This is a genomic window from Paenibacillus andongensis (genome assembly GCF_025369935.1).
Taxonomy (GTDB): Bacteria; Bacillota; Bacilli; order Paenibacillales; family NBRC-103111; genus Paenibacillus_E; species Paenibacillus_E andongensis.
Genome location: NZ_CP104467.1, coordinates 4,032,544 through 4,147,886, shown reverse-complemented (window position 1 = coordinate 4,147,886; position 115,343 = coordinate 4,032,544). Strand labels below are relative to the sequence as shown.

Below are 115,343 nucleotides of genomic sequence, written 5' to 3'. Positions count from 1 at the left end.
CGTGTAGAACTTGCCGATAAATTGTTCCAGATTCCTACGCGTACGGATATTAGCAAAGACTCACTTCCAGCTTGGCTGAAAGGTATTGAATTGAAACCAATGAATATCGATTGGACAGTCATGGCTGATAAAGAGAAAGATTGGATGCAGTATTGGGATGAGAGCATTAAAGGAAAAGGCGGGAAATAAACGAAACATCCTTTCGGGTAGAGTTAGCTCCTTCATAGCTCCTCTATCCGAGCTCAAAGTAAGGGAGGTACTGTACGTGATCGAAGTCGCTCTAGAACATGTAACCAAGCAATTTGGGAAAGTATCGGGTGTTCAGGATGTGCATATTCGAATTGAGCCCGGCGAATTCTTTACTTTCCTTGGTCCTAGCGGATGCGGAAAAACAACAACGTTGAGAATGATTGCCGGCTTTTACTATCCAACCTCTGGGCGTATCGTATTTGGCAATCAAGATGTAACGACAGTGCCGCCACACAAACGCAATACGGGAATGGTGTTTCAGAACTATGCCTTATTTCCTCATCTGACGGTATTTGAGAATGTAGCCTTTGGCTTACAGGTTAGAAAAAGACCGAAAGAAGAACGTCTACAAAGGGTAGAGCGTGCATTACAGCAAGTACATTTACAGGGTTATGGCAATCGGCGAATTGACCAACTATCTGGCGGTCAGCAGCAGCGTGTTGCGCTTGCCAGAGCACTAGTGATTGAGCCGAATATTTTATTGCTAGATGAGCCTTTATCCAACTTAGATGCCAAACTGAGAGAAGAAACACGCTTGGAGATTAAGAGGCTGCAGCTTGAATCTGGCATTACAACTATTTACGTGACGCATGATCAAGCTGAAGCCATGGCGATGTCGGATCGGATCATGGTCATGCAAGGCGGCGTTGTTCAGCAGGTTGGAAGGCCGGAGGAAATCTACAACCGACCTGTGAACCGATTCGTGGCTTCCTTTATCGGCGAGTCTAATCTGTTGAACGGAACCGTGGAGCGAATAGAAGGAGATCAGGTCCATGTCAGAGTTTCACCCGATCTAGTTCTATGCGGGTTGGTGAGCCATACGGCACCTAATTGTCATCTGGCTGTGGGCGCACAAACCACATTGTCTATTCGTCCTGAGGCGGTACGCGAGGCAAAATTACCAGAATCTTCACAATTGGAGAACACATTCCAAGCTAAAGTTGTCATCGCAGAATTCACTGGAGTGAATGTCAATTATCTGACAGATGTAGCCAATAAGCCATTGAAAGCGATGTTCGTCAATCAGGGTCATCAGGTACGTCAGCGCGACGATACAATTGCGATGCATATACCAAAGGAAAGCATTTACTTTTTAGAATAGGCGGAGGATGAGAATATGACCTTTAAGAAACCAGTATCTCATCAACCAGTGATCAAACGGCCATCCATCACTTCTTCGCCTCATTTCGTATACGTATTAATTGCTCCCTTGTTTCTGATTCTGCTGGGCTATGTGCTCTTTCCGCTTTATCAGACTTTTATTCAGAGCATTCAAATGGAAGGCAGCTTTACTTTGAAAAACTATGCTCGGTTCTTCAGCTTGGAGCATACAGCCAATTTGGAGGCTCTCTGGACCAGTGTATATATTTCCGTTCTAAGTGTAGTGACATGCGCAATAGTCGGGGTCACCATGGCATTTCTATTGGAACGCTATGAGTTTCCAGGCCGCAAAGTGCTGACCGTGCTTGCCATGGTACCGATGGCGCTGCCACCGCTGGTAGGCGTGCTTTCATTCACTTTTCTATATGGAGAAAGCGGGATTATTCCGCGGACGCTTAAGCTTTGGTTGGAAATGGACCACGTACCGTTCTCGCTAAAAGGCGTATGGGGCGTTCTCATGGTTCACACCTTTACAATGTACACCTATTTCTATATGACCGCTTCTGCTGCGATCAAGGGGCTCGACCCTTCACTGGAGGAAGCAGCTGCAAGTCTTGGAGCCGGCCGTCTTTATATTTGGCGGAGAATCATTTTACCCATGCTCACCCCAGCTATCGTGGCTTCGTCCTTGCTTGTCTTCATGATTGCCATGGCTTCTTATACGGCACCGCTCATCTTCGGGATCGAAAGAACGATGACGATGCAAATTTATTTGTCCCGAACTAACGGAAATTTGGATATGGCAGCTACGCAGTCTACCTTATTATCCATCGTTTCCATCCTGTTTCTCATCATTATGCGCTGGTATCAAGGCTTACGAAATTACCAGAACTTGAGCAAAGGTGTTAGTGTACATCGGACAGAGGTTAAGAGTGCATGGGGGAAATATACGGCCATGTTCCTCTCCATGATAGGTGTTGTCATTCTGCTCCTGCCCATTCTGGTATTGATTCTCATCTCCTTTTCCACCGATGGTACATGGACGACACAAATCCTGCCGCCGGAATATACATTTAGCCATTATGTGGAATTGTTTACTAACAGCAAAACGTGGCGTCCCATTGCTAACAGCTTCAAAATGAGCTTTGTTGCAACGGTTGGCAATGTGATCTTCGGTGTTGCAGCTGCTTATGCGATCATTCGCCTCAAATTTAGAGGGAAGACATTGCTTGATGTATTTATTATGCTACCTTGGGCATTACCAGGAACGGTTGTAGGGATTAATTTAATTTCAGCTTTCAGCACACCGTCTGCCTACAGTTTTGGGCAAGTTCTTGTAGGGACGTTCTGGATTTTGCCACTAGCATATTTTGTTCGTCATTTACCGCTTGTATTCCGTTCAACGTCGGCAACGCTTATGCAGATGGATCCTTCGATCGAAGAGGCAGCCCGTAATCTGGGAGCTTCCTGGTGGTATAGCTTTCGTCGCATCGTATTTCCCTTGTCGCTTAGCGGTATCTTAGCGGGAACTTTATTGGCCTTCGTAACTGGCATCGGTGAATTCGTATCATCGATTCTGTTGTTTACATCTAGAACAGCTCCGATTTCGGTGGAAATTTTCCAAAGAATGTATGCGTTTGAATTCGGAACCGCTTGCGCCTATGGTGTTCTTCAGATCATCCTCATCATCATTGTTCTCTTTATCTCGAAAAAATTGACCGGCGACAAAGCGGGTACAGCTGTGTAAAGGTTGATCATTCCGCGGGAACTTCTAGGGTTCATGACCGCTGCTTGATGATAAAAGGTGAATAAGGAGGAGTTAAAGTGAAGAAAAGTACATGGAAGAAAGTGTTTACGAGTGTCACCAGCGCTGCTGTAGTAGGCACCTTGCTGCTTCCTAGCATGGCGCAGCCAGTCAGCGCCGACAGAGGCGTTGTTGATCTCTGGAAATCGATTAAACCGCTCACAACCATCGCAAGCGCTATGAACACCGGGGCTCACCCTGACGACGAGCATAGTGCTATGCTTGCTTATCTTTCATTAGGAAAAGGAGTCAATACATTTAGTGTCATTGCAAACCGTGGGGAAGGAGGCCAGAATGAGATCGGCAGTGAACTAGGTAATGCGTTAGGTATTATTCGTTCTCGCGAATTGCAGGAAGCTTCCAAAATCACGAATGTCACGTTAGGTATGTTAAGCGAGAAAATCAATGATCCTATATTTGATTTTGGATTCTCAAAAAGTCCTGATGAAACCTTGCAAAAGTGGGGAGATTCAGTGGTCTATGAAAGACTTATTCGGAAAATTCGGGAGCTGCGGCCAGACGTAGTGATTCCTTCTTTCCTTAACGAAGAATCAACACACGGTCATCATAGGGCCATTAACGTTATAACCGTTCGTGCGTTCAAGGATGCAGCTAACCCCGAGGTGTTTCCTGAACATTTGAAAAACGGCCTTCAGCCATGGCAAATTAAGAAGTTCTACCTTCCTGCCAATGATAAGGATTACAACGTTGCTGTACCTGTAGGCGATTACGATGAAATTTATGGCGCTTCTTATGTCCAATTGGGAGAAGAATCCCGGTTTATGCATAAGAGCCAAGGGATGGGAAGACATGTTGATGAAGGTCCGAACTTCAATTATTACAAATTAAATTCAGCGGTTACATCAGAAAAGGAAAGTGATTTCTTCGACGGCATTGCTTTCTCCTTCGATGATTTGGCTAAAGAGATCGAAGCGAAGGGCAAAGATAACAAAGTGATCAAAGATTTGCGAGCCCTAAATAAGGATGCGGAAGAAGTCGTTAAAGCATACCCTGTGTTCTCTGATGTGGCTCGTGAGGTACAAGAAATGAAAGCAGATGTAGAAACAGCTGTGAGCGATGTGAAAACATCGACACTAGATGCAAGCGTCAAGACCGATTTGCTGTATCGCCTTCAAGTGAAGGAAGCGCAACTGAATAAAGCCGGTATGGAAGCATCGTCGTTGGTTGTGAAAGTAAAACCGGAAACCGGCGAAATTGTTGCAGGTCAAACGGTCAAAATGGTCGTTTCCGCTTACAGTGGCGGCAAGAGCAACCTGAAAAACATTGGGCTCGGGCTGAATGTGCCTGAGGGCTGGACTGTGAAAGCAGTCGGAAACACCACGTTTGACCAACTAAATTACAACCAAACGGTTTCTGCCACTTTCGAAGTTCAAGTCCCTAAGGATGCGGTCGAGTTCCAAGTATATCAACCATCTGTAGTAAGTGCGGATGTCTTGTATCAGTTAAATAATGTTTCAGGAAAAATACGTGTTACGCCATCGAATCAAGTGGCTGTGCTTCCGGCGTTCGCGCTGTCACTAAGCCCTGAGGCTACGGTGCTTAACACGTTAAAGACCGAAGAGCCTCTTCCGGTCAAGGTTACGGTTCGAAACTACTCGCCAGGAGCTGCCAAAACGTCCGTTTCCTTGAACGTCCCTAAGGACTGGAATGTAACACCTGCATCTCAGGAAGTAAATTTCGCTGCCAAAGGTGAAACGAAGCCGGTTACGTTCCAAGTAAAAGCTCCAGCTGGAACAGAAGTTGGCAAATATACGGTTACAGCGGTGGCCACAAGCAGTGATGTTACCAGTAAGGAAAGCGTACAAATCATCGACTATCCACATATCGGTAAAACCTATTTAATTCAGCCAGCAGAGTTAAAGATTCAGGCATTTGATTTGAAGGTGCCTACGGGTCTGAAAGTAGGATATGTATCCAGCGGATTCGACAATATTGATCAGTACTTAACCCAGTTTGGCGTAAACGTAACGAAACTCGACGAGAAAGCAATCCAATCTGCTGACTTATCTCAATATGACACGATTGTATTGGGCATTCGGGCATACGGTTTCCGTCCAGAGCTGTTATCGAGCAATCAGAGACTTCTCTCTTATGTAGAAAACGGCGGCAATCTGGTCGTTCAATATCATAAGCCGGAAGATAAATGGAAACCTGAACTTGCCCCTTATCCGATAAAAATTGGAGAGCCGTTAATACAGTGGCGGGTCACGGATGAGAATTCAAAAGTAACGATGCTAGCACCTGATCATCCGATCTTTACGACCCCTAATAAGATTACAGAAGCAGATTGGAACAATTGGATTCAAGATCGTTCGGCTTACAACCCGTCTGAGTGGGGTAAAGAGTATACGCAGCTGATATCAAATGGCGATGCAGGGGAGAAGGAATTTACCGGAACGTTCCTAAGCGCTAAATACGGCAAAGGAACCTACACCTACAGTTCGCTTGTATGGTACCGTGAAATCCCGAACCTCGTTCCTGGTTCTATTCGTCTCTTTGTGAACATGATCAGCTTAAAGCAATAGGAATAACTACAGAGGGAGGCCTGAACGGGCCTCCCGTTACCAAACGGGGGAATTTAGCCCATGGATATTAGGGAAGTACACGGCCGTGATCTACAGACTGTATTAGAAGAAGTCCGTTTTGCAGTGGTGCCGCTTGGATCAATCGAATACCATGGGCCGCATTCACCGCTTGGTACAGATGTCATTCTAGCGAATGGTTTCGCAGATCGTATTCATCCTGCTTTGAAGCCGCTCATTTATCCCGTTATCCCATATACCGCTTGTCCTGGAAAGACTCGTCATTATCCGGGAACGATCTCCGTGAGTCCGTCAATCATCACCGATTATTTATATGAAATTGTTGACGGGATCTGTCAGTTAGGTATCCGACATGTGTTGTTGTTAAACGCGCATGATGGGAATATGGGTGTATCCAGAACAGTAGCAGAAGCCATTACAGCAACCTACAAGGACGCTAGTGTTCTATTAGTGAACTGGTGGCAAATGGTAACAACGCAAAGTGCCGAAGAAGCTGGAATTTTTACTGGAACAACGGGCAGAGGCCATGGGGGCCCCTATGAAATGTCGGTTGTCAAAGCATTTCGACCGGATTTGGTTCATGTCAGTGACAGTGACGTAGACTTAATAGCAAATCAATCACTTTCGAACCTACCTTTTGTATTGGTCGAAGGCTGTCCAGCAGGATGGGATGGCTACACGGGGCATGTCCGGCAGACATCCTTAGAAGCAGGGGAATGGATTATAGCGGAAGCAGTCAACAACTTACATCTATTACTTGAAAACTGGTTGCAGAAACCAGTAATGAAAGACGGAGGTGAACAGCTGGATGGGGAATCGTGAGTCTATTATGGAAAGTGAAGGTAAGGTATTTCCAGGTAAAACGTATACGGAAGCTGTTCTAGAACCTGCTTATAACGAAGCCAAACAACATTTATTAGATGCCATGATGGCCATTAATAAAGCACACTTGGTTATGTTGAAGGAGCAGCAGTTGATTTCTCAAAAAGAGGCTTGCCAAATTGCAAATGCCCTTGTACATCTTGACCTTGATCAACTCCGCCACTCTAGTTACTCGGGCGAGTTTGAGGATTTATTCTTTCAGGTGGAATACCAGCTGCAGCAGCACGCAGGCGATGTTGCGGGAAATTTACACCTAGCGAAGAGCCGTAACGATATGGGTGTCACGATTTACCGGATGGTACTTAGGCAGAAGCTACTGGTCACGATGCAATCCGGTTTACAGTTACGTAAGCAGCTTCTGCAATTCGCAGAGGAGCATATTCATACGCTGATGATTGGCTACACGCATACGCAGCAGGCGCAGCCAACGACCATGGCTCACTACATCATGGCTGTTGTTGACTCGCTTACGAGAGACATCCGCCGCATGACGGCGGCCTACAACAATTGCAACCGCAGCAGTATGGGAGCTGCTGCGCTCACAACGTCGGGCTTTCCAATTGATCGGAACCGAGTGAAAGAGCTTTTAGCCTTCGACGAGCTTGTAGAGAATTCTTATGATGCGATTGGCGGAGCGGATTATTTGGGAGAGGTTGCTGCTTCCATTAAACTTGCAGCGATCAATCTGGGTCGAGTTGTTCAGGATTTATTGCTCTGGTGTACACAGGAGTTCGCCGTAATAAAGGTAGCCAGTCCTTATGTTCAGATCAGTTCCATTATGCCGCAAAAGCGAAATCCTGTTTCTCTAGAACACATGCGCGCTTTACTTTCTAGCTGCGTAGGAAACGCGGATTCAGTGCTTGCAATGATGCATAACACGCCTTTTGGCGATATAGTTGATACGGAAGACGATATGCAGCCTTACGCATGGAAATCGCTTGAACTCATGGACAAGATCTACCGACTTCTAACTGTCGTAGTGGGGACTATGGATGTTAATAAAGAGGTACTTCGTAAACGGACAGAAGGCAGTTTCGCTACCGTTACCGAACTGGCGGATACTTTGGTTAGAACGGACAAACTCTCCTTCCGAAATTCCCACCATATCGTTAGTTCAGTCGTAAAGAGAGCGATGGAAGAAGGGTTAGCAGCGAATGAAATTACATGGGAACTCGTTAATGAAGCAGCTAGTGAGATCATCGGTCGTAATTTAATTATGGATAGAGACACATTGGCACAAGCCTTAGACCCTGAGAACTTTGTTCAAATACGCTCCTTGCCAGGAGGGCCAAGTCCCCAAGAAATGATTAGGATGATTCAGTTACGTTGTCATGAACAACTATCTCTGGATCAATGGTTAACAGAGTCGGATCATAAGAGCCGAACTGCGCTGCTGATATTGGATGAAGTCATGAGGGAGTGGGGGAACCCATAATGTCTGTTAAAAAGATTCCATTCCTTGCCGTGGACGGAGGCGGAACGAAAAGCCTGTGCTACTTCTTCGATAAGCAGGGACACATTCGAGGACAGGGCCGATCAGGATCTTGTAATTATCAGGGGGTCGGTAAAGAAGCAGCCGTGAGGGAGCTTATCCATGCGATTCGCAATGCTTTGGAGGATGGTAAATTAGTAGGGGATGGGGAGCTTGGCGAGACAGAATTAGAAACCGATTGTGCCGCGTTAGGAATAGCCGGTTTGGATACCGAATATGACCGCAGGATCATCCTAGCGTTGGTCGAAGAGGCACTGCAGCATTTGCGTATACGTGCCAAACGTTTAATTATTGAAAATGACGGCTTTGCAGCGTTACTGGGGGCAACCAATGGTAAGCCAGGTATTCTTCTGATTGCTGGAACGGGATCCATCGTTTATGGCATTAATGATCAAGGCGAGGTTGCCCGAGCAGGAGGGTGGGGACACCGCGTTGGAGATGAAGGAAGCGGGTATTGGATCGGTAAACAAGCAATCATTCACATTTTGAAAACTATGGATGGCCGGGTGGCCCCCAACAAGTTGGCTGAGCATATTCTTCCTTATTTGAATCTGAAAGATCCCGAGGATTTGTTTAATTGGACATACAACTCGAGCTATTCTGTGGAGAAAGTAGCTGAATTGTCCAGTCTCGTCTCACAAGCTCATTCACAGGGTGATCAAGTGGCTAAGTCTATTATGATTCAGGCAGCCGAACAATTATTCACTTGTGCTAAGGCCGTCATTGAGAGAATAAATTTATATAGACAACCTTTTCAAATCATTTTGCAAGGCGGTGTACTACAAAACAATGCGTTTGTAAGGGAGTATGTGACGAGCCAATTCAACACTTTTGTACCATCCGGACAAATTGAAAACATGCATAAGGAGCCGATTTACGGAATGATGGCTCTGGCTCTAGATCACTATCAGAAATTTCATGAGGGATGATTACTCCAATGGAGGGATCCTATGAAAAAAAGGCTGTTGTTCGTGTTTGCCCATCCTGATGATGAGTCATTCGCATGCGCCGGCACCATGGCCAAATATAGAGAAGCCGGTCACGACATCAATTTGATTTGCGCAACCTCTGGCTGTGGGGGAAAGTCTGGCGAGTATTCGGTAACCTGCAAGCAGGAACTTGCCACACTTCGGGAGCGGGAATTGTCACAGGCTTGCGAAGTCATAGGTGTTAATAACTTGTATTTGCTGCATTACGCGGATGGAAGTTTGATTAACCAGGACATCAACGAAATGGCCGCAAAAATTGAATCCGTTATTATGCAACTTCAGCCGCATGTCGTCGTTACGTTTCCGCCAAACGGGGTTACTGGACATCGAGATCATATAGCCATATCCAGGGCTACCGAACAAGCGGTTCTTCAATCCGAGGAGAAATTGATGCCTCCTCATTTTTGCACCTTATTTTTCGCATCGATTCCTCATTACTATGATTATTGCGCAGATTCAGCACCAACCGGTGCAGTCCCCATTACTGGCAAGGTGAATATTGGAAATCAGCGAGAAATAAAAGGGCGTGCTCTTCACGCGCATCGAAGTCAAATCTTTTCGGTAAATCGAGCCTATCCTGGTGTCATGCAAGGAGATTATGGGGTAATCGGACAATATGAGTATTACACGAAGGTACGGGCAGACGGACTGTTTGAAGACATGAAGGAAAGCACAGAAGGAATTCCAGAGATAGAACTTTGTTAACCCCCTCTATGAATTTCTAGAGGTTTTTTTTTTGCAATTCTTGACTGATTAGTAAAGTATATCTTGAAATTTTATACACATTATCTTGAAATTGTCCACATTTTCTAGAAATGATGACATATTTTAAACGCAATCGTGGGCTTAAAATGAGAGTACATTCGTTAAACGAGTTATGTATCGAACGGAAAATTCATGACGGAAGGGAGGTGAACGAGAAGTGTAATCTAGGCCTCATTGGGTAGGAAAGGAGTTCGTAAACGCAGACCGGTAACGACAGCTTCACGATTCACCGCAGCCAAACTTTGTGTGAGGAGTGGTAATTATGAAAGCAATAACGTTTCGCCCTTTGTGGATTCGTATCGTCTGTATGGTGTTTAGTTGTTTGCTTATTATCAGCAGTTTCCAGAACCTCGATGTCCGCGCATCCGGCATCACATTGACTATCCCCAACTCTTCTTTCGAAGATGCCGGAACCGGCATACCGCAATGGTACACGCACCCCACGTACGGCCAAAATACAGCATCCGTCTCAAGTGAGAAAGCTTATACGGGCTTGAACAGTATGAAAATGGTGGACACTAGTTCTACGAATTCACTTGCTCGGATTAGCGAAAAGGTTAGCATTACGCAGAATGAAGAGTATACCGCTTCAGTCTTTGCTTATATTGAGCAAGGATCGATTGATGTTTGGCTGATCTTCTATAACGGCACTACGGAAACGGTTGTAGCGCCCACTGGCGTTACGCCTACGCTCAATCAATGGACGAAGAGATCTATTACAGCCAAAGCTCCAGCTGGAACGACTCAAGTAGCGGTCATGGTTTACAGCTCCTTAGCGTCAGTTACGACCGCCTATGTTGACGATGTTTCGATCGGTCAAACCGTTAGAAATGCAGGCTTCGAAGCCCCTTTAAGTGGTACTTGGACCGTGTCCTCTGGGGCAGCCGTTTCGACGGTTCAGAAGGCGGGGGGAACCTACAGTCTTAAACTGGACGATTCCAGTTCATCCACCGCAAGTTTTGCGGAAAGCTCGAATGTAACGGTTTTTACTGGCACAAGAGTCGGAGCTACGGCCAAAGTCTACCCGTTCAGCGGCTCCGGGCTGAGTATCCACCTTCTTTTCAAGAATTCCGCAGGGACTGTCATTAAAGATGCTGCAAACGATTTCAATGGCACTGCGTCACAATGGACACCGGTTTCTGTATCCGCAACTGCACCTACAGGTACAGCATCTGTCTCCGTATATTTGACCACAGGGACGACAACTTCTATGGTCGCTTACGTCGATGATGTGACGCTGGATCGCCCGATTGAATACAATCTTGGAACTCAAATTAAGAACAATCCACTCGACGTCGCTGTATTCGGCAAAGACGCAACCGGCAACACCGATCTGATGTACGTCGGCTCCAGTGGGTTCCCGTCCAAGTTTGTTGTTTACGATGCCCGAACGGGTGAGTTGTTGGATGATCAGGATCTTATTGATCAGAATAACGCAAAGATGGAAGCTGTCTGGGGACTGACAGTGGCTACTGATAAGTCCGTCTATGTGGGTACGGCTAACAAGAAAACGATGTTTCGGTATATCCCCGGCACAGTTAGCACGGTTAATGGGAAAAAAGTAATTACTGGCAGCTCGTTAGCGACAATCGTTCTACCAACGGGAATGGACGTTATTTGGGATGTAACGGCGGGAAGCAACGGAAAAGTTTACGGTGGAACTTCCACTAGCGGCAAAGCGTTCCAATACGATCCGACCGGAGGTACTGTCGTCTTAAACAACGATCAACCCATTGTCAGCGGCCTACAATTTGTTAGGTCGATCGCTTATGCAAGCGATACTGAGGTTTATATGGGAATGGGACCAACTTCGAATGCAACAATCATACGGTTTAATCCAGCGAATGGAACTCAAACAACCATTTCTCCGGCAAATTATGGCAGCAAGTATGTGACGGGACTCGATTATATTTCGAATGGAACGGCGTCAAGGGTGTTCGCCCAACTTTCGGCGGGTCCAACACTGGTATTGGATAGCGCAAATGGTACGATTGCCTCTTCCTTAAGCGATGTCGATTCACGTGGCGTATCGATGAAACACCCTTCTGACGACAAAGTGTTTTACACGAAAGGGAATTATCTTTACAGCTACGATATTTCATCGGCAGCAGAATCAAATCTGGGCGATGTAGGAGGAAGCGCAGCTGGTTATACTTTTTTGACGGATGCTGGCAATACTTATCTGTATGCTGCACTTAAGTCAGGAAAAATTTTGAAATATAAGCTTGCAGCAACGCCTACGATTGATACGACGACCTCTTTCGTAATTCCAGAATCTGTGACCAAAATCCGATCACTGGTCAAGGGGCCAGCCGACAAGATTTACACAAGCGGCTATTTGCTTGGAGGGATGGGGGTCTATAATCCGGACACATCCGAAGAAACGCGCTATAAAGGCGCAGGGCAAGCGGAAAATATGACGACTTTGGGCAACAATCTGTATCTAGGCATATACCCCGGCGCGTGGATCAAAAAATACGATACCACGTCGACGTGGAATGATACTACGAATCCTTCGCTCCTGTTCCAGGATATTGACGGTAACCCTTACCAACAGGATCGTCCGTTTGGCATGCTGGCAGAACCCTCAATGAATCGGCTTTATGTCGGTTCAGTAGCGAGTTCCGGGTATAATAAAGGCTCTTTCACCGTTTATGACCTGACTAATTCTCAACAAGTCACGACCATAAACGATATTGTCTACCATCAAAGTGTCATTTCACTGGCATACAAGAACAATAAAGTTTTCGGCGGCACATCCGTTTACGGGGGGATCAGCAGCACAGTTGATGCAACGGAAGGAAAAGTGTTCGTTTGGAATACAACGGGCACCAACTCAACACCTGTTCCTCAATTTGTTCCAGCACCAGGTAGAAAAGTCATCTCTGATCTAGTCGAAGGTCCAGACGGTAAAATATGGGGACTTGCGGAAGGTAACTCGTCAGGCAATTCGTCTCACGACACAACTGCGGATTTGTTTATTATTGATCCTAATAATCCAGATGCCGCTCATACGACGGTATATCCCGACAAATTCAACTCAATCCCCGTGAGCTGGCAAGGCGGCAAGATGGTTGTCGGTAACGACGGAAACGTCTATGTGAGCATTGGCGCAAAATTGTACGCAGTTGACGCCAAATCTGCCAACAAAGACGCAGTTGCTTTAATCGGGGCAGGTGTGACGCTTCTGACAGCGGATAAGTATGGAGATCTTTATTACGTGAAGTACGAAACTAATCTCTACAAGTACGATAAATAGAGAACTCTTCCGTTCTTTTTCATTCGACCATGTCATTGGCATGGTCTTTTTTATATACGAAAGTATAAGTTTTGGATTGGAGCGAAATTAACGAGAAGGAGTGACGGCTGTTGTGGTAAACCTGCAAATGTACATGCTTTTTTTCTTTGAATAGCTCCTATTCGTACATCTCTGCAGATAGTGCAGGCTTTTGCTGTCTTTTTTTAATTTCAGGATGGAAAAGCTAAAATTCCTGCATAATAGCAGGTTTTTCCTCTTTTCAAACGATTTTAGCAAAAATATCTGCACTTTCGCAGTTATTGTGGGTCGTTGAATCCTGGTTCTCCATTCTCACTATGAAGACTGAGCAAGGCTTCTTCTGTTACCTGTTGCACCAGATAAATTACCTCCTAAGTTTTGTAAATGCTATACTAACAGTATGACAGAATGAGGAATCAGCTGCCTTCCTGCGTTATACGTAGGATTGGTAGTGTCAGGATAAGGAGAGCAGCTTATGAAAGAGTTTTCTCCCAACTCATCGTTGGGTGAATTTTTGCGGGCACGCAGAGAGCGTCTAACTCCAGAGGATGTTGGGTTGCCGTCTTATGGCAGGCGTCGAACGCCAGGTCTTCGGCGAGAAGAGGTGGCTCAACTTGCTCATATTGGTATTTCATGGTACACCTCATTGGAGCAGGGAAGAGAAGTAAATCCATCAGAGGAAGTACTGAATAGCTTGGCGGGGGCGTTACGATTATCCGTTGATGAGTGCCGCCATCTCCATATGCTTGCAATGCCAACAAAACCGGAGGAAGAAGAGGATCAAGAAGTGAGTACTGGATTGGTGCAAACAGTGAGGGCTCTTGAACCTAATCCTGCTTTCATTTTAGGAAAAGGCTGGGATTTATTAATGTGGAATCAAGCCGCAGAGCTTGTATTTCGACTACCAACATTTTCAAAGGAATTACATCAGCGCCCTAATTGGTTGAGACGTTTTCTGACGGATTCGTCACTACAAACGAATAATTTGGATTGGGAAGCTAAAGCAAAAGTAATGATTGCGCGTTTTCGTGCGGATTACCCGCTTTTCGCAAATGACCGAAAGCTTAAGGGTTTAATTGAGGAGTTTATGGAATTAAGCGAATTGTTTCGTTCTTTTTGGCCAAAATATGATGTTGAGACCGTCACTGAATGCCACAAACGATGGAATGATCCCTTTATCGGGGAGATGGAATTTGAACATGTGACCTTACAGCCACCGACCAATCCAGAACTTAAAATAATGATTTACACGGCATCTCCGTCTACGTCAGAGCGATTGAAAACGTTATTAACTACTTGGCGTACTACGAGGGACAAATAAAGAAATTTACCTTATTAGCCGCTATTTTTGCGGCTTTTATTTATTTGAACAAGAAAAAAAGTAGGAACTTATTTTAGTGTATAATACAATAGGAGTTTAATAGAGACAGAGATAGGAAGAGAGTGAGAAACTATATGATTACAAAATCCTTATCACCATTAGTTGCAGCACTAGATTTAAAGCCTCATCCAGAAGGCGGATGGTACAAAGAGCTTTGGAAAGCATCCTTCGAAATTCCAAAAGAAGTGCTTAATGAAGCGTACTCAGGTTCCCGATACGCAGCTACTTCCATTTATTTCGTGCTTCATCCAGAAGAATTTTCAGAATGGCATACGGTATTATCGGATGAACTTTGGCTCTGGCATTCAGGTAGTCCACTGTTGCTAACACTTGGAGGTACCAAAGAACAGCCTGAGTCAACAAAAGAAATCATTCTTGGACCAGATGTCATCAATGGTCAGTTTCCACAAGCCTTAGTACCGGCCAATGTTTGGCAGACGGCAAAACCACTAGGAACCGAGCCTGTATTTGTCTCCTGTGTTGTGGCGCCGGGGTTTCATTATGACGATTTTAAGTTAATTAATAAATAAGCTAACAAGAAAAAATAGGTGGAGGCTGAACTAGCAAAGAGCAGGTGCCGCGGCAGCCTGCTCATTTTATTGAACGAGTAGATTGGAGCTCAAAAGCAAGCCATCGTTTTCTACGAAGACTTCGCATGATTGATAACGGTCTCGATATAGGTCCTCAGAGTTTTGATGAATGTGCGCATGGCGTACCCGACATACCTGTCGCTGCGGTAGATCAGACAAATGTCCTGAGAAGGCGTAGGATTTCTCAGCGGAAGAATTTTAATGTCTTTATTGTGTAGATTTTCCAGTAGTAATCGCGGCAGAACACAGACGCCAACTCCGCTCAGCACCATTTGAAGGAGGGAGGATAACGTTGTTGTCACCATATGCGGCTGCAGAATAAATCCCTTATCCATGCAGAAACGGTCGATCAGCTTACGACATTGATGATCAGGTGGGAACATGACCATCTTTAAGGCATGCAGCCTGTTCAAGGGGATGAAGCTCTCCGTGGCAAGGGGATCAGTCGTGCTAACCGCCAAAGAGAACTCCTCGTGAAACAAAGGAATTGACGTGAGGCGTTCATCGATAACAGGTCCGATGGTTACGCCAACATCGATGCTTCGGTCCAGTACTTGTTCTGTTATTTTCGTGGTTTCAAGAAGGGACAGCGAGATAGTAGGATAGCTCTGATGGAAGTTCAGCAGCAGCGCATTAAACATGAGATCCGCGTCACCGGGCAAGACTCCGATGGATAGCGATCCACCTTGCATTTGCTTCAGGTCAGTAATGGCATCGCTTGCTTGCCGAAGATGCCCGAACACGGCAGCACCATGTTCTTGAAGGATCGCTCCGGCTTCTGTGAGGACGATTGTTTTTCCCACACGATCGAACAGTAAAACCCCTAATTCTTCTTCCAATCTCCTTATCTGCTGGCTGATGTTAGGCGCACTGACTCCCATCTTCTCGGCTGCTCTCGTAAAGTGGAGCTCATCACAAATCGCCATAAAATACTGAAGTTGTTTTAACTCCATAGCTCACACCTGCTTTCAAATGCATCGTTGAATGCATGTTCAATCATTATTGTCACTTCATTTTCTTTTTCTGTCAATTCATAATCGTTAACTTATACTTAACGTTTCGGTAATGCGCACTGCATTGATGGAACAATCCATGAGACCTATACTTGGAATATATCAAACGCTTCTCATTCCAAAGGAGGAAATCATGATGTCCGAAATGATTATCGACACGGCAAAAAAAGTACGTCAAGTGGTGCTGTACCAGATGCAGGCTATCCCAGAGGAACTGTTCGACATTCAAGCTGATTCCTACAATAACACGATTCGTTGGAACATTGGACACATGATTTATTGGATGGATACTTACATGACGCTTGCCTTCTCGAAAGATTCGTCTATTCCCGCAAGCTACGCATCTTTCTTCAACTCCGGGACAGCGCCGGCAAACTGGGCTAACACGCCTCCATCAAAGGAAGAGCTAATCCAAGAACTGTCAATTCAGCTTAACTCCCTATCCGAATTAGCTCCTGAGAGTCTAGAGGTACAGCTTGAAGCGCCGCTGCAATTTGGACCGCTCACTTTTAATCGGGCGGGAGAGTTGTTCAACTTTGCATTGGTTCATGAAGGGATGCATCTTGCAATTTGCAATTGCTTACTTAAGGTCATTCAAGGCAAGCAATAAAACGAGATGCGAAGAAGAACTTGAGCTATTCAAGCCGGAGCGTGGTTGATATGTTTTGCAATGCAAAACAAGGAGCAGTTAGCACATAAGGCAACTGCTCCTTGTTCTTTTGAATGAGGCTGCCTAATCATTCGTAGGTAGCCGAATTATTAAAAGATCGAGTCTCTGTGCATATTTAAATTCCGAGATTTTCTTTCAAGATCTCCAATCCTCTTTTTAATTCTTCCAGAGAATTGGTAGATGCAAGTGCAATTCTCAAATAATTGTCATGTGTACTTGCCCCACTTAAGAAGCGATCTGAGTGAAAAACACGAATCCCTTTGTTCAGAAAGTAACTCTCCGTTCGATTAACATTGCCCGATAAGGGAAGCCATCTATAAAAGCTTAGTGGATGACTAGTAGGGAGAGGCTGTGGGAAAATCTCTGAAAATAAATGGTTTGCAGACTGCGCTAGCTGTTTCTTTTCCGCAACAATGGCATTTGCTTTACCAGATAAAATCAGCTCGGTTATGATCTCGGCATCTAAGGAAGAGGTCTTGACATTAATATTAAAAATGGCCTCAATAATCTTATATTTAAATGCATCGTTAAACACCATATATGCCACTCGGAGGCCAGAACAGATGGACTTGGAGGTACTACAAATATAAACCGTTTGTTCCGGGAGAAGCTGAAACATAGGTTGACCATAATCCTCTATTGTACCAGCTGACAGAAAGGCATGAATATCATCTTCAATTAAAATCAAATTATGTTTTCGAATAATAGCAGCCAATTCTTTTTTTCGGTATTCTGGAATCATAACAGTAGTGGGATTAGAACAAGAAGGCATCAAAAATACGCCGTGTACATCCAATTGAAGGCACTGATTTTCAAGCTCATTAGGGAGCATGCCGTGCTCGTCACCTGGAATTGGAACTAACTTAATTCGAAACATTTTCGAAAACTCAATAAAATTTGAGAAGGTATAAATGTCGACAGCGATCCGATTTCCTGGTTCAAATAGAGCTAACAACGTAATGGCGAGCGCATTCTGTGCTCCTGAAACAATGGCCATATTTTCTGTATCAGCATGGATGCCAAAAGCTTTCATCCAATTTAGTGCCGCTATTTTTTGATGTGGAATTCCTGTAGGATCATTGTAATTAAAGAGCTGCTCCAAATAACGTTTCTCCATTACTTTCTTTGCAGCCTCTGCGACAGTAGTATTCGTTTGCTCAAAAGATGCAACAAAGCCGAGATCAATACATTCATTTGAAATTTTATCTTTTGAAATTGTGATAGAGCGTGCCGCGTTGGGTGAAACAAATGTACCGCTCCCTGTAACAGCATATATTAAGCCTTTAAGTTCGCATTGTTTGTAAGCACGTGTAATGGTCGTAAAATTGACATCTAAAAAATCGGCCAACTCCCTTTGTGGCGGAAGTTTTGTACCGGGAGCTAAAAATCCGTTTGTAATGTCATGTTCTAGTAATAAGGCGAGCGAAAGATAGAGTGGACGTTTCAATGCGTTTCTCTCGGGTTTCCACGACATGGGGTAATCAGTGAAGGAATTTATCGGCATGTTGTACCTCACACAATTGTAATACATACAATTATATCGTTGATTGTATGGATTTGCACTGCTAAAATAACATGGAAAAGTAATCGTGCTGAGGAGATGCGAACTATCCATGAGTAATAAAAAAGAACTTCAATTGGCATTTCGTGCGGCCTTTCCCTCTACTGTCCCCATTCTGGCTGGCTTTTTATTCTTGGGGATTGCTTACGGGATCTTTATGAACGTATCGGGTTTTGGTGCGGGGTATTCCTTCCTGATGAGCCTACTTATTTTTGCAGGTTCGATGGAATTTGTTGCTGTCAATCTGTTGCTTGGCGCTTTTAATCCATTAGGCGCACTGTTTCTCACCTTAATGGTAAACGCGCGTCATCTTTTTTACGGGATATCTATGCTTGAAAAGTACAGAGGGACCGGACTAAAAAAGATTTATCTGATTTTTGGTCTAAGCGATGAATCTTTCTCCATTAATTACACAGCAAATATACCGCAAGAGGTGAATAAAGGATGGTACATGTTCTTCGTCACCGTGCTTAATCATAGCTATTGGGTACTTGGGGCTTCAATTGGCGGGCTTTTTGGATCGCTAGTGCACTTAAATTTGGAAGGGCTTGAGTTTGTTATGACGGCACTATTTGTTGTTATCTTTATCGAACAATGGATGAAAGAGACAGCACATCAAAGTGCGTTATTGGGTCTAGGAGTATCACTTATATGCCTTTTCATTTTTAACAGTGGCAGCTTTATCCTCCCTTCCATGATCATCATTCTCTTCTTACTTACTTTGATGAGGATGCAGCCAGAGAAAACAGGTGAACGTATATGTCAATGACTTTAATAGAGCGAATGATTACGATAGCAATGGTTGTTCTGGGAACCATGATGACCAGATTTATTCCATTTATTATTTTTCCTTCGGGTCGGACCACTCCAAGTTATGTGCAGTATCTCGGCAAAGTATTGCCCTCAGCAGCTCTAGGGTTACTAGTTGTCTATAATATCAAAGATGTCCAATTTTTATCCGGTGACCATGGTGTACCCGAATTGTTTTCAATTGTTGTCGTTGCTTTGCTGCATATTTGGAAAAGGAATATGTTTTTATCCATAGCAAGCGGTACTCTCGTCTATATGTTTTTGATTCAATTCATATTTTAGAAGTGAGGAATAATAATGGCCTTCCAATCAAGAACCGAACAAGTACCATCGATTTCAAAACTGAACATTTGTTTCTGTGGGGTAGGTTCAATGGCAGAGGCTTTAGTCCGAGGAATTACTGCTAAAAATTTGACGAATATAAATTAAAGGGCAGCAAAGTTGAGCGTGCAATACAGCAAGCTTCGGATGCTACGATGAATATATATATAGCAGACTGGATAACAATAATAAAAATAAAATTAAAAATAAAAATACCCATAAATGGGGGATGAAATGGAAGCTATAAAACCGATAAAGTTAATCTCCACAAGAACAAACAAGACAAAAATGGACGAAAAATTAACTTCGGCTGAAGTTGGAAAACTTTGGGCTACTTATATTGGGAATTCAATGGCCAAATGTGTTTTGAGCTATTTTCTTCAAAATATTGAGGATCAAGAAATAAAAAAAACTGTAGAATACGCGCTATTTTTATCTGAACAAATGGTTCAAACCATCAAAGAAATATTAAACAAGGAGAATCATCCTGTTCCTGTTGGTTTCACTGAAGACGATGTAAACTTAGGGGCGCCTCGGCTATTCTCGGATGAATTTTATCTTCATTACTTGAAGTATGCAGCAAAAGCCGGGATGAGCATTTATGCAATTGCTGTACCACTAATGAGTAGACACGATGTGAGAACATTTTTTACAAACTGCTTGGAAGTGACAATCAAACTAATAAATCAGGTCAACGACGTTTTAATCATAAAAGGTTCATTCGTTAAAGCTCCTTACATACCGATCCCGAAAAAGATAGAAATTGTGAAAAAACAAAGTTACCTTAACGGTTTCTTAGGACATGTCAGACCACTTCACGCATTAGAAATTACCCACCTTTACGATAATATTCAAAATAATGTGACAAGCAAATCCTTACTCATCGGATTCAGACAAGTAACCAAATTAGATGAGGTTAGAGAATTTCTACATAGAGGTGAGAAAATCACCTCGAACCATATAGAAACTTGGAGCCAGCTCCTTGAAGATGAAGGATTGCAGTCCCATCCCGCATTGGACCACTTAGTAACGAATTCTTCTTTTTCTCCATTTTCAGATAAATTGATGGTATTTCATAAGGTGGATATGTTTTCGATGAAGATCAGATCGTATGGTAATTCTTTAGCTGTTGACGGAAGGCATGATATTGCGGCGAAATATGCAGGATTTCTATTGGACGTAGGACGTTTCGCAGAGGATGGAGCCAAACTAATGATAAATCATGAGTGGATGGAGCAGCCACCACATGCATCTGGCCGAGATGCTTAGCATCAAATGTATAAGAACAAGTTTACATTAAAATACGGGATCTTCGCCGCCAAATAGTCTACAAAGAGGATCAGCCGTGGCGGGTCCTCTTTATACTTTTCTTTTGAAAGCTGGTTCCAAACGGTCAGTACCGCAGTGAACGGAATTTCGTATAATTGGCCCGATACAGTTTAATAGAACTATTAATTGAGAATAGACATAAAAATATAAGTAAATATTACTATTGTTTCTAAGTATGTATTGGGGTAAATTGATAAAATAAGAATAATCATACTACGCTTAATTCTTTAGATTAAAGAAGCGGGGGAACCAAGTTTTCTGGGGTGAGTACATTTTTTAAGTGTTAGGGTTAACTTTCGACCCGAATCCGTCAGCTAACTTCGTCAGCGTAGAAAGAAAATGATAGAAACATTAAATGGGTCCTTTATATTTAAGGGCTTTATTCCCTCGCTTCCTTTTTTCGTTCAAGAGAAAAAAGGAGGAACTAGACATGCTTCTTAAGAGAGTAACCAAAGAGGTGAAGAACCTTTTTCAATCGAAAAGATCAAACACTTCTGTACAACGTCAAGAAGAGATTCTTCACTTAAAGCGACGGCTGGAGGAGTTCGACATTCAATTTTCCAATTTGGCGTATAGGCCATCTGGCGTCGAAACACAGACTTTATTGGAAATAAGCAAAACAGTCGGACAAAACAATGACTTACTAAACCAACTAAGTATGGAAAGGGAATTAGCGGTTCAACAATTACTAGCCAATCGCGTCGGCATTTCTTTAAAAATTTTGAAGGAACATCACAAATTTATCGTAACCATGGCTCATATTTTTGGTGGTCCGTATCCTTGCCTCAGAGAGTACATAAAAAGCAGTATTATATGAGTTTCGTTGAAGGAGAAAGCTGTGTTTTTTCGACAGAAAACGATACTTGAAATAAAGCAGGCAGCTGAGGCAGCCTGCTTTTTTAATTGAACTAAAGGGTGGGATTATGGAAAAATGAGTCCAAAATCCTTCGGTTATTTAGTGCAAAAGTGGAGGCGGGTAGTTATAATAACGAATCGGACTAGCATACCTTAATAAGGAATGGGGGGACTTATTATTAGTATGGGGCATGGTGCTTTATTACCTCTTTTTTGGCTGTTTCTATGTATATTTGTCGTGCAAATGCTACTTAGCAGAATGAAAGGGTTCCGGATTCCTTCCGAAGATCGGGCAAAACCCTCTTATTATCGGATTGTTAGTCTTTGTAGGGACCACTTTGTTGGCTTTTCTGTTAGGAATAAGAATTCACCAAATAGACCCCTTAACAAAGTCCTGGATGATAACGCTTATTCTTTTGACAACCTCACTCGGGATTGTAATGCCGGTCCTCAAGGAAACGGGAGTAATCAAAAGCCAATATGGCCAACTGCTTCTAACGTCCGCAATTATCGCCGATCTCCTCACTATGATCATTCTTTCTATCATTGGAGGATCCTACCATACTGGATTTACGTGGCGTCAGGCTTCCGTAGGTTTGCTTCTGCCTTTATCCGTAATTATCTATCAGGCCATAATCAGATTGAGGAAAACCTCATTTTGGCATAAGGAATTCCACAAAAATTCCGTCGTCCGATTGCAGGGGCTGCTGGCTGTTCTCGGCCTTTATGGAATCATCACAGATATGACAGGTTCGGAGGTTATTCTAGGCAGTTTTTTGGCTGGGTTTCTTCTAGCAAGTTTTCATCTACATGATCATCATCCGTTTAAGGAGCAGTTAGAAGGGATAGGCTATGGCTTGATTATTCCTATTTTCTTCGTCATGGTCGGCGGAAGGCTCTGGCAGGCGGATTCTTGCTATCATCTCGTATGACATTAATCGTTGTTGCGGCATCGATCGGCATGAGATTGGGAGTTATTAATAAGGGAATTCAAGATGCAGTCATTGTGATCGCCATCATTACTTCTGTGCTATCTCCAATGATCTTCTCTATGAGCATTACGAAACCGTCTTAGCTCTGCGAAATGAGCGGACCTTGTGCTCCACACGGTTAAGGATGTGAGCCTAGCCCTGGATTTCAGGGATGAGGCGCAGTTGATGAAGAGGAGCAGGTGGGGTTCAGGAAGGAAGGTCTGCCTTATATGAAAGTAGATTTTTTCGCTGACAAATTTGGGTTTGCGTGCATTGATTTGGAACACTTCATGAATATTTGAATGAACAGCGAAAAGACGATCGCTATTCCTAAAATTAGGAATAGCAATCGTCTTTTGTTTTGTTCGGGGTAGCCATTTCTCAAAAACCATAAGTTTATCAGTGGCCTCTTTTCTTCCTAGGTATTTTTTCTTTGTTTACAAAATGGGGTCTTGACCAGAATGAAAATTTCCTCTGATTTGGTTTTTTTGTACAAAAACAAGAATGTAATGTGCAAGAGAATGGATTATGGATTCGTTATTCTGAGATAGAAATAAAATAATTCCGATATCGCGAGGAGGAGTCCCAATGAATCTTTGAATGAAATAGATGGTCAGCGAAGCGAAGTTAATATTCATTTAAGCTCAGGAGGTATGAAACATGAACAACACACAAGTACAATTCGACTGGATGAACAAAATGGCTATTATCGAAACGGTGTCCAAATTTGCTTATTACGCCGACCATCGGCAATGGGAGGATTTGCAGCAGCTTTTCACAGAAGAAGTGAAGGTTGACTATACATCCTTGGCTGGAGGCGAGCCGGTCACGATCCCGGCAAACGTACTTATGGATAGTTGGAATAAAGTATTAACGCCATTAAAGGCGACACAGCACTTGATTTCTAATCATATCATCGACTTCGATAACGAGCATCAAGCAACATGCCGTGCATACTTTCAAGCACAGCATGAATTTCCGAATCCTTTTGGCGGAAGTCAGTGGACTTTGGGGGGGAAATACTTGTTCCTCTTCGTTAAGGAAAACACCCAATGGAAAATATCTGAACTGGTCATGACTGCTGTATGGGCTAATGGCAATCAAAATATTATGAACTTGGCAAGTCAACAGCTAAATATTTAAAAAAGGGAGTTGATATAGATGGAGAAAATATCGTTTCAAGCAGATGGTTTGACAGTTGTGGGGCAAGTTTTCCTGCCACAAAGCGCTGTAAGAGGCGGTAAGCTTCCCGCATTGGTCTTTGAAGGCCCGATGACTGGACTTAAAGATCAGGTGGTTGAAGTTTATGCCAAAAAGCTGGCTGATGCCGGGTTCTTGACCTTAACGTTTGACCATCGTTTTTACGGTGAAAGTCAGGGTGAGCCCAGGCAGTTCGAAGCCCCGGGCAAAAAAGTGGAAGACCTCCGGGATGCGGTTACTTACCTCTTATCCCGTAATGATGTCGATCCCGAGTATATCGGCGCTGTCGGCATTTGTGCCGGCGGGGGATTCATGGCAAAGGCTGCGGCGCTTGATAAACGTATTAAAGCTTTGGCGACTGTGGCTGGTTTTTATCACGATCCTAATGTAATGAAAGCGTGGCTTGGCGAAGAAGGATATCGCACCAAAGTCGAGCTATCGCGTGCTGCGCAGAGAAAATATGAGGAATCGGGTGTTGTGGAGTATATTCCTAGTATCTCTGAAGACCCAACCGAGACTAACGTGGCTATGCCAGGTGACGAGCCTTATGACTATTACGGAACGGCGCGAGGATTTTCTCCGCATTACCGAAACCGATTTGCAGTCATGAGTTTCGAGGAGTTTCTGAATTTCAATTCGATCGATTTCGCCGGGGATATTGTAGCGCCTACGCTTGTGGTACATGGTACGAACGATTTATACTGTACAACTAATGGCGCCCAAAACTTCTACGATCATTTGCAAGCGGAAAAACGCATTCACTGGATCGAAACGACGAATCATATTGACCTTTATGATCAAGACCAATATGTAGATCAAGCGGTAAGACAGATCGAGGCCTGGTTTCATGAACACCTTCAAAACACCTCTCGAAAAGTGTAATTTGATCACATGTAAATATTGTAAATGAAGGCGCTGGGTATATGGAAAAATTTTCTTCATTAAATGGGCTTATGATTATGTTATTGAGTTTTACTATGTCTGCTTGCAATCAGGCACCAATAAATGCTGTAACGAAATCGCCGTCCCATGAAGTTTCACAAACTGCAGTAAAAACGGAAAAAGCCGCCGCCGAAGCTCAAACCCAAATAGGTTCGGAGAATGAGAACAAAGAAAAGTACGAATTGCCGCCGCCCGAAGCTAGACCATATGTAGATGCCGTCAATAATGGCGACCTTGACGCTCTCGTAAACAGTTTTGCCGAAGAAGCGGTAATTACGGATGTCAAACGACAGATTAAAGGTTGGGAAGAAATACGATTCTGGGGAAAAAACGAAGTGATGGGTGGAACCTTGGAGGTTTTGGAAAATGAGCCGAAGCCAAAGGGTGTTCGCATGCTTGTTCATTTCGCCCCCAAAGGCTCCAAGGGTTTTAAGGCTTATTATACGTTTGAGTTCAAAGACGGAAAGATCATAAGTGCCGATTTACAATATGCATAAATGAGGACAACCGACGCCGAAGCTATCGGCAACGTTGTGAATCAGAAGAGGGGAAAATTGATAAATTCGATGTCAAATAAATACTCGGCCAATCGTCAAAAAATCGCATTGATTCAAATGGTCCGACGGGATGCTTTTTCAGGGATGGGAATCGCATCGACTGGTAATTTCAGAAGAGCTTAAGAGTTTTGATAGTTAAGATTATTTAATTAAGAGAGGCTGGATGAAAATGATTCAAGAAGTGAACAAAAATTTGGAATTAGTTCAGAGATTCTTCGCATGTTATGGAAGTGGAGATTTGGAAACAATGAAGCGTGAAATTTTAGCTGAAGATGTGACTTGGATAATTCCAGGACATCATCCGCTGGCAGGTGTGAAGAAAGGCGCGAATGAGATTGTTGATTATTTTGCGACCATTGCCAAAGCAAATTTTAAAGCCGAGGTGATTTCGCTCTCCGCCAGCGAGAATCATGTGGTCGATGTACATCGTGGTTGGGGGGAGTACGGTGAACATAAAGTGGATATGAACTGGGTTCTTGTCTATCAAATTGAGAACGGACGAATTAAGCAAGCCCAAAATTTTGCTGCAGATCAACACGAAGCCGATCAATTCTTTTGGAAGGTTTGGGGGGACGAACTTAAACCCGTTCCGGCTCGACTTAGAAGCGAGGATTAGAATTTCCGGAAAAATCAGTAGTTATGGAGGTGATGAAATGAATAAATCCATTAAGATCTTCGGTGGAACAGGTCGAACGGGAAGTTTAATCTCTTCCCTACTGGCCGATAAAGGGGAATCCGTCGTGATAGCGACCAGAGATCCACACAAAGCAAGAGCGCTTGCCTCCTCTTTCATCCATTATCGGTACGGCGATATTAATCAGAAAGAGGGGATGAAAGAACTGCTTGCCGACAGTAAAGCTATAATCATCATTGTAGAGTCGGATGAGAGCCCCAATTCTCCCAATAGTCCCAAGAACGTCCACTACCTCGGGTTACTGAATATTATCGAAATTGTGAAAGAACTGCAATTGGAAGTACATGTTGTGTTGGTTACGCAGATCTACATCACAAGACCGGAGCTTTATCCGGAAGTAAAAGAGATTATTTTCTGGAGAGGGCAGGCGGAACAAGCTTTGCGGGATTCCGGTATAGCTTATACGATCGTGCGTCCAAGTTGGCTGACCAACGAAGCCTCTCAACCCGTTCGTTTGGAGCAAGGAGATACCGGTAATGGCAGCATTGCCAGGATTGATGTGGCACGAATATGCGCAGAAGCTTCATTGTCTCTGGAGGCGCGTGCAAAAACGTTTGAAATCTTCAATGACGAGAGAGCAAACTCAAGCCCTTTAATAGACTGGTCTGAACGCTTCTCGCAATTGAAAACCGATGGATCGTAAAACAGGCTGCCAGACGATTACGTTTGGCAGCCCATTTTTTTAGTTCGCATTCCGCGATACTTTAAGTGCTATAAAAAAACATTAGTTCAACAATTCTTTTCAAACTCGCGCGGTGTAAGTCCGGTGGCCTTTTTGAAGTGTCTGTGAAAGTGGCTTTGATTAGCGAAGCCAAGCAGCAGCGCTACTTCCGACAAGACTAGCTGCTTCCTCTTCATAAGCTCCTTAGCCTTCTCAATTCTCAGATGAAGGAAATATTGGTAGGGAGTAAAGCCAGTCACTTGCTTAAACATTCTGTTGACATGTGTAGGACTGATATGGACAAAAGAGGATAGTTCTGCAATGGATATATCGCGATCCAAGTTTGCATTCATATAATCAATGAGCTTGCCTATTTCGCGTATGGTCAAGCTGCTCGAGGTAGGTGGTTGTTTTTGGATCGAGGAGTAAGTCTGCAGCAGATGGGAGGTGAGCAGGTTTACTAACGAGTCGGCATACAATTTGCCCTTCGCGCCACTCGTCTGTACTTCCTCCGCCAACCACTGCAGATGCTCCCAATTCAGGGCTGCACTGGTTATGTCACGATTTGGCGTAAGCACTGTATAGCTCATTCCTTTCTTGATATGCTGTGTAGTGCTTGCGATGCATGAAAAATTTTAGTATTGCAAGACATAGACAAGCAGTGTCGTACAGAAGGCAATACTTATGAAGATGATTGCCATGACTTTCCTCTTACATGCATACAAACAGAGTGCAGCTAAAACAAATACGGTTAATTGCAGGATAATACTTATCCATAAAGGCAAAGGGATCGAAGCGTGAGGCGCGAGAAAGGTACCCCATGCAAAGATGACAATTATCGGGGTACTCAACGCAAGCAAGATTTTAATCGGCATGCTCGCCTTGACACGATATCCCCAGTAGCCAAAGACTGTGAAAGCTGTGATTTCCAGAATAAAGCACATCGCATCGAGCACGTTTTGGATAATTACCATGTGTGATTTATTTCCATTCTCTGCAATTTAATTAATTTATTCATCCCCTATACCTCCACCTTTTGTTGCAAGTCATTGATCAATTCTCTCAACTGCGTTTCTGGATGATCAACACATTGTCATTTTTAATTTAAAGCCGTTGAGAAGTGAATCAAAAGCTTCCTCGAAAGTTGAGCTCAAGCGATTCATTAGGTCATTAGGGGACTCTTCGGTCTGCGAGTACGTGCTGACGATACCGTCCAACATATAGAAATAAATTCGATTGAATTTCAACAGCTGATCCTGGTTCGGCGGAAAGGGAAAAATTTCTTGAAGAACCTGCCCAATCTGCTTGAATATGTCGATGCGAATCCTGTTAAGCTCTAGTTCCGGATTCTCTTCGTCCACTCTCGTCCCTTTTGTGATAAAAATAACATGGTAAATGGATTTGTTCAGAAAGCAGAAACGGATGAATTCCATGCTAATTTCCATGAGCTTTACTTCTTGCGAGAGGTCGTTCTGTTTAGTAAGCACATTAAATCTTTCCTTCAGTTCAATCAGTGGAGGCATGGACAGCGCATGCAAGAGATCTTCTTTATCCTTGTAATAGATGTAGATTGTTGTGTGGGAACAGTCAGCTTCTTTCGCAATCTCTCTCATCGTCACGCCATTATAGCCTCGATCGGCGAACAGCTTTCCCGCAGCGAACAAAATCGCTTGTTTCGTCTCCTCCGAACGTAATTTATGTCTTGTCATCATCCTCGTAACCTCTTTTATATAGAATTAAGTAACCAGTGGTTATAACATAACCGACGGTTACCTAATTGTCAACAATTTCCTCTGATGAGCTTGGTCCTAAACTAGGAGCATTTGCTCGCGAAGCCGATCCAGGCTGCTTACTTCCAGCTAACCTTTAATATTGATTGGGATATAAGGAGTGACCACTCATTGAGGTCGAATAAAACAAGATATTTCGATTAGTATCTAGGAGAAATTTACCATTATCGCATAGATAGTGGAGGAGGTAGTTCAGGGCATTTATCATTTAACTTCGTTGTATCGCCAACATTACCTGATGATATTTCGGGAATGGATTTTGTCTTTAGGGAGTCCAATACTCCCTTGAATGATAAATCGACAGGGAATGAAATCGTCTTTCAAATTCTATTGTTTATGGATTTTCGCTAATCAATTGTTTACCACGCGCCTTGGCAATTGCTTCGAATGAGTCAAGACTACTAGTGGGAATGCCTGCGACAATTAGTCTTTTGGACACGACGCAGCTTTATACCACACCAGATGTTTCTGTAGGAGAACATTTAGGCGCGCTTAGTCCCCAAGATGTCGAGGTGGTTTCCACCCCATTTGGAGATAACAGTTATTCGTATATGCCAGTTCCGAATATTGCGTTTGTCTCTGACCATGTGAAAGTTTATGTACCCAGATCTTATCGGAGCGGATAAGTTGCTCATTCATAATAAAGAACCCGACCTATGATGCGGGCCGGGCAAGTCCATCAATCGTTTAGGTAATAAGCTGGGGAGAATAGGTCGGGTGAATCTGCCAAAAGGAAACAACTTGTTCCGTATCCGCTACCATTCCAAAATAGGTGTCTACGGTTTTTAAGCTCATATCGTGTTCTTCTTGTGAAAAAGCCGCGCAAGCATCCTTCATGAGCACGATCCGATAATCCAGCATAAATCCCTCCCTGGCGGTTGATTCTACACAAAGATTCGTGCTGACACCTGTTATGATTAAGGTTTCGATTTTAAGAGTTTGCAATACGGACTCCAGCCTAGTATGTACGAACCCGCTGTAACGATGCTTCTTCACGATGATGTCGTCAGACTGGGGCGCAACTTCGTAAATTCCGCTCCCCAGCTCCCAGTGTGGCAAATCGAGTTTATACCATCTGGAAAGCGAGAAAGCCAAGCTTCGGAATCGGTAGACTTCTCATGATTCGTCTGTAGGAAGATGATTGGAACCGAGTGCTCTTTTGAATGCCGAGTGGATCGATAAGACAGCCAAAATCGTTTTTTCCACAACGCTGGACAAAGTCGAATGGAACAATTCCAGACTGGTGAAAGAAGATGTTGAGCAAGAGATCAAGAACCTCAAACAGCAGCCAGGCAAGGATATGGTCATCCTCGGCAGTCCTAGGATCGCACACCACCTTATGCAGCTTGATTTAATCGATGAGTATAAAATTACGGTTTCTCCAATCCTGATCGGAAGCGGGTTGCCGTTATTCCAAGGTCTCAAGGAGAAGGTCAATCTTAAACTTATCGAAAACAAGACCTTTGATTCTGGAGCCATAGGTCTCGTTTACCAGTCGGTTAGATGACCTTTGTCTCCTAAAATGGATTACGGGTAACGAGTTCAATCACGACATGACGGCAGCCGGCACACAATCGGCTGCCGTTGTCTGGTGTTTAACTGTTGGTTTGGTCACGCTTGATGCAATAATTGTGTACTCTTTAGAATATTTAACGAGAAATTCAAAATGTGACCGGAAACCGCTCTAAACCTCGCATCAAGATGCCCGATCGCCATTTAAGTTCCTCAGAAGTTGTGTCAATACGCAGGTTAGGCAATCGTCGAAGCAATGTCGATAAAGCGATCTTTCCTTCCAATCGGGCAAGTGGGGCCCCGAGGCAGAAATGAATACCGTTTCCGAAAGCAATATGCTTATTTTTCTTTCTTGTAATATCCAGCCGGTTGGGATTCTCGAATTGCTCGGGATCGCGGTTGGCAGCTGCCAAGCCTACGAAAATCAAATCGCCTTTACCGATATTTTTGCCATGCCAAGTAAAGTCGTGTCTAGCCCAACGGGATGTGGCGATTTCGACGGGACTGTAATACCTAAGCAATTCTTCGATGCCCGATTGGGAAAAGGCCGGATCGCCACGCCATAAGCGAAATTGCTCCGAATTTTCAAGTAATGCGAGCAATCCGTTGCCGATCAGATTGACAGTCGTTTCATGCCCGGCGACAATGAGCAGCCAAATCGTAGAGGACAACTCTTCAGCAGTCAGCTTATCTCTGCTATCGTGAGCTTGGATTAACATGCTGATCAAATCGGAACCGGGATACTTCCTTCTCTCGGTGATGAGTTCTTCGATATAACGGCCAAAAGCCTGGATGGAAGGGAATGCTTCTTTCATCTTATTACGATCATTGGCAGCGTTAATGAAGTCACTGGACCATTTCTTAAAAAGATGATGATCATTCTCTGGAATTCCCAGCATCTGGCTGATCACGATAATTGGAAGCGGAAAGGCAAAGTCTTCGATAACCTCCATGCTCCCTTTTTCCTGAACTCGGTCGATTAGATCATCGGTTATCCGCTGAATTTCCTCCTGCATGTTTTCAATCATCTGGGGTGAAAAAGCTTTGGATACGATGGAACGAAGACGGGTATGATCAGGTGGGTCGCTGGAGAGCATCTGTTTGCTGATCAGATCCATTTCCTTTTTGGGCATAATCGCCGCATATTCTTCAGGGGAAAGAGATTGCAAGTTTTTCGTAAAACGTTCGTCATCTTTCAATATTTGTACGGCATCGTCGTAGCGTGTGGAGAGCCATGCCCTCTGACCATCCGGCATTGCAATTTCGTGAAGCGGATCATTTTGCCTGAGTTGATTGTAAATCTCGTGGGCATTTTTTTTGAACTCAGGCGACGACAGATCAAGGTTTGCATTAGAAAGCATGAAATACATCACTCCAGTCCCATTTATTTAAAGGTTTTCCAACCTCTAATTGGTATTTTATACCAAATCAATGTAGAACTACAATCGTCTATTCGGGAATTCTCTTTACGATGCTTTGGGAGGGCAGGAATTAAGCATACAAAATATTCCAGCATTTGAATGCGACTATTTGCTATGAAATGGGTACATCTTACATTCTCAAATACAATTGAAGGATTCGAAAAATTAAAGCGATGGACCATAACTTGGCCAATTGGCTTGATGAAATCCTGCGAATGAGTGAGAATATGTGAGATAAACCCTTAAAACCGAGGGAAGTGCAGGATAGTTTAGTAATAACTAAACCATATCAACTACGACAGTAACACGATATGTTACAATAGTTATGGAAACAAATACCATTTGATTGGGTGAAGTCGTTGACCGATAAAAATTTCTTTACTATTGAATGTAAGGATGTCTACCTAAGAGAGTACATACTTGATGATCTGAATCAATTTCATTCTTTAACATGGCAACCTGAAATACACGAATACTTGCCTGGTTGGAACGTAACTAAAGAACAACGGGAAGATTGGTTAATGAATTATGAAATACCTGGAAACAAACAGTTTCTAAATACCGTATCCGAAGGTGGGGGCATAGGTGAACTTCGTCTTCGGCTGGGAATCATATTGAAAGCAACGGGAGATTTTATCGGTTGGTGCTGTACAGGAATTAAACAGGAATTGCCGGCTCCAAACCGAGAGATCTTGTTTGCAATCTCAAAGGATCATAGAGGCAAAGATTATACCACGCAAGCTACAAAGGGGTTAATCAAGTATTGATTTGAGAATACGAACGTTGAGATGCTCAATGCTATTGCTCTTTTACGAAACGTACCGTCAAATAAAGTCATACAAAAATGCGGGTTTAATTTTCAAGGCGTTATCGGGCTAGATAACGAGAGATATAATTATTACATGCTTGGTAAAAGTGAGTGGGAAGCTAAGGTGTAGCCAAATTGAAACTACCATACAAAATTGGATTTATATTAACGTTAGCGTGGCTAATGTGGGTTGCATATGGATTTATTAATTTTGACTCGGACAATGAAGGCAAGAAGGTTGCCATGGTATTATTCATTACATTTGTAGGATTAGTTCTATTTCCTATATACTACATTATTGTTTTTCTATGCTACTCTTATTTGAGAAAACTTCAAAAAAAACGTTTATAAAAATCAACAATTTATTCAACGTAAATACAGAATTAAGAGTGGGATTACAATATGGAGAGCAAAGTTTAATTCGAAGCTCAAAAAAACCAAATGAACGTGAATCTGGCGTGGAGGCGATCTTCAATGGTAAATAACTTTGGATCTAAAGTTGGAGAAGTTGTATCAGTTAGTCGTAGTGAAAAGCATACGTTTAGTAAACAAACTGTCAACGTTATCAGACTTCTACCTGGTCTGGGAGTAGAAGGCGACGCACACATGGGATTGACCGTAAAGCATCGTTCACGAGTAGCACAAAACCCGAATCAACCCAACCTTCGCCAGATTCATTTCATTCATTCGGAGTTGTTCGATGAACTACGAAGTGCTGGTTTTCATGTCGAGCCTGGGCAGATGGGTGAAAATATTACAACAAGAGGAATAAACTTGCTCGGATTGCCAACAGGAACAAAGCTGTTAATAGGTGAAACCGCAGTTATTGAGATCACGGGACTTCGCAATCCATGTTCACAAATTGACAATTTCCAGTCAGGGCTATTGAGTGCGGTTCTGGATCACGATGAGAGTGGAAACCTAATCCGAAAGGCTGGTATAATGGGTATCGTGTTAACTGGGGGAGAAATATGGGTTGAAGACACAATCCAAATTGTCCTGCCTCCTGAACCGTTTCGTCCTCTGGAACGAGTATAGAACTTAACGAGCGATACGCTAACATGGAACAAGACAAGAACAAATATATCAGAACTATTTGAGGAGTTGTGAAAATGAGTACTTTAACTAAAGCAATTCTAATTGCCGCAAAAGCTCATGATGGTCAAATAGATAAAGGTGGAAATCCATACATATTACATCCTGCCAGATTAGCAACTAAAGCCAGCACCGAAGAAGAATCCATTGTAGCAATGTTACATGATGTTGTAGAAGATTCAGATACTACTCTATTTGATTTAAAAAATGCAGGTTTTAGCATGGATATTATAGAAGCTTTAGATTGTCTAACAAAAAGAGCAGATGAATCATATGATGACTTTATCAAGAGGATCAAATTAAACCCCCTGGCGACGAAAGTGAAGATTCTGGATCTAGAAGATAACAGTGATATTGCTCGAATCCCTAACCCAACAGATAAAGACTATGCAAGGATTGATAGGTACAAAAAGGCTATTGCGGAGTTGAAATTCTAATATGGTTCCAGATGAAGAAGCATTGTTTAGTCGGGAGAAGTCACTAGAATAACTTTAAATACAGCATGAGAGGATTGCAGATGTAATGAGTGATACGGTTAATCTTACTATCGGAGGTTCCTATGTTTTTGCTCCAGATAATCCAAGAAAAACGAAGAATCGTGGTAGGAAATGCACCATCCTTTCTTTCGAGTTGAATGATGATTATGAACTACAAGTTAGGGTTGTATATCATGATACAAATAGAGAAGCACTATTAGATGTAAGTGATTTAAAGTCAATAACTGAATGAAATTAGATGGGGAGCTTGCATCGCGGCAGCTCCTCTTTTTGTTATTTAATGTTACGGGCAAGATAGCTTAAAATCATCAACTAGTACTTTAGCTAGGTGCGATTGGGTAATTTTGGTATTTAAAGGATTGGATCGAGGTTAGAGACGGGAAATAGCGAATCTTTTATAGAAAGGTACTAGGCAAAGTTAGTACTTATTTTTAACTAGGAGCTGAGTTAACATGAATCTTATTCAGGATGAAGCTAAGATTTCCTAGATCAATAATAGGTGGTTGAACATGACTCTTCTTTTATTATTTGCACCAACTTTCTTCATTTTTGCTGGCTTATATATTTTTCAAAGCGTGCCTGTTACATTCGCATTGTTCTATGGATGGCTCTTACTCATCACCATTGTTTTTAAACCGATAGGTTTGAGATACCTAACGAATAAAACCGCACTGTTTATTATCAGTATAGGGGCAGGCCTTGGAGCGTTTTTTTTAGTAATAATTTCTGTTGGAGGAGCACTTCTTCATAATGAACTATTTGAATCTTCACAGCTGGAGTTTTTGTTGAAAAGTTGGGGGTTCACCGGGAAATATACGGTGATTCTTGTTTTGGTACTTACCTTGGTGAATCCTGTTTTGGAGGAAATGTATTGGCGTGGGTTTATACTTCAAAAGCTTGATCAAATAAAGTATAAGGTAATTATCTCTTCTTTATTTTATAGCCTTTACCACTTTCTGGTTTTACTCCCTATGTTTAAAGAGCCGTACCCTGTAGTCTTTTTTTTAATGGTCTTTCTTACAGGAATGATATGGGGGTGGATGGTTATCAAGTACAGGACATTGTGGATTTCTATTATCAGCCATTCATTGGCAGACATAGGTATTATTTTGCTCTATTTTAAATATATCCTATGATCAAATAATTTTAATAGGTTGCTTATTGATTGATTGATTCATTCATTGATTTCGCCAGATTAATTTTCGTTCACATTTTAGGCGGCTGTTAAAATTGTTAAGGGAGTAGGAAAAATGATAAAAAAAATGTCGCCATCCTTTGCGGTAAGACCGCAGGTAAATTAAGTCGATTAGTGGTAATCATGTATTGGAAATTGACGAGGCAAGTCTTCCTGTTATTTTGAAACAAATCTTACCGCAAATGCTCATCATTACTAATTTTTTTCGTGATCAGTTGGACCGTTACGGGGAGATAGATATGCTCATCAAAGATATTGAAAAGGCAATTCATCCTATCGAAACGAAAATGATATTAAATGCGGATGATCCTTTTGTATTTCGTCTGAGCAATCTTAATAATGCATTGGCTGCTATTACTTGTGCTGCAGAATTTGGTATTCAGGATAAAAACATAAAAGATTCCTTGCATAATTTTCATTTGGCCAATGGACGAATGGAGTTATTTTTTTATAAAGGATTTCCATATATCGTTAATCTCAATAAAAATCCTTCTGGTATGAATGTTTCCCTAACAGAGATTCTCTCCACTCATTATGAAAAGCAAATTGTTTCTTTATTAATGATTTTATTGCGGATGGGAAAGATATTTCATGGATCTGGGACATTGATTTTGAATGCTTGCAAAGGGAAGATATCCAAAGAATCATTTGCTCGGGCAGCCGAACAACAGATATTACGCTTCGTCTTAAATATGCTGGGATTGATCCTTATAAAGTTATTAAAATTCCATCTATCGAGAAAGCGATACAATATGCTTTTAGTAAACCGATGCCGACATACTTATTACCAACCTATATAGCATTAAAAGAGGTGAAAAAGCACACGGATAGGAGTATAAAGAAGGAAAATGAATCTTATACTCTATAATTTATTCCCGGATAGATTAAATCTATATGGGGATAGAGGAAATGTGATTGCTCTTCAAAAGCGCTGCGAATGGAGAGGCATTCATTTGATTGTAGATATAAAATCGATAAATGACATGAACTTAACGTCCGTAGATATGGGAGAACCTATCACTCTTATAAACCGCTAGGTAAAGTCATCAAAGGTTATGGTAATAATGGGGAAGATGGCACAGAAGGCCTTATCTATCACAATGTCATTGGAACTTATCTACATGGTCCAATTTTGCCGAAAAATCCATCCATAACGGATCATATCATTGCTGCTGCGATTGAAAGAAAATATGGAAAAAAAGAACTTATAGAACTTGATGATTCTCAAGAATATGAGGCAAAAGAATATGCGGAAAAAATTTGTTTTACCAATAACGCGGCTGAACACAGCTCCCCTGAAATGGGGATTTTTTTGTTTTCATTTGTTTTTAAGGAACAGAGCCTATAATAAATCTCGTATGTGTTCAGAAATCAAATACGTCGTATTTTCAAATAGTTATTGCTATTATTCGGGAGGATTTGAAATGAAGAGAGTGGTGTTTATCATCGTCATGCTTGCAACTGTGTTAGGCCAGGTAAGAATTGCTTATGGAGAGGCCAATTCTCCAGTTATTTATAGTGGCACTGGTGTTGTGATTGATAGCTCGACTGGAGAGGTACTCTTTCAAAAAAACAAAGATGAACAAGCATTTCCAGCTAGCTTAACGAAGCTTATGACTGCCATTCTCCTAGAAGATCATATGGCGGACGGTGAATGGATGACGGCCAGCAAAAAAGCCACGCAGCAAGAAGTAAGCAATTTTGTATTCAATTTAAAAGTGGGCGAGAAGATGCAAAAAGAAGAAGCCTTGAGGGCACTGCTCGTGATCTCGGCCAATGATGTAGCGATGATGATAGCCGAACATATTGGAGGCGATGAGGCTTCTTTTGCCGCGATGATGAATACAAAGGCAGCGTCAATCGGCATGACACATACGCATTTCGTAACACCTAATGGTCTGCACGATCCAGGGCATTATACAACTACCTATGATTTGGCTCTGCTTGCCAAAGAAGCTATGAAATATCCCGCCATAATGGAAGCAATGGGAACCGAAAAGATAGTGGTGAAGACGGATCAACGGTCTGTACTTATAAAAGATCGCAGCTTCATTTTTCAGAACCCACTAGCATTGGGAGGGAAAACGGGTTTTACTAACCAAGCTCGAAACACGTTAATTGAATATATGAAAAAAGACAATAAAACAGTCATCGCAGTTGTCATGAAATCGTCGCGGGGAAATGAATATCAAGACGTGCAAACGATAGGAAATTATGGACTCGATCATCTGGATGTGCAGCAAATTTTTAAGAAAGGGGATATCGCCGGTGAGACGACCTTTTATGGTGAGAACGTGCAAGGCGTGCTGGGGAATTCCTATGTTTTGACCAAACGAAAAGATGATGCCGCTGTTTATACGTATTCACCTGTTTTTACGCCGTGGCAAAGTTGGCAAAAAACGATCGCTGCCGGTGAGGTGATTGGCGATTATCAAATTAAAAAGAATGGGGAGATGCTGATGCAAATCCCCATTGTTTCAGCCAAAGATGTCATTCATGTTGATCCTGTACCAAACAATAAAGAAGTGAGTCAATCATCATCAACAAATTGGCCTTATTGGGTGGTTGCTGGCCTATTGCTTCTTGCAATGGGCTCAATCATCCTAATACAAAAGCGCAAACAACAAAAGTCAATTTCAACATTCACTCAGAACAACTATGATGCCTGAGTATAGTAGGCATAGGATTTAATTAAAATATTTCTAGAAATGAGCAATAATTGAACAATAATGAGCCGCGTGGGCAGATAGCCTGTTGCGACTCATTATTTTGTGTACTTACTTTTGAGAATTAGGTAAGGATAGTAGAGTAGGAACTGTTACAAACGTATACCCTTCATTTTTTAAAAGAGGGATCATTTGTTCAAGGGCATTCACCGTATTTGATAAACTTTCTTTCTTTCCGATTGCACAATGTTGTAAAATAATTCCACCAGGTTTCAATTCTTTTTTTACATTTTTCAGAATTTGTTGTGTAGACGTTCCAGCCCAATCCCTAGTATCAACAGACCAATCGATGATGCTTAGTCCCATTGAAGAAATGGCCATAACTTCCGCGTTGTTAAGAGCACCATAGGGTGGTCGGAACAAAGTAGGACGGAAACCAACGATAGCGTTCAATTCATCTTGCGTTTTGCTTATTTGCTGATTCATCTCTTCGGTACTCATTTTAGTGAAATTTGAATGATCCCAAGAGTGATTACCAATGACGTGGCCCTCATTTACAATTCTCTTCACAACTTCAGGATTTGCTTTAGCTTTTTCACCTACAATAAAAAACGTGGCTTTAACGTTATTTTTTTTAAGTAAATCTAAAATTTGCGAGGTGAAATGATTATCAGGTCCATCATCAAAAGTAAGTGCCACTTGTTTCCCTTGTTCAGGACCTGCATAATACAGTGATTTCATGTTGTTATTTATTAGAGTCGTGGAAGGAGAAATACGCACATCTTGATCTTGAGTTATCGTGCCAGCAATTGCAGGAGATGGAATAGGAATTGTAGAATTCGCCTGTTTTTCATTTGCTGCACAAGCTGTAGTCATGGTAAGTAATAGAATTGAGATAATCATATATTTTGATGACCTATTCATTGGTGTGTCCTCTCTTGAAATAAGGGTCATATCCTATTATATACCAGAGATTTACGAAGGCTAAGTGTACATTTTGTGAAAGAAACAGAATAATGATATATTTTAACCAATGGTTATACCTTAATAGGAGGAGTATAAAAATGTTGTTTGCAGTAATTGGCACCAGTGCAGGAAAGACCCGCGATGAGGTTATGGTCATCTTTCCTCGTCACAAAGCATTTTTGGATCAGTTTATTGCCCGAGGCGAAGTTGTTGGGGTAGGGCCTTTCACCGATCTGGGAGGCGGAAATATGGCGCTCTTCCGCAACCGGGCCGCAGCCGAGGCATTCGCCAAGTCGGATCCGTTCTACTTGGAAGGCGCCGTGAAAGAGTACCAGATCAAGGATTGGGGCGATAACATGCTATCCTAGAATGTGAAAGTTATCCAAGACCAGCAACCTTGGATAGCACCAAATTTGATACATGTGGAGTCGGTCATATTGATGAAAATGAGATGTGGCAGGTTCGCTTAAGATTGATGGAGTGGTGTACCAGGTATGTGAGTGCTGTGTGTCGCTTATCTGGATATAGCAATTTTGGAGCCACATTTACCTAATCTGTTGAAGCTCAGGCGAAGTTTGCGCTTGGGCTTTTTATTGTTAGGCTCTTTCCACTGCGCTTTTGAAACATTGCTCACATTTTCTCACGTATATTTTAGGTGGTGAAGGTGCCTATGGGGCCCGCCCTCAAGCTTAGCCTTAGGAGGGACTTTTTTTAGCCGTTTTGTGATCAAAATCTCCGAGCGATATCTGCAAGGAGCCTGACTCCATCCCGCAATTGCCCCTCATTGACGAATGAATAGCTTAAACGGATCCAAGACCGCCTCTCTCTGAGCGGATCGCAGATCACGCCCGGAACAAAAGAGACCGATTGCCGGACACTTTCGTTCAAAAGCTCTTCCACAGGCAGTGCTTCGGGCAGCTTAAGCCACAAATTGAAGCCTCCTTTTGGACTGACCCAACTCCATCCGGTAGCGGACAACTCCTCCTCCACAATTTCTTTTCTTATTTGAAGGGCGATGCGCAGTTTTTCCAAGTGTTGCTTAATCCGTTCTGACTCGAAGTAGTGTAGAAAAATTTTCTGGTTGACCAGTGGGGTCCCGTTATCAGCTAAAGACTTTGCGGTAATTAGTGGTTTTATCACGGACGGGCGGCCGATGACGGCGCAAATCCGTAGACCAGGTGCCACATATTTACTGAAGCTGCGAAGATAAATGACCCAACCATCTGTATCGTAAGAAAAAATGGGCTGAGGAGGCGGCTGATCGAAATACATCTCGTGAATGGCATCATCTTCTACTAATAAACAACGATAGCGTTCAGCCAGTTCAACAAGCTGCTTGCGTTGGTCTGTGGGAACCGTGTACCCTGTCGGATTATGAAAAGTAGGATTCATATAAAAAATACGGGGTCGATACTGTTTCATTAGTATCTCGACTTTCTCCAAATCATAGCCTTCGGGGTAAATATCGACAGGAATAAACCGTGCACCCTGTTGGCGGAAAATATCGAGCGCGGCACTATATGTCGGCCTTTCTACCAAGATGAAATCCAGCGGTCTGATGTATACCCGAGAAATGAGGTCAATTGCCTGTTGCCCCCCAGTTGTAATTAATAGATCGCTTGCTGTTAGTTGAATACTGTGATGACGCTTCATGTATTGGCAAAGGAATTCACGCAGTTCTTCATCCCCTTGTACATTGGAGTAGGTTCCCATCAATTTCGGATAGATGTCGAAAACTTTCTTAACATATTCGGATAGGTAAAGATTCGGCAGTAAATTCGGATCGATCAGTGATTGGGAAAATTGATATATAACGGGTACCTGTTGAATTTCAGATAAGGAATTTTTTAAGTGGCCGGAAGAGGCGATAGGGCTTCTTTCTGTATACTCTGAAATAACATGTTCAGTGAATTCTGGACAAACATAATAACCCGATTTCTCCTTTACGTAGACCTTATCGTTTTGTTTAAGCAACTGATACGCTCGAAACACCGTTAACCGGTGTACCCGGAGCTCTTGGGCAAGCAGTCTAATCGAAGGGAGTTTGTCATGTGCTTTCAACTCTCCACGCTCGATCCTGGTGATGATATAATCGTATGTTTGTTTAAAAAGTAGCTTAGTATCATTTTTCGATGTGTGCGTGTTCTTCATACGTTTTTCACTTCCTAATTCACTTATTATATATCATGCCCAAGTAATCTGTTCTGCTATGTTGCATCTGTTCTATTGTCTCCCTTGTATAATACATACCAAGAGGGGGAACATCCATGATTATTTTCAATTACTTGCTCGTATGTCTCATTTTTGGCACAACGTTTTTAGCGATAAAGGTAGGTGTCGACGCTTCAACGCCGCCTTTCTTCTCTGCGGGATTAAGGTTTTTCCTTGCAGGCTTGATCTTGTTCTTTTGGATGGTATGGAAGAAAAAGGCCAACTTATCGTTATTCATTCACAAAGAAATGCTGCTAACGGGAGTAGGTCTGACTTTCGGTACATTCTCAACATTGTACTGGGCTGAGCAATATGTCTCTTCCGGTTTCGCTGCCGTTTTATCAGCTACGGCTCCCATGATGATGCTCGTACTGCAAACACTTGTCCTGAGGCAGAAGACATCGTCACGTTCCGTTTTCGGCTGCATCCTCGGATTCGTTGGAATCGTATTGTTATTGCTTCCACACCTTACAATAACCGCTAACATAAGGTGGATAATTGGATGCGTCGCTATTATGGTCGGACAGATATTCTATTCCTCGGGAGCTTTATACTCAAAAAGGGTTATTCAGCGATTCCCGCAAGCATCGCCAATTGCGCTTAACGCGGCACAAATGATTTACGGAGGCCTGCTGCTAGTTATTCTGTCATTATTCACGGAACACGTTGACATCAAGAGCATGCTGACAACAAGGGCGATCGGATCTCTTTTATACTTAATCGTTATCGGCTCGATGGTAGGACACAGTCTTTTCTATTGGCTTGTTGCTAAAACGAATCCCGTTTTTCCTACTACATGGCTCTATGTTTCGCCAATGATTGCTCTCACTTTCGGCGTGGTATTATATGGCGAGACGATCACTTGGGTATCGGCAATAGGAGTGATTACCATTATTGCTGGAACTGTTTGTGCTAATCTGGATAGTCTAAAGCAATTGATCCATAAGAAGAAAACAGACTCAATACCTGTTAGTCAGGCTAAAGCATGATATATTCTCTCTACATATAGACAGACCAACAAAGCAGGCGCCGTGGCGACCTGCTTTGTTAATTAAGGTAACGTGAATATTGAAAGAATAGGTTCAACTGTTGATAGTTGAGCAGGAAAACGCCAAATACCTGCGAATTATTTTGTGAGTATGTTGTGAGGAGGAATAATGTGGGGTCCAGTATAGAAGTTGTTGAATATGATCCGAGTTGGGTTCTTTTGTTCGAACAGATACGAGACTTAGTACTTCCGGTATTAAACGACCTTGAAGTTAGAATAGAGCACGTAGGGAGCACTTCCATACCAGGGTTAGCAGCTAAACCAATTGTCGATATTGACGTGGCGGTAACGAAGCAGAGTGATATCCATGCAGCGATACAAAGGCTCGCCACTCTTGGGTACGTACATGAAGGTGATTTAGGAGCTACAGGTCGAGAGGCTTTTATTCCTCCAGATGGCATAACTTGGCATCACCTTTATGTATGCACTATTGAAAACGACGAATATAAGCGTCATATCCTTTTTCGAGATTATTTGAGAAGTCATCCGGAGGACGCTAAAATGTACGGTGATTTAAAAATGGAGCTTTCGCATCGATTCCAAAATGATCGTTTGGCCTACTCAAATGCCAAGAGTGATTTTGTAACTGGGATATTGAAACTTGCAGGATGGAAATATTGACATCTTCTTTTTTTTTGATTTTGTCAAGATTATTCTTTACAATGTTGGGAGTGCAGTACTGGCTCGAAATATATGTCATTGGAGGCAATGACTTGATGAATAAGTAAGATCAAGCAACTGTAACATTCATAAAAAAAAGCGAAGTATGCCTTATATCTATCGATAAACCTAGAGGCAGCTAACGAAGGAGCTTTCCGATAAGGAGGCTCCCTTTTCATATTCAAATAAAGGAAGGGTTGAAGATTTCAGTGACTCTACAACAACTAAAGTACGTTATTGAGGTTGCAAATCGAGGCTCCATTAACGAAGCAGCCAAGCGGTTGTTTATTTCTCAGCCGAGTCTTTCAAATGCGATTAAGGATCTAGAAGACGAAATGCAGCTTGCGATTTTCGAAAGATCTAATAAAGGGATCTCACTTTCTAAAGAGGGGATTGAATTCTTAAGCTACGCGAGACAGGTAGTAGAGCAGGCTGAATTATTGGAAAGTCGCTACCTTAATGCGAAGCCTTCCCCGCAGCATTTTTCGGTTTCCACTCAGCATTACGCTTTCGCGGTGAATGCCTTTGTGAGTTTGGTCCGGGAGTATGGCCAAGATGAATATGAGTTAGCTTTGAGAGAGACCAAAACCTATGAAATTATTGAAGATGTCAAAAATTTACGCAGCGAGATCGGCATCTTATATCTGAATGAGTTTAATGGGAAAGTCATCAACAAGTTGCTCAAAACCGCAAATTTACAATTCAACAGCTTATTAACGGCAAAACCTCATATTTTCATCAGTATTAAGAATCCGCTGGCAAAGCAATCCATCGTGACTATTGAACAGCTTCAGAATTATCCGTATCTGTCCTTTGATCAAGGGGAGTATAATTCCTTTCATTTCTCAGAAGAGATTCTCAGCACGATGTCACATAAAAAAAGCATTCGTGTTAATGATAGAGCGACGCTTTTCAATTTATTGATCGGATTGAACGGATATACCATATCGACAGGGGTTTTAAGCGCTGATTTGAATGGAAATGAAATTATTCCTGTACCTTTGGATTGTGAAGAAACCATCAATGTCGGTTGGATTTCTCATAAAAATGCTTCCCTATCCAAGCTAGGAGCGGCATATATACAAGCACTTATGCAGGCAATAGCCCAATAATAATTTTGATATAGCTTTTAGCTATGACTAGATATAGTTTATTCCAGTTACACTATATCCGCCAATCCGTGATATCTTTCTTGTAACAAATTGTAGAGGAGATTTACAAGATGGTGAAAAGCAGTGTATTGGGATATCCGCGTATTGGAGCGGATCGAGAATGGAAGAAAGCGCTTGAAGCTTTTTGGTCAGGCAAGCTTGAAGAATCGGAGTTGCACCGTCAGTTGCAGGAGATCCGTTTGAATCATCTGCGTAAGCAAAAGGAGAAAGGCGTCGACTTCATCGCGGTCAACGATTTCAGTTATTACGATCATATTCTGGATACATCCACAATGTTCGGCATTATTCCTAAACGCTTTCCTTATGAGGGCGGCATTGTACCATTATCGGTTTATTACGGGATTGCCCGTGGGACGAAGGATGCCACTGCAAGCGAAATGACCAAATGGTTTAATACCAACTATCATTATATCGTACCAGAACTGGGCGAGGCATCTCCTGTGCTTACCGAAAATAGACCGCTATTGGCTTATCGGGAGGTTAAGGAGAAGCTAGGAATCGAGGGTAAGCCGGTTCTCGTCGGACCGTTGACATTCTTGAAGTTGTCCAAAGGATACCCTATTTCCGAGACTGATGACTGGCTGGGACGATTGCTTCCGCTTTATGTGCAGATACTACAGGAGCTTGCAAATGAAGGGGTTCAATGGGTACAAATAGATGAACCAATTCTCGTCACAAAATTAAACGCAGATGACGTGCAGCGATTAAAGACAATTTATGAGACAATTGCCGCCTCTGTGCCGAATCTGAACATCATGCTGCAAACCTATTTTGAATCGGTAGAAAATTACAGTGATATAGTTAAGCTGCCCGTCAAGGGAATAGGGTTGGATTTCGTGCACGGCTACTCCGGCAATTTGTCATCGATAAAAACGCTAGGTTTTCCGGCGGATAAGGTTTTAGGTGCAGGGGTAATTGATGGTCGTGGTATCTGGAAGGCGCCACTGCGTGAGAAACTGGCACTCGTAGAAGAACTCGCTGAAATCGTTGCAACTGAGCGACTCATCGTGCAAACGTCGTGCAGTTTGCTTCATGTTCCGGTATCGGTAAAACATGAGACGAAGCTTACAACTGAACTGAAAGATGCTCTCGCATTTGCAGATGAAAAGTTGGATGAGGTTGTATTTCTGGCGAAAGCAGTCTCTCGAAGCGCCGCCGAAATCACAAGCGAACTGGAAGAACGCGATCGTGCTTTACTGGCGCTAAAGCTGTCAGATGTTTGCAACCGCAGCGACATTCAGCATACGGTCGCCGCCATCAGTGCTCAACATCCAGATCGCAGTCGACCGTTCTCCGAGCGTCATATTGCTCAACAGAAGAAATGGCAATTGCCGGTTTTACCGACGACGACAATTGGCAGCTTCCCGCAATCCCCTGAGGTGCGCAAGGCTCGTCAACTGTGGCGAAAGGGTGAATGGAACAATGAACAGTATACTGCCTTCATTCGAGATCAGATTGATATCTGGATCCAGCTTCAGGAAGAAATCGGATTGGATGTTCTCGTGCATGGCGAATTTGAGCGAACCGACATGGTCGAGTTCTTTGGCGAGAAGCTCGCGGGCTTCGCGTTCACACAGAACGGATGGGTGCAGTCGTACGGTTCTCGCTGCGTTAAACCGCCGATTATTTATGGGGACGTAGCGTTCAAGGAGGCGATGACCGTCGAAGAAACAAAGTATGCTCAGACGCGGACCAAACGCCCTGTTAAAGGTATGTTAACTGGCCCGATTACGATCATGAATTGGTCGTTTGTTCGCGAGGACATCACACGTGAACAAATTGCCTACCAACTGGCGTATGCGCTTAGACAAGAGGTGGAAGCGCTTGAGCAGGCGGGCATTGGCATGATACAAGTCGACGAACCAGCGGTACGTGAAGGGCTTCCGCTTAAGGTGGATGACCAAGAGAAGTACCTGGCATGGTCAGTCAGAGCATTCCGCATGGCCACCTGTACGGTACAGGATACGACACAAATTCACACCCATATGTGCTATTGCGAGTTTCATGACATGATCCATTCGATCGAGGCGATGGATGCCGATGTGATTTCGATCGAGACATCTCGCAGTCATGGTGAATTGATTCATAGCTTCGAATTGAACACATATAAACTTGGCATAGGATTAGGTGTTTATGATATCCACAGCCCTCGTATTCCACGTGTGGAGGAACTGACCAGTATGATCGAACGCGCCTTGCGTGTGTTGGATCCGAAGCTATTCTGGATCAATCCGGATTGCGGGCTTAAAACTCGTGGATTCGAAGAAACGGTCGATTCCTTGCGCAACATGGTTGAAGCGACGCAGATCGCTCGAGCGAAGCATTCGCCAACAACCTATAACCAAAAAGTGCTAGGCGTTCACTCTAATGGGTGAACGTTTTTTTTATGTACGAACACAATTTCAAGTATGGTACAATTTTCCTGATGATTTGATAAGAGGAAGGATTTCAAGAAAGAAAGTTGGTCATACGGATGAAAAACAAGATTATGACCGCTCCTTTACTTCATCGTTCCTGTTTCTGTTATTATGTAGTAAATAGTTATTACTGAGGAGTTTTTTTATGAAGACGATAGGACTAATAGGTGGAATGAGCTGGGAGTCGTCCTTGCTTTATTACCAAATCATCAATCAGCGTGTTAAGGAAAGATTAGGCGGTCATCATTCCGCAAAAAGTCTCATGTTTTCGGTAGATTTCCAAGAAATCAAGACGCTTCAAGATCAAGGGAAATGGGATGAAGCTACAAAAATTATGATCGAATCAGCACAAAAACTAGAATCTGGTGGTGCCGATTTGATAGTCATTTGTACGAATACAATGCACAAGATGGCAAAAGAAGTAGAAGAATCGATATCAATGCCATTACTGCATATAGCTGATGCAACAGCTAACGAAATCGTTAAGGATGGTAATAAGAAGGTTGCTTTACTGGGGACTGCGTTTACGATGGAACAAGATTTTTACAAGGGTAGACTCATTGAAAAGTTTGGACTTGATGTTATTGTGCCAAATGAAGCAGAAAGAATGATTATTCATGACATCATCTATCAAGAACTTTGTCTTGGTATCATTAACGAAAAGTCAAGGCAATCCTACATAAAGATCATTAATCGTCTAAGCCAGCAGGGAGCAGAAGCCATTATTCTTGGATGTACAGAAATAACGCTACTCATCTCACCAGATGATTGCCATATCCCCGTTTATGATACAACTAGACTTCATGCAGAAAGTGCGGTTGACTACGCTTTAAGTGAGGGCTAAAGTTTTAATAAGATGCATGCCGTTACTCACTTCAACAGGGAAGTGCAATGACGGCATGTTAGTTTTCGAGGAGTCTTATTTAATTGTGTTTGGGCTGGGCTTGAGGGAAGATGTTGTTATTTTTCGATGATAAAGTCCATAATACAGAATGGCAGAACATGCGACAACCATCCCAGCAATGAAATACATCGTATGGTAATTCGTTCTCGAAGCGACAGCGCCAAGTACATAGGAACCAATCCCATATCCGGAGTCGAAAAGTAAGAAATAGGTGCCTGTTGCAAGACCTCTGCGGTGAGCAGGTGCGGCTTGAATAGCGATCGTCTGGAAGCTGGGAAGCATCGCCCCGAATCCAAGGCCTAGCATACCTCCTGCAACTAGAAATATGACGGGGGATGACGCAATGCTTAGGATTACCATCCCTAAAGTGAAAAGGATGATCCCAGGATATACGAGTAAATGAGGACCTGAACGATCAAACCATTTGCCTGTAAAAGGTCTGGATATAACAATCATCAAAGCGAACACCATGAAAAAGTAACTCGCATAAGTATCCAATCCAATGGCTTGGGCGTACACGGAAAGAAAAGTTGTAATAGCTCCGTAAGAAAAGGCTAACACAGTGCCTGCCAAAGAAATTGGCAAAGCTCGCGGCTCAATGAACTTTCTCCAACCAGTCTCTGATTGCACGTTCACTTTTGAAATAGCTTGAGGAATACGAATGGTCACTCCAAACAAGAAAGCGAGTAGTGCGAACACAATGCATACACCAAATAGAAGACTATTATTATGAGTCTGCATAATGGTTAGCCCAAGAAAGGGACCAGTAACCATAGCCAAGCTCATGAAAAGGCTGAAATAACCAATGCCCTCACCTTTGCGCCGCTCAGGAACAAGTTCGATCGCAACTGCACCTGCAGCCGTTGTCGCCATTCCGAAACCTATGCCATGAAGAAACCTTAAGCCAAGCAAAAAAGTATATTGATGAACGAATGGATATATTGCGGTACAAATCATAAAAAGCGCCAGTGAGAAAAGTATGATCTTCTTGCGGTTCCATTCATCCATCCATTTACCAGTTAATGGCCGTAAAATGACGGTTGAAATAATAAATACGGTCATGACAAGACCAATTTGTTGTTGTCCGCCATGCAGCGTATCCGTGACGAAAATTGGCAGCGTAACGGCGAGAATATAAAAAGTCATAAATAAAAAAAAGCTGCTGAAACAGACAGCAACAAAATTACGATTCCACAATTTCTGATTCGTATTCACTGTGAATCCTCCACTTCTTTGATGCATGCATTGGCTTGCTTGGTCAATTGAATGATCATTTCCCGCAAATTCGATGTTTGTTCCTCTGTAAAACCGCTAAGAACCGAGGCGATTACTTTCTGCTCAATCGGCGTTAGGAGATCATTCAAGGCTTTGCCTTGCTCCGTTATAAAGGTAAGAAACGATCTTCGATCGGTCTCATTGGCCCGTCGTTCCACTAAACCTTTGCGTTCCAATTGATCGAGAATTCGCGTGATATTGGTTTGATCCTTTTCAGCTCGGACCGCCAGCAACTTCTGCGTAATACCATCTTCATCAGCTAAACGATTGAGTACAGTCCATTGCTCTGTCGTCATATCATAGGGCTGAAAATGGCTGTTCAATAACTGCGTCAACCGTCTACCAGCATGGTTCAAAATAAATCCAAATGAGTTATCCAGTCCCAAAATAATTCACTCCTCAAAATTAGTTGTTATAGCAATTATATTCCTAGCAAATAAAAACGTCAACGAAATGATTACTTAGATGCATAACATTTTCAAGATCGGACATATTACTTTATGACGGTGATTCAGCGAGGTGTTGTGTCGCATATTATGCAACGAACTACCAGGGAAGTTGTTATTGAATCTATATAGAAGCGAGGAGATGTGCCGCAGAATCATTAATGTAGTCATGTACTGCAGGAATGTGATGAGGTAGAGACCGAGCCAAGTAAGGTTCAAGGCAAAAGTACCATAAATCCTATTACCGTCGAAAAGGACCCTGAAAGGGGTCTTTTTTTTGGGGGAGGGAGTGTAGGAAATTATGCAAAATGCGGATCTGTGGATAAGTGTTTTAGAATGGAAATGGAGGGGAGGGAAGAAATTGTTGAGCCAAAGTCGTATAAAAGAAAGGGACAGTCAAGGCAAAAACTGTTGTGTTCCTCTAACTGTATCAACGTCAACACGCATATGCCATCACCAGATATTAGCGGAACGTAGAAGCCTTATATTGCTCAAAACTGCGTATATTACGTTTTTGCGGAACGAGGATCCTCTATTTCCCACTTTGGAGGTGTAAAACCTGTAAACCGCCAAAATAGCGCCCCCTCGTTCCGCTTGCCGGCCCTGCATCAGCATAATCACCGAAATAGCGTCTCCTCGTTCCCCGTGAACCTCAGATAAGCTGCTTATAATGTCAGAAAAAACTCCACATTTAGATTCGGCCATCTGTTTATCAGTAACTGAACGGATTTCTATCTCCCCCCCTCGTAATCAAACTTTTCACTATACCCTCCAATAACGGAGCACGTCCATATCATGGCCCAATCACAGACAAAAGCTCCAGAAACATGGAAGCTTTTTTTACTCTACTGGATCATGGTGTCACAAAAAAAGGCAGCTGAAGTTGAATAAGCTTCCTTCTATTTTAAATATATTTTTTTGCTAATAAGCAGTACAAACGCGAATTCGTGGACACAAAATTGAGAAGATGATATCCTAATTTAGGAAGAATTATGTCGAACTGCCCTGTAGGGCGGGATCGAACGTCATTGATATAAGGGAGACGCAGCCATGGACACTAGGCAATGGATGTCGGTAACGCTTTTTCTCGCAACGGCGCTGATGGTGTTCGTGTCTTTCTTGTCTTACAGGAAACGACATCTGCCTGTTGCCAAAACGATGATTCTGATCATGTTGGCAGCGGCTTTCTATGCGTTCGGCTATGCGTTTGAAGTATTGAGCCGAAGCCTGAACGATGTGAAGCTGTCACTCCAAATCGAATACTTGGGCATTCCATTCGTAACAACGCTCTGGCTCTTTCAGGTCATCCAATTTACCGGGACGGCCGCTCGGTATCGCAAGCGTCTAGCGATCGTGCTGTTCGTTATCCCCGTAATGGTATTTTTTCTCCATTTGACCAACGATTGGCATCACCTAATCTATGAGCGTTATATTCTGAATGAGAGCGATTCGGTTCCTTTGTACACGACTATCAAGGGACCTTGGTATAAGGTGCACACCGTCTATAATTATTCCGTACTGTTGTGCGGAATGCTGCTGTTTATCCCCATGTATTGGCGGGCTTTACCGATCGTACGAAAGCAAATCGTTGTCCTCCTTTTGGGTGCAATCGCGCCTATGGTGTTTAATTTGTTCTTTTGGTCTGGAATGAACGTGGATTTGACGCCATTTGGATTTGCCGTATCGGGTATTGCCTACGTGTGGGGGATTTTGCGGTTTAATTTACTTCGTTTAACGCCTCTTGCGATGGCTAAAGTATTCGAAACGATCCGGGATGGGGTCGTCCTCTTCGATTATGAGGATCAAATCGTAAGTTACAATAAAGCAGCTGAGAAGGTCCTTCCTGAACTCGGTATGCCGAAAAGATACCCCGTTGATATGGAGAAGGTTTTGTCCTCCAGTCCAGAACTGCTTGAACGAATTCGTGCCGCTAGTGATGGGGACGAACGCTTCCCGTTTCACAGATTCCAAGAGGACCGGATCAAGCATTACAACTGCAGTTTGTCTCTCATTTACGAATCAGGGAGTGTACTGATCGGTAAGATTTTGATGTTCAACGATATTACGGAATTGAAGGAGAGCGAGACCAGGTTGCGTGAGAACGCCCGGCAATTGTCTGAGCTAAACGCATTTAAGGACAAGCTGTTTACCGTCGTGGCGCACGACATTCGCGATCCGATCGCACTTCTCGTTAGCTTAACCGAGCTCTTGGGCGATGAACTGTCCGCCGCCGACTTTGAACATGGTGAATTGGTGAGGGAGCTTAAAGGACAAGTGCAAAGCACGTTCCAGCTCGTCGAAAATTTATTGGATTGGTACCGCAGCCAGAAAGGGAGAGTCGTGTTTCGTCCGTTAGGCTGGAATTTGCAGCAGGTTGTCCGGCAGGCTTTGCTGCTTGCAGGCACGAAAGCTGGTATGAAGCAAATTCGGATGTCGGAGCGAATCAACGAGAAGCTAACGGTTAGAGCCGATAAAGAGATGCTGGATCTAATTCTACGCAATTTGCTTTCGAACGCAATCAAGTTTACTGGAATTGGCGGGGCGATTGATATTGGGGCTGTTCTCGAAGGTGACATGATCATCGTGTCTGTACGAGACAATGGTTCGGGAATCGACGATCAGACCTCGGAACTGCTGCGTTTAGAGGAACCGTTCTTAAAGTTAATGGTTAAGGGGGACGATTCGGAGGATATGAGATTCGGACTGGCGCTGATCCGTGAATTCGTTCGTATCCATGGTGGCAGCCTTTGGTTCGAGAGCGAGCCAGGAGTCGGGACGACCTTTTCATTCACTTTGCCTGGATCGGCTAGTTTGCTGGAAGCATTCGACGATGGTGGAATGGAGGAAGAAGCTTATGAAAGTGATTTTGGTGGACGATGAGCCTACGATGCATTTGATTCTACGTAAAATGCTGGTTAAGATGTCAGGGGTTCACGTAGCGGGCGCATTCACGGATACGAAGTCCGCAGCTGATTTTCTAAGTGAGAACACCGACATTGGACTGGCTTTCATTGACATCTCCATGCCGGGCGGGAGTGGAATGGAATTCGCCGCTAAGATGGAAGCCTTGGCTTCTCCGGTGCAAATCGTCTTCGTCACGTCGCACAAAGAATTTGCCTTGAAAGCTTACGAACTATCTGTGGTAGATTACCTAGTCAAACCCGTTTCCCAGGAACGGCTGCAGCGGACGGTAAATCGCGCGCTGGCGAGCCAGCGGGACATTCATTCGCCATCACAGGCTGCTCCAACTTCCGCAGATTCCGGGAGGATCGTCCTAACGATGCTTGGCGATGTTGTCGTGAGCAACAATGCTGGCCGTATCAAGTGGATCTCGAGGAAATGTGCGGAGCTATTCGCGTACTTACTATTTTATCGTGGCAAACGAATACCTCGTTCCAGATTAGTTATGGATATTTTCGGGGGGATGCACCAAACCAATGCTGAGAATTATCTGAATACGACCGTCTATCAATTGCGTAAGTCGTTGGAACCTCTTGGCCTGCGCGAGGTCGTTCGATCGGAGAACGATGGCTATGCGCTTGAATTAAAGGATTCCGTTATCGATTATGTGGAATTCGAAAAGCAAGTGGAAGAGATGCAAACCATAGATGTCGGAAAAGTGGAAAGAGCGCTGCACATTGAACGCATGTATACGGGGGATCTTTTCGGGGACAAGGCGTATGTGTGGGCCATTCACGAAATGGTGCGCTATGCGGAGTTGTACACCTCATTCGTGAAGAGGCTTTCCGAAGTGCTTATTTCATTGCGGGATACAACCACCGCGTCGAAGCTGCTGCACAAGCTGAATGAGCGTAATCCGTTGGACGAATCCGTTATACGCCATCTTATGACGATAAGCGAAATGAATGGGGACAAAAAAGGATTGACGGCACTGTATACGGAGTATGTACGGCTTCTCAGCAGAGAGCTTGGCATTCGTCCGTCCGAAGGATTGATACATCAATATGACCTGCTACTAAGCCGATTAACCAACAAAAAATAATTATATTTGGATTAGCGTATTAACATCGATGAGCAAATATAAAATAGTAATGGGATTGAAGCCTACTTTTTCTGTCAAGACTAGTTAGTATGACTTTTTTGAAAACAGATGAGTGGTGAAAATGAAAGATATTACTTTTAAGGCTATGGCCGTCACAAATGAAATTGATCTGAATAAAATCGCTATCCACTGCGGTATTCCAAAAAAATACACTTGGGAACAACCTTTAATCCTAAGAGGCAGTATACTGAAATCGATCCTTAATAAAGAAAATGACGATATACAACAAGTGCTGGTGTTTTCTTTCGGCAGTGTTGTCTTTGTTAATCACACTCGTATGGATGAGATTACTGACTTTTTGAAATTCATCCAATCATTCGAACCTGATATTGATCTCCAGCCCGCTGAAAGATACACGGATGATTACAGCCTTCATATCGAAGAAATCGATAGCATGGAGTTGACTGACAAGTATGTAGTGGTAGCCGAGTATAAATCCTTTTACCCTGAATTAATCTCCACCGTACTTGCCAAATCGGTAGCTCTTGAGAAGATAGAGGAGCAGCTCGGAAAAATTCATGATAGCCTCGAAATTATGATAGACCGGCTTGAAAAAGGAAAGCTTCGTGTTAGCAACAAAGAATTGGCAAGAACGACCGCAAAAATCGTACGTCATGAGTATAACACACTTGCCTATATTATGATTTTGGATAAACCAGATTTGACCTGGACCAACAGTACGGCAAGCGAATTTTACGATGGGATGATGAATTTTTTTGAATTGAACGATCGATTTAAAATACTAAAAAGCAAAACGGATATTTTATATCACATTTTGGAAGGTTTTTCAAATATCAGTCATTCCATCCGAGGGCTATTTGTTGAATGGATCGTTGTGATTCTTATTGTTATTGAGGTTGTATTAACGATATTACAAATCGTAGGTTGGATTCCTTCACATTAGAAAGTTAGAAGAGGACAGTACCTAATATCGGATATAGAGTTCTTTTCTCACACTAGTGCCTGATCGATAAACAAAGACAGATCTTAAATGAAAAGAATTAATAATAGGAATGTTTAATTAAAACAAAATTTTCAATAAAGACTTTCAAAATTTGATGTTAAACTTTAGAAAATACAGTTATTAGAAAATAGTATTTTGCTAAGGTGAGAAATAACTTCAAGTTAGGAGTCTAAGGTTAAAATGAAACAGAATAAATATGATGATCTCGGATTCTTTGAAAAATACAGTGAGATGCCTCGCTCGATTGGTGGTCTGAATGCTGCTGGGGAATGGCCCGTTCTCCGTGCAATGCTTCCCGCGCTTCGAGATAAAAGAGTTCTTGACCTTGGATGCGGTTTTGGCTGGCATTGCAAATATGCACGGGAACAACAAGCCCGGTCAGTGGTTGGTGTAGATCTATCAGAGAAAATGTTAGCTTATGCAAGAGAAAATAACAATGATTCCGCGATTGAATATCGGAGGCTCGCGATTGAAGACATCAACTTTGCAGCAGGCGAATTTGACATTGTGATAAGTTCGCTTGCTCTTCATTATGTGGAGAACTTCGAAGTCGTTTGTCGTAAAATACATCATTGTCTTGTATCTGGAGGAACTTTCATACTTTCGGTTGAACATCCGGTCTTTACCGCTCTCGCTGCACAAGACTGGCATTATGGATCGGCAGGCGAGCGTTTGCACTGGCCTGTCGACGACTATCAAAAGGAAGGTCTACGGCAGGCGAGATTTCTGGAAAATGATGTCGTCAAATATCATCGAACTATCGCTACTTATGTGAATGCTTTAATTGATTCAGGATTTCGTATTATGAAACTCTCTGAACCTCAACCAACGCAAGAAACATTGGATAAATATCCAGAAATGAGAGACGAATCTCGTCGTCCCATTTTCCTCCTGATCTCTGCGGTTAAAAACTAAACATTACAATTCATGTAACTACTACAACGAAAAAGCATATGCATCATAACAACAGGCTGCCGAAAATATCGGCAGCCTGTTGCGTTGTCGGATTCTCTAAGCATCATGCGATGGAGTGGCTCTCCAGGGTCAGATAATAATAACGCAAAAATTTTTATTGAATTTTGTTTGCTGTTGTGTCGATTTTGTCGCCAGTGGTTCGTCGTCTTTGTAGAGGCTCGGATATTCGATGAGAAATGGAATTCGATCTAAATCAATAAAAACTTGAATGTGCAAAGGAGATCTACCATGTACGCAATCATTTCAAAAGACGGTACTAAGATCGTTTATGACAAAGTTGGCCAAGGGCCAGCACTTATTCTGGTAGCAGGTGCTTTCAGCTACCGAAAATTTCCGGGTCTGGTGCAGTTGGCTAATCTGTTGTCAGAGCATTTCACGGTTTACAGCTACGACCGCCGCGGTCGTGGCGATAGCGGAGACACTCAACCTTATGCCATAGCACGCGAGATTGAAGATCTCCAGGCATTGATTGATGAAGCTGGCGGTTCGTCCTATGTTTGGGGCTTGTCATCCGGGGCGGTTCTTGCCTTGCAAGCAGCATCGAGTGGGGCAAGCATTACGAAATTGGCCATGCATGAACCACCATTTGTGGTAGAAGCAACAGATCACATGCCACCGAAAAATTTCGTCATGCATGTAAGTGAGCTTATAACCGCTAATCGCCGAGCAGAGGCTATCAAGTACTTTATGACCAAGGGCATGGGAGCTCCTTCTTTCGTTGTCAGCTTGATGCGCATGATGCCAGGTGTGTGGTCTAAGCTTATGGCCGTTGCTCACACTCTCCCTTACGATGCAGCGTTATTGGAAGGATATATGGACGGAAAACCGCTTCCTACCCATTTATGGAATACAGTTACGATCCCAACGCTGGTACTTGAAGGCACTGAAAGTCCGGCATCGCTGCGCCATGGTGCCCAGGCACTGGCTAATGTACTACCCAATGCGCAACTGGTGAGTAAAAAAGGACTTGGCCATACCAAGAAACTCGATGCAAAAATGATTGCATCGGAGCTTGCAGCTTTTTGTATGGGCAATTGCTAACCATAACAAAAGGCGGCAGGAATTCAACTTGCTGCCGCCGAAAAAATAGTGTGCCAAATGTAATAATTTGACTTAAAAAATAGGAGGTAAACACATATGAGATTTATGATGATCGTTAAAGCTACAACAGATTCAGAGGCGGGGACTATGCCCAGCCAGGAGCTTATTGATGCTATGCAAAAGTACAACGAGGAATTGGTGAAAGCGGGTGTTTTGCTCGCTGCCGATGGACTGCAGCCAAGCTCAAGCGGAATACGGATTTCTTATCCGGAGCCCGGAGGCAAACCAAAGGTGATAGATGGTCCATTCACGGAGGCGAAAGAAATGATCGCGGGATATACACTGATTGAAGTTAAATCCAGGGAAGAAGCGATTGAATGGGCAATGCGCATGCCGGATCCCCACGGATATGGACAAGGCGAGATTGAGCTCAGACAGGTGTTCGAATTTGAGGAGTTAACGGACGATACCGAATCGCAGGAAAAAGAGGCAATTCTTCGCAAACAGGCCCAGGAGCAGAAGAGAGCGTGACGTTATCCACTACACAACGGACCATTGATGCAATATGGCGAATTGAATCTGCGAAGATTATCGCAGGGTTAACAAGAATGGTTCGGGATGTGGGTCTCGCAGAGGATCTTGCCCAGGATGCATTGGTGATTGCCCTTGAACGGTGGCCGGAGAATGGCATTCCAGACAATCCTGGCGCCTGGCTGATGACGACGGCCAAGCGGCGCGCAATTGATTTTATGCGCAGGACTAAATTGCGTGATCAGAAATATGTTGAAATTGCTAATGGTATGGATTTGTATACAGAGGAAGACATGGAACGTAATTTGGATGGGGAGATCGGTGACGATCTCCTTCGTCTGATCTTTATGACCTGCCATCCGGTGTTATCACAAGATGCCAGAGTTGCCCTGACGCTGCGCCTGCTATGCGGGCTTACAACTGTTGAAATCGCGCGTTCTTTCCTTGCCGCCGAATCAACGATTGCCCAGAGGATTGTCAGAGCCAAGAAAACGCTCAGTGCCGAAAAAATTCCTTTTGAGGTACCTGTAGGTGAAGCACTCAGAGAACGTTTGACTTCCGTGCTTGAGGTGATTTACCTGATGTTCAATGAAGGGTATTCAGCAACAGCCGGAGATCACTGGATACGTCCGCTGCTATGTCAGGAAGCACTCAGACTGGGACGCGTACTTGCCGAGATCGCATCGCATGAATCAGAAGTTCATGGACTAGTTGCCTTAATGGAGATTCAGTCCTCGCGTTTTAAAACACGGGTTAGCTCTAATGGCGAACCCGTTCTACTGATGGACCAAAACCGTGCACAATGGGATCGCCTGCTAATCCGCCGTGGATTGGCGGCACTTGAGCGCAGCCAGAAACTTGGACGCCCGCTCGGTCCATACTCGCTGCAGGCTGCGATTTCGGCGTGCCATGCACAGGCACCTACTGCAGCTGAGACCGATTGGATCCGCATTGCAGCCCTTTACGAAGCGCTCTCTAGGCAAACGCCATCACCGATCGTCGAATTAAACCGAGCGGTTGCCATATCTATGGCATTTGGTCCAGCCTTCGGGCTGCAAATTGTCGACGAACTCCGCGACGAACCTTTCCTGAAGGGATACCATCTGCTCCCGAGCATTCGCGGTGATCTCCTAGTGAAACTGGGGCGTTTCGATGAAGCACGTACAGAATTTGAACGGGCCGTGTCGATGACCCAGAATGCCCGTGAGCAGGCGCTTTTGATGAAACGGGCTGCTGAATGTGAGTCTAAAGCATCGAAATAATTTACAAGCTGCCTTGTCGATTACATGGTTTCTCGTTCGTCGTCATAGTAAGGGGAGGGTTACGGCAGCTAGCTGCTGCTTTAATGATCTTCCTACAAGGAGGGAAACGATTGTGCGGTTTATTTTGATTGTCAAAGCGACAGGGTACTCGGAGACGGGTGTAGAGTTCAGTAGGGAACACAACGATGCAATGGTTGCGTACAAGAAGTCTTTGGCCAGATCTGGCGCGCTACTGGCAGCAGAAGAGCTTCAGCCTAGCTCAAGCGGGATCAGGATTTTGTATCCATTACATGGCGGAGAACCAGAGGTGAAAGCCGGCCCTTTTCCGGTAGATCAAGAGCTCATAGCCTCATATACGCTGATCGATGTGAATTCTGAAGATGAGGCTGCAGATTGGGCGCTCAAGATGCCTTTTCCAAGAGGATGCGGGGCATTTGAAATCGAAATGCGGGAACTCAAGGAGCATACGGATTCAATGCGAGACCCAAGAATACTGGCCTTGGAAGCCGATTTAGAGGACCAAATCAATATGTTAAATAAGATAGAATAAAGGAGAGTATTAGAATGAATCAGGAAGTAACCGAGTTTATTGAAGCGTTAAAAGAACCATGGCAGCGGGAAATGTCTAATCATTTGCGTGAAGTTGTCTACCAAGCCATACCGGATGTGCAAGAACGTATTCAGTATAAGAAGCCCCATTTTTTGAAAAATGGAAAATACGCTGCTGTCATCTCGACGTCGAAAGACGCGGTCAGTTTTACAATCTTTAACGCTGCCGAGCTGGAGCTTCCGGAAGGCAAGTTCGATGGGCCCCCAGAAAGAAAAACACTGAAGCTGCGGAAAGGGGATTCGTTTGATTCCGGGCAGCTCGTCTCATTGGTCAGCCAAGCTTCAAGCTCGCTTTAATCTCAAATACAAACTTTTGGGCACAAAAAGAACAACGCTTAACTTTGTAACGTCAAAGTTAGCCGCTGTTCTTTTTTATTTGCTGAGAGAAATGAAATAACAGATTTAAAATAAAAGGTCATTTCCATTTTCGAATATAGTAATAAATGACAGTCCTTTGAAGCAAATTATTGAGAACGAACTCGGTGTAGGACAAACGATAGTCGAAGGTTTTATGCGTGCGACGAATTTGTGTGTACTTAACCGACGGTTTGTTAATTTCGGATATGGAACCTCAGCATGATGAAAGGTCATCGCTTGTGCCAAACGTAGTCAATTTCGAAGTGGCCTGCAATATGCTAAGTCTAACAATCGAGGTGTCTAAAGTATGAAGGAGCTTCTGTTGTCATTAGGAGCAGGTTTAATTATTGGTATGTTATTCAAGGTATTGAAACTGCCTTTGCCCGCACCGCCTGTACTTTCGGGTATTCTAGGAATTGTAGGGATTTATCTAGGCGGCAAGATCATGGAATTGTTTCTAAAATAGGAAGCAGGACTGGGTGCCGGTATTACTCTCGTCGCTTTTTAGGGACGGGAGCTTTTATTTGTTTTCCAAGCAAACAATTATACCGAATACATACAGCATACATTCAGTTAATCTTAAGAAAATTTTAATATTCGCTCCATATAATGAAACTATCGATAAAGCATGATATGGGAGGGATTCACATGGCAAAAATGAACAAAAAGTGGGTCGCCCTGTGTTCAACAGCCATTGGAGCTATTTATGCCGCTGGATATTTCGCAACGGAGACTCAGGCTACGATACAGCAGCCACAACAACAAGCCCAAGTTACACAGACTAAAAGCAGTCAAGTAAATAGACTTTATAAAGAGGGTACCTATACGGGTACTGGAAGCAATCGACGTGGATCGATTCAAGTGGCAGTCACCATTAAAAGCGATAAAATTACGGATGTTGAAATTAGCCATTTTGCCATGCATTATACAATAGATGACGTCGTAGGGCTGCCCCAAGAAGCTGTACAAAAACAAAGTGCACAAGTACGGAATGTATCGGGCGCTACCTACAGTACTCAGGCATTTAAAGACGCCGTACAAGATGGGCTTAACCAGGCGCGAAACTTATCATGAGCAATATCATGAAAAAAACAAAATTATTTATGGATACCGTGGTAGAGATACAGGTCGTCACTCGGAAATCAAAGGATCAAACAGAAGCAGCCATTGATAGGGCTTTCGAGGCATTTCGGAAAGTCGAACAAGCTTGCAGCCGTTTCAGCTTGGACAGTGAGTTGATGGCGGCATGCCGAGTAATAAAAACACCCATTCGGATTAGTCCGTTTTTATTTGAGCCTTTGAAGTTTGCTTTGGAGGTGGCGAAATGGACGAAAGGCGCATTTGATCCTGCCGTGGGAAAAGTAATGGAAGATATGGGGTTCAATCAACATTACTTAACTGGGGAAACCATCCATAGCTCCTCATCGGGTTTCGCTACCTATCGAGATATCATATTAAACGAGCAATATCATACGTTGTTTTTGCGGAAGCCATTAGTGATTGATTTAGGTGCCGTGGCTAAAGGATTCGCCATCGACTTGGCCGCACATGAGCTGAAAGAATTTGAAGGATTTGTCGTCAATGCTGGCGGTGACCTCTATGCTGGTGGAGTAGATGAAAATGGCAGCAAGTGGAGAATTGGCATCCAACATCCCGAACATAAAGAAGAAATTATACAAACGCTTGATATATCGAATGAGGCGATCTGTACATCTGGAAGTTACGAGCGCAAAAGCGCATTAAAAGCCGGCATGCATCATATCATCGACCCAATAACGAAACAATCACCGAGTGAATGGATAAGCTGCAGTGTCATTGCCCCTTATGCGATGATGGCGGACGCTTTCTCGACGACTTCCTTCTTATTGGGCGTGGACCGAGGGAGAATGTTAATTGAACAAGCTGATCTGAAGGGGATTTTGATTACATCCGACTTACAAATAGATAGAGTAGGGGGGATATAAATTGACAGCTAACCAATGGATAAAAACACCAAAGGGATATGTCGTAGTCTCCTTGGTTGCTTTTCTATTTATAGCCTCCATATGGTCAATTGATTTCAGGGGCATTTATAATAGTATCATTGCCGTCGTTGTATCATCAGCCGTGGATATCCTTTGTTCCCGTATTGCAAAAAGGAAGCGAATGATACCGGATGGTGCGGTTATAACAGGGTTAATTATAGCTTTAGTTTTAAGCACAACTTCTTCATGGTATATTGTTGCTGCAACTTCAATCATGGCTATTTTGTCGAAACATTTACTTGTCCATAAGAAAAAACCAATCTTCAATCCAGCGGCTTTCGGACTGCTTCTGTCCATCCTTTTCTTTCGAACAGGACAAAGCTGGTGGGGCGCATTCGGGGATCTTCCCACATGGACAGTTGTGTTTCTATTCATTGGCGGTTACATGGTGACGAACCGAGTGAACAAATTTCCTCAAGTTTTTTCATTTCTTGGAACGTATTTCATCTTTTTATTTATGATGGGGATTCTTCATGTCGGAGACGCCACTGACGCACTTCGATCACCTTTTATTAATGCTTCGCTTTTCTTTGCTCTTTTTATGCTTACTGATCCGCCTACTTCACCGGCTAAAAATAAGGATCAAGTCATTTTTGGCATCCTTTGCGCGGTCGTGGGTGCAGTTATTTATGGCATTTTTGGAGGTTTGATGTACTTATTTATAGGATTACTAATCGGGAACCTATACCACGTACTTGTACCGAAGCTTAGGAACGCTGCTGGACTTACTAGTTGAATGAGGGATTAACATTAGCGAATTTTTTAGTCAAAAAGAAACAGCTGATGCCGCTTACATGATATTGTTGGAAAATTTTGAGTCATGTTCTCTATGATTTCACATGTTACAATTTGTGAGATCCATATGGATCAAATAACTCAGGAGGCCGAAGCTTTCTATGAAGCACGGGGGACCCATTATTTGGGGTGAAGCCGCGATCTGCGGCCGGGTGATTACTCTTTGACCCGAATCCGACAGCTAACCTCGCAGGCCGCAAAAAGGAGAGGTTTATTTTGAAACGTTACAAAAAGCTTGTGGTTACCGGCGCAATTGGATTGAGCGTCCTCATTGGTTCGAGCGCGGCAATGGCCGCACCAGCAACGCATACAGTATCAGGCAATGATACCATGTGGTTAATATCCAAGAAGTATGGTATTAGCCTTTCTTCACTTATTAAGGCAAACCCTCAGGTTGCCAATCCGAACGTGATCTGGTCTGGTATGAGCCTCAACATTCCTGGAAGCATAAGCTCAAATGCAGGTAACAAAACGCCAGTTACAACTGCTCCGTCCCAATCAACGTTTGCTAACCAAGTCGTTAACTTAGTTAACCAAGAGCGAGCTAAGGCAGGACTTCGTCCTTTAACCAGCAACAGCGCACTTACAGCCATGGCTTTGGATAAAGCGAAGGATATGTACAACAACGGATATTTCGATCATACCTCGCCGACCTATGGGTCTCCATTTGATATGATGAGCACATACGGCATTCGTTATTCCTACGCAGGTGAAAACATTGCGAAAGGTCAACAAACGCCTGAAGCTGTCATGCAAGCTTGGATGAACAGCACAGGCCATCGTCAAAACATTCTAAGCCCCAATTTCACCCAAATCGGTGTTGCTTATTATAACGGCGAATGGGTACAGGAATTCATAAGTAACTAACGCAATAACATTTGTCTGCAGAATAATACGAGGGAAGGGCTGTCTCAAAAGTAGAAATCTACTTGAGGACAGCCCTGTTCTCTTTCTTCAGCAGATGGTTGCACGACAATTCCATTTAACTAGGATTGGTTTCTTTTTGTTTCGAGTCTTCTTCATGGAATACATGTATCCGTTTACATATGGTAGGCTTTCACTAAAGGGAACGTAGCGACGCTATTTACGCGAAATAGCTCTAATTCAAGCAAATGAGGAACGTAGCGACGCTATTTCGTTGTTCTTAGCTTCGAATAGCTCAAATCTCATCAAATAACGCCTCCTCGTTCCGCCAATTCAATTTTTAGCTCATTTTTACCAATTTAGTGGCTTGTCGTTCCGTTAAGATTAACGCTAGTCCAATGGACCTCGTTCTTATTGGTGGAAGTCCTAATGGATACGTGTAACTTTTTAGGTAGATACCCCTCAAGGTTAATAAAACCCATTCGGACAACATCTTTTTCGTTTTTTTATTTTACCTCTCCATTCCAAAATAAGTAAGATATAATAGAAATACACGAATGAATGTTCTGAGTAAATTTGAGCCTTGAGGTGGCATCATTGTATCCAATCTATTTAGATGAAATACCCAATGAAATTTATGATTATATCGGTGTCATTAAAGACATCAGATTTCCAAGGCAGGGTCATACTTCTGATGTAGCAATAATTGAAAGTTTACGAGGTTGTTTTGTAATAAAAAGAACGAAAGGTGAACAGTATTGTTCCTGGTTATCTCAAGAAATTGATGTTCTAAATTGTTTACATAACACAAAGTTACCTATTCCCACCGTATATCAATTTGTACAACAAAAAAGTGAAAATCAGTCTTGGGCATTGCTGCAATTTTTTGAGGGGGAACCATTAAGACATGCATTAAATAAAGAGAAAAATTCGAATAAGAAGCATGAAATGATATTCAATTTTGGTTTAACCTTGTCACAAATTCACTCAACTCCATGCCCCAAGGAATTAATTGGAGATACAGTTTGGTTGGATGACATGTTGAAACGTGCAGAATATAATCTTATACATTACTCAGTAGATGGAACAGCAGATCTATTAGAACAATTGAAGGAAAACAAGCCACAACCAATAAAAAGCACACTAATTCATGGAGATTTCACTATTGATAATGTATTAGCACGTGAGGGGAAAATAATAAGTATTATTGACTGGAGTGGTGGGGCGTTTGGCGATCCCAGATATGATGTTTCTTTGGCAATTCGACCCAAACCTAACGCTATTGAAACGGCATCAGAGATTAATACTTTCTTTAAAGGTTACGGAACTGAGATTTTAAGTAAAAAGGAATACGAATATTTTGAAGATGGTCGTTATAATTTCTTCTAATGTGTCTAATTGCTCCAAGATGGCTTCGTTAAGGTTACTCAAGTTGCTTGTGATGAAAGTAAGATCATATTTATTGTACTCCGCTGAAGTCGTATCCATCCTGTGATAAGCATAATATGCTGTCTAATAAACACTGGAAAAGGATGGATGGCATGCAATCTAAGTTAGCACGGCTGGCTAAGTGGAACCTACATCGCTTTTACTCGAGGTATCCTGAAATTGCAAAATATTTACCTCCAACAATGATTTTCAACCCTTCTACACTTTCTAATTTTTTGAAAAAATACAACTCTGTATATATCAAAGCTAATAGGCAGCATACTGGAAAGGGCATTATTAAAGCGTGGCGGGCGGCTAAGCATTACAAGTTTGTTAGGGTCAGAGGTAAAGCAAATCTTGCATCAACAACCTCTGAGTTATATGACAAAATCCTTCATTCAGGCTCTAAAACAACATATATTATTCAAAAAACCATTGATTTGGCTCAAATAAACGGTAGACCTTTTGATATTCGGGTTATGATGATGCGAGATGGCAAATGCAAATGGCATTATGCAGGGATGGTTGTAAAGGTGGCCGGGGAGCAAAGTGTTGTTTCAAATGTCCAGCGAGGTGGAGGTTACGTTATGAGGATTGAGGATGCTTTAACTCAATCTTTACACTTCGATAAACGTCGTATCGAGAAGATGAAAAAAGAATTGATTTCCTTATGTAGTAAAATTATTCGATACTCCGAAGAATTCCCTTTTTATTCCTATCAGAGTGGTATTGATCTTGCTGTAGATAAAGAGGGTAGGATCTGGATTATTGAGGTCAATCTTCATAATCCATCCCATGGACTCTTTAATAAGCTTAAAAACAAAACATTCTATCAAAGAATCCGTTTTTTGTTCGCTGATTATAGAAAACATAATAAACGACTGATATAGAAAAGGGCCTTTCTACTAAATCGTAGGAAGGCTCTTTTATTTAAATCCTCATTTATGGACATCAATTGGGTATTCGCCTAAAGCACTAGAGACATGAGCGGAATAAAGTACATGTAGAAGTTTAAGGCGAGAGCGAGGTATAAAAGTGCAAATTCATGTGGTGCAAAGAGGAGAGAATCTATGGCTGATTTCAGGTCGTTATGGCGTGAATGCCAATCGGATTATCGCTATCAATGAACTTCAAGAACCCAATCGTTTAGTCATCGGTCAGGCATTAGTTATTCCACCGCCTTATCCCGAATATGTGGTCCGGTTAGGAGACACGCTTGGGACGATTGCCGGCCGTTTCGGTATTACCGTAGAATCCATCGCTAGGGCAAATTTAATAACCGATACCACGCAGATTAGGCCTGGACAAGTATTAATCATTCCTGTTTTATACCATACCGTGAAGCGGGGTGAGTCACTTTGGGAGATCGCCCACCGTTACGGCGTTACTGTGCAGGCCATCGCACAAGCTAATGCAATTACAAATCCTGCACTTATTTCCTCAGGTCTAAACTTGAGAATCCCTGAAAAGCAGAGGCAGATCATCGATGTCAATGCTTATACCAACGTTTTCGGAAAGGTGGCTGCTGGGCAAGTTCGGAAGGATGGGATGCATCTAACGTACTTATGCCCTTTTGGTTATCGCATGAAGGACGATGGAACCCTAGAGCCCGTGGATGATCAGCAGCTCATTGCCGTTGCATATGAAAAACATGTCATACCTGTCATGTCGATCACTAATTTTTCCGCTACGGAAGCCGGATCGAAGTTGGCACATACCATTTTATCCAATCCCGATCTGCAAAATAAGCTACTGACTAACATCTTAACGATCATGGAAAGCAAAGGCTACCATGGTTTAAATGTTGATTTTGAGAATGTATATCCTAGTGATCGTGAGTTTTATAATCAATTTCTTCGACTTGCTGTCCGCAGGCTGCATGAGAGAGGTTTTTTTGTATCATCAGCCCTTGCCCCAAAAACAAGTTCAGAGCAAAAAGGTTTGCTCTACGAAGCTCACGATTATGCCGCCCATGGAGACATAGTCGACTTTGTCGTACTCATGACGTATGAGTGGGGATACAGATTCGGTCCTCCTCAGTCCATTTCCCCGATCAACGAAATACGACGCGTTCTTGACTATGCGGTCACTGTTATTCCTAGAAATAAAATATTTATGGGCTTTCAGTTATACGCACGTGATTGGCTCCTTCCTCATGTAAAAGGACAACAGGCAGAGACATTTGATATGCAAGAAGCTGTTCGCCGAGCCATTCAACATGGGGCAGAGATCAAGTACGATCAGTTGTCCCAAACGCCATACTATCGCTATGTAGATGAAAAGCAACATACACATGAAGTCTGGTTCGAAGATGCAAGAAGTGCCCAGGCCAAATTCGATCTGGTAAAGGAATATAACTTGAGAGGGGTCAGTTATTGGGTACTTGGTTATCCGTTTCCGCAAAATTGGGTATTGCTCGAAGATAATTTTCAAATCCGAAAGCTTATATGACAGTTACTTTTTTTCAAAAAAAAGATGTGCACCTGAAGGGCGCACATCTTAACTTAAAACACCACAATAACTCCTTGTACAGATGCTGCTCCTGCACCAACATTCGTGATTCGGAGTCTGTATGTTCCGGCCGGTATACGAAAGCTCAAAGCTACTGTAAGGGTTCCAGTCAACGTTACGCTGTTAGTAACCGGGATGCCAGTTATGGCATTCACAATCTGATATCTGACAACAGGGGTTGTAATACTGCCAGCTCCGCGGCGTTGGGAAACAATGATTTCTCCTCTATTTACTAGGTTCCGGACCTGGAAGGTTCCTGTGAAAACCGTTCCATTGAAAAATGGAAATGTAAACGTGAGTAATCGTTGAAGATGCGCAGATCTTCTTAGACTTATAGATCTTGATCTTGATTTCGATAGATTTAAAGAAGCTCTCAACCAATTCACCCCATCTCTTTTGATATATTAATAGAATTTGTACATATTTCATTTTGGTTCTTGATTATTGAAAGATAGACCATAATTTAGTTGAAAATGAATCTATTAAAACGTATTATAAGGATTAAAAAATAGAGACTTTGGAGTGATTGTAGTGGATATTAAAATAGATGATTTAACTGGACCCGAAGTGGTTGCATTAATTGGAGAACATCTTCAGCATATGGCATCTCTATCTCCGCCAGAAAGTACACATGCCCTTAATTTGGATAAATTGAAAAAGCCGGAAATTACTTTCTGGAGTGGATGGGAACAAAATGAATTAGCTGGTTGTGGGGCTATTAAGGAACTTGATAGTCAACACGGAGAGATTAAATCAATGCGAACTTCTTCAACACATCTAAGAAAAGGTGTTGCAAGGCGAATCCTTGAACACATCCTAGAAGAAGCCAAGCGACGCGGCTATCAACGGGTAAGTTTGGAAACGGGGTCAATGGAAGCTTTCGATCCTGCTAGACGAATGTATGAAAGTTTTGGGTTTCAATATTGCAAGCCGTTTGCGGACTATGTAGAGGACCCCAATAGCGTATTTATGACAAAGGAATTATGAGTTTAATGAGGATGAAACAATGGACAATCAGATAACCATTCAGGCTTTAAAATATGGAAATATACGACATTATGAGTGGAACACAATTTTATTAGAAAAGACGGATTCACACATTATTGTCCTAGGCGAGTACGGAAGAAAATTAAATCATTACACGAAACAAAAGGTATTTACCGTTGAGACTTGGACGATTGAATATTTCCCATTTGATTCATGGTTTACTGTTAGTGCCGATGTTGTTGGAGGTAAAATCCACCAATTTTATTGCAATATAAACCAGCCAGCGAAGATCGAAGGTAACACTGTTTCTTTTGTAGATTTAGACCTCGATTATGTACAAAGAAACGGTGAATGGAAGGTTGTTGATGAAGATGAGTTTGAGAGTAATGCAATTAAATTTGCTTATCCAGAAGCATTAATTCATAAAGCTAGTCAAGAGTTGCAGGACTTAAAAGAACTTGTTAGAAATCAAACATTCCCTTTTGATGGCTCGCTCGAAAAGTTTATTGACTGTATTCCAAGATAAATTATGTAGGTTAATTATGACTTACTCACGATAACATTTTATGGTAAAATGATTACTGGTAACGAATGGAATTTAAAAGTTACTGCTATCTCACCTTTGTTGATAACAACTACTGTTCATTCAAATTATTAATTTAATTGGGAAAGAGGAGTGTAGGTAATGACTCAACAGGAAGATATTATTAGAACAGTCAATCAATTGTTTATTTTTACAGATGAACGGAACTGGGTAGAAGTCAAGAAGTGTCTTGCAGTTGAAGTATGGTTGGATATGAGTTCCATGGGCGCAGGGCAACCAGCCATTATCAGTGCTCAACAAATTGTTGATGGTTGGGATGAAGGGTTGAAAAAGCTGCAAGCCATCCATCATCAGGTAGGTAACTATATTGTGGACGTGTCAGGAAATGAAGCAGATCTCTTCTGCTATGGGACGGCAAGCCACTATTTACCTAATCCGACGGGCCAAAATGTGAGAACATTTGTTGGGACATACAATGTTCATTTGACACAAATTGAAGACGTATGGAAAATTGATAAATTCCAGTTTAACTTAAAATACATAGACGGAAACAAAGATTTATAATTAGATTTAACGATTTTATTGTAAAAAGCAATTAACCATCGCATCTTTGATGCGATGGTTTTGCGTCTAGGTAGCCGCTGTACAAAAGCAGCACAATAAGAGATATATCTGCGATTTCGAATATGGTGATCACCGCATCGCTCTGATAAGATACTAGCAAACAGTAGAGACGAAAGGGTGGGAAAGATGCCATTTTTATCATTAACGAGTTGGAGCTTACATCGGAATTTGGGGCCCTTGCGGTGGACCCGTTGGGATGAAAACACGTTTACTCAAATAACGGATACCCAAGACCAACCTGAACTCATCTCTCTGCTTGAATTGCCGGCGGTTCTTGCGAAGAAAGGATTTAGGTCAATGGAAGTGTGTCATTTTCATTTTCCGGATATAAGTGAAGCCTATTTGCAAAGATTGAAACAAGCATTCACGGAAGCAGATCTCCAGTTTTACACGCTACTAATTGAATATGGTGATATTTCCAGTTCAGATGATTTGCGCAGACAATCGGACATCGCGTGGATCAAAGGATGGATCGACATTGCTGCACGAACGGGAGCTGAAAGGGTGCGCGTGATAGCCGGTGATGCGGCACCTACGGATCAAGAAGCTTTGCAGAGATCAATAGATGCACTCCGAGAACTAAGTTCTTATGCTGCTGTGCAAGGAGTACGCGTTGTTACAGAAAACTTTCACACACTAACTTCAATCGCGGATAATTGCCTTGCTTTATTGGAAGGATGCGGGGAGCTCCTTGGACTAACCTCGGATTTTGGCAACTTTAAAGGAACCGAGAAATACGGTGAACTTGCCAAAACGATTCCACACAGTGAGTCGATCCATGCCAAAGCACAAACAAATGCGAATGGATATCCGGATGAAGCTGAGTTTATTCGCTGTATGGAAGTTGCCAAGCAAGCAGAATATGAAGGACCTTTCACTCTTGTATATGACGGACCTGGCGACATGTGGGAAGGCATTGAGCGTGTAAGGCAGCTCACAGAACCTTATTTGAAATAAAATAATCACATTACAAACCGCTTGTATGGCGGTTTTTTGTTTTTTTATTAAAACTTAACATGTTTTTGTTCATGTAAATGCCGTAAAATGGGAGTTACAGGAAGAAGATCATGTTCTATTCAAGAACTAACCAAAGGAGAGGGTTTGTTTGATAAGGCTTGTAAAGTACGATGATCATTCATTATTTAAGGAGGATGTTAGCTCATTCTTAGTACAATATGAGGCAGAAAACAATTTAGTATTAGGTGTCTTACACTCATTAAGTGAAAAAGATGAAACTCCTCTTTGTATGGTTACTGTAATGAAAGATAACGACATAGGATTGGTCTTACTACAAACAAAGCCTAATCAAATTATTTTATCAAAATCGCTTTCTTTTACATCGAAGGAAATTCAAGTTATTGCAGAAGAGTTAATTAACGCAATTCAAGAAATACCCGGCTTTATAGGTGAAAAGATATTAACTTCTGAATTGGCCATGTATATTTCGAATGTAAAAGGGATTCAAGCAAGTGTCCTCATGGAGCAAAAAATTTATAAACTTGTAAAAGTTAAGAAAAAACCAAATTCGAATGGAAACATTCGGAGTGTTATAGAAAGTGATCATCACATAATTAAAGAGTGGTTGTATCAATTTTGTAATGAAACTAACCAACCTATAAGTTTAGAAGAAGCAGATACACGAGCTGCAAGGATGATTGATAAAGGAAATTTAGTTGCATGGGAAGTGAACGGAGAAATGGTTTCCATGGCTGCTTCTATACGTCCAACCCCAACAAATATAACAATCAGCTATGTTTACACGCCAATTAGAGAAAGAAAAAAGGGATATGCTTCTGATTGTGTTGCCGCTTACTCTCAAGTCTTGTTAGATCGCGGATATAAAACAACAAGTTTATACACGGACCTCAATAATCCTACTTCCAATAAAATTTATGTTCAAATTGGATATGAACCGATAATGGATTCAATCGTTATTCAATTTTAATAATCGACAAAGCCTACGTGCCCATTAAACAATCTTTATGTCAAAAACTGGGGGGATCATCATTATAATGAATGAGTTAGATGGGTTATTTCGTAAAAGAGTTGGTTTTCCAGAGAACGACATACTTACTTTTGAAAAGTTAGATAGCATGCTTGAGAAAACAGCAAAATCCCTTCCTTTTGAAAATTTAAGCATTATCTCAAATGAAACTAGTGTCATAACAAAAGAGAGTTTGATCACCAAAATACTCGTAAAAAATGAAGGAGGTCTATGCTATCAATTAAATCCGTTGCTTTATTTTTTCTTGGTTGAAAATGGGTTCGATGCAGTGTTAGTTCGCGGAGAAGTATACAATTATACAACGATGGACTGGTCAAAACTAGGGAGAACTCATGTTACTATTCTTTTGCAGCATGAAGGTCATACGTACTTGGTTGATACCGGATTTGGTGGCAATCTTCCGCTAAAACCTGTGCCCCTAAATGGAGAAACTATCTCCTCTCGGAATGGAGAATTTCGAGTCAAAATGATGGAAAGTGATTATGGGGACTATGTTCTTGAAATCAAACTAAAATATAAAGATACTGAGTGGAAAATAGGGTATGCTTTTGATACAAAACGACCATTAAAAGGTTTATCTGAATTGAACGAAGTCCAAGGAATCATAGTCCAGCACAAAGATTCACGATTTAATAAACACCCACTGATTACCCAACTTACAAGCGATGGAAATGTAACGTTAACCGATACTTCTTTCACTCAATGGATTAACGGGAAATCAAGTAAAGAAAAGATTGATAATGTTAAGTTCAAAGAGCTTGCAAAACAGCATTTTGGATTTCAAGAATTATGAGAAGCCGTGTTGAGACGGCTTCTTTTTGATTGAATAGGAAATTTTCAACTTAATCCTTAGGTATATAAAAGCGATTGTTCCCTACCTGTATGTCTTGCAGTGTATCAATGCCGTCAGTGTCATGGTCGAAGAAAAGCAAACGTGCTGTGGTACCGTCCTTATAATTGAGAGTTATTGTATTACCTGAAATGGAATATGTCCCAGTATCGCTCTTAGAAGTGGACGAATTGGTATCGGAGACGATAACATCCAGGCTGGCTATGCTAAGGTCTGTGCTTTCGAAAGTGCCGTCGCTTGTAAAGGAAAGATATTCGGTCGATGATGTGGAAAAAGCATTGATGCCAACAAGACCGCTATAACTGATATATTTGTACGTTCCCTGTAACGTCAATCCATTTGTAACCGGTGCAACAGGGGTCATGAGAACACCGTCAATGTATAGTTCCCCATCCTTTGATGTTTCGATGGTACGGCTGTTTCCAGCGCTTAAATTGAGCTTACCTTCAGAAATGGTGTAAGTGCTGCATTTATCCCGAGTGCAATCGATCGTTTCCGGCCCGCCTTGCGGAGGTGCTCCGACAAAGATGTGGTTGTCGGGGAGAAATGTATAGATATCCCAGCATGCGCCACCGCATTGATATCCTCCGAAGTCGTCTCTAAAGCCGTAGTACATTCCTTGTAGAGCTGACAAATCGACGGGTTTAGCCGGCTGAATGGGCTTAACGGGAGTACTTGGGGCATTCGGCTTTGGCTCTTGGGCTCCTGGCGCCGGTTTCTCGGGTGTAGTTGGCGGCGTCTGCTGCTTTGCGGCATAGTCGGCTAACCGTTTCAGCATCTCTTCCTTTGTGAGGCCAAGACTCGCCAATAACTTTTCCGTTATAACGGAGATTTCCCGGTTAACCGGATCCCAATGAACGAGTGCCCCGGTCGCTTCCCCAATAAAACGAAGGGGAACCATGGTGCTGCCGTCTATAATCTGTGCACCTTGGCTGAGCTCGACTTTTTTTCCATTCACTGTGGCATTGGGATCGTCAATACGAAGCTCAATTTGTAGCCCTGACTTAGACCCTGTTACAAGCTTCTGGGTTTCGTCCCACTTCACGCTCATACCCATTGCTTCAAAAAGGGGTCTGAATTGAACAAGTGTAGTGCCGTCGGCAAGAAGAGGATCGACTTGAAATGAGATTCTTGCGGTATCGACGAATACTTTCAGGGGCGGTTGGTTGGCAGCGTTTGTTTTAGCTGCAGGATACACGGAAAGGAGGAGGATGACGAAGAGTAGTGAACAAATAATCATGTGACGTGACAAGCGCAATACGGATACCTCCTAGAAATTCGATTTTATTAGAACCAACATTAGGCTAATCGAATTCCCTATATTTTCCAAGGTACAAAAGTAACGTTTCCTACGCGATTATTCTCGAATCTGGTCGAAGGAACATGGATTGCCATGTTTTTTATCCATATTTAAATCCACCATAATCAATGATCACGATCTGTTTATTCCGCTTTAAACGTAAGTTTGGAGCATATGGCTTATCATAATGTCCTACACCCTTTGATGGAATGATTCCATTGTCCCCAAATTTCTTTACTAATCTCATAAGTTTTCGTCTATACATTGGAGAGTTGGGGAATTTTCGATCATATTTTTTCATGGTTACCCAGCGATATGCCGTGTCGTAATCGATAATTTTTGCAAGATATTTTTTGATCGGTTTCAAAGATGATTTATACATGTTGACTTCCATCTTGTTGCATAGGATCCCTTTTTTTGATTTTGCTATCTTCAAAACATAGCCGTCACCTAAATCGTATACCACTCGCGTTCCACCAGATCCAATGAATTTCTTCCCTTTTATTTTCCTTTTCATGTACGGATTCATTTTAATCAAGACAGGATTCCCCTTTCTCAACAATGTAATGCCCCCAACTGCGCCATTTACGGATTTTATTATAGACTTAGTATATGTCGAGACCCACGATCGAACTAGATTATTCAAACAAATGGTAAAAAAATGAAGAGGCCCTGGCTAAAGAGCCAGGGCTTTAAATAATATTATTCACTCATTCGCTGCTTTACGACAATGTTTTTCAAGAATATTCTCAAATTTCCAGTTACGCTTGTTTCTCCATTGAGTATACGAAGTAGACTTTTTGCTGTAACATGAGCTGATCCAACATTTACTCGTTTTATTAACTTAGTTCCAGGTGTGTTCAACCCATCCAACCCAGTAAAGTAATACTTAATTCCTAGCTGATCCCCGATATCTAAAAGTGTTTTATTATACCTCCCATGAGGAAAACAAAATAAATCATCTTGATTCCCCAATTTCATTTGAATGATTTCATCTGCTTTTTTAAGATCAAATTTGACTCGTTGTTTGTATTCTTCCTCGGTTTCCATTCTGTTCTGGTCTTTTAAATAGATAGGATTAGTTAAGGGCGAAATAGGATTTCCGTTTTGATCATCAGCAAAATCATGAGAATTAAAGGTGTGGGAGTAAAAATCAAAACCATCACTCTTCATTGTTTGAATTTCATCCCAGTTCAAAAAAGGAGTTCCAGGATTGGTTCCTAAGTAGTTTACAATAATGAAATTAGTAGCCGTCATGTTTTGCTCTTTCAGAGCGGGATAGGCATATTTGTAAAAAGACTCATACCCGTCATCAAAAGTAAGTACAACGGCATCAGGGGGAACAGAGCCTTCTCCATTTAGAAAATTAACGAACTCCTTCATTGAAATCACATGATAATGATTAGCCTTCAGCGCTTCTAAATGTTTTTTGAATGTATCAGGAGTAATGGTGAATTCAGATTCGATAGGATCAATGTGGTGATATTCAAGAACGGCAACCCGGTCGCTGTAGTGGTATCCGTTAGAGGTTTTATACTTATCATTTAATAGTGCATAACAAAATACTAAGAACGCGAATGTTATACAAAGGTATTTTATAAAGTTCTGTTTAAACATGTTATGAAATCTCCAACTTTCCAAGGAAAATCATGCCGGTAGAGTAGGGAACTTGTTAATTTTTACAAAATGAATCTGTAAAGAGCCGACAAATGCTTTACTTTGATTGTAATGAAGTTCACATTTGTACCCATACGAACGTGCTATAGATTGCAGCGATTTAAACGCTGGGAGCGCTCTGACCAGAGATGTAATCTGTTGAATGACATGGTTTGGCAATTTCATGAACATAGATGTCGCATTAATACCATCAACAACGGATATAAAACTGGGAAATGACGATTTCTTGAAATGGGAGAGATGAATATTGTCCTCGGCAATTTGTAATATTTCTTTGTTCAGACGATTTAGGTTAATGGTAATGTTTTTGTAAAAGTAGATACCAAAACCGATTTTGTTAGTCAAGGGATTTAAACGTTTTTTCCATTTCAACACTTGCGCTTCCAGATAAGTCTCCAACTGCTCACTGCATTTAGTCCAGTTAAATCGTGATGTGAAAAATTTTCTCATGATTCTACTCCTTCTTTTAACATATTACCTAATTAAGACGTTGGAACTATGATCATTGTTCATTTTAAAATTATCAAGTAGATGCCTTTATTTGAATACATATAGAAGCAAAAACAAAAAGGGGTGATGTACATGCGCCCAGGTTACGGAATGTTCCAACAACAAGCCGCCAAAATGCGGTTGACTCCGCACTTGCGAAAAGCTATAACGATCCTGCAGCTCTCGACACCGGAATTGCTGGAGGTTGTCCAGCAGGAGATGAATGATAACCCGGTATTGGAATTCGCCGGAAACGAATGGGATGCATATAACACAGCTAATAAATTCCATCGCGCAAACAGCGGTCGTGCCCCAATTGATGTCCCCATGCATCAAGCCGCATCGAACGAAATATCCCTGGAGAAGCATTTAAAGGAGCAGCTCGGCTTTGTAAAAAAGATCTCCCCATCTACTCGTAAAATCGTCGTGTTCATGATCGGAAATTTGGACAACAATGGCTATCTTAGAGCCACATTGAATGAAATTTCCGACGTATGTAAGGTCGATCTCATTCAAGCGGAGCTTGCGTTAAGGATCTTGCAAGGCTTTGAACCCGCCGGTATTGGAGCTAGAAATTTAAGAGAATGTCTGCTGCTTCAAGTCCAGTCCCTGTCGCAATGTTTTCCATTAGTTTCCTTATTAATTCGTAGTCATTTGAAAGATGTTGCCGATTACCGAATTCATAAATTGTCGAAGATTTTGCAGGTGAGCGCACAAGAAATTCAGGCTGCGATTGAAGTGATCAAAGGATTAAATCCTAGACCCGGCGCAGCCTTTCACATAGAAGCTATTCATTATATCATACCCGAGGTCATCATTGAAAAGACTGATGAACAGCTCGTAGTGATGATTCATCAAGCAGCGGCGCCCCGTCTTTCGCTTAATGGATATTACAAACAAATGGGGAAGGAGAGCGGCGGCAATATGGAGGCAACAAAGTTCCTTTCGAGTAAATTAAATTCAGCGATGTTCTTCCTGAAGTGTTTGGAGCAAAGACGAAAAACCATTTTTCGAGTAGCGCAAGCCATTGTGGAGGAACAGACCGAGTTTTTTTGGAAGGGAGCGTCCTATCTCAAACCAATGACTTTGAAACATATTGCCGATAAACTCAGTGTGCATGAATCTACAGTCAGCCGCGCAACGTCTGGCAAATATGCCCAAACACCATGGGGCATCTTCGAGCTGAAGTACTTCTTTCCCTCCGGTTTGCAAATGGACCTTGGAGATTCAGTGTCCTCGGAGCGAATAAAAACGAGAATAAAGGAATGGATACATGGGGAAAACCGCGCCAAACCTTACTCCGACCAGCAGCTGACAGAGCTTATGATTCAGGAAGGCTTCCAAATATCTCGCCGTACGGTAACCAAATATCGGGAGGAGTTAGGCATTTCTTCTTCACTGAGAAGGAAACGCATATAGTTTATAGAGGGAGCAATTTTACTTTAACATTTTGGTCCACAAATTCATGTCCTCAAATTTATCGTAGATATCGCAATTTTTCGTTAGTCTGCCGTAATAACGGTACCCCATTTGGAAGAAAACGGCATTCATACCGAAAGAAAGGGCTCTGGATAAAGAGTAAGCACAAGTGATGTTTCGCGCGATCAATTCATCTTCCAAAGCATGCATAAGTAATCTCATGAGTCCTTGATTACGATACGCAGGGAGTGTAGCGCAATCCGTCATTTCCGCATTGGCGTAGACCGTATTGATCTCTGCGGAGGCGGCACTAATCAATTGATCCGGCGTTTCAACGAGATAATAAATCGTTCCCTCCCGCATGGTTTGTTCGACGTACAAAGGATCGTTCATCGGTGTCGGATAGGTTTGAAATATGTGATCGTATAAAACAGCAAGCTGCTCAGCATCCTCCATCCGAGCAATACGCAGTGTACAGTGTGCCGGAACCAAGGGCCGATCCGGCTTGAGGCGAAGAGTTTGCACTTGCTTTAGAATTTGGTCCTCCTCCATCCAATAATCGCTAGTCCGCCGCTCAAGATCATCATACAGCGCCATACAGTAAGCGTCGCCACCATTGAAATATCCTTTATAAATTCCCTCCAGCATACAGCCTTTGGATAGAAAGGTTTGCCAATCATCCTCTCTCGATTTGATAAACACTTTGGTCAACGCATTTGCTTTGGCAATGTCGACTATTCGCTTACAGATGGCATCTACATTACCCAGATAGTCATCCACCCGCAGCCTCTTATTTAAGAAATCGAGGCAATAGCTTACCTTATATTCCTCGCCATTTTCTACCTGATTTGTATACGTTGGGAGATGACTTGGCATCCAGCATTCCCCTTTCTCCCTAAATTCGTTTATTCAGCTATCTGCAAAAACGGTGCCAACTGCAAACAGAGATCATGATTTGTGCTGCAAGCACGCATTACCCTATGAATTCAATTTTTTTGCTGCCAAAAATATAGCAACTGCCAAATAATTGGCGGCTTTTCCCGCGAAAACCTACCCTGCAGATGTTAGATGCCTACTTCGCAAAGTTGGCATTTATTTTGCATAGTAATCAGGTAGCGATAAAAATGTTCTAAATAAAAAAATTCTGGGGAGATATAGGGATCTTTGATTGGAGATCAAAGTCTCACCTTTTAGGAGGACGGACGAATATGAATTGCATGTGGTGTGAAACAGAGGATATCCGGGAAAGCGTGAAAGATTGCTACTGGATCATGCCGGATGGGCGAATGTCGGTTCAAATTTTGGATGTCCCTGCTATCGAATGTTCCAACTGCCATACTTACGTATTGGAGAGTATTGCGCAGCAAATTGAAGAGACCTTATATTGGCATGATGTGTCCGGGCTTGGAACCTCATTTCGCTATGAAGATTTGCTGAAGGCTCCAAGGGTTAAGAATATGTTTCTCAAATAAAGCCGCAGCGATGGTTATCAATGGGGGTGCCTTATGAAGCGTGAGCATTTAATCAAGCCGGTTTTGGATCACCATTATCCCACCATTCTATATGGAAAAGGCGTCTTTTTGTACGATGATCAAGGCAAAGCCTATATGGACGCCTCGTCGGGGGCTGTGACAGCGGGAATCGGGCACGGGGTTCAAGAAATCGTCGATGCCATGCTGGAGCAGGCGAGTAAGGTCTCTTTTGTTTACCGCTCCCAGTTTACCAGTGAACCAGCGGAAAAACTGGCGAAGAAGTTAAGTGATTTGGCGCCAGGCAATGATTACTGGGCTTTCTTTGTGAACAGCGGATCCGAAGCAACGGAAACAGCGATGAAGATTGCCATCCAGCACTGGCAAGAGAAGGGACGTCATGGAAAAAATAAAGTTATTTCAAGACGAATGAGCTATCACGGTATAACGATGGGCGCTCTTTCGATGTCAGGCCATGTCCCTAGAAGAAGACGATTCATTCCGTTATTGGAGGACTTTCCGGTCGTCGTTCCCCCTTATTGTTATCGCTGTCCGCTGGGCAAAATCTATCCGGACTGCAAGCTCTCGTGTGCGGAGGATTTGGAAACAGCCATTAAACGGATAGGAGCCGAACATATCGCTGCATTTATTGCTGAGCCGATCATAGGAGCGGCAGGAGGTGCCATTGTACCCCCCAATGGATATTACAAGAAGATCAAGGAGATCTGTGACCGGAATGAAATCTTATTCATCGCCGATGAGGTCATGACGGGCATTGCTCGTACAGGAGCTATGTTCTGTATGCAGCATTTTGGCGTCGAACCGGATCTGATAGCTCTAGGAAAAGGCATGAGCGCCGGATATACGCCAATGGCAGCAGCTTTGGTCAAGGATCACGTGATGGAACCAATTTTGCAGGGATCCAAAAGCATCATGTCCGGCCATACTTACAGCGCAAATCCGCAATCGGCGGCCATTTCACTGGCGGTTCTCGCCTATATCGAAAAGCATCAGTTAGTCAGGGCAGCAGAGATCAAAGGCAGCTATTTGCTGAGCCAGATGCGCCAAATGGCAGACCAGATCGAGATCATCGGCGATGTAAGGGGCCAAGGACTTCTTCTGGCTATTGAATTTGTTTCCGATCGGACCGACAAGCTGCCGTTTCCATCGGGGCTGGGTGTCACCTCTCGAATCGTCGAAAAAGCTTTTCAAAAAAGTCTCCTTGTATATCCTGCGGCAGGCGCTGTGGACGGGGCAGGGGATGCCATTATAGTGGCGCCTCCTTTTGTGATTACAGAAGAAGAAATGGACCAGCTCGTGCGGATTTTGGATGAATCCATTCGGGAAGTCATGGTTGAGATTACCCGATTCGTTTTGGAGGAGATATGATGGTACGACATGAGAATTCACATGCGGTCGTAGACGGAAAAGTAAGGACCTTGGAAGAGGCGCTTCAAGCGATTACCGATGGCTGTACGTTGATGTATGGCGGGTTCGGCGGCATTGGAACGCCTCCGACGTTGATCGAAGGTATTTTGCAAAAGGGGATAAAAGATCTGACGCTCATTGGGAATGATACGGGGTTTCCGCATATTGGCATTGGTCGATTAGTCACAGCAGGGAGAGTAAAGAAAGTAATTGCCTCTCATATCGGCTCCAACCCTAATGCCGGCCAAAGGATGGAGGATGGCACCATGGAGGTGGTGTTTCACCCGCAAGGAACGCTAGCAGAAAAAATTCGGGCAGGCGGCGTAGGTCTTGGAGGGATACTGGTGGATGTCGGCATTGGAACGATCATGGAGCAAGGAAAAGCGACTGTGTCGATTGACGATAAAAAGTATCTGGTGGAGCCGGCACTAACAGCAGACGTTGCCATTGTTCATGCGAAAAAAGCCGATCCGTACGGGAATCTTGTCTATGATAAAAGCGGAAGAAATCTTAATCCATTGGTCGCCATGGCCGGAAATTTTACGATTGCTGAAGTCGATGAGATTGTACCGCTTGGCGAGCTTGACCCTGAAAACATTATAACGCCGGGCATTTTCGTGGATATGGTGATACTCAGCAAAGGGGTGACTTGGGAATGGGTATGGGAAAAGAAACCCGCGTCCGAATAGCAAAGCGGGCTGCTGGGGAATTAAAAAACGGCATGGCTGTCAATCTAGGAATCGGCATTCCGACCCAAGTTGCGGATTATGTTCCTGAAGGTATTCATGTCGTTTTTCATGCAGAAAATGGGATTTTAGGAGCAGGGGGTGGCCCGCTTCCGGGGGAAGAAGATGCTTTTCTCTGCAACGCAGGCGGATATCCCGTCACGATTACCACCGGTGCTTCCTACTGCGATAGCAGCATTGCTTTTGCCATGATTCGCAGAGGATGTATAGATATCACGATACTTGGCGCGTTAGAGGTCAGTGAGCGAGGGGATTTGGCCAATTGGATCGTGCCGGGGAAGCGGGTGGCAGGGATCGGAGGGGCGATGGAGCTTGCGCAAAAAGCCAAAAAAGTCATCGTTCTTATGAACCATGTCAATCGCCAGGGGGAATCCAAGGTTAAAAAACAATGTGACTTGCCACTAACAGCGCAAGCATGTGTCAAAATGATTATTACGGAAATGGCCGTGATGGAGGTCACAGAACAAGGATTGCTTTTAAAAGAAATCATGCTGCCTTATACGATAGAGGATGTTGTAAGTCAAACGGAAGCTGCATTAATCATTCCGAAGAACATCACGTACATTCCATAACCGTGTGTTATAAAATCGATTTCTCATGCCTATCTGAAGGAGGGAATTCCTTTGCCCAATCAGAACGCCGGACTGCAAAAGCAAATTCATGAGTGGATGAGGCTTCATCGTGAAGAAGGAACCTGTTTTCTGCAGAAGATGGTCAGAATCCCCAGCACGCAAGGCAATGAGAAGGAGGCCCAGAACTTAATAGCCGAAAAATTCCGAGAGTTGAAACTAGACGTTGATGTATGGGAGCCGGATGGTGTGGCTCTTGAAACCCATCCTTATTTTTGTTCCCCTAGAAATCGTTTTACGGGCAGTCCCAATGTAGTGGGTGTCATGAAAGGGGCTGGAGGGGGACGTTCTATCCTACTCAATGGTCATATAGATGTTGTTCCGGAAGGAAATCGAGAGCAATGGCAAGATGATCCTTTTAGCGGTAATGTGGTGGACGGGAAGCTTTATGGACGCGGGGCGACAGATATGAAAGGCGGAAACGCCTCACTTCTTCTTGCTGTGGAGGCTATTCAGAGTCTTGGCATTAAGCTGAAGGGCGATGTTATTGTCCAAAGTGTCATTGAAGAGGAAAGCGGAGGGGTAGGGACACTCGCTGCGATTATGAAGGGATATCGGGCAGATGCGGCACTTATTCCAGAGCCTACCAATTTACGCATATTTCCGAAGCAGCAGGGTTCTATGTGGTTCCGGATTGAGGTCAAAGGCCGTTCTGCCCATGGCGGAACCAGGTATGAAGGGGTTAGTGCCATTGAGAAAAGCATGATCGTGATGCAGCATATCCGGGAGCTTGAGGAGCAAAGAAATGCTCGGATCTCGGATCCTTTGTACGCTCAAAACCCCATTCCTATCCCTATTAATATAGGCGTCATTCAAGGAGGGAATTGGCCTTCATCCGTACCGGACACGGTTAAGTTAGAGGGTAGAATGGGCGTTGCTCCTGAGGAAAAGCTTGATGAGGCTAAGGCGGAAATGGCCCGGTGGATGAAAGGGCTTAAGGGAAAAGACCCTTGGTTTGAAGCGCATCCGGTTGCTGTTGAATGGTTTGGAGCCCGGTGGGTGCCAGGCAGCGTGGATCCAGAGCATGATTTGATGCAGGTTCTGATGGAGCAATATCGGGAAGTTAAGCAAGAAGAACCTACGATTGAGGCATCGCCATGGGGAACAGACGGCGGTTTGCTGACGCAGCTGGGCGAAACGCCATGTATTGTTTTTGGCCCAGGCATCACGCAAGTGGCCCATTATCCTGACGAGCACATTGTGCTGGACCATGTGTTTGAGGCAGCGGAGATCATCGCGTTGACCCTGATTCATTGGTGTGGTTTGGATGGAATGGAGGCATAGGGACGGGGTGGTGAAATACGCCATGTGGGAATTGGCGGAGTTGAAATTAATTTGTTTTAAAAAGTAGTCGAAAAGACCTCGCCCACGCGAAAGATGATTGACGTTGGCGAGGTCTTTATTATGACATGCAAGATTTTCTATGTTTGGGTTTTGGGCAAAGAAGTGGCTGAATGATGATTTCATTACCGGACAATACGGTTGGAGCATGAAGGCTTTTTCCGACTTCTCAGTTAGTAAACTGCAATTTATAGCTACTTTCAGCAACTGAGCCGTCCTTTTCCGACTTCTCGCAGCTAGTTTACTCCACTCTGCCTTCTGAGAAGGCCATTTCCGCTTTCTCAGTTAGTAAACTGCAATTTTTAGCTACTTTCAGTAACTGAGCCGTCCTTTTCAGACGTCTCGTAGCTAGTTTACTCCACTCTGACTTCTGAGAAGGCTTTTTCCGCCTTCTCAGTTAGTAAACTGCAATTATTAGCTACTTTCAGCAACTAAGCCGTCCTTTTCCGACTTCTCGCAGCTAGTTTACTCCACTCTGGCTTCTGAGAAGGCTATTTCCATCTTCTCAGTCACTGATGTCGCCCAAGCTATCTGGATGGTTGGAGAAACCCACACCCCATGCTGTCGACGTGTATGGAGGCTGATCCATACCATGGACCTGAGCTACAGTCTCAGTTTATTGTAACTACGCTCAGTTTTCAGCACTTGGAATACTCTCTTTATCGTTCTTATCTTCCTTATTCTCTTTCTGCTGTGCTTTCATCAATTTGTCTTTCATTTCATCCCTCTTTGGCCGGCGATCCTTCAACGATGCGTGCTCCGGTGTTTCCTGATAAATTTTCCTTCTGCCGATTCGGCGCAAATTTTCTGGCACCAGGTTAAATTTTTCATCTTTCATGAGCGCAATAATTCCGGTGCTTTCAGGCTGTTTCTCGATACCGTTGATTTCGTTGAAATATTCGTCAGCACGGCCCGGGATATAGTTTTTCGGCTCGGGGTAACCGACGATGACACCTTCGTAATTACGCAGAATGACCTTATCCTGGCTTTGCGAGATCAAATAGTTCGGCTGAAGCGCAATTTTCCCGCCTCCGCCTGGAGCGTCGACGACGAAAGTCGGTACCGCGTACCCTGAGGTATGGCCACGAAGCGATTCGATAATTTCCAGACCTTTGGAAACAGGAGCCCGGAAATGGCCGATTCCTTCGGATAAATCACATTGATAAATATAGTAAGGACGAACCCGTATTTTCACAAGTTCATGCATGAGCTTTTTCATAATATAGGTGCTGTCGTTGATTCCGGCAAGAATGACCGACTGATTGCCTAAAGGAACTCCGGCATTCGCTAGCATTTCGCAGGACTTTTTTGCTTCGTCCGTCATTTCCAAAGGATGATTAAAATGGGTATTCAGCCAAACTGGATGATATTTTTTGATCATGCTGCACAAATGCTCCGTAATCCGCTGCGGGAAAACAACTGGGGCTCTCGTGCCGATACGGATGATCTCGACATGGGGAATCGCCCGTAAATTTTTCAAAATATACTCCAAAATATTGTCGTTAATCAATAACCCATCCCCGCCAGAAAGCAGAACATCACGCACCTCTGGTGTATTTCGAATATAAGCAATCGCATCATCCAATTGTTTTTTGGGAACTCCCATGCCCACCTGGCCGGAGAAGCGGCGGCGTGTGCAGTATCTGCAGTACATCGAGCATTGATTCGTTACTAGAAATAGAACCCTGTCTGGATAACGATGAGTTAAACCGGGAGTAGGGGAGTCTTCGTCTTCGTATAGGGGATCTTCGAGATCATATTTTGTTTTTAATAATTCAGCGGAAATGGGAACAGATTGCATGCGAATCGGGCATCGCGGGTCATCTGGATTCATCAATGATGCGTAATAGGGGGTAATATTTAAAGGAATGGTTTGCGTTGAAATGCGTACACCCTCTTCTTCCTCGGGGGTTAAATTCACGACTTTCTTCAGATCTTCCAGGGTACGAATGGTATGTGTCAGCTGCCAAAGCCAATCATTCCACTGCTCATCCGTTACGTTTTTCCAGAGCTCAACTTGCTTCCAGTCACGTCGTTCCATTATTGCACCTCCAGTAATGATGCTTACTTATGAGTAGTAGATGCAAAAAGCGTGCCAACATTTCCACGCAAAGTAAAAGCAAAAAAGACTCCTGTCGGAGCCTTGAAACGACGAATTTTATGGCTTCTTCACGATGCCGTATCGACTCAGTTTATACTGTAAAGCTTGGCGCTTGATTCCTAGCGCTTGCGCGGTGAGAGTGACGTTATATTGATGATTTTCCAGTGCTTTCGTGATGGTTTCCTTTTCCATTTGCCTCACTTTATCGGTCAATCTACCAGCTGAGATGGTTGCTATTTCGTCGCTCCACGGAGAGGATAGCCGGGTATGAGCTGTGGTTTTTATAGGATTCCCTATGAAATAAGAAGGAAGATGATATTCTTCAATAATTTCACATTCCAGTTCCATCATATTATAGGTGGATTCGATGGCATGACTTAATTCCCGTATATTGCCGGGCCAATGATAATTCATTAAGCGATCCAATGCAGCAGGGGAGATGCTAGTTATTTTCATGCCGAACATGTGATTGAATGTATCGATAAAGTGGTAGGTGAGTAGCGGAATATCTTCTTTTCTTTGCACAAGCGGAGGAAGATACAGATTCACGACATTTAGCCGGTAGAAAAGATCGCTGCGCAACAATCCTTTGTCTAACGCTTCCTTTGGATCTATATTCATGGCGGTAATGATACGGACATCGACTTGCTGTTCCTGTGTTCCGCCGACTCGGCGAATGATCCCGTCTTGAAGCACACGCAATAGTTTGGCTTGGAGGAATAAATCCAAACTATTTAACTCATCCAGAAAAAGAGTTCCGCCGTTAGCTTGCTCAAATAATCCAGCACGGTCAACGGCGCCAGTAAACGCTCCTCTTGTAGTTCCGAACATGATGCCTTCCATCAGTTCGTTGGGAACTGCCGCGCAGTTTTGTGCAATAAATAAACGGTTTCGCCGAGCTCCGGCGTTGTGTATGCTCTGGGCGAACAATTCCTTGCCGGTGCCGGTAGGTCCGGATAGCAAAACAGGCGAACTAGTACGTGATGCCTTTTTGGCGAAGGAGACGGTATGTAGGAAGGCTTCGCTTTTGCCAATTAAATCACTGAAATGGTAGCGAGCAGAGCTTGGGTTTTTCTTATCTTTGAACGGTGATTCGTAGATTTGATGCCTGAGATCAAGGATTTGGTCGTGGAGATGAACAATGCTTGTTATATCCTTGGCCACTTCTAAGGCACCGATGATCTCGCCATTTTCCACAAGAGGATATGTGCTATTAATAGTCGTGATCCGTTTGCCGGTGACACTGACATAGGTTTGTATTTTTTCTCGTATTTCTATGCCAGTTTGCAGCACTTTTATGAAGGTGCTTGTTTCATTCGTTAGGGAAGGAAAAAGGTCGAAGAAGTTCTTTCCTACCACTTGTTCTCGCTTAAAACCATCGGTTTCAGCCATTTTATCATTATAAAAAATGGTTATTCCCTTGTTATCGATCAGATGAACACCGACATCAATGATATTCAACATTTTCTCAAAATACTTCGCTCCATGATCGTTATGCTCGGACATTATGTTCACCTGCCTCACGAAGAATGGTTCAATTAACACCTTATGAAATTCTGTCTGGAAAAATGACTAGTAGGAAAAACATTCCCTCATACCCGATTTCAGATTCCACACTTTTATTTTTCGCGTTATTGATTTATGATTAAACAACATTTAAAACATACGGTCTATCGAGGAGAAATGTGGGCATGTCAAAGATCATGAAACCAATCGAGGTGAAAAGGGGAATCCTCCGTTTTGTTAATGGTCATGCCGAGGAAGCCCAGGATAGCATTGTAACGGAATATCCAGTTACGGTGAAAATTAACGGACAAGAATTTGTTACTATGGTGTGTACGCCAGAATATATAGAAGATATGGTCATTGGATTTTTGGCTTCAGAAGGCATTATCAAGAAATACAATGATATCGAAAACATATGGTTACAGGAGAGAGATGGATTTGTCCATGTGACAACAACAACATTCAATCCGTATACCCTCGATTTTCAAAGTAAACGATATATTACCTCTTGCTGCGGGATGAGCAGACAAGGCTTTGTTTTTGTTAACGATGCATTGACAGCCAAGAAGATGGAGGATATTCGTGTAAAAGTTTCCATCGATGATTGTTTTCGCTTAATGAATGAGATGCAGCAATCTGCTGATACTTTTCGTCATACGGGCGGGGTCCACAATGCAGCCTTGTGTGACACTAACGGAATTGTTTTAAGCCGGATGGACATAGGCAGACATAATGCACTGGACAAAATATATGGATATTGTTTAAAGAATGACATTCCCATCGGAGATAAAATTATCGTATTTAGTGGCCGTATTTCTTCCGAAATTTTATTGAAAGTAGCCAAAATAGGCTGTGAAGTGATATTGTCCAAGTCGGCTCCGACTGAATTGGCTTTAGAACTTGCGGAACAATTGGGAATCACTACGATTGGTTTTATCCGTAATCAGTCGCTAAACGTGTACACGTGTCCGAAGAGAATTATAAATATTTGATAGATAGAAGCGAGGGCCAATTACATGGAAAATGTCGTGCTGGATAAATTGCATCGCCCTTTAAGGGATTTGCGAATATCGGTTACCGATCGCTGTAATTTTCGCTGTCGGTACTGTATGCCTGAGGAAATATTCGGTCCTGACTACTCTTTTTTGCCTGATGATAACATTTTATCGTTTGATGAGATTGATAGATTGGCACGGATTTTCGTCTCTTTAGGTGTAAAAAAACTGCGTATTACCGGTGGAGAGCCTTTGCTGCGTAAAGATCTCCCCACACTTATAAAACGTCTAAAGCAAATCGAAGGCGTAGAGGACATTGCTTTAACCACGAATGGTTCATTACTAAAGAAATTTGCAGGTGATCTATTCAATTCCGGTTTATCCCGGGTGACTGTGAGTTTGGATTCACTAGATGAAGAGCGTTTTGCTTATATGAACGGAAATAGAAGCAGGGTGCAAACGGTTCTGGAAGGCATGCAGGCTGCGTCAGAAGCGGGAATGAAAGTGAAAGTAAACATGGTTGTCCAAAAAGGAAAAAATGACCAGGATATCATTCCGATGGCGCAATACTTCAAAGAGAAGGAGTATACCCTTCGGTTTATTGAATATATGGATGTTGGAAACTCCAATGATTGGAAGTTGGATGAAGTCATGTCCAAACAAGAGATTTTAAAGATCATTCACGATTCGATGCCAATTGAACCCGTCCTTGCGAATTATCACGGAGAAGTGGCATCCCGCTATCGTTACGTTGACAGTGATCAGGAAATAGGAATTATTTCGTCAGTGACAGATTCCTTCTGTTCTTCCTGTACAAGAGCCCGTATTTCAGCTGAGGGAAAGCTGTATACATGCTTATTTGCTTCTGGAGGTTATGATCTTAAAAATCTGCTCCGCAGTGGGCAATCGGATCAGTCTGTTACCGATACGATTCGTGCCATTTGGAATAACCGTTCCGACCGTTACTCGGACGAGAGATTAAGTCATACCCATCATAAGTCATCTCCTAAAGTAGAAATGTCGCATATCGGGGGATAAGTGAAACGTCTCAAATCACTGATCAGCGGCGTTGATATTCCTTGATTTATGCGATTGCTTCCCCGTGACATACGTCCAAGCAAGCAATATGTACCCTACATATAATTATACTGTAGTGAAAATCACTGAGGGGAATGAGTAATCAATGAGTGGAGTAGGTTATGGAGACGGTTATGGTTATGGACGTTCAAGCGCATTTGTTTTAGTTCTTTTTATTCTTTTGGTCATCATCACATCAGCTTTTGTCATTTAATATCCAACTATAGCAAGAATATCAATAACGGCCCTATCGCGAAAGCGAACACGGGCTGTTTTTTCTTGTTGTTCCACGAAAGCAACCAAGTATGATTTTCATTATGAAGACCCAATGAATACTCCTTTATTCAACTGGATAAAATAACCTTTGAAATGAGGGGCAGCGTGATGAATAATTGGGTAAAAATCCAGAAATTAATGATATGGGGCTTTCGACGCTACAAGAAAGAAAAAGTTATTTTCAGTCACTGTTACACAATTCGGAAGATCTGATCATACAATCATTGAGTTGGAATCAACGACAAATTAATTTGATTTATCTGGCAACCTTAACCGATCAACATGAGATCCTGGATAAGATCATCTTTCCATTGAAACGATTCAAAGAAGGCGAGTTTCTAGACGCCATCCCTCTGGATCAGCTGCAAATTACTTGCTTAATCGAACAAGCGGGGGAAGCCATTTTGAATGGCGGCTGTGTTGTCGATTGTGAAAGTGAGACTGATTTCTACATCTTTCATACATCCTCTTCAATAGGACGAAGCATCACAGAGCCAATCAATGAGAAGGTGTTTGGTGATTCGCATGAAGGATTTATTGAAAGGTTAAATACGAACCTTCATCTGATTCGAAGAAAAGTGGTTAACAAGGATTTAGTGATTCGTTATTTCATGGTAGGCATGGAGACGAACACACGTCTGGCGATGGTTTACATCGAGTCATTGGCGAATCCAGAAATTGTTAGCGACTTAGAAATGCGATTAACATCGATCCGTATCGATTATATTGCTTCCATGGGTTTTGTGGAGCAGCTCATTGAAGATGCCCCTTTCTCTCCATTTCCACAAATATTAAGTACCGAAAGAGTGGACAGAGCAGCAGCCAATTTGATGGAGGGAAGAATTGCCGTCTTATCCGAAGGATCAGCGAAAGCGATTATTTTACCTATCAATTTCTTTGCTTTTTATCAGTCACCTGATGATTATAATGCTCGTTGGATTAACGGAAGCTTCTTCCGTGTGTTACGGGTTTCCAGTTTCTTCATTGCCATTACCCTACCAGCTGCATACATTTCAGTTGTCTCTTTTCATTTTGAGACCATCCCGAATGAATTGGTGCTTCTCATGCAAAGTGCCGTACTGGAAATTCCGTTTCCTCCAATTATTGAAGCTCTATTGATGGAAATAACCATTGAAATGTTAAGAGAAGCAGGATTGCGCTTACATACTGCCGTAGGGCAAACCATCGGTATTGTTGGAGGGCTTGTTATTGGAGATGCCATCGTGAAAGCGGGGCTGGTGTCCAATGTCATGATTATTGTGGTAGCATCGACGGCGCTTGCCTCATTTGTTGTGCCATCCCATGAGTTCAGAGAGACGGTGCGTTTTCTGCGTTTTCCGATGATGCTTTTGGCTGCTACTTTCGGCTTTTTGGGAATTACATTCGGATTTACATGTATTTTGATCCACTTGTGCAAATTAGAGGGGTTTGGAACGCCCTATTTTTACCCCTTATCTCCATTCAAATGGAGGGATTTGAAAGACTCTCTCGTCCGGTTGCCCATTTGGAAAATGAACCGGCGTCCTGCGGACAGTCTTCCCCAAAAAAAGCTGCGGGAATTATTTTCTAGGGGATGGGTGAAGCATGAGCGTAGAAAAAGATAGGATCTCCAATAAGCAGTTGGCTTTTTTCACGATACAAACAGCGATAGGAGAGGGAGCTTTAACCGTTCCTTTTAGTGTTCACTCTGAAGCATCTATAGACGGATGGATCTCCATGCTGCTTGCAGGATTTGCGACCCACCTAGTTATTATCTTGATATGGATGATTTGCAGGAAATATCCAAAGATGACGATGATCGAATTTCTCCCCCAAATGGTAGGGAAATTTGCAGGTCATCTTCTTAGTGTTCTTTATATTATTTATTTTATTGGAATAGCAAGCGTGATCCTTATGAATTACTGCCGAATCATTAATGCCTGGATTTTCCCGACGACACCGAAATGGGTCATTATGACATTAATGATGGCTACCAGTTATTATCTAGCCAAAGAAAAATTGAAAATAATTGCCCGATTTGAAACTCTGGTTTCTATACTTCTAATTATTATTATCATATTGATCATCTTCCCTATTAGCAAAGGAAACCCTTTGTATATTTTTCCCATAGGTCAATCAGGGCTTGGTAATATGATGAAAGGTATGAGAGAAGCGGTTATTACGCTGGCCGGTTTTGAGCTTTTGCTCATGGTTTACCCTCAAGTCAAGGGGAAAGACGGAGAAATATTAAAAACGATGTTGATATCATACACGTTTGTCACCCTATTTTACGTATTAATAATCCTGTCATGCTTTATGTTTTTCAGTCCGATGGAGCTCAAAATCATTCCAGAGCCTGTTCTATACATGCTTAAGGCATTTTCTTTCAGGATTGTAGAAAGATCGGACTTACTGTTTTTATCGCTTTGGGTTGTGATCGTTATGACGTCTATTGTCAATTATGTTTTTCTAGCTTCAACAGGGATAACCCAAATATTGAAAGTAGAAAACAGTTCTAAGGTGACTTTGCTGGTCGTTGTGGTTTGCTTGCTGCTTGCTCTGCTACCGCATAATTTTCTGTTTATCATCAAGCTCAATAAATGGTTTTCTTATTTCGCGTTGTTCATGATCTATTTGATACCCTTACCATTATTATTATTATTGAGCATTCTAAGAGGAAGGAGGAAGGCAGCGGAATGAAAAGAATCCGGCTAGTATTACTCGGTATACTTTCCATGAGTCTCTTAACTGGTTGTTGGGATCAAATGTTATTTAAAAACGTTCGTTTAATTCTAGGGGTAGGTATTGACAAAGCAGAAGGTGAAAATGTACTAGTCACCTTTGTCTTACCGGATGTCTCGGATAAGAAGAGAAATGCACCCGAAATCATATCGGTTACTGGTGAAACTGCTCGAGAAGCAAGAGGTAACTTAGGGAAAAAACTAAATTTGGTTCCGGACGGGGCCAAGAACCGATTTCTTATGATTGGAGAACAGCTGGCGAAGAATGATATCTATACGGTTCTGGATGTTTATTATCGCGATCCAAGAAGTGCTTTAAACGCCAAGATTGGAGTTGTCGAAGATCGCGCCGAATCACTTTTGCAAACAGGATATATGAGAAAGCCAAATTTCATCTTGAACCTGGATAAGCAAATTCTTAGCGCAGAAACATTCACGATCCTTCCAGAAGAAAATATTCAATCGATTTGTACCGTTTTATTTGACCCTGGACAAGATGTGATTTTGCCTTATCTGGCAGCGGGGGATGGAACCCCTCTTATTAAGGGAGTAGCTTTGTTTAACAGTAAATCCTTAACAGGGACACTAGACACTAGAGAGTCAAAACTCTGTTTGTTATTAGCTGATCGAATGGGTAAAAAAGCAATCCTGACATTACCTATTCCTAATCAACCGAAGAAAATAGGCAGCAAAATGACATTTCGTGTATTTCATACAAAACGGAAATTAGATGTTAATGTAAATAAAGGCAAGGTCGTGGTCACCATTGATTTGCTGCTAAAGGCAGAAGCGGAGGAATTCTCTCCGGATCATTTAGATGAAACCGGACAAGTTTCCAAATTGAACGAGTTTTTCTCAAAAGAGCTAACACAAGAAGCTCAGAAGATCATTCAGAAGCTGCAGAAGGCTAATTGCGACGTCTTTGGAATAGGCAGAAGGATCATTGCCTTCCATCCGAATTATTGGAAAAGTGTGGATTGGGACAGCACCTATCCGACTATTACAATTCAACCAAACGTTAAGATTGAAATATCGAGACCTGGAATTATTTTTTAGTGACGGAGGTATCGACGAAACGAAAGATCGACACTAACATGCTTAAACAGCAGTTCTTAGGTACTGCTGTTTTTGTATTTCCCAAAGTATTCTCTCAATAAAGAAAGTAATTTTAAGAAAAATTTTATTTTTAACCCCATTTCTATTTTAATAGTTTTCCTTATCCTAGAGAGAATGAATGGCAAGGAGGAAACTAAGGATGAAGACGTGGGTTATTGGGCTTGTTTTACTTCTACTGCTTGGCTATGGGTTTGCTCAACACAAACTAAAATTCGTTAATGAGAAACCACCGATAAAAACCAATCAAGCGCAAGAGGTAACTACTCAAATGAAAGAGCTTAAAGTAACAGAAGATCAGATTTTTAAAGGCAATTTGTTATTGGTCAATAAGGATCATCCTGTACCTCCAAGCGGCGAAGTGTCCAAAGCGGTCAATCTGCTTGAGCATAAGGAACTGCTGAATGGATTCATTGTGTTGGATAAAACAATTCAGTTGTCACCGGACTTGGTGCAAAAATTTTCGAAAATGATTGGAGCCGCAGAAAATGATGGGGTTAGCCAATTTTTAATAAGCAGTGGTTATCGGGACAATAAAGAACAAAATAAGCTTTATCAACAAATGGGTGCTAAATATGCGTTACCAGCAGGCTACAGCGAACATAATTTAGGTTTATCGCTTGATATTGGATCTACGCAAGCGGAGATGAGTCGAGCCCCTGAAGGAAAGTGGCTTAAAAAAAACGCTTGGAAATTCGGGTTTATTTTGCGTTATCCGGCTGACAAAACTGCAATCACAGGTATTCAGTCAGAGCCGTGGCATTTTCGTTATGTTGGTTTGCCGCACAGTGCAATTATGCAGGAAAAGAACTTTGTCTTGGAAGAATATTTGGATTTCCTGAAAGAAAAGAAGACTTTTTCGACAATTGTAGATCATCAAACCTATGAAATCACTTACTATCCTGTCTCGAAAAGCACAACAATCCCTGTGCCAGCGAATGGGCACTATCAGATATCAGGCAACAATATAGACGGTGTCATTGTGACTGTGTATTCATGATCAGGGCTCACGAGACTCAAGAAGGTGAGGATGGCGGCTAAAACATAACCAAATGTTGAATAATAGTATAATTCATATTATGTTTACACTGTATGCATATAAGAGCAATACTAAGGTGATACAGGGGTGGAACGAATGAAGTCGATCACAATTCTGATAGCAGATGATGAGGCAGAAATTGCCGATCTGATTGAGTTGCATTTAAATAAAGAGGGTTACCGCTGCATTAAAGTTGCAAATGGGCAGGAAGCAATTACTACTGTTCAAACGCATTCCATTGATTTGGCGATATTAGATATCATGATGCCCAAACTGAACGGCTATGAAGCAACAAGGCAAATTCGAGCTCAGCATCATCTGCCTATCATTTTTTTAAGCGCCAAAGCAACCGACCTTGATAAGATTACAGGACTGGTAGGAGGAGCTGATGATTATGTGACCAAACCGTTTAATCCAATGGAATTGGTTGCTCGTGTGAATGCTCAGTTGAGGCGTTCCATGCAGTTCAATTCATCGGCGCAAGCAAACAAACTGACTGTGGAGGCAGGCGGACTCGTCATTTATCCCGAAGAACGCACCCTATTCCTTTACGGCAAGCCGATTGAACTAACTCCAAAAGAGTTTGATATTTTGTATCTACTAGCCAGATATCCAAAGAAAGTTTTTCGTGCGGAAACCATTTTTCAACAGGTGTGGGGCGATGCCTACTATGAAGGTACCAATACGGTCATGGTTCATATTCGTACCTTGCGGAAGAAGCTTGGTGAAGACATTCATAAAAACAAGCTGATTAAAACAGTTTGGGGGGTAGGGTATACATTCAATGGATAAAATGATCCAAAGCTTTCGATTTAAAATGATTCAGCTCTTTGGTTTAAGTATGCTATTTTCCGCCATCATTACCTATATGCTCTATAAAATTCTCCAACTCTATTATTATACGACCAAGATGGAAAATCCATTGACTAGAGTTCGTTATTTTATTAGAGATATTGGCGATATTAACTTCTTTTTACTTATTTTTATTCCTCTCTCTATTTTGTTTTTCTTTCTCCTGACCAAAAGGTATGCGGCATATTTTCATGAAATATCTTACGGAATTAATCAACTTGCAAATGGCGACTTCAATAATCGCGTAAGAATTCCGTCCAATGATGAATTCGGAGAAATTGCGAGAGACATTAATCTAGCAAGCGAAAAATTGCAAAAAGCTTTGGAGAGAGGCGATTTTGCAGAAACCAGTAAGGAACAATTGGTCTTGAATTTGGCTCATGATTTGCGTACGCCGTTGACTTCTGTTTTAGGCTATTTGGATTTCATACTTCAGGATAATCAATTGACTCCAGAACAAATCAAGCACTATACGAGCATTGCTTATACCAAGTCTCAACGTTTAGAGAAGCTCATTGACGAGCTATTCGAAATCACACGAATGAACTATGGGCAGCTTACTATTGATAAAAAACCAATCGATTTGAGCGAGCTTCTCATTCAATTAAACGAGGAATTATATCCTGTTTTTGAGAAAAACAACCTAACAACTCGATTAAATGTGACTCCTCATTTGACTATTTGGGGTGATGGAGAGCTGTTGGCACGCGTATTTGAAAATCTTCTGTCGAATGCCATTCACTATGGAAAAGATGGTCAGCTTATAGACATTAATTGCAATCTTGATGCAGAAAATGTGGTAATTCAAGTGGTTAATTATGGAGATTGCATTCCCCCGGAAGAGCTTCCGTTTATTTTCGATATGTTTTATACGGGTGATAAAGCGCGCACACATCGTGAGGGGAGCTCTGGACTTGGCTTATCCATTGCGAAGAACATTGTAGAGCAGCATCAAGGCACAATTTCGGCCCAAAGCAGTTTAATCCGTACGCTTTTTGAAGTCCAGTTCCCGCAAAGAATGGCATCCGAAGAGCAGCGGCTATAGCGTGCGAGGCGAGACACCTCAGTTCGAGAACGGGGGGGACGCTCGAGTTAATTGGTGGAGGAGTTGCTCTGTGGTAGCGCCTCTTTTTTAAAAGATAAGAATTTATATGTTTTTTGGATTTGAGGCAAGCGAGGCTTATCCCTGTTTAGCATCGTTAGCGACAGATTTGGCCGAGCCGAGTGAGAATGTGGATATGCATAGTCATTAGGTACGTGACTACTTTCTCCATTGGTTTCGTTTTCTGATTCGCGGGAGAAGAGGGAGACAAGTAGGAAGCGACGCGGCTGCTGATGGATCCCGCCATTAAAAATCTACGAGGTTTGCGACTGGATTGGATATAAAGACCAAGATCATTCCGGGAGAGCTTCAAAAAGCAGTATGGTATGACGCCGACAGTATCGCAATAAATTCTTATAGGGTTCCAAATATATAGTAAAGAAGAAGCAGCTAGTTCCTTAATCAAGGAAGGGCTGCTTCTTTGTCTTCTTTGGATTAGGAAGCGGATACCGATTCCTGGCCTGTATGCTCATCTTTTCTCGCAAGAACACCTCCGAACAAGAAGGTCCCTAGCGAGAGTGCCAAGCAGATCGCGGAGAAGATGCCGATGGATGAATATCCGCCGAACTGTACATAGAGCAAGCCAGCTATCCACGCACCTAGTGTGTTGGCGCTGTTCATCGTCGAGTTGGCCAGGCTGGAGATCGTTCCACGGATGGAGGCGTTCAATGAAGTTAACGCCCCCATGACAACAGGGAAGATAATCCCGAGGGTTGAGAAAATGATCAGATAGATCAACGTCACGAAACGGAGGTTCGTCAGATGGGGCATAATCGTGTATAGTGCCATGAGCATCGACATTCCTATTACGATCGCGTTCGAAATGCCTAACTTTCGAGTCACATAAGAGCTAATCATGCTTCCCAACAGTGTGCCAAAACCAAGGAACATCATCACAGTACCGATCTGTCCAATTGGAAGCTCGAATCGATCGGCCATCCACTTGCCAATGAAGGCGAATGCAGTACCGCTCCCTAAGTGAAGTAGCAGGTAGGCAAGAAAGCCGCTCCGTGCCTTACCGCTCATGATCAGCGGGACATACCGGCGAAGGATTGACGTTCGCTCGAACGTTGTAGGCTTCATGTCGGGCAATGAGAAGAAGGCAACGGCGATGAGCAGCAGCGAAGCGATTCCAATCGTCCAGAAAGGAACGGACCATTGGGCGACCGCGAGCCAGCTTCCGATGGGCACGCCAAGTGCCTGAGAAGCAGCTAGTCCGGCGAAGGCGATACCCATTGTCTTCGGCACTCTTGACGCTGGCATGATGACGGGAATGGATGCCCAGACCTGCGGTGCCGTGAACGCCGCGCTGACGCCAGCAAGGAAGCGGAATAGGCACATTGTCCAGAAGCTGTCCGCGAAGCCGCAAAGTATCGTCGAGACGGAGAATCCAAGCAAGCCGCTGAGCAGAACGGTTCTTCGGTTCCAACCGTCGGACAGAGGTCCGGCAATCAAAGCGAATAAGGCTGAACCTAATGTATAGGCGCCAAGCATCCACCCAGCGATTCCCGTCGATACGCCGAATTGCTTCTGTAGTGTCGGGAGCAAGGGCGAGATGAGGAACGTATCGGTTCCGATCATAAACATGATGAAGAAGAACAGGGCGGTATATTTACGCATTGTAAATCACTCCTAATGGTTTAATATGGCTTACGGTTTCTATCGTAAAGCATAATAGTGACATTTTCCGTCACTAATTGGATTAATCATAAAAAAGATTATACGAAATAAAGGCTTGCCTTTTATAATAATCGGAGTTATTATAGACTCACAATATCCGTGAAATGAGGTATTGAACCCGAAAGCTACAAGTCAAACAAAATGCTCCGATTTGGCCCGGAACACGAGATACTTGACGATCCCATTATATAAACGATATTATCGATGTATAAAATCTATTATTGGGATGGATGATTGACTATGAAGTACTCGAAAGCTACGGACTATGCCCTTCACACCATGCTCTATCTAGTAGCAGCCAGTCCGAATAAACCTGTTGGTGTGCAGCAGTTGGCGGAGCGGCATGAGGTTTCCCCTACCTATTTATCCAAAATATTAACCAAGTTAGTCAAGGCGGGAATGATTGAATCTATATCAGGCGCCAACGGCGGATATAGGTTAAAACGGAATTGGGAAAACATTTCGTTCCTTGATATTATTCAGGCTATTGAAGGATCTGCATCTTTATTCGATTGTAGCTTGAATCATGGACCCGAATGCCTGATTCAGCAGGTGGTACTATCGGCTGAAGACAAGATGGAAGAACATTTGAGAAATCAGAAGATGTCTGAACTCGCCAAAAAAATGAAGATAGTTTTGTAAAAAAATTATCTTTTTTTAAATTAATTATAGATATTGCGAGTCTTTGAAATCCGTTTTATTTTACATATAAGTGAAATAGGAGAGTGAAAAGTTTGCAAGCAACAATGGCAGAAACAGCAGTGACACGACTTCATGCGATGCAAATATATAAAGTCATGCCCATCATGATTTCATTATTGAGAAGGCTTTAATGAGAGGAGATATACGATGACAAACGGTTTTTTTGACGTAAACATGTGGGAAAAAGCTTGGAAGGAAGATATGACTACAGGAGTTAACAAAATGAAAGGAGCCGGAATTGATCCAACACATTCATTTGATGACAAAGCCAGTAAATTCAACGAGCAGGCGTTTAATGAAGAAGGAAGACTAAGAACAAAACGGATCATGAATTGGCTGGAAGGTCAAGGTGTTACCTTCAAGGATGCCTCCATTCTGGATATTGGAGCAGCCTCGGGTGGATTTTCAGTGCCATTTGCAGAGAGAGGGGCCCATGTTACCTCTGTAGAGCCTTGCCTTCCTTTGGTCGAGTTGCTAAAGGGAAATATAGCGGGCATAACCAATGGTAACGTTGAGGTTGTCCCGGAACCGTTTGAAGATATTGACGTCCTGGCAAAGGGCTGGAGGAACGCCTTTGATATTGTATTTATCTCCATGTGCCCGGCTATTGTTGATTGGGAGAGTGTGGAGAAGGTACTGAGCTGCGCACGGCAATTTTGCTATATTAGTCTGTCCGCGGGTCCCAGAGAGCACAGTTTGGTCAATGAAATTTTGCCTCTTGTCACCGATCAAACACTGAAAACCGGTCATTCGGAAATGGCCTATCTGCTCCATTTGTTGTATCTAAAAGGATACTCCTATGGGTCACTTGTGACTCGTGAAACGAAATTCACGGAGGTTACCAAAGAAACGGCACTCCAAGAGGTTATGAGTGGTCTACACATGTATAATCTACCTGCTAATGAAAGGAATCGGGAAATCGTAGTCGATTATTTAGAGAGAACGTACTCCTCAGATAAGATCGTTATCCAGCAGGGAGGCCGTTTTGGCAAGGTGTTGATTCAATTGCAGAATCAGAACATGTACACTAGAGAGAATTTGTAATAATCCAACAGTACACCTAACACATCGCAATGAAATAGGCGGTGTGTTTTTATTGTATTGGATATAGGAAATTATGCATAATGCGGGTCTGTTGATAAGTGTTGTCGAGTGGAAAGGGAAGGGAGAGGAAGAAGATAGGTGAGCCAAAGTCGAATAATGCTTTATACAATGCAAGGGTTGCCCAAAAGGGGGACATGAACCTGTGTATATATACTTTACATGCTGAATATTTGGTATGAGGATATCAGAAAGTAAAATGAGTGGTTGCAGTGGATGAATGTGGTGGGGAGAAGAGGATGGGGAGGAACCGACATTCTTTTGTCCAGCATGCAATGGAACGATGGTACGAAAGAAAAAGCCGAGGGTTGAATGAACCGTCGGCTAGAAGTTTCTATTCACCCGCAGGGTGATTTTGTTTTCCGCGCTTATTCAGCACGAACGCGCAGGATGGTCTGCTGAGAAGTCGATTTTCGGTTTCTCAGACTCTGTCGGCTCGCAGAGCTCTCGCTGTAAGCGCGTTTTAGAGATAGCCCTGATCTAAGACCAATTACTGCAGAGCTCGCGTTTTAATTTATGGGGTGACCCTGAGTGAATCCAATAACATACAGGTGCTTATAGGGTTTCCGAAGTGTCAAACAAGGTACATTTAAGCTGTTCGCGTACAATATTCCGTATTTCTTCGAACGATTGAGATGATTTTTGTGCATGAAAGACTTATCGAATCGGCTCCCCATAGTATGGTAAAATTGGGTTGAGGAATGACGGAAGTGTTATTTTTGAATCATATTACGGTCAGAAAAGCGGAAAAAGATGATGTTGTTGGACTTTCCGATTTGTTCGTTGAATTTATTGGTCAAGGGTCTAATCTAACTGCTATGAAACAACAGATTGAGGTTCTTTCTGCTAACTCTAACTATTACATTGCCGTTGCCATCGACAGGGATAAAGTTGTTGGAACTTCTATGGGAATAGTTTGTTACGACCTTGTTGGTAATTGCAACCCTTTTCTATTGATAGAAAACGTTGTTGTACTGCCAGAATATCAAGGTCAAGGAGTTGGTAACCTACTCATGCAAACACTCGAAGACTTTGGAATTATTAACCATTGCAACTATGTTATACTGGTTTCTGAAAGTAAACGAGAATCATCACATAAATTTTACGAAGCAATCGGTTATTCAACCGATCAAAGAGGATTTAAAAAGCGATTGATTAAGCAAGTTTAAGGCAGACTACGGTGTGTAAAACCCGCCTATCTATGAACAGCGCTTAACTATAAAATCGTTGTTGAATAGGAAACCGTTTAAGAATAAAATAAATAACAAGATATATATTCCAGGAGTAAGAGGAAGTTACGAATTTCCCATAAAATGAACAACAGAGAATTGACGATTTGGTTAGAACCTATCCTTGCACAGTAGGTTGTCAAAAAAAGTACGCAAAATGAGAGGATGATTCTATTGTTCAAGAAGTTTGCAGCAGATGCATTAGGTTTAAGTGATATTGGAAAGGTAATTAATCCAAGTGATTTTGACAAGGTAGATTCAGATGACTACGTCATGCATGAGGATGGCGAGAAGATTTTCATCATCATCAAATCGAAGAAGGACGAATACTGCTTTACTAACCTAGCGCTAATCCACCTTGATGGAGATAGTGCGATTAGCAGCAAGCGTATGCTGAAACGTTACAGCTACCACACAAATGCCATTTCTCAGGTGTATTTGGAAACTGCAGGAACGATCGATCTTGACGTTGAGATCAAGTTCGTTATCGGTGACGTCAACTTCTCGATTGACGTGGACAAGAAGCAAATTGAACAGATCAAAGACTTGTATAAAGCTTTAATTAAGATTTCCGAGACGGTAGCACATAACGAGGACTTATTTGGTTACGCGAAGCAAAGCATAGTTATTGCTAAAGAAGCGACAGGTCGTATTACAACTCAAACTACTTCCCCTGTAGCGCAATTCGATGCAATCAACGAATCAGTCTACAATTGGTTGAAGGGTAAGCACTCTGAGTTAAAAATTAAGGATTTCGGTTACATTTTCGAACGTTATATCAACAACTAAATGGGTTATCGACAGTAATGAAAATGCAGCGTTCCTCAGAATGCTGCATTTTTATTTTCTCTGCAGAACCTGCTTCGATACCATAGTCAAGAAATAATATTAAAACAGGAGGAGGCTGCCGACAGTATTGGATCGGCAGCCTTCTGAGCTAATGAGCAAAACAACATAAAATCCTTCCTTTCGATCAAATCCATCCAACATTGCATTAATAAATTCTTAAGAAATGATTCACACGTACTTAATTGTTCTTGCCTATGATTTAGAAGTGATAAATTAATTAAGCTCAAAGTTATTGCAAAGTGAATTATTTACTTACTCGAAGAGGAGGTACATTTTAAAATGAATATAATTCCCAAAGTTTTGATTTTGACTGCCGGGTATGGTAATGGACATTTACAGGCTTCTCAAGCTTTGAGTGAACAGTTCGAACAGCAGGGAGCTAAACAAGTTATCACTCTAGATCTCATGAAAGAAGGACATCCTTTATTAAATACGATTACTGTTTCTCTTTATAAAAAAAGTACACAAGTGGCTAGAATGGGACTGGATTATTATGGTTGGAGTTACTATTTGACAAGGGAAGCGGAGTATGATGCCCTGATTAATCGCTCTTTGAATATTTTGGGTCGGAAGAAATTATTTCAGTACATTCAACAAATACGACCAGATGCAGTAGTGAATACCTTCCCATTTGGGGCAACCCCTGAGGTGTGCAGGACACTTGGTATTGGCAACTTCAGTGTTATAACCGATTATGCTTTGCATTCCAGATGGATTCATCCCAAGGTAGACAAGTATTATGTCGCTACAGAGGTATTGAAGGAATTACTTATGAGTAAGGGTTTTTCGAAAAATCAAATCCAAGTCAGCGGCATTCCAATACGCAAACAATTCGATGAAATGAAAATAGACAAGCAATCTGTCATGTTAAATAACAATAAGAAAAAATCAATTTTGATTATGGCGGGCGATTATGGGATCTCGAGCTACATGGAAGAAATAGTTTTATCATTACTAGCCATTGGTGATTATGAGATTACGGTTATCTGTGGGAGAAATGAGAAGATCAAGCATAAATTGGAGGATCTTCAATCGTTTCATCCTAACTTGAATGTTCTCGGATACGTTAGTAATATCCACGAATATATGTCAAATACGACTTGTATCGTTACGAAAGCAGGAGGTCTAACTTTGACGGAAGCAATCTCCATGCGCATTCCAATTTTCATATTCAAACCATATGCAGGACAAGAGAGAGAGAACGCCATTTTTTTGGCTGAACAGGGGGTTGCTTCGATTTCAAATCATGCGGGTGAGCTTGCCGCTCAAATAAAAGGTTTGATTGATACCCCGTTGCTTCATACAGAGATTAAGAGTCGAATGCTTGCGCTAAAGAAAACTCAGGCGGCTTCTGTTATTGTGCATGACATCATGGAAACGATTCGTCAACCAATTTCTGTTTCCGTGTGAGCAGGAAATTTTAATGAAAGTTATGCTGAAACATTCAATCTTGTTCCCTGTAAACCTCAGATTAGCAGCTTTTATATCAGAAATCACTCAAAGCCTCTATTTCCCGATTTCCGGCTTCTCAGACTATGTGGGCGAGCTTCGGCTTGCATAGCTATCACTGTATGCGCGGTTTTCGCGCTTATTTGTTTATCGGAGAGATATTCAAAGATCATTTTTTGAGAACATTTTAGGTTGTCGTAAGCCATATTATGCTCTAAAATAAATATTATTATAAGGTTGAATTAAGCTTTGACTATTCACGATTATGAGGATATCAAAAATAGAATTTCTATCGAAATTACAGAATGGTCGAAAACACGAGATAAAAGTTATAATAAGAATGTTTTATTAATGGCCGCGAAATCGCGACTTTTTTGTTTTATGGAATAAGATTGTTGTCAAAATATATTGACAATAACTATAGTCCATTTCCTATTTTGACAAGAACTTTATTCGCCGCAGTTCTTGTCGTATAGCTAATAACTATCATATAATAGTTAAATAAATATATTAATCAATAGTCTTATCATTGATCCAGAAAAGGTGTGTGACTAGGTCGCGCCTTGGCTTGCTGTAGCGCCTAAGCAGGAGCGCCTACATCCTTTCTGCAAATTTCAGGGTATAAGGATGGTAAAAATGAGCAACAGAGAAACTAAAACAGACGTTATCTTAATTGGTGCCGGAATCATGAGTGCGACTTTAGGGACACTTCTGAAAGAATTAGTGCCGGAATGGGAAATTACAGTGTTTGAGAAGCTCGAAAATGCAGGAGAGGAAAGTTCTAACGAATGGAATAATGCAGGAACAGGGCATGCGGCACTGTGCGAGCTTAACTACACTGTCGAAAAACCAGACGGATCTATAGATATTAGCAAAGCGATCAAAATTAATGAACAGTTTCAGCTTTCCATGCAGTTTTGGTCTTATCTAGTAAACAGCAAGCTGATACGTAATCCGCAGGACTTTATCGTGTCATTGCCTCATATGAGTATGGTACAAGGGGAACAAAATGTTGCGTTTTTAAAGAAACGTTTTGAAGCGATGTCAACTAATTCTCTGTTTCAAGGGATGGAATTTTCAGATGATCCCGAAAAATTGATGGAATGGATTCCGCTTATTATTCAAAATCGTCCATCGAATGAACCTATTGCCGCAACCAAAATCGACTCTGGAACGGATGTCAATTTTGGTGCTTTAACACGTATTTTGTTTGAACACTTAAAAAGTAAAAACGTCAATATCAAATACAAACATAGCGTTGATAATATCAAGCGTACTAGCGATGGCTCATGGGAATTGAAAGTACGAAACGACAGTGGTACCGTTGAACGACATACTGCAAAATTCGTCTTCATCGGAGGCGGGGGAGGAAGCCTGCATTTACTGCAAAAGTCCGGTATTCCTGAAGGAAAACATATTGGAGGTTTCCCAGTAAGCGGAATATTTATGGTGTGCAATAATCCGGAGGTTGTAGCGCAGCATCATGCTAAAGTTTACGGCTTAGCTAAGGTTGGAGCTCCACCAATGTCTGTTCCGCATCTTGACACAAGATTTATCGATAATAAAAAATCGTTGCTATTTGGACCGTTTGCCGGCTTCTCGCCAAAGTTTTTAAAAACCGGTTCCATGTTTGATTTAGTAACTTCCGTAAAACCGAATAATCTCGTAACGATGTTGTCGGCCGGCGCAAAAAATATGTCATTGACAAAATACCTGATCGAGCAAGTGATGTTATCGAAAGAAAAGCGTATGGAAGAGTTAAGAGAGTTTATCCCGAACGCCAAAAGCGAGGATTGGGATCTAGTAGTAGCGGGCCAACGTGTTCAAGTTATTAAAGATACTGAAGATGGGGGCAAAGGGACACTTCAATTTGGCACGGAAGTTATTAGTTCCGCTGATGGCTCAATTGCAGCATTACTAGGTGCTTCTCCTGGTGCTTCTACTGCTGTTCACGTTATGCTTGAGGTATTTAAAAAGTGCTTCCCGCAACATATGAAAGAGTGGGAACCGAAAATTAAAGAAATGATTCCTTCTTATGGCGTGTCACTAATGGAAAATCCAGAGCTTCTGCACGAAATTCATGCTTCAACAGCAGAGACGCTTGGTCTATGCGAAAAAGAACTAGTCAAAAGTTAATTATTTGGATAAAAAAACGTAGAATCTTTGATCTCTCTATAGATTGAAGGTTCTTTTTTTTGAAAAATCGCTGTAGGGGCCGACGGTAACGTATGGCGTTTCTTATCTTTAATGAATTGCTTCTAACGCTTTCCTGACTTTTCTTGCGAAAATAAGCGGTCTATCAACTGATTCAATATTGATATAAATCAAACGTGGTTGCTCGAACAGCCATTCGCTGCGAACAGACGAAACTTTTATTCCTTGATTACGAATGGCCGAAATGAATGTATTGACCTCTTTTTGTAAGAATGCCGCTCTACCTAAACAAAGTGCTCTGCCCGTTTTATTATTTAATGATTCGAACGAAAAAGAAGACGTTACGCTAAATCTTTTTCCCAAAATTGTTGCTTTTATTTGATCTCGATTTATTGTCGTCACACATTTTCCACCAGCGAAGCCGGGTTGTCCACCGATAATCCTTGAGAACTGCTCACAAAGCGAACTGTTATTTGCCATACTTCGTTCCTCCTCTGTTTTCTATTTATGGTATGAGCAAATGAACAGGGTTGAAACAGATTATCACCTAACACAACGATGAATTTGTAAATAAGGGAGGTTATGGAATGTCTTCAGAAAACCAAAAAGTCAATATTCTTGGAGACTTTTTGAAATCCCGCCGGGAACGGATCAAGCCGGATCATGTCAACACTGTCGGTCGTTTAGGAACAAGAAGAACGCCGGGACTACGCAGAGAAGAGGTTGCCCATCTTGCGGGAGTAAGCGTCACCTGGTATACCTGGCTGGAACAAGGGAGGGCCGTCACTGCCTCAAGAGAAGTGATCGAGAGCGTAGGCAAAGCCTTGCAATTATCTTCAGAAGAACATCTCCACTTGCTTCGTTTGGCAAATTATAGCGGTGAGGGGGAAACTTACCCGATCGCTAAGGAAATAGATCCAGGGCTTCAGAACATTATCGACCAATTGAGCTACCCGGCAATCATCGCAAACAATCGAACTGAGGTGTTGGCCTATAATCGGCTGGCTTCTGAAATCATTACGGATTTCCATACGATACCCGCAGAGAAACGTGTGATGACCCGGTTGATATTTACTGATCCAATTCTGCGCAAGCAGTTGGCGAACTGGAAGGAATTTGCTGATTATACGATTGGGGTATTTCGCATGTATTTTGATCAAAAGGCAGGCGATCTCTGGTATGAGGAATTCGTGCGGAGGATGTGCAAGGAAAGCGATGAGTTTCTATCGTTATGGCGTTTGCATGATGTGCACATAAAGAAATCCATACAATACACGTTTGATCATCTCGTCGCAGGGCGATTATGCTTTCAATTGAATACCTTTTCTAATATTAATGGCAATGAAAACCTACACTGCTGTATATTTACTCCCATTGCAGGTACCGACACTGAGACTAAATTAGTACATATTTGCAAATAAGCCTGTTAGTATGGATACCTGTATAACTGCAAACAGGTTGCCTCCTTGGTCATCGAATATAATAAACTTATTCTCAATCAAGGAGGTTACATAAATTGAAAGCTATCATCATTGATCGACCAGGAGGGCCAGGAAATTTGCAGCTGCGTGAGAAGCCGGATCTACAACCGGCCCCCGGTATGCTGACTATAGACGTTGCTTTTGCTGGAGTCGGGTATTTCGAAGTGTTGCTTAGTCGTGGGGAATTCATTTCCGTTTTTCCGATGCCGCTTACTCCCGGTTTGGAAGTATCGGGATATGTACGTGCCATCGGGGAAGGAGTAGAGGGATTCTACGTTGGTCAACCCGTTGCTTCGATGACACTGCATGATCTTAACGGCTTTGCATCCATGGCGAATGTACGGCCAGATCTGACGGTACCGTTAGATCAATTAGGAGCCGACCTCGACTTAGCGACAGCTGCAGCCTCAATTGTAAATCTAACAACCGCTTATCTGGCTATAAAAGATGTTTATAGAATGAAAACGGGTGACAACATTCTCGTTCATGCAGCGGTTGGCGGGTTAGGCAGTTTTATCGGGCAAATGGCGAAACGTCTGGGAGCAGGCAAGGTACTCGGAACCGTCGGAAGCGCTGAGAAAGTAAAGCTGGCCGAATCTCTCGGATACGACGAATTATTTGTCCGCTCCGATTTTGTGGAGCAAACCCTACGGGCAACCGAACAAAAAGGCGTCCATGCCGTCTTTGATCCTGTAGGAGGGAATATGCGCAAACAAAGCTTAGAGGTGCTTCGTCCATTAGGGCAGCTAGTTGTCGTTGGAAACGCAAGCGGAGAAGAGGATGTTACTCATTCTTATAATCAAATATGGTTTTCCAACAAACAGATCGCAGGTTTTACATTAGGCGGATACAGCGACAGTAATCCTGTGGAGACTGGAAAAGCGGCCCGAGAAGCGTTAGGTATGCTGGCAAGAAAAGAAATACATGCGGAGATTCAAGGCGTGTATCCTCTGGAAAATGCCGCAGAAGCACTTGCTCTCTTGGAAGAGAAGAACACGGTCGGAAAACTGGTTTTGCAAATACACCATAATTAAATCGCATAACGCCCTTCCACGTAATGAGAATAATTCCTCTTTCTATCGTTGTAACTTTTTGTAAACCATGTTCCACAAACAAAAAATAAGAACATATATCCATTGCCTTGATGGAGTTCAACGCATACATGAGAAATAAGCTTAAAGTTGTTGCAAATCAATAATTTTATGATAAGATAATATAAAAAAAGCGCGGCAAAGAAGCCCCCGTCAATATTGGCAGGGGCTTCTTTTTTTCGTGGGAGGGGGTGATTCTCGATGCAAGAAGAGAAAAAGAGATTTATCCAGGAGTTTGTACCTGGCAAACAGGTAACATTAAGTCATTTAATAGCTAATCCTGATGTGGATTTGTTTAGTAAACTAGGAATAGAGAAGGCGGGTTCTATCGGCATTCTTACACTGACGCCAAGCGAAACGGTGATTATTGCTTGCGATCTGGCAACCAAAGCGGCTAACGTTTCGATTGGGTTTCTTGATCGTTTTACCGGAAGTCTCGTTTTGGTAGGTAGTGTATCCGAAGTCGAGATGGCGATGCAGCAAATTAATGCTTTTCTTTCTGAACAGCTTGGATACACACCGTCACGTATTACGAAGTCGTAAAGGAAGTGTATGCCATGAACACCAATCATCGCGCAATGATTATAGGATCTATTGGCGCCGGGAAATCCACGATGACGAATGCGTTGCTTGGCCGTAAGGTCGATGCCGTTAAAACCCAAGCATTAGTCTATAGGGATTGGATTGTCGATACACCTGGAGAGTATACGGAGAATCCCTTTTTTTACAAAAGTATTATGGCCACTGCACTAGAGGTTACTCATATCCTATTTATCCAAGATGCAACCAATCCGAAGACGATTTTCCCTCCGGGATTTGCAAACGGTTTTACCAAGCTGCCCATTGGCGTTGTAACAAAGGCTGATGCAAATCATGCGAATGTAGATCGAGCATTGAGGCAGTTAAAACAGGCCATTCCGAAGGGGGCTATCGTGATTGCATCATCGTTGACAGGGCAAGGAATCAAAGAGATCCAAGAACTAGTCCTATGCGCAACTTTTGAGGCAATGAAAGAATATTGTGCGCAAGCGGTGGTAAATCATGTTTTTATTCATGAAAGCCTTTACAATTAACAAAAAATTAAGTATGATTACTTTAACAAATGAATATTCTATTGGCAAAGGTGCCATCAACAGAAAGTGGATTTATCATGTTGAAGGCTCTTTTTTTATTCTTAAAGGAGTCTTGAGCTATGAATGATGCGCAGCAGATACATGATTTATGTAAAACGTACACTTCTCTAAGCGATGAAGATGTAGGCTTTATCATTGAAAAGAGTAAAACCATTCAAACTATTGCAGATATCGCTCAGGCTAATATTTTTATTGATTGTCCCGTAAAGGGCGATCGTAATGTCATTGTAGTTGCGGAAGCCATTCCATCCACCTCGCATTCTCTGTATAAAGGAAGTGTTGTTGGGAAAATCATCTATGAACGTTACGAGCCAGCCGTATTTCGTGTATATCGGACAGGAAAACCTGCATTGATTAATCGTGCTATCACGCATGAAGGCGTACATGTCAACCAGAATGTGATGCCCATTAAGAATAGCTACGATAAAACGATTGGTATGCTGATCCTGGAAAAAGATATTACGGCACAAGTGAGGCACGAGAACGAACTTGCCATTCTTTCTGAAACAACCGAGGAATTTAGCCGAACTTTCTTTGATTTAATAACGAAGAATCGAATCATTCCCGATCTGATTGAAGAGGCTCTTGTCTTATTAAGAGCTGATGGGAAGATTATGTACGCGAATAATTTTGCGATTGGATTAATGGAAATCCACAGTGATAATAGTTTGACTAACGGTGATTATATTAATAGACCCATTAGCGAGATGCTTTGCTTTATTCAAGAAAATGACTATTTGACTAACGGCGTTATTTGGCGGGAGGCCATTGATAAAGATAAGGTGTATATACTTCGCGGCATTGATTTGCCAAATAAGGATGAAGTGATGCGAATCTTAATTCTGCGCGATATTACTGACCTTCGGGATAAGGAGCGTCAGTTGATGGTGAAATCGGCAGTTATTAAAGAGATCCATCACAGGGTGAAGAACAACTTGCAAACGGTAGCGAGCTTACTAAGGCTTCAATTACGACGCGGTGTGCCGGATGAAGCGAAAGTCCTTTTTCAAGAAAGTCTTAACCGTATTATGGGTATCGCTACCGTACACGAAGTACTTTCGTACAGCGGCATTGAAACGGTTCGCATGAATCAAGTAATCGAGAAAATATCGAAAATACTCGTGAATAATATTCAAAATGACCAATGTAAAATCAATATTCAGATGGATATCGAGGACATTGAACTTTCGTCCAATCAAGCAGTATCTTTGGCTCTTATTCTAACAGAGCTGGTGCAGAATAGTGTGAAACATGGTTTCGTCGGATATGCGGTAGGGACCATTAGGATTCAATTGTTTGTCGATAATGAGCATATTCACCTGATGATTCAAGATGATGGAGTCGGGTTTGAACATCAGACAGACACCGAACATTTGGGCCTTGAGATTGTAAGGAGTTTGACGAACTATGATCTGAACGGGATGTTTGAAATCGAACGTGCTTCTGAGAAGGGTACGAAAGCAAAGGTCGTCTTTCCAATCGGTTGAAAAGGGGGGGGGTACGATGACCAAGTCGCGTATTATGGTCGTTGACGATGAGTCCATTATACGTATGGATATTAAGGAAATGCTTCTGGAAGCCGGTTATGACGTTATCGCCGAATCAAATTCGGGAGAGTTGGCCATAGAACTTGCTGCCAAACTTCGTCCTGATCTCATTGTGATGGATGTCAAAATGCCTCGTATGAACGGAATCAAAGCGAGTCGTATTATCCAACAATCTTGGCAAATCCCAGTCGTCTTATTGACTGCTTATAGTCAGACCGAGTTTATTGAAGAAGCGAAGAATGCGGAAATCGTGGGTTATCTGGTGAAACCAATTACGGAGAATGATTTGATCCCAGCCGTTGAAATTGCGCTTAATCAATCCAAACGATTGCATTCATTAATGGGGAATATTAAAAAATTAGAGCAGCAAATCGAAGATCAAAAAATCATTGAAAAAGCAAAAGGTATTATCATGGAAACGTATCACCTCAATGAAGAGGCAGCCTATAAAAAACTGCGTTCTTATTGTATGAATCATCAAGTTCAGATGATAGCTGTTGCACATGATGTGATCAAAAATCGTTGTTTAAATGAAAATATGATAAAAACGTAATAAATCGCTTTGTTCAAAAAAATAGCTTAGGCAAAGACGCCTATTATCACTATCTCATTCAGATAGTGATAATAGGCGTCTTTTTCTTGCGGGGGGTGATGAATTGAATCAACATCGTCAAGAAGCGGAAATGATTATTAGTGCAGGCATCGATATTGGCACTAGTACGACCAAGCTCATTTTAAGCCGATTTTCTCTCATGAATACAGCAGGTACCAGTCATGTGCCGCGGATTGAAATCATTGATAAACAAGTCTTTTATAAAAGTCCTATCTACCGGACGCCATTACGCTCTAATGTGCTCATTGATATTGAAGCGGTACAGCTGCTTGTTAAAAAAGAATATGCCAAAGCAGGTATTGGGACGCAGGATATCAAGACAGGGGCCGTTATTATAACTGGTGAAACTGCTACCAAGCATAATGCGGAGGAAATGATTCACAGTCTGTCCTCACAAGCAGGTGAATTTCTAGTCGCAACGGCTGGCCCGGATTTAGAAGGAATCATTGCGGCGAAAGGATCCGGGGCGTATCAGTATTCTAAACAATCGGGGAAGACGGTTGCGAATATAGATATCGGCGGGGGAACGGCTAATATTGCTGTTTACCAATCCGGAAATTTCAAAGGGACATGTACACTGCATATCGGCGGCAGATTAATCGAGTTAGACAATAGGAGAATAAAAACGATATCTCCGCCCGTACAAAACCTTCTTACCCAACTTGGACATTTTCTTTCTACCGGTGATCCAATTCATATGGATGATATCAATAGTGTTATCCATGAAGTCATCCACGCCATGGTCCGTACACTTGTTCATATTCTCGAAGGGAGAGTTGAAGGTACAGACAGTATACTATTACTTGGACACCCGCCCGATTGGGAGATCACGATCGATGAAATTATGTTTTCGGGTGGAGTAAGTGAATGTATATATAGGCTGGAGACAAATTCAGAACAAGAGCAAACGGTAGATTATGAGGATATCGGATTATTATTAGCCGAATCGTTACGGCAAAGTCATGAATTGAAGCGATGGAAGTGGATTACACCTGTTGAAACCGTGAGAGCTACAGTGCTTGGAGCCGGCACGCAAACAACGGAAATCAGCGGTGCGACCATTCAAGTTGAAGGTTCCCGATTGCCCATTAAAAATCTGCCTGTGTATCATTTGAAGTTTAATGATGGTCTTGTTAACGGCAAGCGAATCATGAATCAGGCGATGGAGCAGGCTTTACAGATTTATGATCCCCAAAGAGAAGGAATCAACTTTGCTCTCTATATCACGGGACTATCGGTGTTGAGATTTCGCGAAGTACAGCAATTGGCTGACTGGTTGATTGAATCGTATCGCCAACAGCCGAATCAATCCGAGCCATTAGTCGTCGTCATACAGAGTGATATGGCTAAAGTTCTAGGCCAAACTTTACAAGCGATGAACTCGGGACGCGACATCATATGTATTGATCAAGTACTCGTCGAACACGGCGATTATCTCGATATTGGCCACAAACTGCAAACTGAGGTCGTACCCGTCGTTGTAAAGACACTTGCATTCCACTCTTAAAGAAAGGATGGTTGGCAGATGAAACTGAAAACCCTTCTCATGGGTCAAGTGTATCAATTCAATCACTTAAAAGAAGTATTTGCAAAAGCGAATGAAGAAAAATCAGGCGACAGACTTGCTGGGCTTGCGGCTGAAACCGTTCAAGAGCGAATTGCTGCAAAGCAAGTGCTAGGTGCACTATTGTTGAGCGACATTCGCGACAATCCCTTGCTCCCGGCAGAAGAAGATGAAGTATCACGTATCATTGAGGAACAAGTGAATGAACCGATTTACAAGAAGATACAGGGATGGACCGTATCTGAACTTCGAGAATACATTCTTGATGACCGCACGACGGGAGAAGATCTAAAGCGCACAAGCAGAGGGCTCACAAGTGAAATGATTGCAGCAGTGACCAAACTGATGTCTAATCTCGATTTGATTCATAGCGCGAATAAAATAGAAGTCATAACCAAATGCAATATACCGATCGGGCAAAAAGGGGTGCTTGCTTCCCGGCTCCAACCTAACCATCCTACGGATAACGTTGACGGAATGATCGCTTCTTTAAAAGAGGGCTTATCATACGGAATGGGCGATGCGGTTATTGGCATCAATCCGGTTGACGATTCTGTCGAAAGTGTGAAGCGACTGCTGCATGCAACTCGTGATTTTATGAACACATGGGAAATACCGACGCAAAACTGTGTACTGGCCCATGTCATTACACAAATGAAGGCTATCGAACAAGGCGCTCCCGCGGATATGATTTTTCAAAGCATTGCAGGTACGGAAGCTGCGAATCGTTCTTTTGGCATTTCAGCCGCATTGCTGGATGAAGCCGATGATATGGCCAGAACGCTTGGAACAGGAACAGGTCCCGAGGGGTTATATTTTGAAACAGGGCAAGGATCGGAATTGTCTGCTGAAGCCCATTATGGCATTGATCAGCTAACCATGGAGTCGCGAAACTATGGATTCGCTAGGCGTTATAACCCATATATTTTAAACACGGTCGTTGGATTTATCGGACCGGAATATTTGTATGACAGCAAACAAGTGAAACGCGCCGGTCTTGAAGATCATTTTATGGGCAAGATGCATGGGATCTCGATGGGGGTAGACATCTGTTATACCAATCATATTAAAGCGGATCAAAACGATATTGAAGACTTAGGTGTACTACTTACGGCTGCAGGCGTCAACTTTATCATTGCAACTCCGATGGGAGATGACTGTATGCTTAATTATCAGTCGATGAGTTATCACGATGTAGCGACGTTGCGTCAAACGATGAGTCGCCGGCCATCCCCCCTGTTTGAAGCTTGGTTAGAGAAAATGGGCATTATGGAAAATGGCAAATTAAGCAGAAGAGCTGGGGATCCTACCATTTTCACACGATAACAGGGGCCCCTAAATTGGTTCAGCTTATGCTTATGATGCCAGTTTTGTTTACGCAAAACTCAGCTTATGCTTACGATACAAGCTTTCCTAAAGGAAAGCTCTCAGGAGGTGAAAACATGAATGAAGGGCTCATTGAAACAATTACAAAGATCATTCTGGAGAAAATGAATGCTCGCCAAGACGTTCCCACAACTACTTTAGAAAAGAAAATGCCGGAAATTGTGGATGGAATGGTAAGAATATGGGATCATCTGCAAAGTAGTGCTGAGACAAGAGATTCGTTTCCGTTAGTGCAGACCTCATCGCCGTTCACTAACACCCTGAATGAACCATCAGAAGATCAAGGTGGTATGGTGAGAATCTGGGATCACCGTACGGTTACCAAGTTATCAGACGATAAAAAAACTTTACCGGATCTACACGATGATGGAATCCTTCCGGAATTGCAAACTCGCTTGGGAGTTGATGAACCTCAATATAAAGATGAATTGCCAGAACTCATCCAAAAAACGCCCGCCAGAATCGGAATTGGAAGAGCCGGTTTGCGGCCGAAAACGGAAGCTTGGTTAAAGTTTCGACTTGATCATGCTGCCGCGGTAGATGCCGTTTATGGGGAAGTTTCACCGGAATTGTTGAATAGTCTTGATTTGTTTTCGGTTGAGACGCAGGTTTCGGATAAAGAGGAATATATCCGTCGTCCGGACCTTGGAAGGCGATTGTCGGAAGAATCGATACAAACCATTTCCAAACGTTGTGTACATGCGCCAAAAGTACAAATTATTGCCTCCAACGGACTTAGTTCGCAAGCCATTGAAAAAAACCTGGAGGATGTGCTTTTATCGCTCCAGCAATCCTTGAAAAATCTTAAGCTTGAATGTGGTACTCCATTCTACATTCAAAAAGGCCGTGTAGCGGTCATGGATGAAGTCGGAGAAGTGTTACAACCTGAGGTTGTCGTACTTATTATCGGAGAACGGCCAGGCTTATTAAGCGCAGAATCATTAAGTGCTTATATGTGTTACAAACCGCGTAGAGGTACGATTGAAGCCGAAAGGATGGTCATTTCCAACATTCATTCGGGAGGCATTCCGCCAGTTGAGGCTGGCGCCTATTTAGGAAACGTCGTCGAGAAAATACTCAAATATGAAGCGAGTGGCATCTCACTTGTTCAAAAGGAGGCGTCGGTCAGCGATGCTAGACAGAATTAAAGCAGAGGTGCTGGCTGTCCGTATCATTCCGAATGTAGATGAGTCTTTGGCTGCCCAATATCAGTTGAAACCAGGATATAGGAGTTTAGGAATTCTTACGACGACGATTGACGATATCGGGTATACGGCGCTTGACGAAGGGACCAAGCGAGCGGAAGTGGAAGTCGTGTATGCTCGTTCCTTCTATGCCGGCGCCAGCCATGCATCAGGTCCTTTATCGGGTGAATTCATCGGGATCATTGCCGGACCCAGTCCTGACGAGGTAAGAAGCGGGATCGAAGCGATCGAAAATACGATTCAATATGACGCATTTTTCGAATCGCTTAATGAAAGTCGTACCCATGCCTTGTACGCGCATGTCGTAGCAAGAACAGGCAGCTATCTTTCCAAGTTGGCGGACATTAATGAAGGAGAGCCACTCGCCTATTTAATCGCTCCGCCTCTAGAGGCCATGTACGGTCTAGATGCCGCTTTGAAGGCAGCGGACGTACGGCTTGTCAAGTTTTTTGGCCCGCCTTCGGAGACAAACTTTGGCGGCGGATTGCTTACCGGTACACAATCGGCTTGCCGCGCTGCAGCGGATGCATTTCGAGAGAGCATTATCGAAATTGCCAAAAAGCCTGTCTCGTACTAGGAGGGATGCCTATGTAGAAGGTTCGTTGATTACTTTAAGAAAGGAGCATATGAAAGATGCAATTGGAGAAAGATTTACAATCAATTCAAGATATGAGAGATGCCGTTAAGAAAGCGAAAGAAGCTCAAGCGAAATTCCAAGCTTTCTCTCAAGCAGAAGTAGATCGCATCGTAAAAGCCATGGCGGATGCTGCTTATGAGAAGTCACTTGAGCTCGCATCCCTCGCTGTCGAGGAGACAGGGCTTGGTGTAGTAGAACACAAAGTGATTAAGAATCAAGTAGCCTCAAGAGATGTGTATCTGTCCATTTGTGATCAAAAGACTGTTGGTATCATCAATGAATATAAAGACCAAAAAATTGTTGAGTTTGCAGCACCCTTTGGTGTGATTGCAGGTATTGTCCCGACAACGAATCCAACATCTACAGCCATTTTCAAAAGCTTGATTGCGCTAAAAGCGCGAAACGCGATTGTGTTTAGTCCCCACCCATCTGCTGCAAAGTGTACGGTGGAAGCCGCTAACATTTGCTTGCAGGCAGCTGTGGCTGCAGGTGCTCCGGAAGGTATCATTGGCTGGATTCCACAGCCGACGATGGAAGCTACGGAAGGCTTAATGAAACATAAGGATATCAATCTTATTTTGGCAACAGGCGGCGGCGCTTTGGTAAGGGCAGCCTATAGTTCGGGTAAACCTGCCTATGGCGTTGGACCAGGAAACGTGCCGGTATATATTGAGAAAACCGCCGAAGTATCCAAGGCCGTGGGGCGAATTGTCGACAGTAAGACGTTCGATAACGGAACCATTTGCGCCTCGGAACAAGCCGTGGTTGTTGATCGGAACATCCGAGAAATGGCCATTCGTGAATTTAAAAACATGGGCGCGTACTTCTTGAACGCGGAAGAGAAAAAAAGGCTGGAACCGGTCATTTCTCCCGCTCCTGGCAAACTCAACCCTAAGATTGTGGGTCGAAGTGCAAGGGTAATCGCTGAGCTGGCCGGCATCACCGTTCCAGAGGATACGCGATTATTGATCGCGGAAGAAGCGAATATCGGGAAGGACATTCCATTTTCCATCGAAAAGCTGGCTCCTGTCTTTGCTTTTTACACAGT

General features: G+C 42.7%; 110 protein-coding genes, 3 pseudogenes and 2 riboswitches (2 of these 115 only partly in view). Of the genes and pseudogenes, 92 read left to right on the top strand and 21 right to left on the bottom strand.

Going from position 1 to position 115,343, the window contains the following annotated elements; genetic code table 11:
• From NYR53_RS18670 to NYR53_RS18620, 11 genes are all read left to right on the top strand, one after another.
• A protein-coding gene (locus tag NYR53_RS18670) for an extracellular solute-binding protein (protein ID WP_261300749.1) crosses the window boundary here: on the top strand, nucleotides 1–189 show its final stretch. 942 nt of this gene lie to the left of the window's left edge; the window shows 189 of its 1,131 coding nt (coding positions 943–1,131); the start codon falls outside the window, past its left edge; the stop codon is at nucleotides 187–189.
• A gap of 76 nt (nucleotides 190–265) precedes the next feature.
• Nucleotides 266–1,351: an ABC transporter ATP-binding protein gene (locus NYR53_RS18665; RefSeq protein ID WP_261300748.1), complete on the top strand. Its 1,086-nt coding sequence runs from the start codon at nucleotides 266–268 to the stop codon at nucleotides 1,349–1,351.
• A 15-nt stretch (nucleotides 1,352–1,366) separates the two neighbouring features.
• Complete coding sequence (locus NYR53_RS18660; protein ID WP_261300747.1) at nucleotides 1,367–3,097, top strand: ABC transporter permease; 1,731 nt, start codon at nucleotides 1,367–1,369, stop codon at nucleotides 3,095–3,097.
• Between the two features lie 77 nt (nucleotides 3,098–3,174).
• Nucleotides 3,175–5,700 (top strand): NEW3 domain-containing protein, encoded by a 2,526-nt coding sequence (locus tag NYR53_RS18655; protein WP_437180053.1) that lies wholly within the window; start codon nucleotides 3,175–3,177, stop codon nucleotides 5,698–5,700.
• Between the two features lie 60 nt (nucleotides 5,701–5,760).
• The gene (locus NYR53_RS18650) at nucleotides 5,761–6,540 is read left to right on the top strand and encodes a creatininase family protein (protein WP_261300746.1); all 780 of its coding nucleotides are present in this window, start codon (nucleotides 5,761–5,763) and stop codon (nucleotides 6,538–6,540) included.
• Nucleotides 6,527–8,035, top strand: coding sequence for an argininosuccinate lyase (gene argH / locus NYR53_RS18645; RefSeq protein ID WP_261300745.1), 1,509 nt, complete (start codon nucleotides 6,527–6,529; stop codon nucleotides 8,033–8,035). Before NYR53_RS18650 ends, argH begins: the two co-directional genes overlap by 14 nt.
• Nucleotides 8,035–9,021, top strand: a complete 987-nt coding sequence (locus tag NYR53_RS18640) for an N-acetylglucosamine kinase (protein ID WP_261300744.1) — start codon at nucleotides 8,035–8,037, stop codon at nucleotides 9,019–9,021. The genes argH and NYR53_RS18640 overlap by 1 nt, the downstream gene beginning before the upstream one ends.
• A gap of 21 nt (nucleotides 9,022–9,042) precedes the next feature.
• A complete protein-coding gene (locus NYR53_RS18635; protein WP_261300743.1) occupies nucleotides 9,043–9,786 on the top strand; it encodes a PIG-L deacetylase family protein in 744 nt (247 codons plus the stop codon).
• Nucleotides 9,787–10,108: 322 nt separating this feature from the next.
• Entirely contained in the window at nucleotides 10,109–13,105 is a 2,997-nt protein-coding gene (locus NYR53_RS18630) for a carbohydrate binding domain-containing protein (RefSeq protein WP_261300742.1), read from the top strand.
• A gap of 493 nt (nucleotides 13,106–13,598) precedes the next feature.
• Nucleotides 13,599–14,444 carry a helix-turn-helix transcriptional regulator gene (locus NYR53_RS18625; protein WP_261300741.1) on the top strand — a complete coding sequence of 282 codons (846 nt, stop codon included), beginning with the start codon at nucleotides 13,599–13,601 and terminating at the stop codon, nucleotides 14,442–14,444.
• A gap of 137 nt (nucleotides 14,445–14,581) precedes the next feature.
• Nucleotides 14,582–15,034 (top strand): cupin domain-containing protein, encoded by a 453-nt coding sequence (locus NYR53_RS18620; RefSeq protein ID WP_261306426.1) that lies wholly within the window; start codon nucleotides 14,582–14,584, stop codon nucleotides 15,032–15,034.
• Nucleotides 15,035–15,144: 110 nt separating this feature from the next.
• Here NYR53_RS18620 and NYR53_RS18615 read toward each other — a convergent pair whose 3' ends face one another.
• Entirely contained in the window at nucleotides 15,145–16,047 is a 903-nt protein-coding gene (locus NYR53_RS18615) for a LysR family transcriptional regulator (protein WP_261300740.1), read from the bottom strand.
• A 193-nt stretch (nucleotides 16,048–16,240) separates the two neighbouring features.
• Between NYR53_RS18615 and NYR53_RS18610 the strand changes: the two genes are divergently transcribed.
• Nucleotides 16,241–16,717, top strand: a complete 477-nt coding sequence (locus NYR53_RS18610) for a DinB family protein (RefSeq protein WP_367618544.1) — start codon at nucleotides 16,241–16,243, stop codon at nucleotides 16,715–16,717.
• 175 nt (nucleotides 16,718–16,892) lie between these two features.
• Here NYR53_RS18610 and NYR53_RS18605 read toward each other — a convergent pair whose 3' ends face one another.
• Nucleotides 16,893–18,281 carry an aminotransferase-like domain-containing protein gene (locus tag NYR53_RS18605; RefSeq protein ID WP_261300739.1) on the bottom strand — a complete coding sequence of 463 codons (1,389 nt, stop codon included), beginning with the start codon at nucleotides 18,279–18,281 and terminating at the stop codon, nucleotides 16,893–16,895.
• Between the two features lie 109 nt (nucleotides 18,282–18,390).
• Here NYR53_RS18605 and NYR53_RS18600 point away from each other — a divergent pair, with 109 nt between their 5' ends.
• From NYR53_RS18600 to NYR53_RS18550, 10 genes and pseudogenes are all read left to right on the top strand, one after another.
• On the top strand, nucleotides 18,391–19,107 hold the full coding sequence (locus tag NYR53_RS18600; RefSeq protein ID WP_261300738.1) for an AzlC family ABC transporter permease: 717 nt from the start codon (nucleotides 18,391–18,393) through the stop codon (nucleotides 19,105–19,107).
• Nucleotides 19,098–19,430, top strand: coding sequence for a branched-chain amino acid transporter permease (locus tag NYR53_RS18595; RefSeq protein WP_261300737.1), 333 nt, complete (start codon nucleotides 19,098–19,100; stop codon nucleotides 19,428–19,430). Before NYR53_RS18600 ends, NYR53_RS18595 begins: the two co-directional genes overlap by 10 nt.
• 273 nt (nucleotides 19,431–19,703) lie before the next feature.
• Nucleotides 19,704–20,738: a DUF3231 family protein gene (locus NYR53_RS18590; protein ID WP_261300736.1), complete on the top strand. Its 1,035-nt coding sequence runs from the start codon at nucleotides 19,704–19,706 to the stop codon at nucleotides 20,736–20,738.
• A gap of 266 nt (nucleotides 20,739–21,004) precedes the next feature.
• Nucleotides 21,005–21,141, top strand: a riboswitch (cyclic di-AMP (ydaO/yuaA leader).
• A gap of 87 nt (nucleotides 21,142–21,228) precedes the next feature.
• On the top strand, nucleotides 21,229–21,615 hold the full coding sequence (locus tag NYR53_RS18585) for a hypothetical protein (protein WP_261300735.1): 387 nt from the start codon (nucleotides 21,229–21,231) through the stop codon (nucleotides 21,613–21,615).
• 352 nt (nucleotides 21,616–21,967) lie between these two features.
• Nucleotides 21,968–22,728 (top strand): annotated as a pseudogene (locus NYR53_RS18580) (cation:proton antiporter).
• A 556-nt stretch (nucleotides 22,729–23,284) separates the two neighbouring features.
• On the top strand, nucleotides 23,285–23,767 hold the full coding sequence (locus NYR53_RS18570) for a nuclear transport factor 2 family protein (RefSeq protein ID WP_261300732.1): 483 nt from the start codon (nucleotides 23,285–23,287) through the stop codon (nucleotides 23,765–23,767).
• A gap of 18 nt (nucleotides 23,768–23,785) precedes the next feature.
• Nucleotides 23,786–24,706 (top strand): alpha/beta hydrolase, encoded by a 921-nt coding sequence (locus tag NYR53_RS18565; protein ID WP_261300731.1) that lies wholly within the window; start codon nucleotides 23,786–23,788, stop codon nucleotides 24,704–24,706.
• A gap of 41 nt (nucleotides 24,707–24,747) precedes the next feature.
• Entirely contained in the window at nucleotides 24,748–25,263 is a 516-nt protein-coding gene (locus tag NYR53_RS18560) for a nuclear transport factor 2 family protein (protein WP_261300730.1), read from the top strand.
• Between the two features lie 223 nt (nucleotides 25,264–25,486).
• On the top strand, nucleotides 25,487–25,939 hold the full coding sequence (locus NYR53_RS18555) for a nuclear transport factor 2 family protein (protein ID WP_261300729.1): 453 nt from the start codon (nucleotides 25,487–25,489) through the stop codon (nucleotides 25,937–25,939).
• 37 nt (nucleotides 25,940–25,976) lie between these two features.
• Complete coding sequence (locus NYR53_RS18550) at nucleotides 25,977–26,660, top strand: SDR family oxidoreductase (protein ID WP_261300728.1); 684 nt, start codon at nucleotides 25,977–25,979, stop codon at nucleotides 26,658–26,660.
• Between the two features lie 86 nt (nucleotides 26,661–26,746).
• Here NYR53_RS18550 and NYR53_RS18545 read toward each other — a convergent pair whose 3' ends face one another.
• The 4 genes from NYR53_RS18545 to NYR53_RS18530 all read right to left on the bottom strand — a co-directional run bounded on the left by NYR53_RS18545 (nucleotide 26,747) and on the right by NYR53_RS18530 (nucleotide 29,464).
• Nucleotides 26,747–27,268, bottom strand: coding sequence for a helix-turn-helix domain-containing protein (locus NYR53_RS18545; protein WP_261300727.1), 522 nt, complete (start codon nucleotides 27,266–27,268; stop codon nucleotides 26,747–26,749).
• A gap of 45 nt (nucleotides 27,269–27,313) precedes the next feature.
• A complete protein-coding gene (locus NYR53_RS18540; RefSeq protein ID WP_261300726.1) occupies nucleotides 27,314–27,652 on the bottom strand; it encodes a YrdB family protein in 339 nt (112 codons plus the stop codon).
• Between the two features lie 108 nt (nucleotides 27,653–27,760).
• Nucleotides 27,761–28,390, bottom strand: a complete 630-nt coding sequence (locus tag NYR53_RS18535) for a TetR/AcrR family transcriptional regulator (protein ID WP_261300725.1) — start codon at nucleotides 28,388–28,390, stop codon at nucleotides 27,761–27,763.
• A gap of 765 nt (nucleotides 28,391–29,155) precedes the next feature.
• The gene (locus NYR53_RS18530) at nucleotides 29,156–29,464 is read right to left on the bottom strand and encodes a cysteine hydrolase family protein (RefSeq protein WP_261300724.1); all 309 of its coding nucleotides are present in this window, start codon (nucleotides 29,462–29,464) and stop codon (nucleotides 29,156–29,158) included.
• A gap of 166 nt (nucleotides 29,465–29,630) precedes the next feature.
• Between NYR53_RS18530 and NYR53_RS18525 the strand changes: the two are divergent.
• Nucleotides 29,631–29,975, top strand: a pseudogene (locus NYR53_RS18525) (dihydrofolate reductase family protein); the annotation flags it as partial.
• A gap of 154 nt (nucleotides 29,976–30,129) precedes the next feature.
• Here the strand turns inward: NYR53_RS18525 and NYR53_RS18520 are convergent.
• Nucleotides 30,130–31,341, bottom strand: coding sequence for a cytochrome P450 family protein (locus tag NYR53_RS18520; RefSeq protein WP_261300723.1), 1,212 nt, complete (start codon nucleotides 31,339–31,341; stop codon nucleotides 30,130–30,132).
• Nucleotides 31,342–31,751: 410 nt separating this feature from the next.
• On the opposite strand from NYR53_RS18520, the pseudogene NYR53_RS18515 reads away from it, so the two are divergent.
• The 8 genes and pseudogenes from NYR53_RS18515 to NYR53_RS18480 all read left to right on the top strand — a co-directional run bounded on the left by NYR53_RS18515 (nucleotide 31,752) and on the right by NYR53_RS18480 (nucleotide 37,665).
• Nucleotides 31,752–32,339 (top strand): annotated as a pseudogene (locus tag NYR53_RS18515) (GNAT family N-acetyltransferase).
• A gap of 344 nt (nucleotides 32,340–32,683) precedes the next feature.
• Nucleotides 32,684–33,247, top strand: a complete 564-nt coding sequence (locus tag NYR53_RS18510; RefSeq protein WP_261300722.1) for an MOSC domain-containing protein — start codon at nucleotides 32,684–32,686, stop codon at nucleotides 33,245–33,247.
• Between the two features lie 74 nt (nucleotides 33,248–33,321).
• Nucleotides 33,322–33,741, top strand: coding sequence for a GTP pyrophosphokinase (locus NYR53_RS18505; RefSeq protein ID WP_261300721.1), 420 nt, complete (start codon nucleotides 33,322–33,324; stop codon nucleotides 33,739–33,741).
• An 85-nt stretch (nucleotides 33,742–33,826) separates the two neighbouring features.
• Nucleotides 33,827–34,033, top strand: a complete 207-nt coding sequence (locus NYR53_RS18500) for a hypothetical protein (RefSeq protein WP_261300720.1) — start codon at nucleotides 33,827–33,829, stop codon at nucleotides 34,031–34,033.
• A 277-nt stretch (nucleotides 34,034–34,310) separates the two neighbouring features.
• Complete coding sequence (locus tag NYR53_RS18495) at nucleotides 34,311–34,937, top strand: CPBP family intramembrane glutamic endopeptidase (RefSeq protein WP_261300719.1); 627 nt, start codon at nucleotides 34,311–34,313, stop codon at nucleotides 34,935–34,937.
• A 615-nt stretch (nucleotides 34,938–35,552) separates the two neighbouring features.
• The gene (locus NYR53_RS34485; protein ID WP_367618674.1) at nucleotides 35,553–35,864 is read left to right on the top strand and encodes a DUF1727 domain-containing protein; all 312 of its coding nucleotides are present in this window, start codon (nucleotides 35,553–35,555) and stop codon (nucleotides 35,862–35,864) included.
• 264 nt (nucleotides 35,865–36,128) lie between these two features.
• Nucleotides 36,129–36,344: a hypothetical protein gene (locus NYR53_RS34660; protein WP_437180052.1), complete on the top strand. Its 216-nt coding sequence runs from the start codon at nucleotides 36,129–36,131 to the stop codon at nucleotides 36,342–36,344.
• 76 nt (nucleotides 36,345–36,420) lie between these two features.
• Nucleotides 36,421–37,665: a D-alanyl-D-alanine carboxypeptidase family protein gene (locus NYR53_RS18480; RefSeq protein WP_261300717.1), complete on the top strand. Its 1,245-nt coding sequence runs from the start codon at nucleotides 36,421–36,423 to the stop codon at nucleotides 37,663–37,665.
• 108 nt (nucleotides 37,666–37,773) lie between these two features.
• Here NYR53_RS18480 and NYR53_RS18475 read toward each other — a convergent pair whose 3' ends face one another.
• On the bottom strand, nucleotides 37,774–38,586 hold the full coding sequence (locus NYR53_RS18475; RefSeq protein WP_261300716.1) for a polysaccharide deacetylase family protein: 813 nt from the start codon (nucleotides 38,584–38,586) through the stop codon (nucleotides 37,774–37,776).
• Nucleotides 38,587–38,726: 140 nt separating this feature from the next.
• Between NYR53_RS18475 and NYR53_RS18470 the strand changes: the two genes are divergently transcribed.
• Nucleotides 38,727–38,996 (top strand): YciI family protein, encoded by a 270-nt coding sequence (locus NYR53_RS18470; RefSeq protein ID WP_261300715.1) that lies wholly within the window; start codon nucleotides 38,727–38,729, stop codon nucleotides 38,994–38,996.
• A 358-nt stretch (nucleotides 38,997–39,354) separates the two neighbouring features.
• On the opposite strand, the gene NYR53_RS18465 is transcribed toward NYR53_RS18470, so the two are convergent.
• Nucleotides 39,355–40,779, bottom strand: coding sequence for an aminotransferase-like domain-containing protein (locus NYR53_RS18465; protein WP_261300714.1), 1,425 nt, complete (start codon nucleotides 40,777–40,779; stop codon nucleotides 39,355–39,357).
• Between the two features lie 116 nt (nucleotides 40,780–40,895).
• Between NYR53_RS18465 and NYR53_RS18460 the strand changes: the two genes are divergently transcribed.
• From NYR53_RS18460 to NYR53_RS18440, 5 genes are all read left to right on the top strand, one after another.
• A complete protein-coding gene (locus NYR53_RS18460; protein WP_261300713.1) occupies nucleotides 40,896–41,828 on the top strand; it encodes a DMT family transporter in 933 nt (310 codons plus the stop codon).
• Between the two features lie 170 nt (nucleotides 41,829–41,998).
• Entirely contained in the window at nucleotides 41,999–42,508 is a 510-nt protein-coding gene (locus tag NYR53_RS18455; protein WP_261300712.1) for a GrpB family protein, read from the top strand.
• 248 nt (nucleotides 42,509–42,756) lie between these two features.
• Nucleotides 42,757–43,659, top strand: coding sequence for a LysR family transcriptional regulator (locus NYR53_RS18450; protein WP_261300711.1), 903 nt, complete (start codon nucleotides 42,757–42,759; stop codon nucleotides 43,657–43,659).
• A gap of 110 nt (nucleotides 43,660–43,769) precedes the next feature.
• Entirely contained in the window at nucleotides 43,770–46,094 is a 2,325-nt protein-coding gene (metE, locus tag NYR53_RS18445) for a 5-methyltetrahydropteroyltriglutamate--homocysteine S-methyltransferase (RefSeq protein ID WP_261300710.1), read from the top strand.
• 187 nt (nucleotides 46,095–46,281) lie between these two features.
• The gene (locus NYR53_RS18440) at nucleotides 46,282–46,980 is read left to right on the top strand and encodes an aspartate/glutamate racemase family protein (RefSeq protein WP_261300709.1); all 699 of its coding nucleotides are present in this window, start codon (nucleotides 46,282–46,284) and stop codon (nucleotides 46,978–46,980) included.
• A gap of 75 nt (nucleotides 46,981–47,055) precedes the next feature.
• Here NYR53_RS18440 and NYR53_RS18435 read toward each other — a convergent pair whose 3' ends face one another.
• On the bottom strand, nucleotides 47,056–48,255 hold the full coding sequence (locus tag NYR53_RS18435) for an MFS transporter (RefSeq protein ID WP_261300708.1): 1,200 nt from the start codon (nucleotides 48,253–48,255) through the stop codon (nucleotides 47,056–47,058).
• The gene (locus NYR53_RS18430) at nucleotides 48,252–48,701 is read right to left on the bottom strand and encodes a MarR family winged helix-turn-helix transcriptional regulator (protein WP_261300707.1); all 450 of its coding nucleotides are present in this window, start codon (nucleotides 48,699–48,701) and stop codon (nucleotides 48,252–48,254) included. The genes NYR53_RS18435 and NYR53_RS18430 overlap by 4 nt, the downstream gene beginning before the upstream one ends.
• A gap of 1,110 nt (nucleotides 48,702–49,811) precedes the next feature.
• On the opposite strand from NYR53_RS18430, the gene NYR53_RS18425 reads away from it, so the two are divergent.
• The 17 genes from NYR53_RS18425 to NYR53_RS18345 all read left to right on the top strand — a co-directional run bounded on the left by NYR53_RS18425 (nucleotide 49,812) and on the right by NYR53_RS18345 (nucleotide 66,125).
• Nucleotides 49,812–51,641 (top strand): sensor histidine kinase, encoded by a 1,830-nt coding sequence (locus NYR53_RS18425; protein ID WP_261300706.1) that lies wholly within the window; start codon nucleotides 49,812–49,814, stop codon nucleotides 51,639–51,641.
• Nucleotides 51,616–52,764, top strand: a complete 1,149-nt coding sequence (locus tag NYR53_RS18420; protein WP_261300705.1) for a response regulator — start codon at nucleotides 51,616–51,618, stop codon at nucleotides 52,762–52,764. The genes NYR53_RS18425 and NYR53_RS18420 overlap by 26 nt, the downstream gene beginning before the upstream one ends.
• A gap of 121 nt (nucleotides 52,765–52,885) precedes the next feature.
• On the top strand, nucleotides 52,886–53,728 hold the full coding sequence (locus NYR53_RS18415; RefSeq protein ID WP_261300704.1) for an RMD1 family protein: 843 nt from the start codon (nucleotides 52,886–52,888) through the stop codon (nucleotides 53,726–53,728).
• A gap of 240 nt (nucleotides 53,729–53,968) precedes the next feature.
• A complete protein-coding gene (locus NYR53_RS18410) occupies nucleotides 53,969–54,703 on the top strand; it encodes a class I SAM-dependent methyltransferase (protein ID WP_261300703.1) in 735 nt (244 codons plus the stop codon).
• Between the two features lie 288 nt (nucleotides 54,704–54,991).
• Nucleotides 54,992–55,804 (top strand): alpha/beta fold hydrolase, encoded by an 813-nt coding sequence (locus tag NYR53_RS18405; RefSeq protein ID WP_437180186.1) that lies wholly within the window; start codon nucleotides 54,992–54,994, stop codon nucleotides 55,802–55,804.
• 96 nt (nucleotides 55,805–55,900) lie between these two features.
• Nucleotides 55,901–56,335 (top strand): YciI family protein, encoded by a 435-nt coding sequence (locus tag NYR53_RS18400; RefSeq protein ID WP_261300701.1) that lies wholly within the window; start codon nucleotides 55,901–55,903, stop codon nucleotides 56,333–56,335.
• Nucleotides 56,332–57,597: an RNA polymerase sigma factor gene (locus tag NYR53_RS18395; protein ID WP_261300700.1), complete on the top strand. Its 1,266-nt coding sequence runs from the start codon at nucleotides 56,332–56,334 to the stop codon at nucleotides 57,595–57,597. Before NYR53_RS18400 ends, NYR53_RS18395 begins: the two co-directional genes overlap by 4 nt.
• Nucleotides 57,575–58,147, top strand: a complete 573-nt coding sequence (locus tag NYR53_RS18390) for a YciI family protein (protein WP_367618543.1) — start codon at nucleotides 57,575–57,577, stop codon at nucleotides 58,145–58,147. The genes NYR53_RS18395 and NYR53_RS18390 overlap by 23 nt, the downstream gene beginning before the upstream one ends.
• 14 nt (nucleotides 58,148–58,161) lie before the next feature.
• Nucleotides 58,162–58,503 (top strand): DUF1801 domain-containing protein, encoded by a 342-nt coding sequence (locus NYR53_RS18385; RefSeq protein WP_261300699.1) that lies wholly within the window; start codon nucleotides 58,162–58,164, stop codon nucleotides 58,501–58,503.
• 367 nt (nucleotides 58,504–58,870) lie between these two features.
• Nucleotides 58,871–59,029 carry a XapX domain-containing protein gene (locus NYR53_RS18380; RefSeq protein WP_261300698.1) on the top strand — a complete coding sequence of 53 codons (159 nt, stop codon included), beginning with the start codon at nucleotides 58,871–58,873 and terminating at the stop codon, nucleotides 59,027–59,029.
• 182 nt (nucleotides 59,030–59,211) lie between these two features.
• Nucleotides 59,212–59,637, top strand: a complete 426-nt coding sequence (locus NYR53_RS18375) for an FMN-binding protein (RefSeq protein WP_261300697.1) — start codon at nucleotides 59,212–59,214, stop codon at nucleotides 59,635–59,637.
• 8 nt (nucleotides 59,638–59,645) lie between these two features.
• Complete coding sequence (locus tag NYR53_RS18370) at nucleotides 59,646–60,527, top strand: FAD:protein FMN transferase (RefSeq protein WP_261300696.1); 882 nt, start codon at nucleotides 59,646–59,648, stop codon at nucleotides 60,525–60,527.
• Nucleotide 60,528: 1 nt separating this feature from the next.
• Nucleotides 60,529–61,323, top strand: coding sequence for an RnfABCDGE type electron transport complex subunit D (locus NYR53_RS18365; protein ID WP_261300695.1), 795 nt, complete (start codon nucleotides 60,529–60,531; stop codon nucleotides 61,321–61,323).
• Between the two features lie 136 nt (nucleotides 61,324–61,459).
• Nucleotides 61,460–61,593: riboswitch (cyclic di-AMP (ydaO/yuaA leader) on the top strand.
• Between the two features lie 5 nt (nucleotides 61,594–61,598).
• Nucleotides 61,599–62,249, top strand: coding sequence for a CAP domain-containing protein (locus tag NYR53_RS18360; protein WP_261300694.1), 651 nt, complete (start codon nucleotides 61,599–61,601; stop codon nucleotides 62,247–62,249).
• A 594-nt stretch (nucleotides 62,250–62,843) separates the two neighbouring features.
• On the top strand, nucleotides 62,844–63,635 hold the full coding sequence (locus tag NYR53_RS18355; protein ID WP_261300693.1) for a phosphotransferase family protein: 792 nt from the start codon (nucleotides 62,844–62,846) through the stop codon (nucleotides 63,633–63,635).
• A 152-nt stretch (nucleotides 63,636–63,787) separates the two neighbouring features.
• Complete coding sequence (locus tag NYR53_RS18350; protein ID WP_261300692.1) at nucleotides 63,788–64,564, top strand: YheC/YheD family protein; 777 nt, start codon at nucleotides 63,788–63,790, stop codon at nucleotides 64,562–64,564.
• 145 nt (nucleotides 64,565–64,709) lie between these two features.
• A complete protein-coding gene (locus NYR53_RS18345) occupies nucleotides 64,710–66,125 on the top strand; it encodes a glycoside hydrolase family 18 protein (protein WP_261300691.1) in 1,416 nt (471 codons plus the stop codon).
• Nucleotides 66,126–66,178: 53 nt separating this feature from the next.
• Here the strand turns inward: NYR53_RS18345 and NYR53_RS18340 are convergent, their stop codons facing one another.
• Nucleotides 66,179–66,562 (bottom strand): hypothetical protein, encoded by a 384-nt coding sequence (locus tag NYR53_RS18340; RefSeq protein WP_261300690.1) that lies wholly within the window; start codon nucleotides 66,560–66,562, stop codon nucleotides 66,179–66,181.
• A gap of 154 nt (nucleotides 66,563–66,716) precedes the next feature.
• Here NYR53_RS18340 and NYR53_RS18335 point away from each other — a divergent pair, with 154 nt between their 5' ends.
• From NYR53_RS18335 to NYR53_RS18310, 6 genes are all read left to right on the top strand, one after another.
• Complete coding sequence (locus NYR53_RS18335) at nucleotides 66,717–67,172, top strand: GNAT family N-acetyltransferase (RefSeq protein ID WP_261300689.1); 456 nt, start codon at nucleotides 66,717–66,719, stop codon at nucleotides 67,170–67,172.
• Between the two features lie 19 nt (nucleotides 67,173–67,191).
• Nucleotides 67,192–67,698: a DUF402 domain-containing protein gene (locus NYR53_RS18330; protein ID WP_261300688.1), complete on the top strand. Its 507-nt coding sequence runs from the start codon at nucleotides 67,192–67,194 to the stop codon at nucleotides 67,696–67,698.
• A 159-nt stretch (nucleotides 67,699–67,857) separates the two neighbouring features.
• Nucleotides 67,858–68,280: a nuclear transport factor 2 family protein gene (locus NYR53_RS18325; protein WP_261300687.1), complete on the top strand. Its 423-nt coding sequence runs from the start codon at nucleotides 67,858–67,860 to the stop codon at nucleotides 68,278–68,280.
• A 186-nt stretch (nucleotides 68,281–68,466) separates the two neighbouring features.
• Entirely contained in the window at nucleotides 68,467–69,297 is an 831-nt protein-coding gene (locus NYR53_RS18320; RefSeq protein ID WP_261300686.1) for a sugar phosphate isomerase/epimerase family protein, read from the top strand.
• Between the two features lie 148 nt (nucleotides 69,298–69,445).
• On the top strand, nucleotides 69,446–70,285 hold the full coding sequence (locus NYR53_RS18315; RefSeq protein WP_261300685.1) for a GNAT family N-acetyltransferase: 840 nt from the start codon (nucleotides 69,446–69,448) through the stop codon (nucleotides 70,283–70,285).
• A gap of 67 nt (nucleotides 70,286–70,352) precedes the next feature.
• Nucleotides 70,353–71,138: an arylamine N-acetyltransferase family protein gene (locus NYR53_RS18310; protein ID WP_261300684.1), complete on the top strand. Its 786-nt coding sequence runs from the start codon at nucleotides 70,353–70,355 to the stop codon at nucleotides 71,136–71,138.
• Between the two features lie 49 nt (nucleotides 71,139–71,187).
• Here NYR53_RS18310 and NYR53_RS18305 read toward each other — a convergent pair whose 3' ends face one another.
• The 4 genes from NYR53_RS18305 to NYR53_RS18290 all read right to left on the bottom strand — a co-directional run bounded on the left by NYR53_RS18305 (nucleotide 71,188) and on the right by NYR53_RS18290 (nucleotide 74,622).
• A complete protein-coding gene (locus tag NYR53_RS18305) occupies nucleotides 71,188–72,453 on the bottom strand; it encodes a stalk domain-containing protein (protein WP_261300683.1) in 1,266 nt (421 codons plus the stop codon).
• Nucleotides 72,454–72,595: 142 nt separating this feature from the next.
• Nucleotides 72,596–73,033: a hypothetical protein gene (locus tag NYR53_RS18300; protein WP_261300682.1), complete on the bottom strand. Its 438-nt coding sequence runs from the start codon at nucleotides 73,031–73,033 to the stop codon at nucleotides 72,596–72,598.
• A 164-nt stretch (nucleotides 73,034–73,197) separates the two neighbouring features.
• Complete coding sequence (locus tag NYR53_RS18295) at nucleotides 73,198–74,112, bottom strand: polysaccharide deacetylase family protein (protein ID WP_261300681.1); 915 nt, start codon at nucleotides 74,110–74,112, stop codon at nucleotides 73,198–73,200.
• Nucleotides 74,113–74,142: 30 nt separating this feature from the next.
• Nucleotides 74,143–74,622, bottom strand: a complete 480-nt coding sequence (locus tag NYR53_RS18290; RefSeq protein ID WP_261300680.1) for a hypothetical protein — start codon at nucleotides 74,620–74,622, stop codon at nucleotides 74,143–74,145.
• A gap of 132 nt (nucleotides 74,623–74,754) precedes the next feature.
• Here NYR53_RS18290 and rpoN point away from each other — a divergent pair, with 132 nt between their 5' ends.
• Entirely contained in the window at nucleotides 74,755–76,080 is a 1,326-nt protein-coding gene (gene rpoN, locus NYR53_RS18285; RefSeq protein ID WP_261300679.1) for an RNA polymerase factor sigma-54, read from the top strand.
• 18 nt (nucleotides 76,081–76,098) lie between these two features.
• On the opposite strand, the gene ablB is transcribed toward rpoN, so the two are convergent.
• Nucleotides 76,099–76,956 (bottom strand): putative beta-lysine N-acetyltransferase, encoded by an 858-nt coding sequence (ablB, locus tag NYR53_RS18280; RefSeq protein WP_261300678.1) that lies wholly within the window; start codon nucleotides 76,954–76,956, stop codon nucleotides 76,099–76,101.
• A gap of 332 nt (nucleotides 76,957–77,288) precedes the next feature.
• Here ablB and NYR53_RS18275 point away from each other — a divergent pair, with 332 nt between their 5' ends.
• Genes NYR53_RS18275 through NYR53_RS18255 form a run of 5 tightly spaced genes read left to right on the top strand, consistent with a single transcriptional unit; the run spans nucleotide 77,289 to nucleotide 81,636 of the window.
• On the top strand, nucleotides 77,289–77,552 hold the full coding sequence (locus NYR53_RS18275) for a YokU family protein (RefSeq protein ID WP_261300677.1): 264 nt from the start codon (nucleotides 77,289–77,291) through the stop codon (nucleotides 77,550–77,552).
• Between the two features lie 33 nt (nucleotides 77,553–77,585).
• Nucleotides 77,586–78,938 carry an aspartate aminotransferase family protein gene (locus NYR53_RS18270; protein ID WP_261300676.1) on the top strand — a complete coding sequence of 451 codons (1,353 nt, stop codon included), beginning with the start codon at nucleotides 77,586–77,588 and terminating at the stop codon, nucleotides 78,936–78,938.
• On the top strand, nucleotides 78,938–79,666 hold the full coding sequence (locus NYR53_RS18265; RefSeq protein WP_261306423.1) for a CoA transferase subunit A: 729 nt from the start codon (nucleotides 78,938–78,940) through the stop codon (nucleotides 79,664–79,666). Before NYR53_RS18270 ends, NYR53_RS18265 begins: the two co-directional genes overlap by 1 nt.
• Complete coding sequence (locus NYR53_RS18260) at nucleotides 79,633–80,295, top strand: 3-oxoacid CoA-transferase subunit B (RefSeq protein WP_261300675.1); 663 nt, start codon at nucleotides 79,633–79,635, stop codon at nucleotides 80,293–80,295. The genes NYR53_RS18265 and NYR53_RS18260 overlap by 34 nt, the downstream gene beginning before the upstream one ends.
• Before the next feature lie 51 nt (nucleotides 80,296–80,346).
• Nucleotides 80,347–81,636 (top strand): peptidase, encoded by a 1,290-nt coding sequence (locus NYR53_RS18255; protein WP_437180050.1) that lies wholly within the window; start codon nucleotides 80,347–80,349, stop codon nucleotides 81,634–81,636.
• A 688-nt stretch (nucleotides 81,637–82,324) separates the two neighbouring features.
• Here the strand turns inward: NYR53_RS18255 and kamA are convergent.
• A complete protein-coding gene (gene kamA / locus NYR53_RS18250) occupies nucleotides 82,325–83,734 on the bottom strand; it encodes a lysine 2,3-aminomutase (protein ID WP_261300674.1) in 1,410 nt (469 codons plus the stop codon).
• Between the two features lie 117 nt (nucleotides 83,735–83,851).
• Nucleotides 83,852–85,300, bottom strand: coding sequence for a sigma-54 interaction domain-containing protein (locus NYR53_RS18245; RefSeq protein ID WP_261300673.1), 1,449 nt, complete (start codon nucleotides 85,298–85,300; stop codon nucleotides 83,852–83,854).
• A 197-nt stretch (nucleotides 85,301–85,497) separates the two neighbouring features.
• Between NYR53_RS18245 and fdhD the strand changes: the two genes are divergently transcribed.
• From fdhD to NYR53_RS18200, 9 genes are all read left to right on the top strand, one after another.
• Entirely contained in the window at nucleotides 85,498–86,292 is a 795-nt protein-coding gene (gene fdhD / locus NYR53_RS18240) for a formate dehydrogenase accessory sulfurtransferase FdhD (RefSeq protein ID WP_261306421.1), read from the top strand.
• Between the two features lie 24 nt (nucleotides 86,293–86,316).
• Complete coding sequence (gene moaA, locus NYR53_RS18235) at nucleotides 86,317–87,333, top strand: GTP 3',8-cyclase MoaA (RefSeq protein ID WP_261300672.1); 1,017 nt, start codon at nucleotides 86,317–86,319, stop codon at nucleotides 87,331–87,333.
• A gap of 145 nt (nucleotides 87,334–87,478) precedes the next feature.
• Nucleotides 87,479–87,586: a YjcZ family sporulation protein gene (locus NYR53_RS18230; RefSeq protein ID WP_261300671.1), complete on the top strand. Its 108-nt coding sequence runs from the start codon at nucleotides 87,479–87,481 to the stop codon at nucleotides 87,584–87,586.
• Nucleotides 87,587–87,791: 205 nt separating this feature from the next.
• Nucleotides 87,792–89,252, top strand: a complete 1,461-nt coding sequence (locus tag NYR53_RS18225; RefSeq protein ID WP_261300670.1) for a spore germination protein — start codon at nucleotides 87,792–87,794, stop codon at nucleotides 89,250–89,252.
• Entirely contained in the window at nucleotides 89,233–90,327 is a 1,095-nt protein-coding gene (locus NYR53_RS18220) for a GerAB/ArcD/ProY family transporter (RefSeq protein WP_261300669.1), read from the top strand. The genes NYR53_RS18225 and NYR53_RS18220 overlap by 20 nt, the downstream gene beginning before the upstream one ends.
• A complete protein-coding gene (locus tag NYR53_RS18215; protein ID WP_261300668.1) occupies nucleotides 90,324–91,424 on the top strand; it encodes a Ger(x)C family spore germination protein in 1,101 nt (366 codons plus the stop codon). The genes NYR53_RS18220 and NYR53_RS18215 overlap by 4 nt, the downstream gene beginning before the upstream one ends.
• A gap of 199 nt (nucleotides 91,425–91,623) precedes the next feature.
• Nucleotides 91,624–92,481: a M15 family metallopeptidase gene (locus NYR53_RS18210; RefSeq protein ID WP_367618542.1), complete on the top strand. Its 858-nt coding sequence runs from the start codon at nucleotides 91,624–91,626 to the stop codon at nucleotides 92,479–92,481.
• Nucleotides 92,482–92,616: 135 nt separating this feature from the next.
• Nucleotides 92,617–93,312, top strand: coding sequence for a response regulator transcription factor (locus NYR53_RS18205; protein ID WP_261300666.1), 696 nt, complete (start codon nucleotides 92,617–92,619; stop codon nucleotides 93,310–93,312).
• Nucleotides 93,305–94,417 carry a sensor histidine kinase gene (locus NYR53_RS18200; RefSeq protein ID WP_261300665.1) on the top strand — a complete coding sequence of 371 codons (1,113 nt, stop codon included), beginning with the start codon at nucleotides 93,305–93,307 and terminating at the stop codon, nucleotides 94,415–94,417. The genes NYR53_RS18205 and NYR53_RS18200 overlap by 8 nt, the downstream gene beginning before the upstream one ends.
• 492 nt (nucleotides 94,418–94,909) lie before the next feature.
• Here NYR53_RS18200 and NYR53_RS18195 read toward each other — a convergent pair whose 3' ends face one another.
• Complete coding sequence (locus tag NYR53_RS18195) at nucleotides 94,910–96,094, bottom strand: MFS transporter (protein WP_261300664.1); 1,185 nt, start codon at nucleotides 96,092–96,094, stop codon at nucleotides 94,910–94,912.
• Nucleotides 96,095–96,394: 300 nt separating this feature from the next.
• Between NYR53_RS18195 and NYR53_RS18190 the strand changes: the two genes are divergently transcribed.
• The 6 genes from NYR53_RS18190 to NYR53_RS18165 all read left to right on the top strand — a co-directional run bounded on the left by NYR53_RS18190 (nucleotide 96,395) and on the right by NYR53_RS18165 (nucleotide 103,620).
• The gene (locus NYR53_RS18190; protein WP_261300663.1) at nucleotides 96,395–96,796 is read left to right on the top strand and encodes an Rrf2 family transcriptional regulator; all 402 of its coding nucleotides are present in this window, start codon (nucleotides 96,395–96,397) and stop codon (nucleotides 96,794–96,796) included.
• Between the two features lie 207 nt (nucleotides 96,797–97,003).
• Nucleotides 97,004–97,900, top strand: coding sequence for a class I SAM-dependent methyltransferase (locus tag NYR53_RS18185; protein ID WP_261300662.1), 897 nt, complete (start codon nucleotides 97,004–97,006; stop codon nucleotides 97,898–97,900).
• Nucleotides 97,901–98,658: 758 nt separating this feature from the next.
• Nucleotides 98,659–99,126 carry a GNAT family N-acetyltransferase gene (locus NYR53_RS18180; RefSeq protein WP_261300661.1) on the top strand — a complete coding sequence of 156 codons (468 nt, stop codon included), beginning with the start codon at nucleotides 98,659–98,661 and terminating at the stop codon, nucleotides 99,124–99,126.
• 234 nt (nucleotides 99,127–99,360) lie between these two features.
• Nucleotides 99,361–99,975 (top strand): PH domain-containing protein, encoded by a 615-nt coding sequence (locus tag NYR53_RS18175; RefSeq protein ID WP_261300660.1) that lies wholly within the window; start codon nucleotides 99,361–99,363, stop codon nucleotides 99,973–99,975.
• Nucleotides 99,976–100,314: 339 nt separating this feature from the next.
• Complete coding sequence (locus tag NYR53_RS18170) at nucleotides 100,315–101,445, top strand: MGDG synthase family glycosyltransferase (RefSeq protein WP_261300659.1); 1,131 nt, start codon at nucleotides 100,315–100,317, stop codon at nucleotides 101,443–101,445.
• A gap of 675 nt (nucleotides 101,446–102,120) precedes the next feature.
• Nucleotides 102,121–103,620 carry a malate:quinone oxidoreductase gene (locus NYR53_RS18165; protein ID WP_261300658.1) on the top strand — a complete coding sequence of 500 codons (1,500 nt, stop codon included), beginning with the start codon at nucleotides 102,121–102,123 and terminating at the stop codon, nucleotides 103,618–103,620.
• 108 nt (nucleotides 103,621–103,728) lie between these two features.
• On the opposite strand, the gene NYR53_RS18160 is transcribed toward NYR53_RS18165, so the two are convergent.
• Nucleotides 103,729–104,118: a DUF1259 domain-containing protein gene (locus NYR53_RS18160; RefSeq protein ID WP_261300657.1), complete on the bottom strand. Its 390-nt coding sequence runs from the start codon at nucleotides 104,116–104,118 to the stop codon at nucleotides 103,729–103,731.
• A 107-nt stretch (nucleotides 104,119–104,225) separates the two neighbouring features.
• Here NYR53_RS18160 and NYR53_RS18155 point away from each other — a divergent pair, with 107 nt between their 5' ends.
• From NYR53_RS18155 to NYR53_RS18105, 11 genes are all read left to right on the top strand, one after another.
• A complete protein-coding gene (locus NYR53_RS18155; protein ID WP_261300656.1) occupies nucleotides 104,226–105,059 on the top strand; it encodes a helix-turn-helix transcriptional regulator in 834 nt (277 codons plus the stop codon).
• A gap of 95 nt (nucleotides 105,060–105,154) precedes the next feature.
• A complete protein-coding gene (locus tag NYR53_RS18150) occupies nucleotides 105,155–106,153 on the top strand; it encodes a quinone oxidoreductase family protein (protein WP_261300655.1) in 999 nt (332 codons plus the stop codon).
• A gap of 258 nt (nucleotides 106,154–106,411) precedes the next feature.
• A complete protein-coding gene (gene eutS / locus NYR53_RS18145) occupies nucleotides 106,412–106,753 on the top strand; it encodes an ethanolamine utilization microcompartment protein EutS (protein WP_261300654.1) in 342 nt (113 codons plus the stop codon).
• A 14-nt stretch (nucleotides 106,754–106,767) separates the two neighbouring features.
• Entirely contained in the window at nucleotides 106,768–107,283 is a 516-nt protein-coding gene (locus NYR53_RS18140) for a EutP/PduV family microcompartment system protein (protein ID WP_261300653.1), read from the top strand.
• A 119-nt stretch (nucleotides 107,284–107,402) separates the two neighbouring features.
• Nucleotides 107,403–108,830 (top strand): sensor histidine kinase, encoded by a 1,428-nt coding sequence (locus NYR53_RS18135; RefSeq protein WP_261300652.1) that lies wholly within the window; start codon nucleotides 107,403–107,405, stop codon nucleotides 108,828–108,830.
• A gap of 16 nt (nucleotides 108,831–108,846) precedes the next feature.
• Entirely contained in the window at nucleotides 108,847–109,443 is a 597-nt protein-coding gene (locus NYR53_RS18130; protein ID WP_261300651.1) for an ANTAR domain-containing response regulator, read from the top strand.
• A gap of 130 nt (nucleotides 109,444–109,573) precedes the next feature.
• Complete coding sequence (locus NYR53_RS18125; RefSeq protein WP_261306420.1) at nucleotides 109,574–111,010, top strand: ethanolamine ammonia-lyase reactivating factor EutA; 1,437 nt, start codon at nucleotides 109,574–109,576, stop codon at nucleotides 111,008–111,010.
• An 18-nt stretch (nucleotides 111,011–111,028) separates the two neighbouring features.
• Nucleotides 111,029–112,393, top strand: coding sequence for an ethanolamine ammonia-lyase subunit EutB (locus NYR53_RS18120; protein ID WP_261300650.1), 1,365 nt, complete (start codon nucleotides 111,029–111,031; stop codon nucleotides 112,391–112,393).
• Between the two features lie 116 nt (nucleotides 112,394–112,509).
• Nucleotides 112,510–113,601, top strand: coding sequence for an ethanolamine ammonia-lyase subunit EutC (eutC, locus tag NYR53_RS18115; protein ID WP_261300649.1), 1,092 nt, complete (start codon nucleotides 112,510–112,512; stop codon nucleotides 113,599–113,601).
• The gene (gene eutL, locus NYR53_RS18110; RefSeq protein WP_261300648.1) at nucleotides 113,585–114,235 is read left to right on the top strand and encodes an ethanolamine utilization microcompartment protein EutL; all 651 of its coding nucleotides are present in this window, start codon (nucleotides 113,585–113,587) and stop codon (nucleotides 114,233–114,235) included. Before eutC ends, eutL begins: the two co-directional genes overlap by 17 nt.
• A 56-nt stretch (nucleotides 114,236–114,291) precedes the next feature.
• Nucleotides 114,292–115,343 carry the 5' portion of an acetaldehyde dehydrogenase (acetylating) gene (locus NYR53_RS18105; RefSeq protein ID WP_261300647.1) on the top strand. 487 nt of this gene lie beyond the right edge of the window, so only the first 1,052 of its 1,539 coding nucleotides appear in the window; the start codon lies at nucleotides 114,292–114,294; its stop codon lies off the right edge, out of view.

What these genes read in the sequence shown, in the direction of transcription:
- NYR53_RS18510 (WP_261300722.1), top strand. Translation starts at nt 32,684, where the DNA reads ATGGTAAATAACTTTGGATCTAAAGTTGGAGAAGTTGTATCAGTTAGT.
- eutC (WP_261300649.1), top strand. Translation starts at nt 112,510, where the DNA reads ATGAATGAAGGGCTCATTGAAACAATTACAAAGATCATTCTGGAGAAA.
- NYR53_RS18495 (WP_261300719.1), top strand. Translation starts at nt 34,311, where the DNA reads ATGACTCTTCTTTTATTATTTGCACCAACTTTCTTCATTTTTGCTGGC.
- NYR53_RS18330 (WP_261300688.1), top strand. Translation starts at nt 67,192, where the DNA reads ATGGACAATCAGATAACCATTCAGGCTTTAAAATATGGAAATATACGA.
- NYR53_RS18320 (WP_261300686.1), top strand. Translation starts at nt 68,467, where the DNA reads ATGCCATTTTTATCATTAACGAGTTGGAGCTTACATCGGAATTTGGGG.
- NYR53_RS18120 (WP_261300650.1), top strand. Translation starts at nt 111,029, where the DNA reads ATGAAACTGAAAACCCTTCTCATGGGTCAAGTGTATCAATTCAATCAC.
- NYR53_RS18615 (WP_261300740.1), bottom strand. Translation starts at nt 16,047, where the DNA reads ATGGAGTTAAAACAACTTCAGTATTTTATGGCGATTTGTGATGAGCTC.
- NYR53_RS18440 (WP_261300709.1), top strand. Translation starts at nt 46,282, where the DNA reads ATGAAGACGATAGGACTAATAGGTGGAATGAGCTGGGAGTCGTCCTTG.
- NYR53_RS18185 (WP_261300662.1), top strand. Translation starts at nt 97,004, where the DNA reads ATGACAAACGGTTTTTTTGACGTAAACATGTGGGAAAAAGCTTGGAAG.
- NYR53_RS18640 (WP_261300744.1), top strand. Translation starts at nt 8,035, where the DNA reads ATGTCTGTTAAAAAGATTCCATTCCTTGCCGTGGACGGAGGCGGAACG.
- NYR53_RS18275 (WP_261300677.1), top strand. Translation starts at nt 77,289, where the DNA reads ATGAATTGCATGTGGTGTGAAACAGAGGATATCCGGGAAAGCGTGAAA.
- NYR53_RS18165 (WP_261300658.1), top strand. Translation starts at nt 102,121, where the DNA reads ATGAGCAACAGAGAAACTAAAACAGACGTTATCTTAATTGGTGCCGGA.
- NYR53_RS18420 (WP_261300705.1), top strand. Translation starts at nt 51,616, where the DNA reads ATGAAAGTGATTTTGGTGGACGATGAGCCTACGATGCATTTGATTCTA.
- NYR53_RS18195 (WP_261300664.1), bottom strand. Translation starts at nt 96,094, where the DNA reads ATGCGTAAATATACCGCCCTGTTCTTCTTCATCATGTTTATGATCGGA.
- NYR53_RS18595 (WP_261300737.1), top strand. Translation starts at nt 19,098, where the DNA reads ATGTCAATGACTTTAATAGAGCGAATGATTACGATAGCAATGGTTGTT.
- metE (WP_261300710.1), top strand. Translation starts at nt 43,770, where the DNA reads ATGGTGAAAAGCAGTGTATTGGGATATCCGCGTATTGGAGCGGATCGA.
- eutS (WP_261300654.1), top strand. Translation starts at nt 106,412, where the DNA reads ATGCAAGAAGAGAAAAAGAGATTTATCCAGGAGTTTGTACCTGGCAAA.
- NYR53_RS18265 (WP_261306423.1), top strand. Translation starts at nt 78,938, where the DNA reads ATGGTACGACATGAGAATTCACATGCGGTCGTAGACGGAAAAGTAAGG.
- NYR53_RS18245 (WP_261300673.1), bottom strand. Translation starts at nt 85,300, where the DNA reads ATGTCCGAGCATAACGATCATGGAGCGAAGTATTTTGAGAAAATGTTG.
- NYR53_RS18380 (WP_261300698.1), top strand. Translation starts at nt 58,871, where the DNA reads ATGAAGGAGCTTCTGTTGTCATTAGGAGCAGGTTTAATTATTGGTATG.
- NYR53_RS18170 (WP_261300659.1), top strand. Translation starts at nt 100,315, where the DNA reads ATGAATATAATTCCCAAAGTTTTGATTTTGACTGCCGGGTATGGTAAT.
- NYR53_RS18635 (WP_261300743.1), top strand. Translation starts at nt 9,043, where the DNA reads ATGAAAAAAAGGCTGTTGTTCGTGTTTGCCCATCCTGATGATGAGTCA.
- NYR53_RS18270 (WP_261300676.1), top strand. Translation starts at nt 77,586, where the DNA reads ATGAAGCGTGAGCATTTAATCAAGCCGGTTTTGGATCACCATTATCCC.
- NYR53_RS18400 (WP_261300701.1), top strand. Translation starts at nt 55,901, where the DNA reads ATGAGATTTATGATGATCGTTAAAGCTACAACAGATTCAGAGGCGGGG.
- NYR53_RS18610 (WP_367618544.1), top strand. Translation starts at nt 16,241, where the DNA reads ATGATGTCCGAAATGATTATCGACACGGCAAAAAAAGTACGTCAAGTG.
- NYR53_RS18470 (WP_261300715.1), top strand. Translation starts at nt 38,727, where the DNA reads ATGTTGTTTGCAGTAATTGGCACCAGTGCAGGAAAGACCCGCGATGAG.
- NYR53_RS18540 (WP_261300726.1), bottom strand. Translation starts at nt 27,652, where the DNA reads ATGGTAATTATCCAAAACGTGCTCGATGCGATGTGCTTTATTCTGGAA.
- NYR53_RS18290 (WP_261300680.1), bottom strand. Translation starts at nt 74,622, where the DNA reads ATGAGAAAATTTTTCACATCACGATTTAACTGGACTAAATGCAGTGAG.
- NYR53_RS18140 (WP_261300653.1), top strand. Translation starts at nt 106,768, where the DNA reads ATGAACACCAATCATCGCGCAATGATTATAGGATCTATTGGCGCCGGG.
- NYR53_RS18180 (WP_261300661.1), top strand. Translation starts at nt 98,659, where the DNA reads ATGACGGAAGTGTTATTTTTGAATCATATTACGGTCAGAAAAGCGGAA.
- NYR53_RS18370 (WP_261300696.1), top strand. Translation starts at nt 59,646, where the DNA reads ATGAAAAAAACAAAATTATTTATGGATACCGTGGTAGAGATACAGGTC.
- NYR53_RS18200 (WP_261300665.1), top strand. Translation starts at nt 93,305, where the DNA reads ATGGATAAAATGATCCAAAGCTTTCGATTTAAAATGATTCAGCTCTTT.
- NYR53_RS18480 (WP_261300717.1), top strand. Translation starts at nt 36,421, where the DNA reads ATGAAGAGAGTGGTGTTTATCATCGTCATGCTTGCAACTGTGTTAGGC.
- NYR53_RS18210 (WP_367618542.1), top strand. Translation starts at nt 91,624, where the DNA reads ATGAAGACGTGGGTTATTGGGCTTGTTTTACTTCTACTGCTTGGCTAT.
- NYR53_RS18220 (WP_261300669.1), top strand. Translation starts at nt 89,233, where the DNA reads ATGAGCGTAGAAAAAGATAGGATCTCCAATAAGCAGTTGGCTTTTTTC.
- NYR53_RS18415 (WP_261300704.1), top strand. Translation starts at nt 52,886, where the DNA reads ATGAAAGATATTACTTTTAAGGCTATGGCCGTCACAAATGAAATTGAT.
- NYR53_RS18535 (WP_261300725.1), bottom strand. Translation starts at nt 28,390, where the DNA reads ATGATGACAAGACATAAATTACGTTCGGAGGAGACGAAACAAGCGATT.
- NYR53_RS18550 (WP_261300728.1), top strand. Translation starts at nt 25,977, where the DNA reads ATGAATAAATCCATTAAGATCTTCGGTGGAACAGGTCGAACGGGAAGT.
- NYR53_RS18475 (WP_261300716.1), bottom strand. Translation starts at nt 38,586, where the DNA reads ATGAATAGGTCATCAAAATATATGATTATCTCAATTCTATTACTTACC.
- NYR53_RS18520 (WP_261300723.1), bottom strand. Translation starts at nt 31,341, where the DNA reads ATGCTTTCTAATGCAAACCTTGATCTGTCGTCGCCTGAGTTCAAAAAA.
- NYR53_RS18650 (WP_261300746.1), top strand. Translation starts at nt 5,761, where the DNA reads ATGGATATTAGGGAAGTACACGGCCGTGATCTACAGACTGTATTAGAA.
- NYR53_RS18460 (WP_261300713.1), top strand. Translation starts at nt 40,896, where the DNA reads ATGATTATTTTCAATTACTTGCTCGTATGTCTCATTTTTGGCACAACG.
- NYR53_RS18500 (WP_261300720.1), top strand. Translation starts at nt 33,827, where the DNA reads ATGAGTGATACGGTTAATCTTACTATCGGAGGTTCCTATGTTTTTGCT.
- NYR53_RS18325 (WP_261300687.1), top strand. Translation starts at nt 67,858, where the DNA reads ATGACTCAACAGGAAGATATTATTAGAACAGTCAATCAATTGTTTATT.
- NYR53_RS18375 (WP_261300697.1), top strand. Translation starts at nt 59,212, where the DNA reads ATGGCAAAAATGAACAAAAAGTGGGTCGCCCTGTGTTCAACAGCCATT.
- NYR53_RS18160 (WP_261300657.1), bottom strand. Translation starts at nt 104,118, where the DNA reads ATGGCAAATAACAGTTCGCTTTGTGAGCAGTTCTCAAGGATTATCGGT.
- rpoN (WP_261300679.1), top strand. Translation starts at nt 74,755, where the DNA reads ATGCGCCCAGGTTACGGAATGTTCCAACAACAAGCCGCCAAAATGCGG.
- NYR53_RS18560 (WP_261300730.1), top strand. Translation starts at nt 24,748, where the DNA reads ATGGAAAAATTTTCTTCATTAAATGGGCTTATGATTATGTTATTGAGT.
- NYR53_RS18465 (WP_261300714.1), bottom strand. Translation starts at nt 40,779, where the DNA reads ATGAAGAACACGCACACATCGAAAAATGATACTAAGCTACTTTTTAAA.
- NYR53_RS18590 (WP_261300736.1), top strand. Translation starts at nt 19,704, where the DNA reads ATGGAAGCTATAAAACCGATAAAGTTAATCTCCACAAGAACAAACAAG.
- NYR53_RS18135 (WP_261300652.1), top strand. Translation starts at nt 107,403, where the DNA reads ATGAATGATGCGCAGCAGATACATGATTTATGTAAAACGTACACTTCT.
- fdhD (WP_261306421.1), top strand. Translation starts at nt 85,498, where the DNA reads ATGAAACCAATCGAGGTGAAAAGGGGAATCCTCCGTTTTGTTAATGGT.
- NYR53_RS18505 (WP_261300721.1), top strand. Translation starts at nt 33,322, where the DNA reads ATGAGTACTTTAACTAAAGCAATTCTAATTGCCGCAAAAGCTCATGAT.
- NYR53_RS18260 (WP_261300675.1), top strand. Translation starts at nt 79,633, where the DNA reads ATGGGTATGGGAAAAGAAACCCGCGTCCGAATAGCAAAGCGGGCTGCT.
- NYR53_RS18425 (WP_261300706.1), top strand. Translation starts at nt 49,812, where the DNA reads ATGGACACTAGGCAATGGATGTCGGTAACGCTTTTTCTCGCAACGGCG.
- NYR53_RS18570 (WP_261300732.1), top strand. Translation starts at nt 23,285, where the DNA reads ATGAACAACACACAAGTACAATTCGACTGGATGAACAAAATGGCTATT.
- kamA (WP_261300674.1), bottom strand. Translation starts at nt 83,734, where the DNA reads ATGGAACGACGTGACTGGAAGCAAGTTGAGCTCTGGAAAAACGTAACG.
- NYR53_RS18350 (WP_261300692.1), top strand. Translation starts at nt 63,788, where the DNA reads ATGCAATCTAAGTTAGCACGGCTGGCTAAGTGGAACCTACATCGCTTT.
- eutL (WP_261300648.1), top strand. Translation starts at nt 113,585, where the DNA reads ATGCTAGACAGAATTAAAGCAGAGGTGCTGGCTGTCCGTATCATTCCG.
- NYR53_RS18410 (WP_261300703.1), top strand. Translation starts at nt 53,969, where the DNA reads ATGAAACAGAATAAATATGATGATCTCGGATTCTTTGAAAAATACAGT.
- NYR53_RS18205 (WP_261300666.1), top strand. Translation starts at nt 92,617, where the DNA reads ATGAAGTCGATCACAATTCTGATAGCAGATGATGAGGCAGAAATTGCC.
- NYR53_RS18545 (WP_261300727.1), bottom strand. Translation starts at nt 27,268, where the DNA reads ATGAGCTATACAGTGCTTACGCCAAATCGTGACATAACCAGTGCAGCC.
- NYR53_RS18215 (WP_261300668.1), top strand. Translation starts at nt 90,324, where the DNA reads ATGAAAAGAATCCGGCTAGTATTACTCGGTATACTTTCCATGAGTCTC.
- NYR53_RS18565 (WP_261300731.1), top strand. Translation starts at nt 23,786, where the DNA reads ATGGAGAAAATATCGTTTCAAGCAGATGGTTTGACAGTTGTGGGGCAA.
- NYR53_RS18155 (WP_261300656.1), top strand. Translation starts at nt 104,226, where the DNA reads ATGTCTTCAGAAAACCAAAAAGTCAATATTCTTGGAGACTTTTTGAAA.
- NYR53_RS18405 (WP_437180186.1), top strand. Translation starts at nt 54,992, where the DNA reads ATGTACGCAATCATTTCAAAAGACGGTACTAAGATCGTTTATGACAAA.
- NYR53_RS18625 (WP_261300741.1), top strand. Translation starts at nt 13,599, where the DNA reads ATGAAAGAGTTTTCTCCCAACTCATCGTTGGGTGAATTTTTGCGGGCA.
- NYR53_RS18130 (WP_261300651.1), top strand. Translation starts at nt 108,847, where the DNA reads ATGACCAAGTCGCGTATTATGGTCGTTGACGATGAGTCCATTATACGT.
- moaA (WP_261300672.1), top strand. Translation starts at nt 86,317, where the DNA reads ATGGAAAATGTCGTGCTGGATAAATTGCATCGCCCTTTAAGGGATTTG.
- NYR53_RS18630 (WP_261300742.1), top strand. Translation starts at nt 10,109, where the DNA reads ATGAAAGCAATAACGTTTCGCCCTTTGTGGATTCGTATCGTCTGTATG.
- NYR53_RS18230 (WP_261300671.1), top strand. Translation starts at nt 87,479, where the DNA reads ATGAGTGGAGTAGGTTATGGAGACGGTTATGGTTATGGACGTTCAAGC.
- NYR53_RS18295 (WP_261300681.1), bottom strand. Translation starts at nt 74,112, where the DNA reads ATGTTTAAACAGAACTTTATAAAATACCTTTGTATAACATTCGCGTTC.
- NYR53_RS18585 (WP_261300735.1), top strand. Translation starts at nt 21,229, where the DNA reads ATGCTTCTTAAGAGAGTAACCAAAGAGGTGAAGAACCTTTTTCAATCG.
- NYR53_RS18225 (WP_261300670.1), top strand. Translation starts at nt 87,792, where the DNA reads ATGGGGCTTTCGACGCTACAAGAAAGAAAAAGTTATTTTCAGTCACTG.
- ablB (WP_261300678.1), bottom strand. Translation starts at nt 76,956, where the DNA reads ATGCCAAGTCATCTCCCAACGTATACAAATCAGGTAGAAAATGGCGAG.
- NYR53_RS18125 (WP_261306420.1), top strand. Translation starts at nt 109,574, where the DNA reads ATGATTATTAGTGCAGGCATCGATATTGGCACTAGTACGACCAAGCTC.
- NYR53_RS18555 (WP_261300729.1), top strand. Translation starts at nt 25,487, where the DNA reads ATGAAAATGATTCAAGAAGTGAACAAAAATTTGGAATTAGTTCAGAGA.
- NYR53_RS18190 (WP_261300663.1), top strand. Translation starts at nt 96,395, where the DNA reads ATGAAGTACTCGAAAGCTACGGACTATGCCCTTCACACCATGCTCTAT.
- argH (WP_261300745.1), top strand. Translation starts at nt 6,527, where the DNA reads ATGGGGAATCGTGAGTCTATTATGGAAAGTGAAGGTAAGGTATTTCCA.
- NYR53_RS18605 (WP_261300739.1), bottom strand. Translation starts at nt 18,281, where the DNA reads ATGCCGATAAATTCCTTCACTGATTACCCCATGTCGTGGAAACCCGAG.
- NYR53_RS18660 (WP_261300747.1), top strand. Translation starts at nt 1,367, where the DNA reads ATGACCTTTAAGAAACCAGTATCTCATCAACCAGTGATCAAACGGCCA.
- NYR53_RS18600 (WP_261300738.1), top strand. Translation starts at nt 18,391, where the DNA reads ATGAGTAATAAAAAAGAACTTCAATTGGCATTTCGTGCGGCCTTTCCC.
- NYR53_RS18310 (WP_261300684.1), top strand. Translation starts at nt 70,353, where the DNA reads ATGAATGAGTTAGATGGGTTATTTCGTAAAAGAGTTGGTTTTCCAGAG.
- NYR53_RS18385 (WP_261300699.1), top strand. Translation starts at nt 58,162, where the DNA reads ATGAATCAGGAAGTAACCGAGTTTATTGAAGCGTTAAAAGAACCATGG.